Below are 113,830 nucleotides of genomic sequence, written 5' to 3'. Positions count from 1 at the left end.
CGGCAGCCCGCGTTCCCTGGCTTCGATCAGGAAGTCGGTGGCGTACAGGCTGGCGTAAGGCGCCACGTCCGGGTTGGCCGCCCACAAGCCAAAGCCTCCGGCCTGATTCTGACGCTGGCGCAGCATGCGTACGGCGCTGCTGAAGGCCTGCTCGGCTTCGGGCGCGTTGCCGCCCCAGATCAACGCCGGCATGGCCTTGGACACCAATTGCTCGGTGCAGGCGTAGCCGTAGTCATCCAGGTAATGCTTGAGGCCGTTGGCCCACACCAGCGGCGAGGCCGCCACGCCCAGTTGCACGTCGCGCAGTTGGCTGAACAGCTCGCGGGTGGGTTTGAGCTCTTTGCTGGCGCTGTCGAAACGGCCCAGGCTCAGGGCTACGCGGTGTTCGCTCAGTGGGCGGATCGAGGTGGTTTCGGCCACCTGGATGCGCTTGCCGTCGGGCAGTACCGCGACAAAACGCAGGTCCGCCGAGCCGAGGGTTTCACCCACCTTGATCTTGAACTCGGCGGTGCCTTCCTTGCGCGGTTGCAACGACAGCGTGCTGGCCTTGTCGCCCTGCACGATCAGCCCCGCGCTGGTCTGCACTTCAAACTTCACATCGGCCGCCGCGTCGAGGTTGCTGAACACCCCGGCGCTGACGCTGAACACATCCCCCGGCGCCACAAAGGCGGGCACGTTAGGCGTGATCACGATCGGCCCGCGCACGTCGGTGCTGGCCTCGCTGACGCCGACGCTGTCGGCATCCACCGCCACCGCAAACAGGTGCAACTTGCCGTTGAAGCTGTCCGGTACCTGGTAATGCAGCACGGTTTCACCGGCCGGCAGGTCGACCAACCCGGACCACCAGGCCACTGGCGGCTGATGTTTACGTTTGAACGGGTTCAGGTGATTGGCCAGGGCGCCTTCTGTATCGCCACCGGGCGCTGCCCCACTGAGCAGGCGGCTGAATTCCGGCAGGATCAGGTCAAGAATCTGACTGGTGCCGACCTCCAACGCGCGTTTCTGGAAGAAGAACCCCAACGGGTCCGGCGTCTGATAGCGCGCCACTTGCAGGATGCCTTCGTCCACCGCGTAGACCACTGCGCGGCCCGGGCGGTCGGCCGTCACCTTGATGTCCAGCGTTTGCCCCGGCTCGATCTTCACAGGCCCTTCAACCTTCAACGCCATGCGTCGCGCATCCAGGTTGATGCTGAACGGCACCACGCCGTAGGACAGCGGGCTCATGTACACCTCGGCCGAGCCCATATCGCGCACAAACTGCACGTTGACGTAGGCATTGCCCTCAAGCCCCGCAGGCACACGGATGTGTTGCACGCTGTTGGTGCTGTCGGCCTTGAACCACTGCTGGGTGTAGACCTTGTCGCGCTCAATGGTGATCAAGCCCGCGCCGGTGTACGGCGCGCGAATGCTGATGGCAATCTCATCACCGCTGGCGTAGCTGCGTTTATCCAGGCGCAGTTGCAGTTCGGCGTTGCGCTCAAGCGAGCGAGAGGTGTTGCCACGCCCGGCCACGCTGTAGTCGATCTGGTTCAGCAGGTTGCCGTTGGCGTCCTTCACTTGCAGGGTGAAATCCCCCGGCGTGCCGGTGTTCAAGGCCTGCTTGGCGCCGTCTTTGCTCATCACCAACGGCGAGGCCGGTTGGCTGATGTTCTTGATGCGCGACTCGTATTTGTAAGTGCCGTTGGACTGTTTCACCAGCACCGACACGTAACGGTGTTCGACCACTTCACTGGTCAGGCCCTCTACGGCCAGCGGGGTCAGGTCGGGTGCGACGGCCAGCCATTGCACCTCGCGCGGGGCGTCCTTGGCGACGTACGACAGCGAATCCTGACTTTTCACACCGACGAGGTAAGGCGCGGACGACACCAGCAAGGCACTTTGCGCCGCCACGTTGCGACCGCCTTCGGCTTCGAACACCTGGGTCATCACTTGCAGGCGATAGGTGCTGTTGGCGAAACGTTGCAGGTTGAGGTCGAGCACCGCCTGGCCGTTATCGTCGACGGTGGTTTCGGCCAGGTCTTCGGTGCTGGCATCTTCCAGGGAATCATTGAGGCGGAAGCGGTAATCCGGGTAACGGTCGAACGCCGCGAGCGTGGGGCTCAGGGACATTTTCGCGGTGACGCGACGGCCCGACGCCGGGGCGCCGAACAGGTGCATGGCGGTGACTTTGGCCACCACTTGGTCCGGTGGAATCCAGCCCTGCACAGGCGTGTCGTGCAGGCTCAGGCTGACTTTCATGCGGTCCGGCTCAAAGTCGCGGACCTTGAAGCTGACACTGCCCAGGTCGGTGCGGGTTTGCTTCTCGCCGATCAGTTGCAAGGTTGCGGTGTACTCCCCGGCGGGGGCGACTTCGCTGCTGGGGAAATCAAAGGTTTCAAAACCGCTGGCGGACAGCTTAAGCGGTTGGCGAATCACTTCCAGGCCGCGCGGGTCGGTAATTTGCAGTTCCACCGGCAGGCCTTGCAGCGCGCCTTTCCAGTTGCCACTGCGCACGATCATGCCCAAATGCGCGGTTTCGCCCGGGCGGTACAGGCCACGGTCGGTAAACATATAGGCGCTGAGGCGATCAATCGCACCGTCTTCTTCCAAACCGCCTACATCAAAGCGCGACAAATCCAGCTGTTGGGAGCGACGGGCAATCGGCAGGAACGACTGGTCATTGCCGCGCGTGACCACATACATCAGCGGCGTTTTCTCACGGCGCAGTTCATCCAGCTTGGCAAAATGCGCGTGGCCTTCGGCGTCGGTGCGGCCACTGCTGACCGGCAAACCGTTGCGGCCGATGATGTCGACTTGCGCGTCGGACACCGGCGAACCATTGCCGATGGACTGCACGTACACATCATGGCTGCCGTCGCTGGAGCGTTTGGCGATGATGCCCAAGTCCGTCACCACGATGAAACGCAGGTCGCTGGTGCTCGTGCTGTCGTACTCGAAGGTGCGTTCCGCCGGATCATCCTGCGGGCTCAGCTTGAGCACAAAAATGCCGCGTCGGCCGCCATTGGCGGTGAGGTAGTGGCTGAGGTCCACGTTGTCGTAAACGGTTTTCGCCGGGTCATTGGACGACAGCGGAATGTCCAGGGACTGGCGCTCGACCATGCGATCGAAATACTCGTTGCCAAAGTTGGGCCGGGCGAAGCTGCCGCTGCTCTGGTCCACCAAATGTTGCAGCTGGTTGGGCAGCAGGCGGGCGATTTCCACATGGGCGCCGGGTACGCCACGGGCCATGAAGCCCAGGCGTTTTTCGCCATTAAGGCTGAGCAACGCGCCGTCAGACAAAAACTGCAAGGTGCGCGGATACGCCGGCATGCTGATCAGCGACGCCGTAGGATTTTTCGCCAGATAGCCGCCGATGGCTTCCAGGTTGGCCGGCACGCGCACATACAGCGCGCGACCCGCCGGGGCCTTGAACTTGAAGGCGTGCAAGGTGTTCAGCGGCTCGACGCTGGGTACGTGGGTCAGTTTGACCTTGGTGCTGCGGGCCAGCAGGGCGTCATCAATGTCGTTGCTGTTATAGGGGCGTGTGTCGTCCTGGGCTTTTTCCGGCAGCAGCCAGGCCTGAACCTTACCGGCAATGGTCTCATCGGCCACGGCGCTGGAGCTGCTGAACATCAGCACCGGCTCCGGCTCGCCGCGTTCATTGTCGACAAAACTCACTTCGGCGGCGGTGAAGGTCAGGCGATAACGGCCCGGTACGGTGACTTCCGACACCAGCGGTGCGGTGCTGGCGTTGCCGCCGTCGCGGGCCTTGATGCCTTCGTCGAGCTTGGCGCTGACCGGCGTGCTTTCCAGCGGCGTGGCCAGGGCGGCCGAGCGCACGTAGGCATTGAGCTTTTTATCGTCGAAGGTGATTTCCGGACGGTTCGGTAACTGGGCGTCGCGGTAAGCCAGGCCTTTGCCGAGGATGACCGTCGCGCGTTTGCGCAGGTTGTCTTCATCCACCGGGTGGGAAAAATGAAAGGTCGCCACCAGCTGTTTCAGCGTCGGGTTGGACGGGTCCTGATACAGCTCGTTTTGCGCCAGGGTCGCGCGAAATGGCTGGGTGGAAAACTGGCTGCTGTATTGGCTGAGCAACACGCCGTCGGCCATCAGGTTTTTCTTGGCCAGGTCGAGGGTGTAATGGGCGTCGATGGGCCAGTCTTTTTCCGGCACGAACTGCAAGGTGTGGTCATCGGACCAGCGCCAGGCACCCGCGACCTCGGGTTTGAGGGTGATGCCTTCGGTCACCGGCTTGCCAATCGCCGCCAGGGGGGCCACGGATTCGGCGAAACGCACCTGCAAGTTATCCACAACCGGTACGGGCTGGGTGTAGTCGGTGAGGTTTGGTTTGTGCAGCGAATAGCCCACGGTGTGCGGCTGCGGCAGATGGGAATACCACTGCCAGCCGTAGAAGCCAGCGGCGGCCAGCAATACCAGGCCCAAGACCCCGGCGCCCGCCTGGCGCGGATAAGCGCGAGCCTTGCCTCCCAAGTTCCCCAGCCCACGGCCGATAGTCCGCAGCCACGAAGGCGGTTGCCATTGGCCAAAGACGGCCCTCACCACAGTCAATAACGCACCGGCAATACGGCGGCTGATCGCTTTCAACGAATCGAACATGGTGAGCATCCCTGGCTAAGTGCGGCGTATATTACACGCGTCTTTGATACAAAAGATGACCGTGATACGCCGATCGGCTCAGGCGTGTTGCACAAAGGTGAGGCGTACCGCAAAACCGATCAAAAGACTGCCAAACAACCACTGCTGCACGCGTTGCGCCGAGCGATTGCGCGCCAGCCAGTGGCCGATACGCGCACCGGCCAGGGCGTAACAGCAATCGAACACGAAACCGACGGCCACCAGAATCACGCCCAGCCAAGCAAACTGCGCCGCCACCGGGCCGGCCTGCGGGTTGATGAACTGCGGCAGCAGCACCGAGCAGAACAGCAGCGCCTTGGGGTTGAGCAGGTTTGTGAGCAGGCCACGCTGGAATGCCGCGCGCCAGGCATGGGCTGTTGTCGCGGTATTGGCCGAGTCGAGGGCGGGCAGCATGTTGGCGCGCAGGCACTGCACGCCCAGCCACAACAGATAGGCCGCGCCACCCAGGCGCACCACGTCAAACGTCCACGGTGCCACCTTGAATAGGGTCGCCAAGCCCATGCCCGCCAGTGCCACATGGCATGCTCGCGCCAGCCCCAGGCCAATCGCCGTGGTCAGCGCCAAGGCTTTGCCCTGGCGGGCGCCGGTTTGCAGCAGCAGGATCATGTCCGGCCCCGGCAACAGATACGCCACCGAAAGAGCCACCAGAAATAACCAGAGTTCCGCCATGTTTCACCTCCTCAAATGTTGGCTAATTCTAGAGTTGAAGGGTGGGGCAGGTGCTTGCGTAGTCAGCCAGAAAAGCGTCTAGTCTTGGCACTGTCTGCCAATAATCACTACTGCGGCCATTCACTTATGCCAAATCTGAAACTCGATGCTTTTGACCGCAAGATTCTTGAAGCCCTGCAGCGCGATGGTCGCCTGAGCAACGTGCAGCTCGCCGATGAGATCGGCCTGTCTGCTTCACCTTGCCTGAGGCGTGTGCGCCTGCTCGAAGAAGCCGGGGTGATTCGCGGCTACCAGGCCACCCTCGACCGCGATGAAGTGGGCCTGGGGATGATGGTGTTTGTTGGCGTGAAGGTGGAGCGCCACAACGACACCGAGGCCAACGCCTTTCGCGAGGCCGTGATGGCGCTGCCGGAGGTGATCTCGGCGTTTCTGGTGTCGGGGGAATCGGACTTTCTGTTGCAGGTGGTGGTGCCGGATTTGCGCGGGTATGAGCGGTTTGTCACCGGCAGCCTGTTGAAGCTGCCGGGGGTGAGGGATATTCGCAGTAATTTCGCGATTCAAACCGTGAAAACCCCAGGGGCGTTGCCGCTGGGGCATTTGCCCGGCTGATAGCGTACTTGAAACCACCGCCCAACCCCTGTGGGAGCTGGCTTGCCTGCGATAGCGTCGGCACAGCCAGTATTTATGTCAGCTGACACTCCGTCATCGCAGGCAAGCCAGCTCCCACAGGGTTACTGCGGGCTCATGCAGTCCAGTGAACGGTCCACCATGACCTTGGCCATCTCCATCAAGTAGCCGGCGGCTTTGGGCGAATCACTTAATCCTTCGGCGCAGTGGAGCAGGTCTGAGGCGTAAGCCAGGGCGTCTTCAAGACTGAGGTCGGGGTGGGGGGTGAAAAAGTGGTGGGGCGGATCAGGTTTTACTTTGCTCATTGCGGTAACTCCAATGTAGGTAATTGGAGCTGCCATCAATCGCGACTAAACGATGGGGTGGCAGCTGTACGCAGGTTAGTCGACCGGAACATTGGGAACCCGGCGCACCCGAAGATGCCCTGCGCACAGCCACCAAAAAGCGTTGGCGAAAAAAAACGCCAGGCTTGCGATGGCGCTTGTGCGCCCAATGTAAATCTTTCCGGGCGACTAAACCCGGTCACTGAGTTGGCAGTGACGAACGCAGACTAGCCACCGAAAAGGCAGGGCACAAGCGGCTGGGATTCTCTCGGAAATGTCCTGCGAAAGAAAGGGACGGGGCAGGTAGGAACGGCAGTTTCAGACTTTGCGCACTCTCGACATTGCCCCGAATCACTGTGGGAGCTGGCTTGCCTGCGATAGCGTCGGCACAGCCAATATTTATGTCAGCTGACACTCCGTCATCGCAGGCAAGCCAGCTCCCACATTTGATGTTCATCAGCCTTTGGATTGGATCGTTCCCACGCTCTGCGTGGGAATGCCGCCCTGGACGCTCCGCGTCCGCTCTTGAGGTCGTGACGCAGAGCGTCACAGGATGCATTGCCACGCGGAGCATGGGAACGATCGGCGTGAGGATTCAGGTCCACCAATACCGCACGAGGTGGAAGAAAATCGGCGCGGCAAAACACACCGAATCCAGCCGATCCAGCATGCCGCCGTGGCCTTCGATCATGTGCCCCCAGTCCTTCACGCCGCGGTCGCGCTTGATCGCCGACATCACGATGCCGCCGGCAAAGCCCAGCAGGTTGATCAGCAGTGCGATCAAGAACGACTGCCACGGGTTGAACGGCGTGGTCCACCACAGCGCCGCGCCGATCAGGGACGAGAGCAAAATGCCGCCGACAAAGCCTTCCACGGTTTTGGACGGCGACAGGTTGGGCGCGATTTTGTGCTTGCCGAACAGCTTGCCGCACACGTACTGCAGCACGTCCGACAGTTGCACCACGATCACCAGGTAGGCGATCAGCAGCAGGTTGCGGCCTTCGTAGCCGGGTATATCGAGGGTCAGCAGCGCGGGCACGAAGGACACGCAGAACACCGCGATCATCAGGCCCCACTGCACTTTCGACGCGCGTTCCAGGAAGTGTGTGCTGTCGCCGCCCAGCGAGGCGAGGATTGGCAGCAGCAGAAACACGTACACCGGGATGAAGATCGAGAACAGCCCGTACCAGTCTGAATAAATCAGCAGGTATTGCAGCGGCAGCGCCAGGTAGAACGCGGCCACCAGTGCCGGGTAGTCGCTGCGGCGGGTGGGGGTGAGGGTGAGGAATTCGCGCAGAGCGTAGAACGATACCGCGTAGAACAGCAGGATCACCGCGCCGGTGCCGAGCCAGAAGGCGATGCCGATCACCACTACCATCACCCACCAGGCGTTGATGCGCGCGTTGAGGTTTTCGACCACCGCGTTGGGCGCGCTGCGTGTGCGCAGCTTGAGGATCAGGCCGATCAGCGAGGCGAGCACCAGGATCGCGCCGATGCCGCCGAATAACATCAGGGTTTGGCTATCCATGTCAGACGTGCTCCGGAGCGAGGGCGAGCAAGGCGTCGCGGGTGCGGGTGAGAAAAGCGACTTTGTCTTCGCCGTCCTCCAGTTGCAGCGGCGCGCCGAAGCTGGTGGTGCACAGTAGAGGCAGTGGCAGCACGCGGCCCTTGGGCATGACCCGGTTGAGGTTGGCGATCCACACCGGGATCAGCTCGGCCTGTGGGTAACTTTTTGCCAGGTGATACAGGCCGCTTTTGAATGGCAGCAGGCCGTCTTCGAGGTTTCGCGTACCTTCGGGGAAGATGATCAGCGAGTCGCCGCCTTCAAGCGCGGCGAGCATGGGCTGCAAGGGGTTATCCACAGGGTCCTTGCGCTCTCGGTCGATCAACACGCCATTGAACACGCGGGTGATGATGTAGCGGCGCAAGGCGCTTTTGTTCCAGTAGTCGCTGCCCGCCACCGGGCGCGTGAATTTGCGCAGGTTTTGCGGCAGCGAGGCCCACAGCAACACGAAGTCGCCGTGGCTGCTGTGGTTGGCGAAGTAGATGCGCTGCACCGGCACCGGCGCGCAACCCAGCCACAGGCTGCGGGCGCCGGTGACGGTGCGGGCCATGGAGGTAATCAGCGTGGCGACCACGGGTTCGAACATGGGGATTCCTTATCCGGCGAAAGGTAGCCAAGGGCTGGCGAGGATCACGGCCAGGGTCAGTGCGGCTTGTGCGCCCAATAACCAGGCCTGCTTGCGCAGCAGTTTGAGGGCGCCGCGACGGCGTTCGGTCCAAGGCCGGCCGACGCGCTTGGCCGATTGCAGGCCGAGGGTTTGCAGGGCCTGGTCGAGGTCTGGCGTGCGTTCGGTGTCGCGGGCCAGCAGGGCGAACAGGTCGGCGTCGAACGCCACGCGCAACGCCCAGTACTTTTGCAGCAGCCCAAGCGCAATCATCCACAGGGCGAGCAACAGGCAGATGGTCGAGATGCTCGCCATCAACAGCTGCGCCAGACCGAATAAAAAGCCGAGCAGCGTCAGGCCTGTGGATAACTGATCCAGCGAACGGCCACGGCGCAGCAGGCTGGCGACAACCTGCAATTCCATATCAGCGGGCATGGGATAACCCCTCCAAAGCTTCACGGTGAGCGGGGTGCAGGACCACATGGGCCCGCGCTGTACGAATAATAGCCAGTGCGTCGTCGACGGTTGCCGCGCGCCCGCTGTGCAACAGCCAGGCGGCTACGGCCGTGGCGCTGCGTGAATAGCCGAGGGCGCAACACACCAGCAATGGGCCGTGTGTGCGCAGGCGCTCGATGGCGTGCGCGGCTTGCAGGCATTCGTCAGGCGTGGGGGCGACAAGGTCCAGCACGGGGATGGATTGATAGGCGCGGCCCTGTGGATTAATCGGCAATTCGGCGCAGAGATCGACGATCGCTTTGAATGAACCTTGCTCTCCTATCGCAGGAATGCGCCCCAGCCAAACGTTATCCACAATCAGATCGGGTTGGGGATGCTTGTGGGTCCACAGGCGCGAATTTATCCACGCGCCTGCCACATAGGGCGCATACAGCCAGCGCGCGGCAGGTGTCAGTCGGCCATCGGCGCGCTTCTGAAAGCCGCTTGCACCAAGCAGCAGGTAATTCGCCTTGATCAAACCCAGAGAAACTGCGGGCCACAGCAGCCATAACCACCATCCGCCCAATACAAAGGTGAGAATCACCAAAACCAATGCGCCCAGCCCATAACGCACGCCCAGCCGCCACCGCTTGGGATCGCGCGTCAGCCTTACATTCAACAACGGGCTCGGATGTTCCACCGGCCACAACCACACGCATATCCAACCGGCGAGGGCGCCTGTGGGTAAGTCGATAAAGTGATGTTGATAAGTGGTCAGCACCGAAACCCCGATCAACGCGAACCAACCGTGCACCAGCAGGCGCCAGAAACCCTGGGTATGCCGCTGGTACATGACCCACAGGATCACTAGCAGCGCGATATGCAACGAAGGCGCTTGATTGAATGGCTTGTCGAACCCCGCCAGCACGGCAAACAGCCAGCCGAACACGCCATCCAGTTCAGGCCGTTCGAAAGTGAAACGCAGCGGCCAGATCAGGAAGCAGCTCACCGCAATGACTTGCGCACTGAGCAGGCGCAGCGCGTGTTGCTTCAGCTCATGCCGAGTGTTGGGCAGCAGCAGGGAAAAGCCGTAGAGCAGGTCGATGGACCAGTACGGCACGATGGTCCACGCCCAAAAGGGCATATGGGTTTCCCAGCCGAACACCAGTGTGCCGACGTCGCTGCGCTGGCTGGTGACCCAGGTGGCGAAGCCGTAGGTGCTGAAAAACAGCGGCGCCAACAGCAGCAGCCAAAGCACCGCTGGTTTCAATAAGCCGGGCTCGCGCATGTTCAGATCTTCTGTGCCAGGGACACGGTGAAAATGCCCCACTCATCCACACGCTGGGTAATTTTGCGGAAACCCGCCGCCTCGACCAGTTGATCCATTTCCGCCTGGCTGCGACGGCGCATCACCCAGGCCTGGCCCTGGCGGTGGCTGGTCAATGCGCGGGCGATCAGTTCCAGCTGCGGGTGCCACGGCTGGCCGGTGTAGACCAGATAACCGCCTGGCTCCACCGCTTCGGCAAGGCCTGCCAATGAACCGCCGACCATGCCGTTGTCGGCAAACAGCTCATACAACCCGGACACCACTGCCAGCGTTGGCTTGGGGTCCAGCGCGGCGAGGTCGGCACGGTCAAACGCATCGCCTTTGACGAATTGGGCGATATCCCCCAGGCCTTTTTCACGAATCAGCGCGCCACCGTCGCGTACGTTGATGTCGCTGTAGTCGCGCAGCAGGATCGATTCCGGCAACGGCGACACACCCTGCAAGGCTTCCAGAATGTAGCGGCCGTGGCCGGCGGCGATGTCGACAATGCGCACTTCGCGATCATCAGCTCGCAACTTGGCCATGGCCAAACGCAGTAGCTCCTCGACATTCAGCTTGCGTTGACGAATGCCGCGCCAGCCGATGGAGTTGAGGTAGTTGGTGTCGATCATTCGCCCCAGCCCGCCCTTGCCGGTGGGCGTGTTGCGGTACACGTAATCCAAGGTGCTACCGGAGTCGAAACCGGTGTCGAAGCCCAGTTTTACGCCGCTCGACAGGTTCTTGCCCAGGCCCATGCTGGCGCGGGTCATGCGCCAGTACAGGTCGCGCAAGGAATTGCGCGGCAGCGGTGCGGCGAGGGATTCGGACTCGGCGCAGGTGGCGCCGAGCTTGTCTGCGTCGAGCAACGAGGCGCGGTCCAGCGGCTGCGTGAAGTTTTGCAGGATAAAGCGCTTGGCGCTGCTCACGGCCACCGCGCGGTCGCGTTCGCCGAGGGTGTCGTGGAAAAAACCGGGCAGGATGTGCAGCTCTTTTTTCAGGCTGCCGAGGCGGTCGAAAAACTGCTGCTGGGGTTTGCGGTGCACCACGAAGTCCGAGCCCGAGATCAACAGTTGGGTGGGCACCTGGATCGCTTGGGCATCGGCTACAACGCGGTCGGCGGCTTCGTACAGCCCGAGCAGCACATTCACCGAGATGGCCTTGGTGATCAGCGGGTCGCTGTCGTAGGAGGCCACGCGCTGCGGGTCGTGGCTGAGGAACTTGGCCTTGACGTAGCTGTTGACGAAAAAGTTGCCGCGAAACCTGCGCATCAGCGCCAGGCCCGGGCGGGCGAAGGGCACGTAGAGTTTGACCTTGAACGCCGGGGAGGCCAGCACTAACGCGCGAATCTTTGGCGCGTAGTCGTGCACCCAAGTGGCTGCGATCACTGCGCCGACGCTTTGGGCGATGACGGCGATGTCTTGCTCTTCAATGCTGTACGTGGCGCCGAGGTGGTCGCAGAAGGTCTGCACATCGCGGGCGCTGGTGGCGAAGCTCGGGCTGTCGCCGCGTTCGCCGGGGGATTGGCCGTGGCCGCGGGCGTCCCAGGCGAAAAAGTCGAACTGCGGCAGATCGAGTTCATCGACCAGGTGGGCGATGCGCCCCGAATGCTCATGGCCGCGATGGAACAGCAGGATCGCCTTTCGCGGCTCATCACCCTGTGGGGCGGTGGCCGGCCAGTGCCGGTAGAAAAGCTCGACGCCATCATGGGTACTGAAGGTGTGTTCTTGCTGTTCGCGCATCGCAAAAATCCTTATGCAATCGGAGAGGTATTGTCTTCTTTGAGGCCTTGGCGCACGCGGTTGACCAGGGTGTAGGCGAGCAGGGCGGCGACCAGCCACATCACCGTGTCGACCCAGCCCGCACCGAGCCAGCCGAGTGCCACGCCGGTGGCCAGCACGCCGAGTACAAAGGCGCGATCACTCTTGCCCATCGGCCCGTCGTAGCGCCGCGAAGCGCCGACCATCGGCCCGAGTACGCCCGCGTATTCGCTGAACACCGCCAGCAACGCCACCAGCAGCACCGGCGCCAGGCTCACGCCGGGGATCAGTGCAAAGGGCAGGATCAGCGCGCTGTCGGCGATCACGTCGCACAGTTCATTGAGGTAGGCGCCAAGGCGCGACTGCTGGCCGAATTCCCGCGCGAGCATGCCGTCGATGGCATTGAGGGCCATGCGCAGGATCATCCACAGCGGGATCAGCGCAAACAGCCAAAGGTGTTGGGCGAAGCTTGCGATCAACAGGCCGACCAGCAGGGAAACCACGCCGGCCAGCACGGTGATCTGGTTGGCGGTTGTGCCGTTGTCGTAGAGGCGCTGCACAAGGGGGCGCAGCAGGTTTTGAAAACGCGGCTTGAGCTGATAGATCGAAATCATGGGGGATGGCGCTTCCTTGTCCGTGAACCCGCGAAAAACTGTTTTGGAGTGTGCCGACTAATCGTGGCCTGCACCAGTGATGGCTCGTGTTTCTGGGGGTTTAATCACGGTCTTCTGCACACCGCCGTACAAATGTGGGAGCGGGCTTGCCCGCGATAGCGGTCTATCAGGCTGACCACCGATAACTGACCCTCCGTCATCGCGGGCAAGCCCGCTCCCACAGGGTTTTGTGTTGTTTTCGAACAAAAATTTCACGCTCCGTGTTATATCGTAACGAATTGTGTACATCTAGGCGTTGAGTGGATGCAAGTGGATCTAGAAGCGGACGGCGCCTCGGTCGAGGGCCTGCCGCGTTTTCAGCAGGGGTTGTTTCACGCACGCAGGCTCCGGCAAGCCGGCATCAGCCTGACGGCCCTGGCCGTGTGCGGTTGGGTGCTGGCGCTGTTTGTCGCGTTGTTTACGCCGTTGTCGATCTGGCCGGTGGTGTTGATCAACTGCGCGTCTGCGCTGCTGGTGCTGGTGGCCGGATTGCAGTCGGCGTGGTGGGCGGCCGACTGGCGCGCTCAAGCGTTGGAAGAGCCGACGACGGCCGTAGTCGATGCACCGGTTGAAGATGCAGGTTTGTACGCGCGCCTTGTGGGGCGTTTCGGCAGCGGTCTGATCGCGCAAATCGGCGCCCCCGTTTTGTGGCTGGCCGGCTGGTCGTTGCTGGCGCTGGTCAGCATCGTCGAATTCTGGAACCTGGCGTTGCCGTCTGCCGCTGTCGGCCAGTCGGCGAGCATCGGCGCCGCGCTGGCATTGGCGCTGGCGTTTGGCTTGCTGGTGTTCGAGCGCCGCCTGGCGCAGGAAACCGCCGCGCAATGGCCGGAAGCATCGCAGCTGGCGCAGTTGAGCCGGGTGGCGATTGTGAGCCTGGTGGTCAGTGCGATTTGCTTGCTGTTCGCCGGCGCAGAGTCGGTATGGCCACTGCGCGTGGCGGTGCTGATCGGTGTGTTGCCGGGGCTGGTCGCAGCGGAATTTTTGCTCCGGGCCGTGCTGTCGCTGTTCAGCCCGCGCCAGCCGCGGGTGGAACCACGCCTGATGGCGCAAAGTTTTATCGCCGGATTGCTGCGCTGGCCGCCCCAGCCCTTATTGGCGCTGCAGCACGAGTTGCACAACCGTTTCGGCATCGACCTGCGCCAGATCTGGGCGTTTACCTACATGCGCCGGGCTTTTTTCCCCGTGTTGTTGGTGGTGCTGGCCGTCGGCTGGGCGTTGACCGGCGTGCACGAAGTGCCCCTGCAAGGTCGTGGGATTTATGAACGCTTTGGCAAACCGGTCGAAGTGTTCGGCCCAGGCTTGCATGCCGGGCTGCCATGGCCATTGGGCCGTGTACTGAATGTGGAAAACGGCGTGGTGCATGAACTGGCCACCAGCGTCAGCGAAGCCGCCGCGCCTGAGCTGGCTCCTGCTGAAGGCCCGGCGCCGTCCATTGCCAACCGGTTGTGGGACGCCAGCCATGTGAATGACAAATCCCAGGTGATCGCCAGCAGCAGCGGCGACAAGCAGAGCTTCCAGATCGTCAATATGGATGTGCGGTTCGTCTACCGCATTGGCCTTACCGATCACGCCGCGCTCGCCGCCACCTACAACACGGCCGACGTGCCGACGCTGATCCGCAGCACGGCCAGCCGCATCCTGGTTCACGATTTTGCCTCGCGCACCCTCGACGAATTACTCGGCGAACAGCGCACCCTTCTCGCTGACGAAGTCGGTCGCGCCGTGCAGGCCGACCTGCAAAAACTCGACAGCGGCGTGGAAATTCTCGCCACGGTGGTCGAAGCCATTCACCCACCGGCGGGCGCGGCCAATGCCTACCACGGCGTGCAAGCCGCGCAGATCGGCGCCCAGGCGTTGATCTCCCGCGAGCGCGGCGCAGCCAGCGAGCAAACCAACCAGGCCTTGCTGCAAGCCAGCACCGCGCGCGACCAGGCCCTGGCCACCGCGCGCGAAGTGAATGCCGGTGCCCAGGCTGCGGACCTGCGTTTTGCCGCCGAGCAAAAGGCGTATGCCACGGCGGGTCAGGCGTTCGTGCTGGAACAGTACCTCGGTCAACTGAGCCTGGGCCTGGCTCACGCCAAGCTGCTTATTCTGGATCATCGCCTGGGCGCCGACGGCGCACCGACGATCGATCTGCGTTCTTTTACGTTGCCGGCCGATCCTTCGGCGCCGCGCAAAGCCGTTCAATAAGGAGTCTGTCTGTTGAGCGCTCATTCTCACGATCACGGTCATCACCACCATCATGGCCATCACCACCACCATCACGGCGATGAACAGGCTGCAGGCCCGTTTCCATGGCGACGCATGGCCTGGGCCGTGTTGCTGGTGTTGTTTGCGGTAGCGGCCGCCAGCCTGGTGCAAGTGCGCTCCGGCGAAGCCACGGTGATTACCCGTTTCGGCAACCCGTCGCGGGTGCTGCTGGAGCCGGGCCTGGGCTGGCGCTGGCCGGCGCCGTTTGAAGCGGCGATCCCGGTGGACCTGCGCCTGCGCACCACGTCCAGCGGTTTGCAGGACGTGGGCACCCGCGATGGCCTGCGCATTATCGTGCAGGCCTATGTGGCGTGGCAGGTGCAAGGCGATGCCGACAACGTGCAACGCTTTATGCGCGCGGTGCAGAACCAGCCGGACGAGGCGGCGCGGCAGATTCGCACTTTTGTCGGCTCGGCGCTGGAAACCACGGCGGCCAGCTTCGACCTGTCGAGCCTGATCAATACCGACGCCAGCCAGGTGCGCATCGCTGATTTTGAAGCGCAGTTGCGTCAACAGATTGATCAACAATTGCTCACCACCTATGGCGTAAGGGTGGCGCAAGTCGGCGTTGAGCGGCTGACCCTGCCGTCGGTGACGCTGACTGCCACCGTCGACCGCATGCGCGCCGAGCGTGAAACCATTGCCACCGAACGCACTGCCGTGGGCAAGCGTGAAGCGGCGCAGATTCGCTCCGCTGCCGAGCGCGATGCGCGCATTGTGCAGGCGGACGCGACGGTGAAAGCCGCCGACATCGAAGCGCAATCGCGGGTGGAAGCCGCACAGATTTATGGCCGCGCCTACGCGGGTAATCCTCAGCTGTATAACCTGCTGCGCTCTCTCGATACCTTGGGCACGGTGGTGACGCCGGGCACCAAGATCATCCTGCGCACCGACGCGGCGCCGTTTCGCGCGCTGGTTGACGGGCCGAAGGACGTCCAGCCATGACCGAGCGTGACGGCCCGGACAGCCCGTGGATCCAGGCCGGGCGCCTGACCTTCCTGGCGCTGTACGCGGTGACGGTGTTGGCAGCGTTGGCCTGGGCATTTTCCAATGTGCGCCAGATCGACCCGCAGAACCGTGCCGTGGTGCTGCACTTCGGCGCGCTCGACCGCATTCAGAATGCCGGGCTTTTATTGGCGTGGCCGCAGCCGTTCGAGCAGGTGGTGTTGTTGCCAGCGGCCGACCGCGTGATTGAGCGCCGGGTGGAGAACCTGCTGCGTTCAGACACCGCGATTCAGGCCGATCGCGTGGCGAGTTTCGCCACGCCGCTGAGTGATGCACTGGCCGGTTCCGGTTACCTGCTGACCGGCGATGCCGGCGTGGTGCAGCTGGATGTGCGGGTGTTTTACAAGGTCACCGAGCCATACGCTTTCGTGTTGCAGGGCGATCATGTGTTGCCCGCGCTGGATCGGCTGGTGACGCGCAGCGCCGTGGCCCTCACGGCGGCGCGCGACCTGGACACCATTCTGGTGGCGCGCCCCGAATTGATCGGCACCGATAACGGCGCCGCCGAGCGTCGTGAGCGGCTGCGCGGTGATCTGGTGCAAGGCATCAATAAACGCTTGGCGGAACTGGCGTCCACCGGTTTGGGGTTGGGCATTGAAGTGACGCGTGTAGACGTGCAATCGAGCCTGCCCGCCCCGGCGGTGAATGCGTTCAACGCGGTGCTCACGGCCAGTCAGCAAGCCGATAAAGCCGTGGCCAATGCGCGCACCGAAGCGGAAAAGCTCACGCAGACCGCCACTCAGGAGGCCGATCGTGTGGTGCAGGTTGCCCATGCCCAGGCCAGCGAGCGCCTGGCCAATGCGCAGGCGCAAACGGCCACGGTCGCGAGCCTCGCTCAGGTCAAAGACCCGGGCTTGCTGCTGCGCCTGTACCGCGAGCGCCTGCCGAAGATTCTCGGCCAGGCGGGCTCTGTCACCACGGTCGACCCTAAAGACGACTCCCGTTTGATCATTCAGGGAGCCGAACAATGAGCGCACCCATGCTGACGTCCGCCGAGCAGCGCAGTGCTGCGCGGCAATTGACCCTGGCCATGCTGGCCTTGGGGTTATTGATATTGGGCCTGGTATGGCGCTGGCTGGCGCCGGATCAGAATGGCGTCAGCCAGTTATTGCTGGGCGTGGCGTCTTTATTGGTGGCCGTGCCGGTGATGCGTTCGGCCTGGTACAGCCTGCGTTTTCCGAGCCTGCATGGCATCACCGACCAGTTGATCGCCTTGGCGATGATGGGCGCGTGGGCCACGGGTGATCTGCTGACCGCCGCGCTGTTGCCGATCATCATGATCTTCGGCCATGTGCTGGAAGAGCGCAGCGTGATCGGCTCCCAGGAAGCGATCCACGCCCTGGGCAAACTGACCCGCAGCCGCGCGCGGTTGGTGCAGGCGGATGGCAGCATCATCGAAGTGGATAACGGCACGCTGAACACGGGCGATATCGTCGAAGTGCGCGCCGGTGACCGGGTGCCCGCTGATGGCGTGGTCCTGTCTGGCCAGGCGAGCCTCGACACGGCGCCCATCACCGGCGAATCGGTGCCGCTGGAAGCCAGTGTGGGCGTGCAGGTGTTTGGCGGCGCGATCAACCTGGATGGCCTGCTGCGCTTGCAGGTGACGCGCACGGGGGATGAGTCGACCCTGGGCAAGGTCATCGCGCTGATGCAGAACGCCGAGCGCTCCAAGCCGCCGATCACGCGGCTGCTGGAGCGTTATGCCGGCAGTTATATGGTGCTGGTGTTGCTGCTGGCGGCGGTGACCTGGTTTGTCACCAATGACGCCCAGGCGATGCTCGCCGTGCTGGTCGCGGCGTGCCCGTGCGCGCTGGTACTATCGGCTCCCGCCACAGCGATTGCCGGGATTGCCGTGGCAGCAAGGCATGGGATTTTGATTCGCAGCTCGGCGTTTCTGGAGGAACTGGCGGACCTGACCTCGTTGGTGGTGGACAAGACCGGCACGTTGACCTTTGGCACGTTGCGCCTGCAATCCATACAAACCACCGCGCCGGATCGGCAGGTGTTGTTGAACCTGGCAGCCAGCCTGGGTTCTGCCAGCAGCCACCCGGTCAGCCGCGCGTTGGCGGGGTTGGCGACGCAGGAACAGTTGCTGGTGTTGACGGATATCCGCGAACGCCAGGGCCTTGGCGTGGTGGCGCAGACCGAACAGGGCGAAGCGGCACTGGGGCGGCCGGAGTTGTTTGAGCAACTGGGGATCGTCACCACGGCCGTTCCGAATCACGACGGCCCGATTGCCGGGCTGGCGCTGAATGGGCAGTTCCTTGCGTGGCTGCTGCTGGCGGACAGCGTCAAGCCGGAAGCGCGCCAGGCTCTGCAGGAACTGCGGGACCTGGGCCTGGGCCGACAGTTGCTGCTCACCGGTGACCGCCAAAGCGTCGCCGACAGCCTCGCGCTGGACGTGGGCATCAGCGACGTCGAAGCCCAAGCCTTGCCGGAAGACAAGCTCAACCGCGTGTTGGGGGAAATCAGCAGTGGCTTCCGGCCAATGGTGGTGGGCGACGGGATTAACGACTCGCTGGCGCTCAAGGCCGGTGTAGTGGGCGTGGCGATGGGCGCGGGCGGGGCGGATATCGCCCTGGCATCGGCGGACGTGGTGTTGATCGGCAGCGATTTGCGCCGCTTGGGCACGTGCGTGCGCTTGAGTCGCCAGTGCCGGCAGACGTTGCAGGTCAATGTGATCATCGGTCTGGGCTGGACGCTGGCCATCGTCGTATTCGCCGCGTTCGGCTGGCTGGGTGCGGCGGGCGCCATGATTGCGGCGGTGTTGCACAACCTCAGCACCTTGCTGGTATTGGGTAATGCCGGGCGTTTGCTACGCTTTCATGAGCCGCTGCTGAAGCTGGATGAATAAGGGTTTAAAAGGCCCGAGAAAAATATTTAGAAATATTTGCGCCGGGCTGTAACGCCGATGAGGGACCTCACTCTAGTGGTATGTCGAGACTGAACATTCCGTTCAGACCGACTCCACTACCGATCATGAGGATACAAAAATGAACTTCAAATCCGCTGCTGCTGGTGCCGCCCTCGCAATGGCTGCCGCTACCATGTTTGCTGGTGTTGTCACTCAGGCTCAAGCCGCTGACACCGCCGTGCACTGCTACGGCATCAACGCTTGCAAAGGCCAGAACGATTGCAAAACCAAAGACCACGCGTGCAAAGGTCAGGGTTCTTGCAAAGGCCAGGGCTTCAAAGTTCAAGCCAGTGCTGATGCTTGCACCAAGGCTGGCGGCAAAGTCGGCGAATAACCGGCACCGAGTGCTCCCGCAGCGGATGCCCCCCACCGCTGCGGACACTTTGCCCAGGAGTGTCTGATGTCCGCTTCCCTTCCAAGTCTGGGTTACGGCCTGGGTTTACGCAGTGAGTATTACCAGCAGATCCTCGAACAATCGCCCGCCGTGGATTGGTTCGAAGTGATCTCCGAGAATTATCTGGTTCAGGGCGGTAAGGCCTTGTATTACCTGGATGCGATAGCCGAGCGCTATCCCCTTGTGATGCATGGCGTGTCCCTGTCCATCGGTGGGCCCCACGCCCTCGATACCGATTACCTGAAAAACATCAAACAGCTCGCCGAGCGCATTCAGCCCGCGTGGATTTCCGATCACCTGTGCTGGAGCCGTGGCAGTGCGCACCAGTTGCACGATTTGCTGCCGCTGCCTTACACCGAAGAAAGCCTCTACCACGTGGCCGCCCGCGTTCGCCAAGTGCAGGACGTGTTGCAACGGCCGCTGGTGCTGGAAAATGTCTCCAGCTATGTGCGCTCCAGGGCGGATGAGTTTACCGAGTGGGAATTTCTCAACGCACTGGCCCATCTGACTGGCTGCCAACTGTTGCTGGACGTCAACAATGTGTACGTCAGCTCGCGCAACCACGGGTTCGACGCGTGGACGTTTATCCGCAGCCTGCCGCCCGAGAGCATCCGTCAGCTGCATCTGGCGGGGCATATGGACTACGGCGATTACGTGGTCGATACCCATGATCACCCGGTGTGTGACCCGGTGTGGGCGTTGTATCAACAGACGCTGGAGCATTTGGGGCCGGTGTCGACGCTGCTGGAGCGCGATGACCATTTTCCGCCATTCGAAGAGTTGCTCACCGAGTTGAGCAAAGCCCGCGAACTCGGCGCCACCGCCCTGGCCCGGAGAACGCTATGCGCCTGACCGATTGGCAATTGGCCTTTGAAGAGCATTTGTTGTCTGAAACCTCCACCGCCAACAGCGGTTTTGCCGCAACCTTGCTGGGCGGTCCGACGCTGGACGTGGACACGGGCCTGGCGATTTATCACAACGCCTACGTGTCGCGGTTGCAGGAAGTGTTGCGCCATGACTTCGGTGCCATCTGGTATTGGCTGGGCGATGATGAATTCGCGTTACTGACAGAAGCCTATGTGCGCCGTAATCCCTCCGCCCATTACAGCTTGCGCTGGCTGGGTGAGCGTTTCCCCGCATTTATCGTTGAGCATCTGGTGCCTGAACAGAGCCCGCCGCTGGTTGAGTTGGCGCGTCTGGAGTGGGCGTTTACTCTGGCGTTCGACGCCCCTGGCGGTGAGCCGTTGAGCCTGAATGACATGGCCTCCCTGCCACCTGAAGACTGGCCGGGTTTGCAGGTCACGCTGGCACCGTCAGTGCAGCAGCAACTCTGCCATTTCAACACCGTGGCGATCTGGCGGGCGAGCAAGGATGAAGCGGATTTCCCCGACAGCCATGCACTTGAGCTGGCGCAGATTTGCCTGGTATGGCGCCATCAGAACGTATGCCATTACCGCAGCCTGGAGCCTGCAGAAGCCTGCGCCCTGGCAGGCATGGTGACCACCGGCTGGAATTTTTCAGAACTGTGCGCCGAGCTGGCAGTCACTTATGGAGAGGGTGCCCCCCTGCAGGCCGTTACGTGGCTGAAACAGTGGATCCAGGACGGTTTGCTCGAGCGCCGAGCCCCATAGAAAAGAGCTATCAAATCGATAGCCTCCTACTTTGTCTTCGGATGGTCTACCCTCACACCAGACGTCTGAAACAAGGGGGGACTACTCATGCTCGCGCAACTTCCACCGGCCTTACAGAATCTCAAGCTACCGTTGCGTCTTCGACTCTGGGACGGCCATGAATTCAACTTGGGCCCCGAGCCCAGTGTGACCATCGTGGTGAAGGACCCCACGGTTGTCAGTCAGCTGACCCATCCCACGCTTAACTCACTCGGTGAGGCCTTCATAGAGGGCAAACTGGAGCTGGAAGGCTCCATCGCCGAAGTGATCCGGGTGTGTGATGAACTGAGTACCGCCTTGGTCGATGAAGAGGACACACGTCCGGTTCGTTCGATTCACGACAAGGCGACTGACGCAGCGGCCATTTCCTACCATTACGACCTGTCCAACGAGTTCTACCAGCTCTGGCTGGACCAGGACATGGCGTACTCCTGCGGTTATTTCGAAACCGGCAGCGAATCCATCGATCAAGCCCAACAAGACAAATTTCGCCATCTGTGCCGCAAATTACGGCTGCAGCCGGGGGAGTATTTGCTCGATGTCGGCTGCGGTTGGGGCGGGTTGGCACGGTTTGCCGCGCGGGAGTTCGGGGTCAAAGTGTTTGGCATCACCCTGAGCAAGGAGCAGTTGGCGCTGGCCCGGGAACGGGTCAAAGCTGAAGGCCTGGAAGACCAAGTGGACCTGCAACTGCTCGACTACCGCGACCTGCCGCAAGACGGCCGTTTCGACAAAGTGGTCAGCGTGGGCATGTTCGAACACGTCGGCCACGCCAATCTGGCCGAGTACAGCAAGACGCTGTTTGGTGCCGTACGTGAGGGCGGGCTGGTGATGAACCACGGGATTACCGCCAAACACACGGACGGTCGCCCGGTGGGGCGTGGCGCGGGCGAGTTCATCGAGCGTTACGTATTCCCCAATGGCGAGCTGCCACACTTGGCGATGATGACCGCCGAGCTCAGTGAAGTCGGGCTGGAAGTGGTCGACGTCGAAAGCCTGCGCCTGCATTACGCCCGCACGCTGGACCATTGGAGTGAGCGCCTGGAAGACAACCTGGAGGCGGCGGCGAAGATGGTGCCGGAGCAAGCGTTGCGCATCTGGCGCCTGTACCTGGCCGGTTGTGCGTATGCGTTTGCACGGGGCTGGATCAACCTGCATCAGATTCTGGCGGTGAAACCGCATGCCGATGGCAGCCATGAACTGCCGTGGACGCGGGAGGATATTTACCGCTGAACCACGGTTACACAAACGATGAAGATCTAAATGTGGGAGCGGGCTTGCTCGCGAAGGCGGGGTGTCAGTCAATAGATTTGTTGGCTGATCCACCGCATTCGCGAGCAAGCCCGCTCCCACATTTGTTTGGTGTTGTCAGCTAGAGAATCGGTGAAATAAGCCGCGCCACCCGCATGCCCAGTTGTTGAAGGCGGCGGGTCTCCTGGCTTTCTTCCTTGCTGACTTCATGGGCCTGGGCAAAGTCATCCAGCAGCATCTGCTCCACTTCGCTGGCGAAGGCCTCATCCACCGTCAGCAACATCACTTCGAAATTCAGCCGGAACGAACGGTTGTCCATGTTCGCACTGCCGATGGCGCTGATTTCGCTGTCCACCAACACCACCTTCTGATGCAGAAAGCCCGGTTTGTAGCGGAACACCCGCACCCCGGCGCGTACGGCTTCGATCGCATAAAGGCTGGAGGCGGCGTAGACAATTTTGTGATCAGGACGCGACGGCAGCAGTACGCGCACGTCTACGCCGCGCAGTACGGCCAGGCGCAGGGCGGAAAAAACGGCCTCATCGGGGATGAAGTACGGGCTGGTGATCCACACGCGCTCGGTGGCTGCGTGAATGGCTTCGACGAAAAACAGCGAGCAGGTTTCATACGGGTCGGCCGGGCCGCTGGCGAGCAGTTGGCAGAGCACGCCGTCTTCGGGGTAGGCGTCCGGCAGGATCAGCGGCGGTAATTCGCGGGCGGCCCAGAACCAGTCTTCGGCAAACGATTCCTGCAGGCATGCCACCACCGGGCCGGTGACTTGCACATGGGTGTCGCGCCACGGCGCCAGGGGCGGCTTTTTACCGAGGTATTCATCGCCGACGTTATGCCCGCCGACAAATCCGGTAATGCCGTCCACCACCACTATTTTGCGGTGGTTGCGAAAGTTGACCTGGAAGCGATTCAGCCAGCCGCTGCGGGTGGCAAAGGCTTTGACCTTGACCCCGGCGTCGCGTAGCGATTGCACGTAGCGGTGGGGCAGGGCGTGGCTGCCGATGCGGTCGTAGAGCACGTGAATATCGACGCCTTCGGCAGCCTTTTCCTTCAGCAAGGCGTGCAACTGCCTGCCAAGCTCGTCGTCATGAATGATGAAGAACTGAAACAGCACCGCCGTTTTGGCGTTGCGAATCGCCTCGAAGATCGCGCTGAACGTGGCGTCGCCATTGATCAGCAGGCGCACTTCATTGTTGGCCAGGCACGGCATGCGTCCCAGCTTGGGCATGGCGCGCAACGACGCGTAGGCGCTGGAGTTGCGCGCGGCCAAGGCTTCTTCGACCCACGGGCGCCAGTTCAGCTCGGTGATTGCCGTGTGCATTTCCTGGTTGGCCTGGCGCCGCGCCTGGATGTACGCGTCGAACGTGCTGCGGCCAAAAATCAGGTAAGGAATCAGCGTGAGGTAAGGCATGAACATCAACGACAACGCCCAGGCGATCGAGCCTTGGGCGGTCCTGACGGTCAGCACCGCGTGGATGGCGGCGAGGGTCCCGAGAAAATGCAGCGTGGCAATGAAGTAGGCGAGCAGGTGCGGGCCAAAAAAATCCATGAACGACATCTCTCCAGGCAGTTCAGGTGCCTAACAGACCATGTCTGACGGCGAATGTCGCTATTTTATTTGCCGTGCAACACTGGCGGCTTTGCGGCGTCTAACGCCCACAATTACCCAGGAGTTACCCGATGAATGCTCGTCTGCCAGTTTTGGCCATGGTTATTGGTTTGTCGCTGCCCGTGGCGGCTCAGGCGCAGATGCTGGCGCCGGGCTTGTGGGAATTGACCACCAGCAATATGAAAGTCGATAACCAGGACCTGCCGGACCTTTCGCTGATCCTCGGCCAGCTCAAGCAACAGATGACCCCTGAACAGCGCGCGATGCTGGAAAAACAGGGCATCACCATGGCCGGCAAGGGCGTGCAGGTGTGCCTGACGCCAGCGCAAGTCGCCTCCGATTCGATCCCCCTGACGGACCCGCAATCGGGCTGCAAACAGGAAGTGACCGACAAGACCGGCAACCAGTGGAAATTCCGTTTCAGTTGCCCGAAAGCCCAGGGCACTGGCGTGGCCACCTTCAAGAGTCAGCAGGAATTCACCACCACGGTCAACGGCACCTTCAATGCCACCGGCATTCAGCAGAAGGGCAGCCTCGACAGCCACGCGCAGTGGCTGGGCAATGATTGCGGTACGGTCAAACCCCGCGCTTAACGCAGAAAGTGCAGGGGCAAACCCTGGCAGCTGTCGACCACCTGGCCGTTGTGCCACGCCAGGTGGCCGGACACCAGGGTGGTGCTGACGCTGTGGCGGAAGCTGCGCTCGGCGAACGGTGTCCAGCCGCAACGCGCCAAAATCGGCTGGCTGCTCACCGGTTTACCTTCGGCCTCAGGCTGGATCAACACCAGGTCGGCCCAATACCCCTCACGTAAATAACCACGATCCGGAATGGCGAACAGGTCAGCCACGCGGTGGCTGGTCTTCGCCACCAGCGTGGTCAGCGGCAGGTGCCCGTCCGCCACCAACTCCAGCAACGCAGGCAATGCGTGCTGCACCAGCGGCAGCCCCGACGGCGCCTCGCGATAGCCCAACTGTTTTTGCGCCCAGGTATGCGGGGCGTGGTCACTGCCAATCACATCCAGACGATCACTCAGCAAGGCCAGGCGCAGCGCGTCGCGGTCGGCGCGGGTTTTGATCGCCGGGTTGCATTTGATCTGGTGGCCGAGGCGGTGGTAGTCGCGGTCATCGAACAGCAAGTGATGCAGGCAGACCTCGGCGGTGATGCGTTTTTCCGCGAGCGGTTTGTCCTCGAATAATTCCAGCTCGCGGGCGCTGGTCAGGTGCAGCACATGCAGGCGCGTGTTGTGGCGCTTGGCTAATTCCACTGCAAACGAGGATGAGCGATAACAGGCTTCGGCATCGCGGATCAGCGGGTGGGCGACGGCGGGAATGTGATCGCCAAAGCGCTCGCGCAGACGTTGCTCATTGGCGAGGATGCTCGGGGTGTGTTCGCAATGCGCCAGCAGAATGGTTGGCACTTCAGCAAACAGGCGCTCCAGAATTCGCGGATCGTCCACCAACATATTGCCGGTGGAGGCGCCCATGAACACTTTGACCCCGGCGACTTCCCGCGGGTCGAGGGCGGCGACGGTGTCGAGGTTGTCGTTGCTCACTCCGAAGTGAAAGGCGTAGTTGGCCACCGAGTGCAGCGCGGCACGGCGTTTTTTATCGGCCAGGGCTTCCAGGTTCAACGTGGCGGGGTTGGTGTTGGGCATGTCCATGAAGCTGGTGATGCCACCGGCTACCGCCGCGCGGGATTCGCTGTAGAAACTGCCTTTGTCCGGCGCGCCCGGTTCGCGAAAGTGCACCTGATCGTCGATCATGCCTGGCAGCAGCCACTGGCCCTTGGCGTCGATTTCAACCGGCTCGTTATAGCCTTCCAGGCTGGTGGCGATTTTCTCGATACGACCATTGGCAACCAGCACGTCGGCGTCGAATTCCTGGCCTTCATTCACCAGGCGGGCATTGCGAATCAGCAGGCGGCTCATGGTTCAGAACTCGTTTTGCAGGGCTTTGTAGCCGCGTACCAAATCGACGTTGGTGCGCGCTACGTCCTCGGAAAATTCCGAGGCACTGACGCTCACCGGCGGGAATTGCGACAGGTCAGTGTTCGGCCCGATGCGGGTGGTGGAGGGCACGTAGAACGCGGCGGGCAAGTCGCGGCCGTCGACCACCGAGTTGTGGCGCACCACGCAGCCGTCGCCCACGGCGCAGTTGAACAGCACGCTGTTGAAGCCGATAAACACGCGATCGCCGACGACACAGGGGCCGTGGACGATGGAGCGGTGCGCGATGGAGGTAAATTCGCCAATGGTCACGGCCGCGCCGGATTTGGAGTGGATGACCACGCCGTCCTGAATGTTCGAGTTGGCGCCGATGGTGATCGGGTCCATGGCGCCGCTGGCATCGACTTCGTCGGCGCGGATCACCGCGTAGGGGCCGACGAAAACGTTCTCGCCGATGATGACCTTGCCGCAGATGATCGCCGTTTTATCGACGTAGGCCGATTCGGCAATCACCGGCAGGTCGCCGGAAGGGTTCTTGCGGATCATGCAGTGGGCTCCGTGATGATGTGAACGTAGTCGCCGTCGATGGCGTTGTAGAAGCAGGTGGGCCGGCCGGTATGGCAGGCCGGACCGCGCTGGTCGACGATCAACAACACCGCGTCGCCATCACAATCCAGCCGAGCTTCAACCAGTTGCTGCCAGTGGCCGGAGATTTCGCCTTTGCGCCACAGCTGCTGGCGCGAGCGCGACCAGTAGCAAACCTGCCCGGTCGCCAGGGTTTCGTTGAGGGCCTGGCGGTTCATCCAGGCCAGCATCAACACCTCGCCACTGCCGTGTTGCTGGGCGATGGCGGCAATCAAGCCATCGCTGTTCCACGGCAGGGCGTCGAGCACGGGTTCGAGTGGAAAACGGCTGCCCAGGGCAGCCCTTTCCAGATCGAGCATGCTCAAGGTCATGGCTTGCTCAGGGCGGCGCACAGGGTGTTGAGGTTGTATTCGAACAGCCCGGTGAAGGTGCTGGCCGGGCCTTCGGCGGCGAGGGCGTCGGAGTACAAGGTGCCGCCGATCTGCGCGCCGCTTTCGTCAGCGATCTGCTTGAGCAGGCGCGAGTCCTTGATGTTTTCCATGAACACGGCCTTGACCTTATCTTTGCGGATCTGGGTGATCAGCGCAGCGACTTCGGCGGCAGACGGCTCACGTTCGGTGGACAAGCCCTGTGGTGCGAGGAACTGAATGCCATAGGCCTGGCCCAGGTAACCGAACGCGTCATGGGAGGTGACGATGCGACGGTTGCCCGGTGGCAGCGCGCCAAACTTGGTTTTGGCTTCGGCCAGCAAACGGTGGATTTCTTGCAGGTAGGTCTGGCTGTTGCGCAGGTAGTCAGCCTTGTTGGCCGGGTCGGCGGCGACGAGTGCTTTGGTGATGTTGTTCACATAGATTTCGGCGTTGGCCAGGTTGTGCCAGGCGTGCGGGTCCGGGATGGTCTCGCCGTCTTCTTCCATGGTGTGGGAAATCACGCCTTTACTGGCAGTGACCACCGTGGCTTTGGTCTCGGTGCTGGTCACCAGACGGTCCAGCCATGGCTCGAAGCCGAGGCCGTTCTTGATGATGACCTTGGCCTTGAGCAGCGCCTTGGCGTCGTCCGGGGTTGGCTCATAGGTGTGGGCATCGGAGTCGGGGCCGACCATGTTGCTGATCTGGATGTGATCGCCACCGATCTGGTGGGTGATGTCATCGAGAATACTGAAGCTGGTAACCACCTGGAGTTTGTCGGCGGCCTGCGCCATCGACAGCGGCAGCAGGATACTGAACAGCACGAGTAAAGCGCGCATCGGGAAACACCTCATTGGGATGTAAGAGAGGGCGGGCGGCGCAGCAAACCGTGCACCGGGCCGAAAACCACGGACAGCAAATACCCCGCGCCAGCCACCAGCACGATGGCCGGGCCGCTGGGCAGTGAGTAGTAGAACGACAGCAACAAACCAAACCACACCGACAGGCATCCCAGCACCGCCGATACCGCAATCAACACCGGCAGGCGCCGGCTCCAGAAACGTGAAGCAATGGCCGGCAACATCATCAATCCCACCACCATCAAGGCGCCGATGGCCTGGAAACCGATCACCAGGTTCAACACCACCAGGGTCAGGAACAAGCCGTGGGCCAGTGGGCCGAGACGGCTGACGGTTTGCAGGAACAGCGGGTCGAGGGTGTCCAGCAGCAGCGGTTTGTAGATCACCGCCATGGCGATCAGGCTGAAACCAGACACCCAGAGCATGCCGGTGAGGGTGGTTTCATCCACCGCCAAGGCGGAGCCGAACAGCAGGTGCAGCAGGTCCAGGCGTTTGCCGGCGATGCCGAGGATCAGTACGCCGGCGGCGAGAGAAATGGGGTAGATGGCGGCGAGGCTGGCGTCTTCACGCAGGCCGGTGCGGCGAGTGATCCATGCGGATAAGCCAGCCATGCCCAGGCCGGCGCCGAGGCCGCCGATAGTCAGGGCGGGCAGGCTGATGCCGGCAAACCAGAAGCCCAGGGCTGCACCGGGCAGTATGCCGTGGGCCACGGCATCGCCGATCAGGCTCATGCGCCGCAAAATCAGGAACACACCCAGCGGCGCGGTGCTGCACGCGAGCACCAGCCCGCCGATAAGGGCGCGGCGCATAAAAACGAAGTCGTTAAAGGGCATCCACAGGTGGGCAGCGAAATGCATCAGGCCACCTGCATCTGGGCTTGCGGGCGGATCAGTTCTTTACTGGGGCCAAACACGCAGCCGCTGCTTTTGATTTGCACCACTTGCTGGGTGTGATGGCGTACGGAGGCGAGGTCGTGGCAAACGATGACCACCGTGCGGCCTTCGTCATGCCAGGCGTGCACGTGTTTCCAGCACAGGGCCTGGCCTTCTTCGTCGAGGGCGGCGTGGGGTTCGTCGAGCAGCAACACCGGCGCCTCGGCCAGGCTCATGCGGGCGAGCAGGGCGCGCTGCAGTTCACCGCCGGATAAAGCCATCAGCGGGCGTTGCTCCAGGCCAGTGAGGCACCAGTCTTCCAGCACCGCTTGCAGGCGTTGGCTGCGTTGTTCGGGGGTGAGTTTGGTACCCCAGAAACCGGCGGCGACCAGCTCTTGCAGGCTGATCGGAAACTGGCGATCCAGATGTTGTTGCTGGGGCAGAAACGACAGGCCGCCACGGCGTGGAACCTCCACGCTGACTTTGCCCGCCAGCGGTTTTTGCAGGCCGGCGATGACTTTGAGCAGGCTGCTTTTGCCGGTGCCGTTGGCGCCGATGATGCCCGTGAGGGTGCCTTTTTCCAGCGTGAGGTCTAAGGAGGGCGTCAGCGGTTGGCCGGGGGCGCCCCAGCGCAAAGCGTTACAGGTGATCATGCAGGGTTTCTCGTCCAGCGGCTTTCAGCCACGGCATCGTGCGCGTGCAGGCTTTCGGCGTGGATCACTTTCAGGTGGAAGGCTTTGACGGCATCCGAGCGTTTCAAGGCGAGGTTCAGGCGGCGGGCGGCGTCTTCGCAGAACATCAGGTTCTGCCCGTTGGCCAGGGCGAAGGCTTGTTCGTCCGCACGTTTTACGGCGGTTTGCACGGCGGTGCCGAGTGCGGCTTCGACCTCGTCGATCAGACCGGTGAGCGGCAGCAACGGCAGCGCTTCGTCGAGTTGGATGGACAGTTGCGCGCTGCTGCGCTGGCTGTGGGGGGTGGCGACGATGCCGTTGGCGCTGCCAAGCCAGCTCAACACGTCTTCATGCTGCAACGGCGTGTTGGCGAAATCATTCAGAAATTGCTGCTGAATCAACTGCCTGGCAAGCGCGGCGGAGCAGGGGCAGGTGGAAGAGTAAGTCACGTCAATTTTTAGTTCCACGTGGAACATCTGGTTTTCCAGACGCGCTTCGATACACACCGGGTAGCCTTTCCAGCCGGCTAACGGGCTGACCAACGCCGCGCGTTTGAGCAGCAAATCGGTGTGGATGCGCAGGTAGGCGTTCTTAGATAAACCTTCATGACTCTCCAGAAAGCGCTCAAGTAGAGTACGCAGAAGCGCAGGCGTTAGCGGCTGTTGATCGAGCATTTCCAGAGCCAGGTAGAGGCGTGACATATGAATGCCACGGGCTTCGCCGTCATCCAGGCTCACGCCAGCGTCGGCAGTGGCGGTGAGGCGCTGGCCGTCTATGAGGATCGGCAAGGCGATGCCGCACATGCCCACCCAGTCGAGTGGCAAGGCTTGGCGGGAAGCCTGCGCGGCGATGTCCGGCAGAGTCAGCGCATTCATGGGCAGGTCCATCGTTGGAAATAAAAAGACATGTTATATTATTACTATTGAGTCGACGATGATTTTTCTGCTCCAGCCTTTCTTCAGTCATGTCGAGCAGGGACGCTCCTTTATTTGCGGTATTTGTCATGCACAGACGTCAGCTCCTTAACCTGCTGCTGGTCAGCCCCCTGTTCACCTTGCCTTTGGGGGCCTACGCCACGCAGGTCCGCAATGCGCGCCTGTGGCGCTCGGACGATAAACTGCGGCTGGTGCTCGACCTCAGCGGCCCGGTGCAATACAAAACCTTTTCCCTGACCTCACCGGAACGCTTGATCATCGACCTCAGCGGCGCCGGGCTCAGTGGTGATTTCTCTCAATTGGTGTTGAAAAACAGCGGGATCACCTCGATTCGCTCGGGGCATTTCGGCAAGGGTGATACGCGCATCGTGCTCGACCTGGCCGCGCCGATGCAGCTCAACAGCTTTTTGTTGCCACCGCAGGATGGCCAAGGCCATCGCCTGGTGCTCGACCTGACCAATGCCACCCACGCACCTCGTCAAATTGCCGCTGAACCCGAGCCGCTGGTTGCGCCGGTGGACAAGGCGCACCCCAAACGCGACATCATCGTGGTGGTCGACCCCGGCCACGGCGGCAAAGACCCGGGCGCTATCGGCTCCAAGGGCCAGCGCGAAAAAGACGTGGTGCTGTCGATCGCCCAACTGTTGGCCAAACGCTTGAAGCGCGAAAAGGGCTTTGACGTGAAACTGGTGCGCAATGACGACTTCTTCGTGCCGCTGCGCAAACGCGTGGATATCGCCCGTCAGCACAAGGCCGACATGTTTATCTCGGTGCATGCTGATGCCGCGCCGCGCCTCACGGCGTCGGGAGCCTCGGTGTATGCGCTGTCGGAAGGTGGCGCCACATCCGCCACGGCGCGCTTTATGGCGCAACGCGAGAACGGCGCCGACTTGCTGGGCGCCACCACGCTACTCAATCTGAAGGACAAGGACCCGATGCTGGCCGGGGTGATTCTCGACATGTCGATGAACGCCACCATCGCCTCGAGCCTGCAACTGGGCAGCTCGGTGCTGGGCAGCCTGCAAAATATCACCACGCTGCACCAGAAGCGTGTGGAGCAGGCCGGTTTTGCGGTGCTCAAATCACCGGATGTGCCGTCGATCCTGGTGGAAACCGGGTTTATCTCCAACACCCAAGACGCTCAGCGGCTGGTCACGGCGCGTCACCAACAGGCTGTGGCCGATGGCCTGTTCGAAGGCCTGAAAAAGTACTTCCAGAAGAACCCGCCGATGAACAGCTACATGGCCTGGGTTCAGGATCAGAAGAACGGTCAGGTCTAACAGCCGGTGATACGGCTGCACGTGAACTTGGCGCTGGCACCACCGGAACTGGAAAACCGGTTGATAGTGGTCCAGCCCACACGGCGCGTGTAGCCGACCCAAGCCTCACCATCGGATGCCAACCCGGTAAAGAACGTCAGCTGCCCGTAGCGGCTGCTGGTCTGTGCCCAATAGCGTTTGCCGATCACCTCAAAACCGCGCAAATACGTGGTGCTCCCCACCGTCGCCACACTGTAGGCATTGCCCAAAGGGTCGACACAGGCCAGCAGGTTGGCGCTGCGCGTGCAGTTCGCCAGCAGGCTCGGCGCTTGCGCGCAGGCCGGTCCTGCAGCTGCCAATAACAGGGCGCACACCAGGTATTTCATAGGTCTTCTCGGGGCAAGGAAGTGTTCAAGCATTGCGCCCTTCGTCGTGGCGAGCAAGGGGAGTATTGGCTTATTTGCATTGTTATACTATAACATTGAAAATCAGCCTGACCCGTGAACTGCTTTCCATGACTGAACAAGACCTGCTGGCCCAACCGCCCGCCGACTACATGAATGAAGCCCAGCAAGGCTTCTTCCGCGAGCTGCTGCTGACTCAGCGCTACGAGCTGCAAGCGCGCATCGAGACCGAATTCCTGCTGCTGCGCGAGCAGGAACCCAACAGCGACCTGGCCGATGTAGGCGCCGCCGAAGAACAGCGCCAATGGCAACTGCGCCTGCTGGAGCGCGAAAAGAAGCTGCTGGACAAGATCGACGACACCCTGGAATTGCTCGCCCGCGGTGAATACGGCTGGTGCCGCGAAACCGGCGAACCCATCGGCCTGAAACGCCTGCTGCTGCGCCCCACCGCGACCTTGAGTATCGAAGCCAAAGAACGTGAAGAGCTGCGCGAACGCCATAAACGGGCAGTTTGACCGGCCACCCCTGATGAGGATTACCTGATGACCAATCGTCTCCCCGTTACCGTGTTGTCCGGCTTCCTCGGCGCCGGTAAAAGCACGCTGCTCAACTACGTCCTGCGTAACCGCGAAAACCTGCGCGTGGCGGTGATCGTCAATGACATGAGCGAAATCAACATCGATGGCAGCGAGGTTCAGCGCGACGTCACCCTCAACCGCGCCGAAGAAAAACTGGTGGAGATGAGCAACGGCTGCATCTGCTGCACCTTGCGTGAAGACTTGCTGGAAGAAGTCGGAAAACTCGCCAAGGAAGGTCGGTTTGATTACCTGCTGATCGAATCCACCGGCATCTCCGAGCCGCTGCCCGTGGCCGAAACCTTCACCTTTCGTGATGAAAACGAACAAAGCCTGGCCGACATCGCGCGGCTGGACACTATGGTCACCGTGGTCGATGGCATGAATTTCCTGCTCGACTACCAGGCTGCCGAAAGCCTGGCCTCACGCGGCGAAACCCTGGGCGAGGAGGACGAGCGCTCCATCACCGACTTGCTGATCGAGCAGATCGAATTCGCCGACGTCATCCTGATCAGCAAGATCGACCTGATCAGCAGCCACGAGCGCGAAGAGTTGATCGCCATCCTCGAACGCCTCAATGCCCAGGCCGAAATCATCCCGATGGTCATGGGTGAAGTGCCGCTGAACAAGATCCTCAACACTGGCCGTTTCGACTTTGAGCGCGCCGCCCAAGCCCCGGGCTGGTTGCAGGAGTTGCGCGGTGAGCACGTGCCGGAAACCGAAGAGTACGGTATCGCGTCCACGGCTTACCGTGCGCGGCGACCGTTTCATCCGCAACGCTTCTTCGACTTTATCGACCGCCCGTGGGTGAACGGCAAGCTGCTGCGCTCCAAAGGTTTCTTCTGGCTGGCCAGCAAACACCAGGACGCTGGCAGCTGGTCCCAGGCCGGTGGCCTGATGCGCCATGGTTTTGCCGGCCGCTGGTGGCGCTTCGTGCCGAAAAGCCAGTGGCCGCAGGACGAGGAGAGCGTCGCGGCAATCATGGGCAACTGGCAACTGAGCACCGGTGACTGCCGTCAGGAACTGGTGTTTATCGGGCAAAACATTGACTTCGACCAGATGCGCGCCGAGTTGGACGCATGCCTGCTCAACGATGAAGAAATGGCCCTGGGCGTCGACGGTTGGCGCCTGCTGGCTGATCCTTTTGGCCCTTGGTATGAGGAGGCAGCCGCCTGATGCTCGCCCCGGTGATTTCCCTGCGCCCCTTGATTCGTCAGACCCGCGGTGAAACCCCGCTGGCGCTGTCCGATATCCTCGAAGATGGCGTCAACCTGGCGCTGTGGCAGCGCCAGTTGCCGCTGCATATCGCCGAATTTGGCGCCTTGCTGGTGGCACTCAATGAGCCGTTGGCCGACTCCATGGTGATTGAGCTCAAGGATGAGGGCGCTGTACCGAACCTGCAGGGTTTAGCGTCCAGCTGCAGCGATCTTGAAGGCTACGAAGGCTTTATCGCCGATGTATCCTGGCTGGTCAGCGCGTTTGCCTGCCTGCTGGGCGCCAAGCGCATCGGCGTGCGTTTGCGCTTGCTGGACAAGGCCATGTGCCCGCGCTTTCACGTGGATCACGTGCCTGTGCGGCTGATCACCACTTACGCCGGTATTGGCAGCCAATGGTTGCGCGAAGGCGTAATGGACCGTCGCACACTGAGCCAGCCGGATGCAGAACCTACCGAGCGCATCGAGCAGATTGACTGCGGCGAAGTGGCCTTGCTCAAAGGCACCAAATGGCACGGTAACGAAGGTCACGGGCTTATCCACCGCTCGCCGGCGCTCAAGGCCGATGAACGCCGGTTGATTCTGACGCTGGATTGGCTCGCATAACCGCGTAGGATCAAACGCTCTACACGGTCTGAATGATGCCACCCATGCTGCAGAACATTCCCACTCACATGATTGCCGGGCCTTTGGGCGCCGGCAAGACCAGCCTGATCAAGCACTTGCTCGCCCAACGCCCGGCAGACGAACGTTGGGCCATATTGATCAACGAGTTCGGGCAGATCGGCCTGGACGCGGCGCTGCTCACGCAGGATGACGACGGCATTGCCTTGGGTGAGGTCGCCGGTGGCTGTTTATGCTGTGTGAATGGTGCACCGTTCCAGGTAGGCCTGGGCCGTTTGCTGCGTAAGGCCAAGCCGGACCGGTTGTTCATCGAGCCCTCAGGCCTCGGCCATCCGGCGCAATTACTCAAGCAGCTACGGGCGGCGCCCTGGCAGGACGTGCTGGCGGTTCAGCCCTGCGTGCTGGTGCTGGACGCGCAGGCACTGGCGGCGGGCAAACCTTTGCCTGAAGCGCAACGCGAGACGCTGGCCAGTGCCGGGCTGTTGGTGTTGAACAAGGACGAGGCGCTGGACGCCGCGCAGCGTCAGACTATCGAGCAAACACTAGCGCCTTGCCCGCTCTATTGGACCCGCCAGGCGCAATTGCCGCTGGCGCAACTGCCCGGTCTGAATGCAAAAGCCGTTGCGGCTGTGGATAACTTCGACGTGCCCAAGGGGCTGGCGCAACTGCCGGCGATCTGGAGCGACCCGCAATTGCCGATTTGCTTGAGCCAGGCTCAAGAGGGCGGCTGGAGCATTGGCTGGCGCTGGCATCCGAGTCAGCAATTCGACACGCAACGCTTGCATCACTGGCTCACCGATATGCATTGGCGCCGTGCCAAACTGGTTATCCACAGCCCCGACGGTTGGGTGTCCGCCAACGCTGTGGATAACAGCTCGCTCGCCTGGCAACCCAGTGAGTGGCGCCGTGATTCACGTATCGAATTGATCTTCAGCGCGCCACAAGACGTGGCCGCGTTACAGGCTGCGCTGGCAGCCTGCCGTCAGTGACGGTTTTTAGTGGCGTGGTCTTGGCGCCATTGGCTGAGCTCGATGACTTCGGCGGTCGGCAGCGGCGTTTTGATCTCAAACGGGTAGGGCGCCAGTTCAATCTGCGCGCTGTGGGCGCCGAATTGCGTGATGGTTCCGGGATGACGGGTTTCGCCGGTCACGGTGAACTCGAAATTGTAGATGCGCGCCAGGCGCCGCCGACCGTTGGCATCTTTCACAAAACCGATGCGTTTAAGTGCCACCGCGCCGTCGAGCAACTCGATATCGAGCTTGGCGCAATGCTGCTTGACCCGCTCCAGTGCCCGCTCACGCAGGCCGTGGTTGTGCCACACCCAGGCGGCACCGGTCGCCAGCAGCATCAATACGAAGATGTTTCCCAGGGTGAGCATGCGATGAACTCCAACAAAGTGAGAGCAGCTTAACTGTGTCGCCGGTCTGTCGTACAGGCTGCGTTTAGTCGCATACTGCGCGGCCAGAATTTCAATGGCTTTACGGAAATCTCCCGCATGAAACGCACACCTCATCTGCTTGCGATCCAGTCTCATGTGGTCTTTGGCCACGCCGGAAACAGCGCCGCCGTGTTCCCCATGCAGCGGGTCGGGGTGAATGTCTGGCCGCTCAACACAGTGCAGTTCTCCAACCACACTCAGTATGGTCAGTGGGCGGGCGAAGTGTTGGCGCCACAGCAAATTCCGGCACTAGTGGAAGGCATTGCGGCGATCGGTGAGCTGGGCAACTGCGATGCGGTGTTGTCGGGCTACCTCGGCAGTGCCGACCAGGGGCGCGCGATTCTGACAGGTGTGGCGCGGATCAAAGCGATCAACCCCAAGGCGTTGTACCTGTGCGACCCGGTGATGGGCCATCCGGAGAAGGGTTGCATCGTGCCTCAGGAGGTCAGTGATTTCCTGCTGGACGAAGCGGCGGCCATGGCTGACTTCCTCTGCCCGAACCAGCTGGAGCTGGACAGCTTCGCCGGGCGCAAGCCGCAATCACTGTTTGACTGCCTGGGTATGGCCAAAGCATTGCTGGCGCGCGGGCCGAAGGCGGTTTTGGTCAAGCACCTGGATTACCCGGGCAAGTTGCCGGAGGGCTTTGAGATGCTGCTGGTGACCGCAGAAGGCAGCTGGCACCTGCGCCGGCCGCTGTTGGCGTTCCCGCGTCAGCCAGTGGGCGTGGGCGACCTGACCTCCGGGCTGTTCCTGGCGCGCGTGTTATTGGGTGACAGCCTGTTGGCGGCGTTTGAGTTCACTGCTGCAGCGGTGCATGAAGTGCTGCTGGAAACCCAGGCCTGCGGCAGTTACGAGCTGGAACTGGTGCGCGCGCAGGACCGTATTGCTCACCCGCGCGTGCGCTTTGAGGCCACGCCGATCGGTCTGTAAGCACACAAATCAAATTGTGGGAGCTGGCTCCCACATTCGATTGGGTTTACAGCTCTGGAATCAAGGCCCGTCGGCCTTGATCTCCTGATAGCGCTTCTCCAGCTCCTGGCGAATCTGCCGGCGTTGCTGGGCCTGCACAAACCGGCGCTTGTCTTCGCTGTTCTGCGGCTGCAGCGGCGGGACGGCGGCGGGTTTGCGCTGGTCGTCCACGGCCACCATGGTGAAGAAGCAACTGTTGGTGTGACGCACCGAGCGCTCGCGGATGTTTTCGGTCACGACCTTGATGCCCACTTCCATCGACGTATTGCCGGTGTAGTTGACCGACGCAAGGAAGGTCACCAGCTCGCCGACATGGATTGGCTCACGAAAAATCACCTGGTCAACCGACAGCGTGACTACATAGCGGCCGGCATAACGGCTCGCACAGGCGTAGGCCACTTCGTCGAGGTACTTGAGCAGGGTGCCGCCGTGGACATTGCCTGAGAAGTTGGCCATGTCTGGGGTCATCAATACCGTCATCGACAGCTGGGCGTTTCCGGGTTCCATAGCACACTCACGGTTGTAGGCATCTGTTGGGGAGGGCACCTCTGCGGGTGCTGGAATCTTTGCAGCGATCCCTAACGGGACGCCGGTGGGCGGCTTGCCGTCACGCCTGCGCCGATCTGTTTCCATATATTGCACCGGCTTTCTGCCGGAAGTCGCGGTGTTAACCTTCAAAAGCCCGTCTCAGGGCATTTCTTACGATTTAGGCCGACTTTTCCTTCCGCATGTTGCGACCGTTCAACGGCGCGCGCGGAAGTGGGAAAAGCGCCAGTACCCTCAAGGAGCCCCTCGCCATGCACGCCATCAGCTTTATCCAGGACTTGGCTGTGATCATGCTGGTGGCAGGGGTTGTCACCATCCTGTTTCACCGTTTCAAGCAGCCGGTAGTGCTGGGCTACATCGTCGCCGGGTTCATTATTGGCCCCCACACCCCGCCGTTCGGCCTGATTCACGACGAAGAGACCATCAAGACCCTGGCCGAGCTGGGGGTGATCTTCCTGATGTTCTGCCTGGGCCTGGAATTCAGCCTGCGCAAGCTGTTCAAGGTCGGCGCCACGGCGTTTATCGCGGCTTTCCTCGAAATCATCCTGATGATCTGGATCGGCTACGAAATCGGCCGCTGGTTCGACTGGAACACCATGGATTCGCTGTTCCTCGGCGCGATCCTGGCGATCTCCTCGACCACCATCATCGTCAAGGCGCTCAATGACCTGAAGATGAAGAACCAGCGCTTTGCCCAGCTGATTTTTGGTGTATTGATCGTCGAGGACATCCTGGGCATCGGTATCATCGCCTTGCTGTCGAGCATCGCCGTCAGCGGCACGGTCAGCTCCGGCGAGGTGTTCTCCACGGTCGGCAAGTTGTCGCTGTTCATGATTGTCGCGTTGGTGATCGGCATTTTGCTGGTGCCGCGTTTGTTGGCGTACGTGGCCAAATTCGAAAGCAACGAAATGCTGCTGATCACGGTGCTGGGCCTGTGTTTCGGCTTCTGCCTGCTGGTGGTCAAGCTGGAATACAGCATGGTGCTGGGCGCCTTCCTGATCGGCGCAATCATGGCCGAGTCGCGGCAATTGATTAAGATTGAGCGCCTGATCGAGCCCGTTCGCGACATGTTCAGCGCCATCTTCTTTGTGGCGATTGGCTTGATGATCGACCCGCAGATCCTGCTGCAATACGCCTGGCCGATTGCAGTCATCACCGTGGCGGTGGTGCTGGGCAAGATGCTGTCCTGCGGCCTGGGTGCGTTTATCGCCGGCAATGATGGTCGTACCTCACTGCGCGTGGGCATGGGGCTGTCACAGATTGGCGAATTTTCTTTCATCATCGCGGCGCTGGGGATGACCTTGCAGGTTACCAGTGACTTTTTGTACCCAGTGGCCGTAGCCGTCTCGGTAATCACTACCTTGCTGACGCCGTACTTGATTCGTAGTGCAGACCCGTTGTCATTGAAGATCGCCGCGGTGATGCCAACACGCATGAGCCGGGTGTTCGGAATGTACGGCGAATGGCTGCGCAGCATTCAGCCGCAAGGCGAGGGCGCGATGCTGGCGTCGATGATTCGTAAGATCATTCTGCAAGTCGGGGTGAATCTGGCGCTGGTAGTTGCGATCTTTTTTACCGGCAGCTTCTTTGCGGCGCGCATCGGTGGGTATCTGGAAGGCTGGATCAGTGACCCCAGCTGGCAGAAGGCGTTGATCTGGGGTGGGGCGTTGCTGTTGTCGCTACCGTTCCTGATTGCGGCGTATCGCAAGCTGAAGGCGTTGTCGATGCTGCTGGCGGAGATGAGCGTGAAGCCGGAGATGGCCGGGCGGCATACCCAGCGTGTGCGGCGGGTGATTGCGGAGCTGATCCCCATTTTGTCGCTGCTGGTGATCTTCCTGCTATTGGCGGCCTTGTCGGCCAGTATTCTGCCGACCAACAAGTTGCTGGTGCTGATCGCCGTGGTGACGGCAGCAGTGGCGGCCGTGCTCTGGCGGTGGTTCATCCGCGTGCATACGCGGATGCAGGTCGCCTTGCTGGAGACCCTGGATAACCACAAGGACACACCGGAGCACTAAGCGCCTGGGTGTGGGATCAGCTTTCCAGCCAGACGTCCCGCGCCCAGTGCCATACCGATTCCCAGGTTTCTTCGGTCACCAGTTCTTCTTCGCCGGACCACAGCACCACGGTGCCGTCTTCTTCGACGCAGTAGTAGTCGTCGCCGTCCTGGCAGATCGGGATCATGCTGCGATCAACCCCGGCATCCCAGGCGTTGGCCGCCACGTCCGGCAGGTAGGTGTGGGATTGCGGGTCAGTGACGGTCACTGGCTCCAGGCTGCCGTAGACCACGTCGCTGACGGTCAGCAGGAATTCACGGAAGACAAACGGGATGTCGATGAACAGCTGTTCCTCGATTTCCACAATCTGATCTTCATCAGGCAGTTCCAGAGGAACCGGGACCGGTTCGTTGGCTTCACGCAATTGTTCGATGATTTCTTCCACGGCCGGGATCCTCTTGCTGATGGCGCGGTTAATAGGGGCGTTTTATACAGTAGCTCGCTATAAGTGCAACCGTGAAATAGAAAACCCCGGAACATGTCCGGGGTTTGTATCACAGGTGGCTCAAACGCGCGGGTATCAGCCGTTCTGGCGGATACCGGCGACCAGCCAAGGCTGGTTCTCGCCTTGTGGGCGTTCCATGTTCCAGCTTTCGCTGAACACTTCGCCCTGGTCGAAACGCGAGGACTTCGACACACCGCTGAAGGTCAGGGTGGCGATGGTCTTGTCGGCGCGGTCATCCACACCTTCCAGCTGGACGCGCAGGTCGTCGATGTAGGTCGACTGGAACGCATCGCCGATCTCGGCACGTTCGCGCTTGAGGAACTCCAGCAGTTGCGGGGTCACGAACTCGGCGATCTTGTCCATTTCGTTGGCGTCCCAGTGCTGCTGCAGGGACTGGAAGTGGCTGCGGGCCGCTTCGACGAAACGCTCTTCGTTGAACCAGGCCGGTGCGTTGATCACCGGACGGGCGGCGGCAGGTGCAGCCGAACCGCCGAAGATCGAACCCATGGCAGGTTTTTGCTCGAACACTTCACGCTGCATTGGCGCGCCGGCGGGAGCCATGTGCTCCTGCTGCTTGCGGCGACGGGCGGCGATAAAGCGGAAGATCACAAAGGCGATGACCGCCAGGATCAGCATGTCGAAGATCTGCATGCCCTGGAAGCCGCCGCCCATGAACATGGAAGCGAGCAGGCCACCGGCGGCGATGCCGGCCAGAGGGCCCAACCAGCGCGAAGCACCGCCGGCTTTGGCAGCAGCGCCCGCAGCACCGGCTGCGCCTGCGGTTGCCGCAGCACCGCCGGCACCGGCGGATGGAGCCATTTGGCTGGTCTGGTGAGTCGGCGCCGAGCCCATGCTTTTGCCGCCACCGAAGCGTTTGGCGTTGGCGTCGAGGCTCATCGTCAGGCCGATGCACAACGCCATGGCGATGCTAAGAAAACGTTTCATAAAGGGAATTCCCATTTGTGGATTGCACGCGCGCCATGTTGCACAGGTGTCGTGACAGTGGCTAGCGGCAGAGTGTTTCGGGCTTTTGCGTAAGACCGATTCCGAAGGGTCTGTAGGACTAGTTACAGATATTGGCCCGTGCGGCCAAAAAACAAGGGCAAACCACTGATCGTTCCCACGCTCTGCGTGGGAACGCATCCTGTGACGCTCTGCGTCACGACTTTAAAGCGGAACGCGGAGCGTCCCAGGCGGCATTCCCACGCAGAGCGTGGGAACGATCAGTATCAGATTGCTTCGAGCTTCGCGTAGCCCATCATCAGCCATTTACTGCCTTCGGCGAAGTTCACCTGCACCCGTGCCTGGGCGCCCGCGCCTTCGAAGTTGAGGATCACGCCTTCGCCGAACACTGAATGCCTGACCTGCTGGCCAAGGCTGAACTGGGTTTCCGGAATCTCGGAACCGGCAAACAGGATGCTGGCGCTCTGCTGTTGACCACCGCCGAACGGGCGACTCACGCTGTTGGAAAGGCGCACTTCCTGGATCAGCCCCTTCGGCACTTCACGTACGAAGCGCGACACCTTGTTGTAGGTCTCGCTGCCGTACAGGCGTCGGGTCTCGGCGTAGGTCATCACCAGGTTCTGCATGGCGCGGGTGATGCCCACGTAGGCCAGGCGGCGTTCCTCTTCAAGGCGGCCAGGTTCTTCCAGGCTCATCTTGTGCGGGAACAGGCCTTCTTCCATGCCCACCAGAAACACATACGGAAACTCCAGGCCCTTGGCGCTGTGCAGCGTCATGAGTTGGATGCTGTCTTCATGCTCGTCAGCTTGTGTATCACCGGCTTCCAGCGACGCATGCCCGAGGAAGGCGGCGAGCGGGGTCAGCTCTTCATCTTCCTCGTTGTTTTCGAACGCGCGGGCGGCGCTGACCAGTTCCTCAAGGTTTTCTACCCGCGCCTGGCCTTTCTCGCCTTTTTCCGCTTCGTGGTAGGCAATCAGCCCGGACTGCTCGATAACGGTCTGGGTCATCAAGTGCAATGGCATTTCCATGCACTTGGCGCTCAGGTTCTCGATCAGTTCGACAAACACACCCAACGCCCCGGCCGCACGGCCAGTCAGGCCTTTGTTGGCGATCAGCAAGCGCATGGCTTCCCACATCGACACATCGGCATGGCGTGCGTGGTCGCGAATGGCTTCGACGGTTTTCTCGCCAATGCCGCGCGCCGGGATATTGATCACCCGTTCCAGCGCCGCATCGTTGCCACGGCCTTCCAGCAAACGCAGGTAAGCCATGGCGTTCTTGATTTCAGCACGCTCGAAGAAGCGCTGGCCGCCGTAGATGCGATACGGAATGCGCTCGCGCAGCAAGGCTTCTTCCAGCACCCGCGACTGGGCGTTGGAACGGTACAGAATTGCGATATCGCTGCGTGCCAAGCCGGTTTTCAGGGCGCTTTCGATGGTTTCCACCACGTAGCGCGCTTCATCGTGCTCGTTGAACGCCGCGTACAGGTTGATCGCTTCGCCTTCGCCGCCGTCAGTCCACAGCTCTTTGCCCATACGCCCGGTGTTATTGGCGATCAGCGCGTTGGCAGCCTTGAGGATGCCGGCAGTGGAGCGGTAATTCTGCTCCAGACGGATGGTGATCGCGTCCGGGAAATCATCGGAGTACTGATAGATGTTCTCGATTTTCGCGCCGCGCCAGCCGTAAATCGACTGGTCGTCGTCGCCGACCACCATCAGGCTGTCGCCGCCCTTGGCCAGCAGGCGCAACCAGGCGTACTGCACGGCGTTGGTGTCCTGGAACTCGTCCACCAGAATGTGGCGGAAGCGTTTCTGGTAATGCGCCAGCAAGCCCGGGTTGTCGCGCCACAGGTCGAGGGCGCGTAGCAGCAGCTCGGAGAAGTCGATCACGCCGGCGCGCAGGCAGGCAGCCTCGTAGGCCTCATAAATGCTGCGCATGGTCGCCAGAAACAAATCGCCGCTGGCCTGAATATGTTGCGGGCGCAGGCCTTCGTCTTTTTGGCCGTTGATAAACCATTGCGCCTGGCGCGCCGGCCAGCGTTGCTCGTCGAGGCCCAGTTCGCGGATCACGCGCTTGACCAGGCGTTGCTGGTCATCGCTGTCGAGAATCTGGAAGGTCTGGGCCAGGCCCGCCTCCTGCCAGTGCGCCCGCAACAGGCGGTGCGCCAGGCCGTGGAAGGTGCCCACCCACATGCCGGCCGGGCTGATGCCCATCAACTGCTCGATGCGGTGGCGCATCTCGGCAGCAGCCTTGTTGGTGAAGGTCACCGACAGGATGGAATGCGGGGACGCGTTTTCGACCTGGATCAACCAGGCGATACGGTGCACCAGCACTCGGGTTTTACCGGAGCCAGCACCGGCCAGGACCAACTGACGGCCAACGGGGGCTGCTACGGCCTGGCGTTGGGCATCGTTGAGGGAGTTCAGCAAAAGGGAGAGATCATCGCGCATCGGCGCATTCTAGGGTGCCCGGGGGAGTGGGGCAAATGCCAATGCCGGGTGGTCGACGGAAAACTTCAGGGGCATTTGCGACGAGGCGAAGATTCTGCTGTGAGGGATGACCGGTCAGTCATGGGCCGCAGCCCGCGCAGCGTCTCGTTCAAGCTGTCTGGCCCAACCGTTTGCGGTTAAAAGTCCTACAGATTTTATGACCGGGAGCAGTTTGGCCCAAGCGCTTGCTTGTGTATGCTCCGTGCACGTTTCGGGCTCACCATTATAAGAACACTGCCTATGACCCTCAGCACCGACCTGTTCGGCCCCTCGGCGGCGCCCGCGCAGGTCATCCGTAAACACTACGCAACCGAGATGGCGGTCGAACGCACTCGCCTGCTGTACCAGGGTTCATTGCTGCCGACGTTATTGATGTTGGTGAACGGTCTGGTCTGCGCCTGGTTGTTGTGGAACCCCAAGCAATATGTGTTGGACAGTATCTGGCTCGTCTGGCTGCTAGCTTTGGTGGCACTGCGCGTCATTCAGGTGGCGGCCTTTGATTCAGCGATGCCCAGCCGCCAGGCCCAGCCGGTCTGGGGGCGTATGTTCATGCTGGGCTCGGCGGTCAGCGGCCTGACCCTCGCCACAGCCGCCATCGCCCTGGTGCCGGCAGACAACTTCATGCAGCAGGCCTGGGTGTTCGGGCTGATCGGCGCTGCGACGCTGTCGGCCAGCGTGGCCTATGCCGTGAGCCTGCCCGCGTTCCTGTCCTTTGCCGTGCCGTGCCTGTTGCCGGCCATTGTCTATCTATTCTGGGACGGCACCTCGCAGCAGCAAGGTTGGGGCGTGTTGGGGTTGATCCTGCTCGCCTCGTTGAGCTTGGTGGCGTGGCAGGTCAACCGCCTGATCCAGCGCGGGTTGCTGCGCCGCTTTCAGAACCAGGCGCTGATCGAGCATCTGCAACAGGCGCAGCAGCGCAGTGAGCAGTTGAATCAGGAGCTGGTGCGCGAAGTCGAACAGCGCCGCCAAATCGAACAGGAGTTACGCGACGCGCAAGTCGGCCTGCAAGACCGCGTGGCGCAGCGCAATCAGGAGCTGGACGCTGCCAGCCTCGCCCTGAACAAGAGCGAGGCGCGCCTGGCCATGGCGCTGCAAGCCAGTGAGCTGGGGTTGTGGGACTGGAACCTGCAAACCGACGAAGTCCATCACACCCAGCTCAAGGAATTGTTCGGCCTGGAGCCCGAGTACGTCACGGCGATGCTCAGCCACCTCAAACCGCGCCTGCACCCCGAAGACTTGCCGCTGCTCAAGCGTGCGCTGGTGGAGCACCTCAAAGGCCGCAGCGAGGATTATCAGGTGGAATACCGCGTGCGCCATGGCGATGGGCACTGGGTGTGGATCGAAGACCGTGGTCGCGCGGTGGAGCGCGCGCCGAGCGGCCGCGTCACGCGCATGCTCGGTACCCGCCGCGACATCAGTGCGGACAAGGCCCTGGAAGAACAACAACGGCTGGCCTCTACCGTGTTCGAAGCCGCCAGCGAAGGCATCGTGATCCTCGACCCGGATTACGTGTTGATCGCCGTTAACCAGGCCTTCAGCCGCGTCACCGGCTTTGAAATCGACGACATGATCGGGCGCAACGTCGTCGAGCTGCCGAGCAGCCGCGACGCCCGCCGCCATTTCCCGGTGATCCGCCAGGCGCTGCTCAGCCACGGCACTTGGCAAGGCGAGCTGGTAGAAACGCGCAAGAGCGGTGAGCTGTACCCGCAATGGTTGCAATTGAATGTAGTGCGCGATGTTCGCGGAAAAGTCAGCCATATCGTGGGCTTTTTCGCCGATCTTTCAGCACGGCGTGAGTCCGAAGAGCGCATGCGCTACCTCACCCACTACGACGAACTCACCGGGCTGGCCAACCGTTCGCTGTTCCGCGAACGCCTGCGCGAAGCCCATGCGCGCGTGCGCCAGGGCGGGCGTAGCCTTGCGCTGCTGCACATCAACCTGGACCGCTTCAAGCTGCTCAATGACAGCCTGGGGCATGAAGTGGCGGACCAGTTGCTGCAGAAAATGGCGCGCCGGCTGATCAATGCGTTACCCGAGGCCGACACCATTGCGCGGTTGTCCGGTGATGAATTCGCCGTGTTGTTCGATGCCTACGGCAGCCTTTCCAGCCTTGCGCGGGTGGCCACGCGATTGCTCGCCAAACTGCGCGTGCCGGTCACGGTGGAAGGGCATGAGCTGGTGGTCAGCGCCTCGATGGGCGTCAGTCTTTTGCCGGATAATGCGCGGGAAATTTCCGCACTGGTCAGCCAATCGAACATGGCCATGCAGCACGCCAAGCATTTGGGCGGCAACAATTTCCAGTTCTTCACCGACAGCCTGCAAGCCAGCACCCTTGAGCGTTTGCAGCTGGAAAACCACCTGCGCAAGGCCATCGATGACCGCCAGCTTACGGTCTTCTACCAACCCAAACTGTGCCTGGCGACGGGCAAACTGAATGCCGCCGAGGCGCTGATCCGCTGGGAACATCCGCAGTGGGGCATGGTGCCTCCGTGCGACTTTATCGGTTTGGCCGAAGAGACCGGCTTGATCGTGCCGCTGGGCGAATTTGTGCTGCGCCAGGCCTGTTGGCAGGCGTGCGAGTGGCAGCGCCAGGGGCTGGCGCCGATTCGGGTGTCGGTGAACCTCTCGGTGCATCAGTTGCGTCAGGGCAAACTGGTCAGCCTGGTTCGTCAAGTACTCGAAGAGACCGGCCTGGACCCGCAATACCTGGAGCTTGAGCTGACCGAGAGCCAATTGCTCGACAGCGTCGAACACATCATTGCGACCTTCCAGCAATTGCGCGATTTGGGTGTGAAGCTGGCGATTGACGACTTTGGCACCGGCTATTCATCCCTGAGCTACCTCAAGCGCATCCCGGTGGATTACGTGAAGATCGACCAGACCTTTATTCGCGGGCTGGGTCAGGGCCGGGAAGACGCCGCCATTACCCGCGCAATCATCGCCATGGCACATGGGCTGGCGCTTAAAGTGGTGGCCGAGGGCGTGGAAGATCAGCAGCAGCTGGATTTCCTGCGCGGCGAGCGCTGCGACGAGGTGCAGGGCTACTTGATCAGCCGGCCGATGCAGGCCGAAGGGCTGGCAGAATTGTTACGTAAAGATGCAGATTTTCCTTAACGCCGGTTGATACGCCCGTATGGCTACATGGTGCCTGCCCGCTGAATCAGAGGGCATCAGGGCGATTTAGTGATGCATCGGACGGGCAAAACGACAATTCTTGTAGTATAACTACAAGCTTGCTACATCCCTGGCGTCTGCCAATAACAAGAGTCCTGCCCTTTGAACCTGTTGCAACATATCGCCCAGTCGCGCCACCTGTTACGCAAATCGGAACTCAAGGTTGCCGATCACGTGCTGCTTGACCCTGCGGCCGTGATGCACAGTTCCATGGCCGACCTGGCCCACAGCGTGGGCATCAGTGAGCCGACCATCGTGCGTTTCTGCCGCGCCATCGGTTGCTCCGGGTTCCAGGACTTGAAACTCAAGCTGGCCCAGAGCCTCGCCGCCGGAGCGAGCTTCGGCCAGTTTGCGATCCATGAAGACGATTCCGTCGCTGACTACAGCCTGAAAATCTTCGACACCACCTTGCACACGCTGATGGAAGTGCGCGAGAAGCTCGACCCGGTGGAGTTGCAAAAGGCCGTGACGGCGATGTCCCAGGCTCAGCGTGTCGAGTTCTACGGCTTCGGCGCTTCCGGCGCAGTGGCCGCTGACGCCCAGCACAAATTCTTCCGCTTGCTGCTCACCGCTGCGGCCTACAGCGACCCGCACATGCAGGCGATGTCGGCGGTGACGTTGAAGCCAACCGACGTGGCGATCTGCATTTCCCAGTCCGGCCGCTCCAAAGACCTGCTGATCACCGCCAACCTGGTGCGTGAAAGCGGCGCGACGTTGATCACCCTGTGCCCGAGCCAGACGCCGCTGGCGGAGCTGTCGACGGTCAACCTGGCGATCGACGTGCATGAAGACACCGAGATCTATACGCCGCTGACCTCGCGTATCGCCCACCTGGTGGTGATCGACGTGCTGGCGATGGGCGTGGCCATGGCGCGTGGCCCGAGCCTGGTGAACCACCTCAAGAGCGTGAAGCGCAGCTTGCGCAGCCTGCGGTTGTCGCCCAAATCCGTCAAAGCCCTCGACGACTGACCTCAAGGCCATACCTGGTCAACATGTGGGAGCTGGCTTGCCTGCGATAGCATCACCTCGGTTTGACTGACAGACCGAGTTGTCTGCATCGCAGGCAAGCCAGCTCCCACCGTTGATTTGCATCGAGGCTGGAAGATTCATCGTCCTGTAACCCCCGCGCCGCCAAACCGTCATGCCCCGCGCCCATCCTGTACTCCCCGTACTCGCATTGGGAGACTCAACATGGCCCGGCAATACGAAGACAGCAGCAGCGTCAAAACCCGTCGTCAGCAAGAAGACCAGCGCCGCATGGCGTTCCGTCGCGCAATCGAAGACCGTTGCGAGGAGCGCCAATTGCTCCAGAGCATCAGTGACTACCCGGAACTCCACTGGCAGGCACCCGTGGCTGCCCAGCGAAACGCTCAGCCAGCGCGCTGATCTGCACCCGTTCGCTGCGGATAAAGCCCAGGAACGCATGGGCCACCGGTGACAAGCGCTTGGCCTTGGCTTGCACCAGGCACCAACTGCGGTACAGCGGCAATTCTTCCACCGGCAGCTCCTTGAGCCCGCCGGTGGCCAGTTCCAGGTTGACCGCGTGGCGCGTCAGCAAGGCCACGCCCAAACCTGCGTTCACGCATTCACGCTGCGCCTCGGCCGAGGCGACTTCCACCGTCTGGGTGAAGTGCACGCGTTTCTCCTTGAAGTACTCCTCGCATGCCAGCCGCGTGCCGGAACCCGGTTCGCGCAACAGCAGCGTGTAAGGTTCCAGGTCTTGCAGGCGCAGCGGGCCTTGCAGGCTCAAGGGATGATCCGGCGGCGCTACGGCGACGATCGGGTTGTTGAGGAATGGCAGAAATTCCAGGCCCATGTCCTGGGGCACCATCGACATGATCACCAAGTCATCGCGGTTGTCCGACAGCCGTCGAATCACCTGCGCGCGGTTGACCACCGTCAGGTGCAGCTGCACTTCCGGGTGCTGGCGTTTAAAGGCCGCAAACAAGTGCGGCACAAAGTATTTGGCGCTGGATTCCACCGCCAGCTTCAACTGGCCCTGCAACGAACCCTGCATGTCCGACAGCTGCATGTCGAGGTTTTCCAGGCGCCCGAAAATGTCGCGGCTGGCTCGTTGCAAGGCTTCAGCCGCCTCGGTCATGTAGAGCTTTTTACCGACATAATCGAACAATGGCTGGCCGATCAGCTCTTCCAGCTGACGAATTTGTAGGCTAACGGCCGGTTGTGTGAGGGACATTTCCTCGGCGGCGCGGCTGTAGGACCGCAAATCACAGACTTCATTGAAAATCTGCAACTGACGCAATGTCATACGCATCAATGACTTACGCATTATCTAAACCTTTCTTTCGGCTGCCGTGGCGTCAACTATAAGTCTTTACTTATACACGACCCAATAATTATTGATTTTTGTTAATCCTCCGGTGCGCATAGTGTGTGTCTCGCGACTGTCATGAAATATTTAGTCACGCGCCGACCCGGATCCAGGGGGTCGTAGTTCGCAGCAATCGGCTCAAGGGAATTTCCAAGTGATAAAAAAGATCCTGATCGCCAACCGTGGTGAGATTGCCGTACGAATCGTGCGTGCCTGCGCCGAGATGGGCATTCGCTCGGTCGCGGTCTTTTCCGACGCCGACCGCCATGCGCTGCACGTCAAACGTGCCGACGAAGCCCACAGCATTGGCGCCGAGCCTCTGGCCGGTTACCTGAACCCGCGCAAGCTGGTGAACCTGGCGGTGGAAACCGGCTGTGACGCGCTGCACCCCGGCTACGGTTTCCTCTCCGAAAACGCCGAGCTGGCCGACATCTGCGCCGAACGCGGGATCAAATTCATTGGTCCATCGGCTGAAGTGATTCGCCGCATGGGCGACAAAACCGAAGCGCGCCGCAGCATGATCAAGGCTGGCGTACCGGTCACTCCGGGTACTGAAGGCAACGTCGCCGACATCGCCGAAGCCCTCACCGAAGGCGACCGCATTGGTTACCCGGTGATGCTCAAGGCCACCTCCGGTGGTGGCGGTCGTGGTATCCGCCGTTGCAACAGCCGTGAAGAACTCGAACAAGCCTTCCCCCGTGTAATTTCCGAGGCCACCAAGGCGTTCGGTTCGGCGGAAGTGTTCCTGGAAAAATGCATCGTCAACCCCAAGCACATCGAGGCGCAGATCCTCGGCGACAGCTTTGGCAACGTGGTGCACCTGTTCGAGCGCGATTGCTCGATTCAGCGCCGTAACCAAAAGCTCATCGAAATTGCCCCAAGCCCGCAGCTGACCCCGGAACAGCGCGCCTACATCGGCGACCTGTCGGTGCGCGCGGCCAAGGCCGTGGGTTACGAGAACGCTGGCACCGTGGAGTTCCTGCTCGCCGAGGGCGAGGTGTACTTCATGGAGATGAACACCCGGGTGCAGGTCGAACACACCATCACCGAAGAAATCACCGGCATCGACATCGTCCGTGAGCAGATCCGCATCGCCTCGGGCCTGCCACTGTCGGTGAAACAGGAAGACATCCAACACCGGGGTTTCGCGTTGCAGTTCCGTATCAACGCTGAAGACCCGAAGAACAACTTCCTGCCGAGCTTCGGCAAGATCACCCGTTACTACGCCCCCGGCGGCCCCGGCGTGCGCACCGACACGGCGATCTACACCGGTTACACCATCCCGCCGTTCTACGACTCCATGTGCCTGAAACTGGTGGTGTGGGCGTTGACCTGGGAAGAAGCCATGGACCGCGGCCTGCGTGCCCTGGACGACATGCGCCTGCAAGGCGTGAAGACCACCGCCGCCTACTACCAGGAAATCCTGCGCAACCCGGAATTCCGCAGCGGCCAGTTCAACACCAGCTTCGTTGAAGCCCACCCTGAACTGACCAACTACTCGATCAAGCGCAAACCCGAAGAGCTGGCCCTGGCCATCGCCGCCGCCATCGCCGCCCACGCAGGCCTGTGAGGAATACAACAATGTCCAAAAAAATCTTTGTCACCGACACCATCCTGCGCGACGCCCACCAATCGTTGCTGGCCACGCGCATGCGCACTGACGACATGCTGCCGATCTGCGACAAGCTCGACAAAGTCGGCTACTGGTCCCTGGAAGTCTGGGGCGGTGCGACCTTCGACGCCTGCGTGCGCTTCTTGAAAGAAGACCCGTGGGAGCGCCTGCGCAAACTGCGCGCCGCGTTGCCTAACACGCGCCTGCAAATGCTGCTGCGCGGCCAGAACCTGCTGGGCTACCGCCACTACAGCGACGACGTGGTCAAAGCCTTCGTTGCCAAGGCCGCCGTGAATGGCATCGACGTGTTCCGTATCTTCGACGCCATGAACGACGTGCGTAACCTGCGCGTGGCCATCGAAGCGGTGAAAGCTGCCGGCAAACATGCCCAAGGCACCATCGCCTACACCACCAGCCCGGTGCACACCGTCGAGGCGTTCGTGGCTCAGGCCAAGCAGCTGGAATCCATGGGTTGCGACTCGATCGCGATCAAAGACATGGCCGGTTTGCTGACGCCGTACGCCACTGGCGAGCTGGTCAAGGCGCTGAAAGCCGAGCAGACACTGCCGATTTTCATTCACTCCCACGACACTGCTGGCCTGGCTGCGATGTGCCAACTCAAGGCCATCGAAAACGGTGCCGACCATATCGACACCGCCATTTCCAGCTTCGCCTGGGGCACCAGCCACCCGGGTACCGAATCGATGGTTGCCGCCCTTAAAGGCAGCGAATTCGACACCGGGCTGAGCCTGGAACTGCTGCAGGAAATTGGCCTGTACTTCTACGCCGTGCGTAAGAAGTATCACCAGTTCGAAAGCGAATTCACCGCCGTCGACACCCGCGTGCAAGTCAACCAGGTACCGGGCGGGATGATTTCCAACCTGGCCAACCAGTTGAAAGAGCAGGGCGCGCTGAACCGCATGAGCGAAGTGCTGGCCGAAATCCCGCGGGTGCGTGAAGACCTTGGCTTCCCGCCGCTGGTCACGCCGACCTCGCAGATCGTCGGCACCCAGGCGTTCTTCAACGTGCTGGCCGGCGAGCGCTACAAAACCATCACCAACGAAGTGAAGCTCTACCTGCAAGGCGGCTACGGCAAGGCGCCGGGCGTGGTGAATGAAAAACTACGTCGTCAGGCCATTGGCAGCGAAGAAGTCATCGACGTGCGCCCAGCTGATTTGCTCAAGCCGGAAATGACCAAGCTGCGCGGCGAAATCGGCGCGTTGGCCAAGTCCGAAGAAGACGTGCTGACCTACGCCATGTTCCCGGACATCGGCCGCAAGTTCCTCGAAGAGCGCGACGCCGGCACCCTGGCGCCGGAAGTGCTGCTGCCAATCCCTGAAGCCGGCGGCGTGGCCCGTGCCGGTGGTGAAGGCGTGCCGACCGAGTTCGTCATCGACGTGCACGGCGAAAGCTACCGCGTAGACATCACCGGTGTCGGCGTGAAGGCTGAAGGCAAGCGTCACTTCTACCTGTCCATCGATGGCATGCCGGAAGAAGTGGTGTTCGAACCGCTCAACGAATTTGTCAGCAGCGGCGGCAGCAAGCGCAAGCACGCCACCGAGCCGGGCCATGTCAGCACGGCGATGCCGGGCAACATCGTCGATGTGCTGGTCAAGGAAGGCGACATGGTCAAAGCCGGCCAGGCCGTGCTGATTACCGAAGCCATGAAGATGGAAACCGAAGTGCAGGCAGCGATTGCCGGCAAGGTGACCGTTGTTCACGTGGCCAAGGGCGACCGGGTCAACCCTGGCGAAATCCTGATTGAAATCGAAGGCTGATTCAGCCTTCGACACGACCGTTTAATCCTCGGGGGGGCAGGTGCCCTCCTTTTTTTTGCCTGCGATTTGGCGTGCTTAAAACCGCATCTGCCACTGCCCCATCAGGCCATGGCTGCTGCTGTTGGCGCCTTTTTCACCACTGTAGGCCAGACCGAGGCTGTGCTCGGTGGACAGCGCCAGGTCCAGCCCGGCCTGCAGATTGAAGCTGTTGCGGTCCAGTGCAGTGCCCTTGATGGTGAAGTCGTCTGTACGCAGCGCGGCATGGCTGAAGGACTGGCGAACCTGACTGTCAACGGCGCCGTACAAGTGTTTCCAGCTTGTGCTCACGTGGGGGGTGAGGCTCATCCGGTTGTCGAAGCGGTACACCGTGGCCAGGCGCAGGCCGAAGGTGCTGTTCAGGTTTTGCTGGGTCTGTGGGCCGACGTTCAGCGCCGTCACACCGCCGTTTTCCTTGAACCGGTCGCGGTGATAGCGCTGGTAACCGAGGCCCGCAAAGGGTTCGACGCTCAGGTCGGCGTCACCCAATTCATAACCCAACTCTGAAAACAGGGTTTGGCTGGTGGCGTCGTATGTGCTTTTGAGAGACTCCTTGTAATCAAGTAGCTCGACACTGCGCGTGTTCTTGCCGCCATGGCTGCTGTAGATCGCCCCCAGGCGCAGAGCCAGCGGGCCGTCCCGGCGTACCGCGTAACCGCCCAGGTGCCAGCTGTCGAGTTCGGCGGCGAAGCGTTGCGCATCCAGGCGGCTGGTGGATTTGGCGCCCATTACGCCGACCCGCCAGGCGTGGTCCAGCGCCCAGTCGGCGCCGAGCATCAGGCCTTGGGTGCCGTGTTTCAGGCCAGTCTTGAGGCTGCCGTCGTTGCTCAAGCCTTGCACCCAGAAATGGCCGTCGTCGTCATCCGGCAGGGTGCGCAGGGTTGAGAGCAATTGCTGGTTGAGGTGCTGCGTGGTGTTTTGCGTGGAGGCGGCCAGGTTTGCATTTTGGCTGCCTGCAAGCTGTTCGAGCGCCGCGCCAATCCCGCCCGGTTGTTGCGCCAGCTGAGCGCCGAGCTTCTCCAGGTTTTTGATTTGTTCAGAGGTCAATTGGCCAGATTGCAGCAGCCGAGTCAGGGCGGGTTCCAGCACCTTCGCCACCTGCAGGCCATTGTGCGTGGTTGCGTTTTGGGTCAGTGAGCCGTCGATGGGGGCCGCTTTGTTCTCTGGCGGGGAAAACCACTCATCATTAAGCCAGTCATAGTCCGCAGGCGAGCTGATGGGGTCGCGCGCTTGCGCTTGTTGCAGGCTGGCAGCCAGCGCAAGGCTGATCACAAGTACGGTTCTGTAGGGTGTAAAGGGCATGAATTCCCAACCTCTTATGGATGAGGCCGGGAATTTAGCGAGGTGGCGGGTCGATAACTGTCAGGCTACTGACCCGTGATGTGCGGGAGTTGTCCTTACTGGAGCGCGATTAAAAACTCATCTGCCATTGGCCGACCAGCGCGTGGTTGCGGCTGTTGCTGCCGATTTCGCCGGTGTAGCCCACACCCAGGCTGTGGCGGGCTGACAAGCCTACGTCCAGCCCGGCTTCGAGCAACAGGCTGTCACGGTCCAGGGCGCTGCCTTCGACGTTGAACGCCGTGCCACCCGCGAGGAAAGCCTGGCGCGTGCTGTTGTCGACATCGCCATAGGTGTGTTTCCAGCCGGCGCTGACCCTTGGGGTGAGGCTGATGCCGTTGTCCAGTTGGCTCAGGTGTGCCAGGCGCAAACCGAAGGTGCTGCTGAAGTTGTCCTGGGTCTGGCCGTCCACATGCAGCGCGGCGGCGCCGCCTTTTTCGGTGTAGCTGTCGCGCTGGTAACGCTGGTAGCCGAGGCTGGCGAACGGTTCGGCACTCAGGTGGCCGGTGCCCAGGGCGTAGCCCAATTCGGCGAAGGCTTGCTGGCTGTTGGCATCGTAGTCGCCTTTGGGGCGGTCGTTGAAACCGTTGAAGGCCACCGTGCGTTTGCTGTCGCCCTGATGCCCGCTGTAAGCCGCGCCGAGGCGCAAGGCCAACGGGCCGCTTTGGCGCAGCGCGTAGAGACCGGCGTGCCAGCTGTCGACGCTGCCGTCGACGCCGGTGGTGTCCAGGTCGGTTCTGGAATAGCCACCGAGTACGCCGAGGCGCCATTCGTTGTCCAGCGCCCAGTCGGCGCCCAGCACCGTGCCTTTGGTGCGTTGGGTCAGGCCATTGCTGCCGTGATCGCCGTCAAGCTTGCCGTAGCTGCCGATGCCTTGCAGCCACAGGCGGCCGCGTGCGTTGGGGTCGTTGAGGTTACGCGCATCGCTCGGCACGCCGGTGGCGGCGAGTACGGGCGTGTCTTTTTGATCGAGCCCGACCAGCAAGCCTGCGCCGCCGCCCAGTTGATGCATCGCCGCGAGCATGCTGTTGCCCACTTGGGCGCTGGCGCCGAGGGTGGCAGCTGTGAGGTTGGCGGTGCTGCTGCCCGCCAGTTGCTCAATGGCCGCGCCAGCGGTGGCGTTGGTGGTATTGAGCAAGGCGTTATACAGCGTGCTGTTTTTGCCCAGGCTCGCCAGGCTGTTGGCGGCGTTGCTGCCGTTGCCGGTGCTGGCGAACTGGTTGAAATTGATGTCGTTGCGCGTGTACGTCAGGCCAACTTGGGTGGGGCTGTAATCCAGCGTCGGCGTGAGGAAGGCATAGTCACTGGTGACGTTGCCGAAGGTGCCATTGATGCTGCCCGCTTGCAGCACGGTGTAATGGCTCTGCCACGGGTAAGTGCCGGTACCCGGGTTGACGGCCAGCGTGGCGCCATTCAAATAGGCCGTGCCGCCGACCTGAACCGGCGCGCTGCTGCCGTCGGCGTTTACGCCATAGGCCAGGGTCGAGCCGCTGCTCATGGTCAAGTCGCGGGTGATGGTCGTAGTGCCCAACGCGGTGCTGGTTTGCAAGGTGCCGTTGACCAGCAGGCTGCCCACCGAGCCGCCACCGGCATAAATACCGCCCGCGTCGACCGTCACGTTACCCACGATGCTGCCCTGGTTGATCAGTTTGGCGCCGCTGAAAATCTCGCCGCCGTCGCTGAAGTCACCCTGGCTGGTGAGGGTCCAGGTGCCTTGTTTTACGTCCAGCCATTCGAAGTTGCGGCTGTTGCCGAAACTGCCGCCGGCCGGGTCGTCCATGGTCACGCGGTCATAGCCGGTGCCGCCGTCTACCAGGCCGACAAAGCGGCTGCCGCCGAGCAACACCAGCTTGTCGTCGCCACCGCCCAAATCCAGAGCCAGGCCGTTGCTGCCGCTGATGGTGCCGCCGTTGATCACGGTGTCGGCAAAGTTGCCGACGAACTTCACGCCAAAGCCGTTCAGACCCTGAATGGTGCCGTGGTTTTCCAGGGTGGTTGCCGCAACGCCCGGTCCGTCGCTGCCGTCGTCCACCAGTACCGCGTTGTTGGCGCCACTGACCAGCGCGCCGCTGGCGTTGTACACATAGCCGCCGCCCAGCGCGATACCTTCGCTGCCGTTGGCAAAGCCGTTTTTGTCCACACCGCCTGCGCCGACGCCCTGGATGATTCCGTAGTTTTCAATGTGGGCGACTTTGTCGATGTCCACGCCATCGCCGTCGCCATCCGGTTGCAGCCCGGAGAACGCGCCAGTGATGGTGCCGTGGTTGATCACTGTGCCGTCGCCGTCGGAACCGAAGCCCGAACCGTTGCGGCCGATGACCGTGCCGTAGTTGGTCAGCGTGGCGCCAAGGTCAGTGGTGATGCCATGGCGGCCACCGGAAATCAGGCCGTAGTTGGTCACCGTCACGCCGGTGGCGGAGTCGATGTCCACGCCGTCGAACTTGTCGTCGCGCGAGAACGTATCGCCCGTCGAAATTTCGCCATAGTTGGTGATCGTGGCGTTGCCGCCGGTCTTCATGCCGTCGCTGGCATCACCGCGAATCAGCCCGCCTGCGCGGTTGATGATGGTGGTGGTGACGTTGCTGCTGCGGATCGCATCCAGGTCCAGCCCTTGGCCGGTGGCCGAGCGAATGGTGCCGCTGTTGTCGATCAACAAGCTGCCGCTGGGGAAATTGCTGTTGATGCGCAGCGCGTCGTTGGCGCCCTGGATCACGCCGCCGGCGAGATTGTAGATGCTGTAGTTGCGCGCCCCGGTAAGGGAGCCCGAGCTGTCGATGCCACGCCCACCGCTGGAAACCAGCTTGCCCGCGTTGGTGATCACCACGCCCGCGCCGCTGGTGCCATCTTTCAAGGTCACCGCCACGCCGGGCGTGGTGATGCTGCCCGCCGCCGACGTGGTCAACGCATCACTGCCACCCAGGGTTTGCCCCGTGGTGGTGGGTGTGTTGATCTGCAGGTTTTTCGGCGGGGCAGTCGCCGCTTCGACGAAGCCGCTGCTGGCCAATAAAGTGATGGCGAGCGCGAGGCGATGGGGAGACGGGGGCATGGCAGGCGACCTTGTTATGGGAAACGAGTCGACCTGTATAGCGGAGGGGGGTTGCAGGAATGTGTCAGAGAAGTTGCAGATGCTCTGATTGCATTAAATTGCACTTTTTGGAAGGTTTCAGGCATTGAAATGCATTTTAATGCGTAAAATCGCTCCGCAAGACAGAGCTGAATGCACTATATTGCAGTAGTACCCTCGCAAATCGCTTAATAGGTGCACTAAATTGCAGATGGACACCCCCTTCAGTTTGATGTTGCAACTCTTCACTGAGGGTCAGTGGCGTGATGCTATGCGGTTGGAGTTCTCTGATCCTCAAAAAGGTTTTGATGGGCCCTGCCGGTTTCATTACAGGCAGGATTACCTCGTGGATAACCTTCAGGACATCCAGCTGCCTTTCTCCACATCCGTCAGTGCGCGGTTTCCACTGGAGTGGGATGTAGCGGCCCTCAAATCAGCGCCAGCTTTTTTGCATGATATTGCGCCTGCGGGTGCAGCCAAGCGCTTTTTGATGAGCCGAATCGGGCGCGAGAAGCCAGAGGAGATCAGCGCAGATTTATTCTTGTTGGGGCGCAGCACGCCGGCACCCATTGGCAACATGCGTATCAAGGAGTCAGTGCAAGCGTTGGGTGGTGGGGTCTCCATGGGTTTTCCACGTCATGAAGTCATCAGTCGTGATAACCGCTTCCTTGAATATGCCTATGAACAGGGCGCCGCCATTGGCGGGGCGACAGGGGCGGGCGGTGAAGCGCCAAAACTGTTAATGACGCAGGGCATTGATGGCCTGTTGTACCCGGACGCCATCCTGAACGATGCCGACGTCACTCAGCACTGGTTTATCAAGTTCGCCCGCAACCAGGCCACGCAGCTCGATCAAGACATCCTGAAAAGTGAATATCACTATTACAAGGCACTTCAAACACTCGGAATAGAAACCGTTGCCGCAGAAGGGCTGGCATTGGAAGAGGCCACCAAGCCCAGCCTGTGGATGCATCGCTTTGATCGCCGAGTCAGTGAGAAAGGCGTCGAGCGATTGGCTGTGGAATCGATTTACTCCCTGTCGGGCGTGACGACACCCGGCAGCTACATGGACCATTCGCAGGTCATCAGGCTGTTGGTGAACCAATGGCGTGCGGTGGGGCAAGAGGCCCAGGTGGCCGATCTGGTTGCGGACTATTTGCGTCGAGATTTGCTGAACAAAGTGTTGGGCAACGCAGATAACCATGGGCGAAACACGTCGATCATCCGTGGGCGCGACTCGCTGCGGCTAGCGCCTATTTATGACCTGGCCCCGATGGTGATGGACGCCGAAGGCATTACCCGAACCACCAAGTGGCCCAAAGCGTTGGAAGTGGCAGGTGATATCAACTGGCGAGGCGTGTGCGATTCGTTGGCCGAGTCAGTCGACCCGGAACAATCGTATGAGCGGTTGCGACATGACGCTGAACAACTGCGAGCGTTGCCGGACATCCTGGTCGCCAGCGGCTTGCCCACGGCGACCTTTAACCATCCCGGCATCCCGTTGGGAAAACTCGACCTGCGCTTGAAACAATGGGGCCTGAGATGACGATTACCCTTGATGCTCGTGCTCTGATGATCGAGAGCATTGAACAAGGCCTGGCTGACGGTTCGCTCGAAATAGGCGCCGCCGTGCGCCGCCTGCGCACCGAAGTCACCGGCCTTCACCAGAGCCAGTTCGCCAAGATGTGCAAAATCTCCGTGCGCACGTTGGTGCATATCGAACAGGGTGAAGGGAATCAAACATTGAAGTCGTTGAATGCTGTGTTCCGGCCGTTCGGAATGAAGATGGGCGTGGTGAAAGTTCGCAGAAGTTTGTAGGGCGGCCGAGCACAAGGCTCAATTTGATAGAGATCTAATGTGGCGGGCTTGCCCGCGATGGCGGTGGGTCAGCAATGGAGATGTTGGCTGACAAATCGCTATCGCGGGCAAGCCCGCTCCCACAGTGATTAATGGTGTTTGGGGAATTCAGTCTCGGCACTGGGCCAGGCTTTTCACCTGACCGTCACCACTCTGATTCGCCTCCGACAACCACTCTTCAAACCCCGCGCCAACCTTCGGCCATTCCGAGTCAAGAATCGAATACCACGCGGTATCACGGTTTTGGCCCTTGACCACCATGTGCTGGCGGAACACGCCTTCAAAACTGAAGCCCAGGCGCTCAGCCGCATATTTGGAGCGGCCGTTGCCGTTGTTGCACTTCCACTCCAGGCGACGGTAACCCTGGTCGAAGGCGTGCTTGGCGAGCAGGTACACCGCCTCGGTGCTTTTCGGCGAGCGCTGCATCGGCGCGCCGAAGGTGACGTGGCCGATTTCGATGCGGCCCTGGGCCGGGACGATGGACATCAGGCTGAGAATGCCTTGCACCTGCCCGCTGGCGCGGTCGATCACGCTGAAGAAATACGGGTCGCTGTGTTGGGCATGGTTGTTGAGCCACGCATCAAACGCGGCGCGCTCGGGGAAGGGGCCGTAGGGTAAATAATCCCACAGTTTCGGGTCGGCGCCGGGGCCTTGCAGGGCCTGGAACAAATCATCGCCATGGCGCTCCGGGTCGAGTTTTTCCAGGCGGATAAAGCGCCCTTCGAGCAGTTGCACGGTCGGTGCGGGGACGCCTTTCCAGTCGGCGAGGGAAGTGGACATGCTGCGCTCCTTAAAGACCTTTGCGAAATTGAATGAAACCCGGGCGTTCGGCGATGCGTTCGTACAGCTGGATCGCCGTTGCGTTGGTTTCGTGAGTCAGCCAGTGCACTTTGGCGCAACCATCGGCCTTGGCGGTGGCGTAGACGAATTCGATCAGTTGGCGGCCGACGCCGGTGCCGCGTTGGGCCGGGTCCACCAGCAAATCCTGCAGGTAACAGGAGTTTTCGATGCTCCAGTTGGAACGATGGTAGATGAAGTTGACCATGCCCACGGCCTTGCCGTCCTGCCAGGCCAGCGCCGAGTGGGTCGGTTCGCTCGGGTCGATCAGGCGCTGCCAGGTGCTTTGGCTGACGGCGTCCGGCAGTTCGGTGTTGTAGAACTTCAAATACGCGTGCCACAGCGGCAGCCAGGCGGCGTGGTCGGCGGTGGTGACCGGGCGGATGTCGAACTGACTCATTCTGAAACTCCTTGGGGAATAAAGCGCGCCAGGGTCTGGTCGCGCACATCAATGCTGGCGGCCAGGCCGTTGCGTACGCCGGCGATGTCAGCCGGGCTGCGGTTCTGGCTGAGTTTGCGTTTGCCGATCAGCCGCTCGATCGGCAAGGCGAAGCCGACGATGGCCCTGAGCATGCCTTCAATGTAGTCGGCGGGGGCGTCGCTGACTTTCCAGGGCTGGGCGCGGCCATCTTCGTGGCGATCGGTCAGCGCCGTGACCACGCTGAGCAAACGCTCGGCGTCACTGAACACCTCGGCTTTGCCGTAGGCATGCACGGCGATGTAATTCCAGGTCGGCACCACTTTGCCGTGCTCGGCCTTGGTCGGGTAGAACGCCGGGCTGATGTAGGCCTCGGCCCCGGCAAAAATCACCAGCGCGTCGCTGCCGTTCTGCAGCTCTTTGCCCTGCGGGTTGGCTTTGGCCAGGTGGCCGTACAGCGTGCCGTTCGGGCCTTCATCCGGGTTGAGCAGCAGCGGCAAGTGGCTGGCCATGAGCCCTTGCTCACCAAAGGTCACCAGCTGCGCCAGGCGGGTGTGCTGGATCAATTGATGCAGTTCGGGCAATTCGTCGAGCGTGAAGGCGCGGGGCACGTACATGGAAATATTCCTTGGCGAATGCCTGCATCCTAGGCAGGCTAATGGTTCGTTTAAAGAGCCATCTGGCATCCATTTCATAGGTCCAATATGCCGCCCATTGCGCCGCCACTGTCATTCAACCCTGCCGGAATTGAACTTGATCGTCGTCAGGGCCTGACGCGCCAACTGTATGAAGCTTTGCGTCAACGCGTGCTGGACGGGCGCCTGGTCAGCGGCACGCGTTTGCCGGCGACCCGCGACTTGGCGGCGGCACTGTCGATCTCGCGCAACAGTGTGGTGCGGGCTTACGATCAGCTGTACGCGGAGGGGTTTACTGAGAGCCGGGTCGGTGATGGCACTTATGTCGCTCAACTGCCCGGGGCGAAAAAACTATCCACAAAACCATCCACAGGGTTATCAACATGCTTATCCCCAGCCTTATCCACAAAATGGGCAAATTTGCCTGAAGATCTGGACAGTGAAGTTATCCACAGCGCAGGGTTGGCACGGATAAAAACCAACCATCTTTCACAGCCACCGTCCGGGCCGCCACGGGCCTTTCGCGTAGGCGTACCGGCATTCGATCTGTTTCCTTTTGAGGTGTGGGCCAAGTTGAACGGGGCGTTCTGGCGCAACCCGGACCTGGAGCAGCTCTGCTACGGTGACCCGGCAGGTGACGCTCGTTTGCGCGGCTTGATTGCCGCTTACTTGCGCAGCGCGCGGGGCATGCAGTGCACGGCTGAGCAAATAGTGATCACCAGCGGCGCACAGCAGGCAATTAGCCTTTGTGCACAGCTGCTGGTAGAGCCGGGAGATGGGGTGGCAGTGGAAAACCCCGGCTATCGCGCGGCCGGGCATGCATTCGCCTTGGCGGGCGGCAAACTGCATGGCGTACCGGTGGACAGCGAGGGCATTGATTGCCAGGTGCTCAACACGCTGGATGATTGCCGTGTGGCCTACGTCACGCCGTCCCATCAGTACCCGCTGGGCGTGGTGATGAGCCTGGCGCGACGCCTGGAACTGCTCGCCTGGGCCGAGCGCACGTGCGGCTGGGTCATCGAGGACGACTACGACGGCGAGTACCGCTACAGCGGCGCGCCGTTGTCGCCTTTGGCAGCCTTGGACCGAAGCGGGCGCGTGCTGTACGTGGGCACGTTCGGCAAGGTGGCATTTCCCGCATTGCGCCTGGGTTACCTGGTATTGCCACCGGGTTTGGTGGACGCGTTCTCGCGGCGCCGCGCCGTCGACATGCGCCACTCCGAAGTCAGCACCCAGGCGGTGATGGCTGAGTTCATGGCGGCCGGGCATTTCCAGCGGCACATCCGGCGCATGCGTCGCGCGGCGTTGAGCCGACGCAATGCGTTGCTGGCGGGCTGGCCCAGCGGGTTGCCGGGTGTGGGTGAGTTGCCTGGCGTGGCGGCGGGGCTGCACATGACCGTACGTGTGGACAGTTTGGCCCGTGAGCAACAATTGCTCGAGCAAGCGCACGCGGTGGATGTCGAGATCAACGGTTTGAGCACGTACTGGCTCGCACAATCGACCACCCCCGAGGATCAGCGTGCTGGCTTGGTACTGGGCTTTGCCGCCGTGCCCGAAGCGGGCATTGCGCAGGCACTGGCGCGGTTGCGCCAGGCCTGGCAACGCTGAATCAGGTACCCGACTTGATCTTGGTCCAGGCGCGCGTCCTCGCCCGTTCCGCATCACGCCCCAAGGGTTTCAAGGTGTACAGCGTGGCCATCGCGGCCTCGGTCGGGTACAGGTTGGGGTTATTGCGAATCGCCGGGTCGACCAGCCCGGTCGCGTCCTTGTTCGGGTTGGGGTAACCGACAAAATCGCTGATGGGTGCGATCACCTGAGGTTGCAGCAGGTAGTTGATGAAGGTGTAGGCGTCCTGCGGGTTCTGCGCGCCTTTGGGGATGGCGAGCATGTCGAACCAGATCGGCGCGCCTTCCTTGGGCAGGCGCATGTCCACAGTCACACCATTCTTGGCTTCCTTGGCGCGGTTGGCGGCCTGGGAAAAACTGCCCGAGTAACCGACAGCCACGCAGATGTCGCCGTTGGCAATGTCGGCCATGTATTTGGACGAGTGGAAGTAGGTGATGTAGGGGCGGATTTTCATCAGCAAGGCTTCAGCCTTGACGTAATCCTTGGGGTTGCTGCTGTTGGGGTCCAGGCCCAGGTGCTGCAAGGCCAACGGCAGAATTTCCGAGGGTGAGTCGAGCAAGGCCACGCCGCATTGTTTAAGTTTGCTGATGTTCTCTTCCTTGAAGATCAGGTCCCAGCTGTCCACCGGTGCATTGGGGCCCAGCACGGCTTTGACCTTGTCCGGGTTGAAGCCGATAAGGATAGTGCCGTACATGTAGGGCACGGCGAATTTATTGCCGGGGTCGTTGGCTTCGATCAGCTTCATCAGCTTGGGGTCGAGGTGGTTCCAGTTCGGCAACTGGCTGCGGTCCAGCGGCTGGAACACGCCGGCTTCAATCTGCTTGGCGAGGAACACGTTGGACGGCACCACCACGTCATAGCCCGAGTTGCCGGTGAGCAGCTTGGCTTCCAGGGCTTCGTTGGTGTCGAAGATGTCGTACACCAGCTTGATCGCCGGGTTTTGCGCCTTGAAATCTTCCAGCGCCTTGGGCGTGATGTAGTCGAACCAGTTGTAGACCTTGAGGGTTTTTTCTTCAGCCTGTGCCGCGCCGCTCAACACGGCGGCGCACAAGGCGAGGGAGGTGAGCAGCTTCATCGGGTGACTCCTTCCAGTTCGAAACCTTCAAGGACGTTGACGGCATTGATGCCGATTTCTTCGACGGCGTAGCCGCCTTCCATCACAAACAGAGTGGGCTTGCCCAGGCGCGCGAGGCGTCGGCCCATGGCCAGGTAATCCGGGCTGTCGAGCTTGAATTGGGAAATGGGGTCGTCCTTGAAGGTGTCCACGCCCAGAGACACCACGATGACGTCAGCGCCGTAGCGTTCGACCTCTGCGCATGCCTCTTCGAGCGCTGCGCTCCACTGGCCCCAGCCTGAGCCTGCGGGCAGCGGGTAGTTGAAGTTGAAACCTTCTCCTGCGCCTTCGCCCAGCTCATCGGCGTAACCGAGGAAGAACGGGAATTCTGCCTCCGGGTGGCCGTGGATCGAGGTGAACAGTACGTCGCTGCGCTCATAGAAAATCGACTGCGTGCCGTTGCCGTGGTGGTAATCCACGTCGATGATCGCGACTTTCTGGTGGCCCTGATCAAGAAACGCCTGGGCGGCAATCGCGGCGTTGTTGAGGTAGCAATAGCCGCCCATCAAGTCGCCTGCGGCGTGATGCCCGGGCGGGCGGCACAGGGCGAAGGCACTGGGGGCGCCTGCCTGAATCGCCTGCTGCGCGGTGAGCGCCACTTGCGCCGCGCTGTACGCCGCTTGCCAGGTGCCGGCGGTGATTGGTGCCCCGCCGTCAAAGCTGTAATAGCCAAGTTGGCCGTGCAAACTGGTGGGCAGCACGCGGCGCAGGGTGCGGGCGGGCCAGGTGTAGGGCAGCAAGTCGCCGTCCTGGCCGAATTCGGTCCAGCGCGCCCAGGCACCTTTGAAGAAGTCGAGGTAGTCGCGGCTGTGAATGCGCTCCAGCGGGGCCAGGCCGAAGTCCTGTGGCGCCTGCACCGGGCCCAGCTCGCGGTCTTTGACCCGTTGCAGTACATGGTCGGCGCGCGAGGGCATTTCGAAACAGGGCATGAGTTGCCCATCCATCAGTTCACAGCGTCCATGGTGCAAATGGTGATCGTCGGAGTAGATCGTCAGCATGGGTACTCCCCGCAGGCCTGTTGTTGTGCCTTGCAGTGTTGCGGGGCGGGGAGTTCAAGAGAATGGCAGGAGCGGCCAGAAGGGGATAAATATGGCCAAAGTAAGTGACCGTAATTCGCCCTTCAATGGCATGAGTTGAAGACGAACACTGTTCCTGTGGCGAGCGGGCTTGCCCCGCGTTGGGTTGCGTAGCAACCCCAAAAATGGGACTGCTGCGCAGTCCAACGCGGGGCAAGCCCGCTCGCCACGGGTTTTTAGTGGTTGTTAGTGGCGCATCAGGCTGGGGGCTACGCCACTCCAGCGCACAAACGCATGGCGAAAGCTCGCTGTCTCACTGAAGCCCAACTGTTCGGCGATCTGATGAATCGGCATCTGGTCATGTGCCAACCACAGTTTGGCCTGCTCAAAACGCAGCTCGTCGAGCAATTGTTGGTAGCTGCACCCTAACGCCTGCAAGTGCCGGCGCAGGGTGCGCGCCGAGCAATTCATCTGCGCGGCCAAGCCATCCAGACCGGGCGCGGCGTGCAACTGGTCGGCCAGCAACTGGCGCACGCGATTGAGCCAGGCCTGGCGCCCGGTGAATTCAGAGTTCTGTTTGCGGCAACGCTCCGCCATGGCCCGGTGGGTGATGGCATCCGCCAGAGGCAACGGTTGTTGCAGCCACTGCTGGTCGAAGGCAAACCCATTGGTCAGTGCGTCAAATTGCATGGGGCAGTCGAAACGTTCGGCGTAACGGGCGTGGTAATCCGGCGCCGTGTAATTGAAGCGTGCTTCACGCAAGGGTAGGGCGCGGCCAAGCAAGTCATCACAGATGACTTTCATCGACACCAGGCAAAACTCCACGTTGAACGCTGCCAACTCGGGATTTTCCCGATAGTCGCCGGCGGTCAGCCAGATCTGCTCGCCGTCTTCCACCAGGCTGAGCTCGAAAAGTGTTCCCAACAGCGCCGGGTAGCGCAGCGCCAGGCGCAAAGCGTCACCTAAGGTGGCACTGGTGAGCAGCGCGTAGCCGAGTAACCCATAGCAAGACACGTGCATACGCTGGCCCAGTTCCAGGCCGATGTCCTGGCGCAGGGCCACGGCATTGGCGCACACGCGCATCTCCTGGCAGGTGGTGATGCGCGTGTCGGCGCGGTTTAGATCGGCCACGCCAATACCGCTGCCAGCCAGCAGTACGTCGCTCGCCAGGCCCTGACCCTGGAAGGTGGTCAGGACCAGGGATACGGCGTTGAGGGTGGTCAGGTGTGAATGCAGCATGGGAAAACCGGTGCCAGGGTGTACAGCACAAGCAGCAAGTTGCATGCCGCCCCGCCGGCAGCGCGGATCAATTACCGGATTCGGATTTCGGCCTCTCGAAAAATAGGCGTCGGGCTTGTTCCAGGCTGATCTCGCTACGCAAAAAATTGACTCTCTGCTTGCTGGTCAAGCCTTTGAGAGTGTTGGCTGCAGCCCCCATGCGATGTTCTTCGACGGTCTTCAAGCGTGCCGACAAGTAGGCCTTGTCGGGCGTCCACTCGGCACTGTAATGAAATTCGGCATACCAAAGTACTTCATGACTGAGGCGTTCGCTGATGCTGTATTCCGACACGTAATCGGCCTTGTGCCCCCTCTGCCGGCGGTTGAGGGTCTTTTTGATGGTGATCGCGTCATGCTGCTTGAGCCAATCAAGTGCCCAAGCGGTGGGCGGGTGTTGCTTGATCGCGCTGAGCACTCGCGTGTTGCTGTTCTGAAAAAGGACGTCAACAGCATCGACCAAGGCTTTTTTTACGCTACTGGCTGGAAGCGTTTCGCTCTCGGTGTCGTTGCTTGACGTCAGCGCGTGTTCGATGGCATTGGCGGCCTGCTCCAGGCGAGCCGCCTGCTGGTGGTAGAGCTGTTCGATACTGATAGGCGTTCGGTCTGGCCTGACAGCGCGGGCGCTGGCGCGCACCTGAAATGCCGGCAACTCGTCGAGCAACGCCTGCCCGCGTCGGATATGGGTCTGGATATCCACTGGCGAAGGTGTCGTGGGCGGTGTCTTGAGGCGTAGGGCCCAGACACCTTTGGTTTTTTCATGGAAGGTGGCGATTACTTTGCTGGTGACCGGCGAGGTGACATCCACCAGCCAGGTTTCTTTCGCCAGATCAGTCAACCGCGGTTCGCCAATGAGCTGCCCATGAAAGCGCGTGCGGATGTATTTTTTGTGCAGCCTGGGCGGGGTGGGCGGCGGTGTCGGACGGCTTCGTACGCGGTCTCGTTCGGCCGTCGACACGCCAAGGCCTCTGATGGCTTGGCGCTGATAGGCGGCCAGTTGGCTGCGCAGCGTTTGCAGCGGCGTTGGCAGGGCGTGCTCTGAAAAATCGGTGGCAAAATCCTGCAGTTGTTCGTCCTGAGTCTGGAACTGCTCGATCAAGCTGTTGAGGGTGTCGATCTGTTCGTCGAGTTGCGACTCGCTTTGTTCAAGCAGGGTTTCCTGCAAGCACTGAATCGATATCTCGGCGCTGTTTACGATCTGATCGAGCGTCGACCAGGCAACGGGCGCCGTCTCAATACTGGTAGGAGCCAGGCACAAGTTGCGCGAGATCGACACGCGTAACGCTTTCAATTGGTCCACGCCATAGCCGGGCAGCGTGCCCTGGATGATGCTGATCAGGTGCTTGCCATCCCTGCCCAGCTGATCAAGCTCACTGAAACGGCTCTGCATGTATTCCAGGTGTTCAATGGTGACCGGAATCAGCTCGTTCAGGCTTTGGCCATCTTCGATGTGGCGGTCTTGTGGCGACTCGGCCTGGCGCTCGATTTGTTCCAGTGTGGTGCGCAGTTTCGGGGTAAAACGAGTGAGGATTTCGCGCAAACTTTCGCCTGTCATTTTAGTTTGCGCCTTGATATAGCCCAGGGCTTTTTGCGGGTAGTCCGGTGTGGGTGCGTTGACACTCAATTCCTTGAGTTTTTGCAAGGCCGATTCGTACTCCTTGCGCTGGTTATCCAGGGTTTGGAGGTAGGTCTGTCGACGCGCTTCGGCTGACGTGGAAGGTCCCGCTTCCATGGCCAAGCGCGTTTGTTCCAACTGGCGTTGGGCGGTTTTTTTGGTTTTCTCGAACGTGTCCAACTGCAGGCGTAGCTCTTGTGCGCGTTTGAGCGCCAAGGCCTGTGCCTTGCGGGTCAGGTATTTGGGGCCGCCCCCGCGCAGGCGCAGGCGGGTATCGACAAACCATTGCCCTTGGCTGTTGTGGATCAACGGCGGGCCGGTGCGCTCCGGTTGAGCAGGGTCGACAATCAGCACGCTGTCGTTTTCGTCAACCAACACCTGGAACCATCGCGTGCCCACTGGCGCGTACCAGGTTTGCCCTCTGCCATACAGGTGTTGATGTGCCCCCAAGGCGGTGTTGGCCGGCCCCAGCGCGGCGGGTTTGGCTACTTTGAAACTGTCCAGCACGGTCGCCAGGCGCAGCGGCGTACGGTTTATTGCGCCACTGGTATGCAAGGGTTGGTCGTGGTTGCTCTGCGCGTCCGAAGTAATCGTCGCCAGCTTTTTGATAATCGGGGTTTTTGGTTTAACGATGGGGCGCGGGAGCTTGGTAGCGGCAGGCGCGTCGAACTCACGGCGTGGCGCGTTGCGGCTGACGCTGTGCAGGGTGAGTGCCATGCCGATGTTCAGCAGCAAGTCGGTGAGGGCTGCCCAGGGTGACTGTTGTTCAGGATGGGCCTGGGCGTCGACCACGTTTTGCAGCTGATCCATGATCTGCCAAATCCAGGCAGCGACGCCGACTGTCCTGCCGAGGAAGGGCAGCGCCGCATTGAAGATCATCCAGCCGGCGCGCTTGAAGGTGGCCCATCGGGCATCGCTGTTGGAGACTGATTGGCGGTCGGCCAGTTCGACCAGGGCGTTGGCATTGGCGTTATACAGCGTGACGAACTGATCGCCAGCCAATGTGTCCGTGCCGAGCACGACCGGGCCGCTCATGATCAGCAACTTGATGGGGTCTACCACGAACTCGACCACTGTCCAGGGCGAGGGTAGTTGACCCGGGAACACATACTGGGCGTAGTCATTTCTTGAGTCATCCGGCAGCCAGGCGAGTACCGAGTCCCGCAGGCTCGCGGATTGTTGGAGGGCGTAGATCAAGTTGGTGGGCGAGGGGTATTGGCTCAGCGGCTGGTCGAGCAGTGGCCGGTACAGCAAGCAAGGGCCAGCCGCCGGGTCGATGGGGCCGATGATGAACATGTTGGCGACCGTGTCCTGCGTGGTGTCCAGTCGCCTTGTCGGCTCGAACGCCAACGGCCGCATAACGATCGGTTGACCCTGCACAAAGCGGTCATCGGGTTCCGCCTGCATCACCGCCACCACGTAACGAAAGCCGAGCTCATCAATGCCGGCCTCGTCGCGAATCTTGCACTGCAGCGCAAGCAACGGCAGTTGAAGACGCAGGTGCTGCGCGTAGAGCGTCTGACGGCGTTTGGATTCTTGTGGGTCGGCGAGCAGTTTTTGCTTGATCAGCGCGGGGTAGGCGTTACCGATGTCCGCTCGGCTGATCAGCGTTTTCAAGTAGTCAAAGGTCAGCCAGTCAGGAAGGGCTTGAGCGCTTTTCTTGCGCAGCGTGGTGACGCCTATGGGCAAGGCGATCAGGTTCTGCAATGCCAGTTCTGCAACGCTGAATACTGACGTGTCGAATTGCCCTGGCATTGGGAATAATCCCCAGAGCACCGGGCTCTTGACCCCAATGTCCAGGTCTTCGAGAAGTTGAGGGGCGGCGTTGGGGTGATCCTTACGCATTTGGGCATTCAGCACGTCCAGTGCGTATTCCTGAATCGGGCTGATGCCATCCTGATAAGACTGGCCCTGATTTGAACTGTGCAAGGCCGCCAGGTCCTTGAGATAACGCGAATAGGTGTTCTGGTCTGAGTCAGAGGCGCTGGTGAGCCACTCGGGGAGAGCATGGATGAATGGTTGCAGATCGGGGGCTGCCACGGTGGATTGGGGGGTTGGCGGTGACGCCAGGGGTTTCTGGGGAGCGTCCGGTTCGCGTAAATCCGAAAAATCAATGGCACCGATGGCGGCAACCTGCAAGCTGACGAAGGCACACGCCAGGTAGTCGAAAAAATCACCATCGGGTTCAAGCAGGCGCCACTGAATGGTTTTGTGGGTGATGGAGTTATCCAGAAGGTTGGGCAGGTCCTTAGCGAGTAGTTCCAAGGTGCTGTATTTTTTGAAGCCCAGGAGCAGTGACTGAGTGAGGATGACGTCGCGGCCTTCCTGTTGACCGATGACGACGCTGATCAGGTGCTCGTTGAGGTGCGTGACTTTGCCAGCCGCGTCGATCTCGTCGATATCGATCACATAGGCCCGCACAGCATTGGGATCACTGAGCAGGCGTGTCGTGAGGTCGGGTGTGCGGTACAGCTCATTCGCCATCTCGCGGTCTGCGGCGGTCCAGCCAGAGAGATCTTTAACATCCCAGAATTCACGTAACGCAGTGGACAGCGAATGCCAGCGCGGGCCGCTGTCACCCTCGGCGCCATTCCAGTACGCCAGCTGAGTCTGTTGATAGCCACGCAGGATCACGGGCGCCAGGGTATTGAGCATTTCGGCAATGTCGAGAATGCGCACCGGCAGATGCACCGCCGGCTCAACGATAGGCAATTGGGTCAGGAAGTGTTCTCCCTCCAGGTACAGGGCGGGAATCGCTACCACTGACTGGATCGCCAGAAGGTCGGTCAGTGCGTTGTAATAGCGACCGGCAGGGACGACATGGTCATCGACAATCGCCCATGCCGGCGTGCCGACCACGGCAATATCGGGATCGATGTCCAGTGACGGATACAGCTTCTGCAATTGTTCGCGCAGTAACCCGGCGGCGACTTCGCGAAAAGCGGGGCCGATGGACATTTGCGTGATCAGTGCTGCGGTGAGGTTGTGAGGTTGGGCCGTTGAAAGGGTGGCGGTCATGGAGCGTCCTGGCGTGCATGAGAATGGCAACGACCCCAGGGTTGTCCCGGGGTGTTGTCATGCTAGAAAACGCACGCTCAGCAACGGTGGTGCTTATGTAGGTTGGCGCTGGCGCTCAGCGCAACTCACCGCACAGGTCCAGCTCCACCAGACGGCGGATTTCCTGAGTATCGAGCCCGGCACCGATCAGCGCATTGAGCTTGCCGAACGCCGCTTCGCGGGTCATGCCGCCACCGGACAGCACGCCGACGCCACGCAGGCGGCTGCCGGCTTCGTAGACGTCCAGCTCCACGCCGCCTTCATGGCATTGGGTGATCGCCACCACCACAATCCCTTGGTTGTGCGCCCGTTGCAGACTGGCGAGGAACGCAGGATTGTCGCTCGGCCCGGTGCCGCTGCCGAAGCATTCGAGGATGAGTGCCTGGATGCCGCTGTCGATCAACGCGTCCAGTTGAATGGCCGCGATGCCCGGTACCAGCGGCAACACGCCGACATTGGCCAGCGCCTTGGGTTGGCGGTAATGCAGGGCTGCAGGGATCATGTCTGCCTGGGCCACACCGCCATTGCGTTGCAGAGCGGCAAACGGGTTGCGGCCAAAGCTGCGAATTTTTGCGCAGCGGGTCGGTGCCATCAGCGCACCGTGGAAATACAGCTGCACACCGGCTGCCAGGCCTTCGCCCAATGCGGCCAATGCACCGCTGACGTTTTCCCAGGCATCACTGTCGGGCACGCCAGCCGGCAACATGGAGCCGGTGAACAGCACCGGCGCCGGCAGGCCCAGCAGTTGGAAGCTCATGGCGGCCGCGCTGTAGGCCAGGGTGTCGGTGCCGTGCAGGATCAGCACGCCATCGCAGCCCTGATCCACTGCGTCGATCACGGCGGTGTGCAGGCGCTGCCAGTAAGCGGGCGTCATGTTGGCGCTGTCGATCAGCGGCGCCATTTCCTGAAAGCGCCAAGCGGGCAGTGGCTGGTTGGCGAGTTGCTCGCGCATGCGCGCTTCGAAACCGGATGCGGGGGCCAGGCCGTTGGCGCTGGCCTGCATGCCGATGGTGCCGCCGGTGTAGAGCACCATGACGTTATTGGATGCTGACATTGAGATTCTCCTGAACGAAAAACGCCGCCGGGCCCAGAGCATGCCCAAGGCCGGGCGGCGTGTCACTGCTGATCGTTTTAGCGTTGCGCTTGAGCGTTCAGTTCAGCCGATGGAGCCACTTGCGGTTTTGCCGGATTCGCCGGCCACGCGGTGCGGTCCAGGTCCAGGTCAGGGAACTGGCTGGAGTCGAACACCGGCGTCTTGATGCCCGCTGCGCGCTGGTTGTCGTAGTCGTTCAGGATGCGCATGGCAATCTTGAACAGGAACGCCAAGGCGAACAGGTTAACGAACGCGAGCAGGGTCATGGTGATGTCGGCAAAGGCGAACACGGTGCTCAGGTTCTCGATCGAGCCCCAGAAAATCAGTGCCAGCACCAATGCGCGATAGCCCATCAACACCTTGCGGTTGTTACCGACCAAAAAGCGCAGGTTGCTCTCGCCGAGGTAGTAGTTGTACATGATCGAGGTGAACACGAACAACGCCAGGGCCACGGAGATGAACATCCGGCCCCAGTCGCCGACTACCGCGGCCAGGGAGTTCTGGGTCAGGGCAATACCGTCGCCTTCGAAGCCCGGGGTGTAGAAGCCGGAGAGCAGGATCAGCAGCGCGGTGCAGGTGCAGATCACGAAGGTGTCGAGGAACACGCTGAACGCCTGGACCACGCCTTGGGCAATCGGGTGTTCTACCGAGGCGACTGCTGCGACGTTAGGCGCACTGCCCAAACCGGCTTCGTTGGCGAACACGCCGCGTTTCACGCCCATGATGATCGCGCTGCCCACCAGGCCACCGAATGCCTGGTCCAGACCGAAGGCGCTCTTGACGATGGTCGCGAGCATGGCCGGCACGTGGTCGAATTGCAGCACGATCACGTAGAGGGTCACGGCGATGTAGACCAGGGTCTTGACCGGCACCAGCAGGTCGGCGATCGACGCGATACGCTTGATCCCGCCGATGAACACCAGGCCCAGCAATACCGCCAGCGCCAGGCCGGTGTAGGTGGTGTCCAGGCCAAAGGCGCTGTTCAGCGAGTGGGTCACGGCGTGGGCTTGCAGACCGTTGAAGGCGAAACCGAAGGTCACCAGCAGCAGGAACGCGATGACCATACCCAACCAGCGTTTTTGCAGGCCGTGCTGGATGTAGTAAGCCGGGCCGCCACGGTAGGTGCCGTCGGCGTCGGTGCGCTTGTACAGCTGGCCGAGAGAGCACTCGATGAAGCTCGAAGACATGCCCACCAATGCGGTGACCCACATCCAGAACACGGCGCCCGGGCCGCCCAATGTCACGGCAATGCCGACACCGGCGATGTTACCTGCGCCTACGCGGCCGGCCAGGCTGAGCATCAGCGCCTGGAACGAGCTGAGTTGGCCGGAGCTGCTTTTCAGGCTGTCTTTAAACACCGAGAACATGTGGAAAAAGTGACGCAGTTGAACGAAACGCGAGCGGATCGTGAAATAACCGCCGAGCCCGACAATGAGCACGATCAGTACTTTCCCTGAGAGGAAGTCGTTGATGACTTCGAGCATGGAGTGTTCCTCGCTGATTTTTCTAATGGCAAACGCAGGACGGTCCTAGGCATCGCTCAGCACCAGGCAGTGCACGACGCTTCGACCCCAATCCTTTTGCGGGTGTTGTTATTCATGCGGTTTCGCGTTGTACCCGGGCCTCGTTACTGACGGCCGCAGACGCGAAGAGGGGCGGCACTATACCTAGCCGAGCGGCATACGTCTGCATGAGGCGATTAAAGGACGCTGCGGTGGCCAGTGACAATGGATGCAGGGAGCGCTGTACGCTCACGCCTGGGGTCGTCACCCAGGCGCAGGTCTATCGGGGTTTCAGCGCTGGTAGATGTCGGAACGGAAGACTTGCCAGATATAGTTCGGTTGGTTGACTGGCACAAACCCCATCTTTTCATACAGCCACGGAGCCGTCGTGGTGGCCAGTATGATTCGGCGCAGTTGCCCGGCCTCGGGGCCCGCCAATATGCCTTCGGACACCCAGAGACCCAGGCCTTTACCTTGATATTGCTCGTCGACGAAGACATCGCACAAATAGCCGAACGTCGCAAAATCCGTCACCAGTCGGGCAAAGCCGACTTGCCGTTCATGGTGATAGACGCCCATGCACAAGCTGTTATCAATGCTTAGTTGCACCCGATCACGGGTAATGCCTTTGGCCCACGTCGACTGAACCAGAAACCCATGGATAAACTCCACGTCCAGCAGGTGCTTGTCTGCGCTCAGGCTGTAGCCCTCAGCGGTAAAAAAATCATCATTCTTTTTCATTATAAAGTTCCATTTTACTAAAGAATTTGACCCTGGCCGTGAGGGCGACGAGCCCTGCTCCCACCATAGCCAACAGCACATTCAAAAACCACAGGTTGTGCTCAAAGGCGCCGTCCTCTGTACTGAATGCTCCCGCTATCAGGTTTCCACTGACACTGCCTACCAGGCCTGCCAGCCCCAGCAGGGAGAACGCGATCGCCAAGTAGTGCTTTTCGCTTCTACTTCCGGCCACGGTATCAATCGCAGGATCAATAATTAACTCGCCCAGCGTGAAGAACGCGATGGCCAGCAAAAAAGGCGTGCTGATGCCGGACATGCCTATGATCAGAAACGCCAGCACCATGAACAGAAAGCCAATGAAAATGGCGGCCCAGTGAGAAATGAAGCGCGATAAGTACATGTTCAGCGGCACTTGAAGACACATCACCACCCCGGCGTTGACCCAAAAGATATAGGCCACCATTTCATTGCCCCAAAAATGCGCGGCATGCAGCGGAAATGAATATTCGAGCTGGATGTATAAAAAGCTGTAGAGGGCGTACAGCGCCAGCAATAACAGGAAAAAAGGCTTAACCATCAAGCTTTTCACGCCGGTGCTAAAGCTCGCTTTCTTCAGGTCCGCCACGATGGCAATCGCGGGTAATCGCAGGGTCAATAACAGAAAGAGGGCAACCATTTGCACAACGGCGGCGGCGATGAAAAAACCGACGACATTGAAGTCAAGCATGGACGCGCCAATGGCACTGCCGATGGCAACCCCCAGGTTGTTGATGGTGCTACGCAGGGAAAACAGCAAGAGCTGATCCTGCCCAGGCGTTAGCGTGGAGAGCAACGCCTTGGAGGCGGGTGTGAAAAACGCTTTGCTGACACCTAACAGCAAGCTGAAACAACTCAGGTACAGCGCGTCGTCGATCCCGCAGGCAAATACCAGGTAGCAGATAATTTGCAGCCCCAGCCCCAGCCGCATCGCCAACAGTGGGCCTTTGGTGTGGCCGATATAGCCACCCAGGAAAGAAGCACCATATTGGCCGACCAGGAAAAGTGTCAGCTGAGTGGCGGCGAAGGCCGGAGAAAAATGCAGGTACCGCACCAGGTAAACCATGAAGAACGGGATAACCGAGAAATACCCGATTGCCGTCAACCATTGAATCAACAGCACGCGCATTGCCGGCACCGGCAGGGCTTTTATCATCGACAAGACATTCACGCTATTTCAACCTCGAACTGTTGCTCGACCTCAGTGATACGTTCGAGCAGTTCAGTTCTTGAACCGGCCGAGACAATGAAGCTGCCGTAGCGATCCGAGGAATTGGTCATGGGGGCTATCACCATCCCGGGAGAAAGCTTCCAGTCCAGCCAGTGAATATCCGCCGGCAAACTCCCTTGCCAGGCTTGGCAGTGCCGGACAGTGCCCGGTAAGTACTCAAAGTAATGGATGGCGGCACAACGGCGATTAAGCAGCTGCACCTCGACGGGCGTGCCCAGCAGTCGGTCAATCGAGGCGGAGACCATGTCGAAACCGGTCGCAATTTCCACCAGGCTCCAGATCCTGTCACCGCCAGGCCGGTTATGGCACTCGATGATATGGATCGCTTCATCGTGCAGCTTGAACTCGATATGGCCCGGACCGTTTCGTAGCCCGATCGCATCCAGTATCTGCTGTAGATAGCCCCACTGGGCGGCACTGATAAACGTCTGTGCGGGATCAATAACGTGACCGACTTCCACCACTCCGCAGGGCTGCGACAAGCGCTTCTCGGTCACGGCCAGCTTGAAGTGCTGCCCATCAATGCTGAAGGTTTCACAGCTGAACTCGCGGCCCTCGACATAGTCCTCAAGGATGCACCGACTGGAGGGCGGGCCAATCAGGCCACCTTCCTCAATAATGCGCACGCCCACACTTCCGGTGCCATCGACGGGCTTGAGTACTTTCTTGCCAGAAGCAATCCAGGGTTCGTCGATATCGCCAGGCCGAACCCATTCAAACCCCACCGTGTTCAGGCCCCTGCGTTCGAGGGCCTGTCGGGTCATTAATTTGTCCCGGCAGGTAAAGGAGCAGTGCAGGTCGGGTCCAGGGACCTCCAGTACCGATGCAAGTATCGACGCGCATTCCATGCCCAACTCTGTAAACGAGTAAACCCCGTCAAACGTGAACTGACGCTGTAACTCCAGCGCACGTCTTACCAATGCGTTGACGTCATTGAAGTCCAAGAGGTTGTCCGGATCGACAAGCCCACGCTGGTAGGGCGTGACCCGAGCAGGTTCAGTGATCAGTATTACGAAAGCTTTGGCTTCGACTTTCTTCAGGTAATCATCGGTGGGCCCGAGTAACAAAACAGTAGGCTTGCTATCCATGGGTTAACACTCCGCGACGACTGCGGTGAATACATCGATAAATCTGCTGTAGTTGTCTGCATTCATCGTCAACGATGGCAGCACTTTCAGACAGCTGGGTTTGTTGCTGCAGACCGTGGTCAATATTTGATTGGCGAACAGCGAATGCCAGACGAAAAAGCAGGTCTGGGCATCGCCAAACTCCACGATGACGCAGGCGCCCAGTGCTTGAACCTGAAGCGGCGGGTCAACAGTCTCGGCCACCCCATGCAGTGCCTGTATAAAGGCATTGCGATGTTGGTTGGCAACGCTGTCCGCCAGGCATCGGTCAAGTAACGCCAGTGCTGTGAGGGCCACACTGAAGCCCAGCGCATTGTTCGCGAAGGTTGATCCGAGTATTTTCTGACAGCCTGGCCGACCGAAAATCGAGTCGGCAATGGGTGCCCTCATAAGCAGGTGGGCACTGGGGAAGAAAGCGCCCGTCAATGACTTCGAGAGCAATAAGATGTCCGGTCGCACTGTCCAGCCCAGTGCCTGCATTGCACTGTAGTGACCGCAGCGTCCGAGCCCGGAAAAAATCTCGTCGCAAATACTCACCGTTCCCGACGCCGTGCAGGCCAGCAGCAGCCGTTCAGCATCCTGCGCCGAACAGCTGACGCCGCCGCCGATGGCCTGGAATGGCTCTATCAGCATTGCCGCAAATGTCCCGCTGGCCAGTTCGCGTGTTGCCTGGTCGATGTCTTCGAAGTACACCACGTCCAGCGGGCAAGGCAGTGCTTCAAAGCCCTGGCGCCACAACTCATTATCGGTGAGATGCATCGCCAGGCTGCTGCTGCCGTGAAAGCACCCACGACGGACTAAAAGGCGAGAGCGGCCGGTGTGTATCAGCGCCGCCTTGATCGCCCCTTCCACCGCCTCGGTTCCGGTCGTCAGCGTGGAGAGCCGCCAAGGGCCGCTCAGGTTCAGTCGTTCAATTAATGCGATCGCCAGCTGTGCCGAAAGGTCATTGAGCCCCAGCGGTGTGACGCAGGGGATATCCGCCTCCAGGGCGGCAGATAACGCATCCTTGAGCGCCTGGTGGTTATGGCCGAATATCGCTGCGCCGTAATGACCCACCAAATCCAGCCAAGGGCTCATTGAGTCATCGTATAAATACTCACCCTTGGCACGCACAAATACCGGTTGTTCCCCCAGTTGGTGCAGCACCTCACTCCAATGAGGGTTGATGAACGCTTCATAGCGCGCAATCAAGGCACTCATGCAATGTAATCAAGCATGCGGTAATTGATGGCGGGCATTTGCAAGGTAATGTGGTAGTCATGGAGCTGCTCCCACGCGCGAATATTCAGGTCCAGGAGCAAGGCATACGCATTGGCCGCCGTTTGCTGTTCTTCGATACTCAATTCACCGACTTCGGCCAGCATGATTCTGGAGATGTACTGATGGCCCAGCTTCTCGTTGAGTGACTCGTGCTTGCGCGAGGTTTTGTTGAACAACGGCGTGGCGTTGTTCGCTGCGGACAATTCATTCAGCAAATTAACCTGGCCAGGCAAGCCTTCGGTGATCGTAGCCGCAGCAAAATAAGCCACCAATTCTTTGGAGGCCAGGCAGGTGTAGAGATCGCAAACCAGTTGGCCAAAGGGGGTGGGTAGCGACGAATGCAACTGTGCTTCGGTCATTCCCAGCGCCTTGCAGGTCTTCAATTCATACAGCTCGTGACCCGCCTCTTCCATGTAATAACGGCGAGCCAGTTTTTTCAAAGGGCGAGGCAGACGCTGCGCGATGGCCGGTGAGATGAGGTCTACAAATCGATCTGTAATGTAGTATTCCTGCGCGTAGCTGGCGGCAATCAAAGCATCACGACCACGGCCGGTTGTGACCAGTGCTTGCTGATACTGGCTGGGTGCTACGTGCTCCATGAAGTCCAGCCCCCAGCGCTCCAGACGAACAGCCAGGTTGACCCCGGAATCTATTTCCTCGATTTGCAGTGCCGGGAAATCCACCTTGCGCGCATCAATCTTCTGGCTCTTGTTCAAGAGCCACACCAACACACTGAGACACTTTCTTAGCTCGCCGGCCCAAAATGCCGAATATTCGATCGAGGACGCGTTGTCGTGGTGACCGGTCAGGGCGTGCAGCAGTTGTTTCGCCGCCATGACGGCGGGCGGGCAGGTAACGGTCCAACATAACAGTGTGAGCTTGGTGTACTTGATATACACGTGCCCGCTTTCGGCAAGCACTTTCCTGACAGAGGTGTGGTGCAGGTTTTCGATGAAATCGAGCAATCGATGGCACAGCGCGGGGTCGTCAAAGTCAGTGTTCTGCAGCGCATCCATGGCTTCCGCCAAGCTGTCCTGGGTAATGTTTCGCTTACCCTGCAACGTATGTTCAGGACTGGACTCGCGAACTAACCCGGCTTCATTCAAGTGATCAATCAGCGCGCGAACTTCGTCTGCTTCATGACGCTCGGTCAGCGAGCGCCACTGTGCGTTGTCGGGACTCTTCAAGTCCTGAACAGTGGCGATAAGTTCATCGCACGCCTGGGTTTCTATCACAAACTCGGAGCCGGTCTCCCCCAGTTCAAAAATCCCGGCGCCGGTCTTTTCAATATGACCAACTTTCAAATAAGGCTTTTTAAATGCTTCCAGCGACCAGGCGTCCATTGCTTATCCTCGCATTAGTTGAAGAGTCTGAGCGTAACGTCGCTACCATAGTGCGTACAAATTTGCTTGTCCCAGGCCGCCATCAGCTCTAACAGTGCACAGATATGAATCAGCGTGACCCTGCACTCTTCTTCAGAAATCGCCGAATAATGAACCAGCAGTGAATCCGTGATTGCCCCATGATCGGCATCACTGTTTACGTCGGAATGCCCGATAATCGGTTTCCAGAATGCTTCCGGCAGTTCCAGCCGTGAACACGACTCTACAAACAGCTTATTGAACTCCGGGTAGGGCTCTTCAAATAAAAACAACGCACTGATGAAACTGATGATGTGCTGGCGTGCGTACACTCCCAGCGTTGAGTAAATAGCGAACGTCGTGTCGAGAGGCGACGTCATGGCTAATTGTGCACGCTCAACGCCTACATGGCTCAGTGCATTGGCCAATAACGATTCGTGGTCATGTTCCTCAAGAAACAATTGCTTGATGCCCTGGTAAACATCGGCCGGGCTATTGTGCGCCAATGCCGGTGAAATCACCTTTGGCGCACTCTTGACAATATGGTAATACTCAATGGCAAACCCGATTAACTGAGAGCGGGTGGCTGAGCCATCACGCATCTTTTCATACAGCGTCGAGTTGCCAATTTTGCCATGAAGCGCTGAGGTGAGCAGTTTGAGCTTTTTCGCAAACTCTACGCCGGAGAGTACGCCCTGTATCTGCGGGTATTGACCTTCGGTGAGCAAATAGTTTTTGTCGAGGTCGGCAATCAAGACTTCCAGCTGGTCGTCAGGATAGTCCGCTGCATGCTTGGTATAAAAGGCCTCGGTCGTCAATGTGCCTTGCTGAAGGTCCTGAATGACCCTGTTGAGTGACGCCGTATCGTCTTGCTCTAAAACAATGCTTTGTTTTCGATAGTCCAGGTGATGTTCATTGGCGATTTGAGTGTAAACAACACCGTGGCGAAGTTTTGGATAGTTGAAGCGTTTAATACTAGTTTGCATGTGCTGGTCCCCCGAGAGTCAAGCCTGACAGCGTCCTCAATAGCTCAGGTGAGGTGGAATAATGGTTCCATACGGCTGAGTGGAAATTGTCGTAGAGCTCGACAAAAATATGCGTGTTGGCACGCATTTGTCGTAGCTGCTCAAGGGTGACCACAGGGATTTCCCTGAACAGCTCTCGGGTCAGGACGCCATGCTCGGCACCAATGTTGATGTTGGCGTGATCGAGGATGGGCTTGATGAATTCGGGGCTTATTTTTTTGCTGTTCTGCATGGCAAGGATAAAGCTATCAACCTCTATATCCTTTCCTTCGAGCACGCCCATGGTGGTGAAAAAAAACAACGGGTCGTTTGCCGCCCAGTAAGCCAGGGCGTTACAAAGTGCAAGGGTTTCAGGCAGAGGGATAGTCTCCTTGATACTGTCGCGAGACACACCGAGGGTTTGCAGAGCCTTGAATATCAGTTCGTCGTGGCCGTATTCCTCGGCATAAAACTCGTTCATTATCAAACGTGCTTTTGTTGAAGCTACGAAGTTGAGCACGGGAGAATCGAACCAGCTTTCTCGAAAAAGAAAATGAAAGTTCTCAATGGCCATACCATAGTAAACATTCTGGGGAACCGTCTCGGGTTGCTGCATGGCCAACCAGAATTTGTTCTTGTACAGGAGATCATGCAGCAGTTGTGCCTGCAGGTCTTCGATCTCGAGAATTGCTTCGTCACCACTGACAAACTGTACGCCGGACTCTTGCTTGAATGCCAGATTGGCGTCGTCCAGAGCGGTTATAAAATCATGAATTTCATTGGCGTCGAGTTGTTTGTTTTGCTCGCACACGGTGGCCGTGGAGTGAGTGCCATCAAACAGAGACAGTGCCCTGTTCCACTCAACGTAGTCGCCTTGCAGATTCTGTATTTCATGCTCGATACCAGAAGCCACGTAGAGTTTAACTGCGGCATCGTCACTGTGTGAGAAACGACCGTAAGTTACATACCTTTCGCCCATGACAGTCCATCCTATTTTCCATGGATAAACCGGGCAACATAAGTTGCCCGGTGCGGCGCTGTATTACAGGTGGGAGGCCATCAGGATCGGACGATCGCTTTTGGCTTTGATCACAATCTTTTTCTGCGTGGTGACAACGGGCTCTTGAGGGCGCTGAACTTCTGTATTGTTGGACATTGAGTATTCCTCATCAGATAGATTATGGGCGAGCCACCTTCAACGGGCGCTATGTGCGTAGCTCATATACAGACTCGCTACGCAATACCTGACCCCGGCTCACCCGAAATACTTCCACACGCTGAACAAAATAAAATTGCTAATTCAGCTGTGGAACCCTGAAAGTTAGCAAGATTATTCCGCTCGGCTATGTCAATTTGAAATATTTCTCCTGCTTCTCGGTTTTTTCTAATTGTAACAACGGGTTACGAATGAGCCTGCGTGGCGGCAGCTGCTCGTGACGAAAAGCAGCGCCTTTTGTGCTTTTTGGCCGTCCTGGCTACACGCACTCGGCCAGCGGCAACAAGTTGCTCTTGTAAACTTCGCGCAAGGTAATGGATGTTTTTATTTGCTTCACGCAGTCAATGTCGCGCAGTGTATTTTCAATAAAGAAAGTACACTCCTGAATATTTCTGCAAACCAGATGTATCAAGAAGTCATAGTCGCCAGTTACATTGTATAACCCGATAACTTCGGGGCATGAGGCGATCTTATGCTCCAGTCGGCGTGTCACTTCTTCTGTATGCGTGTCGACGGATACATGCAGGAACGCGGTAATTTGAAAGCCTAATGCCTCTTTGTTCAGGATGGCTTGATACCCCGATATAAAGCCTTCCGCTTCAAGGCGTTTGACCCTGCGCCAGCAGGGGGTTTCGCTCATGGACATGACTTCAGCAAGTTTGGAGGTGGTGATCCGGCAGTCGGCCTGTATGAGGCCCAAAATTTTCATATCAACCGAATCGAGTTCAATCCTGGCTTTTTTCACGGTGGTGTCCTCCTTGACTATTTTTATTACGAAAGGGGATATCCCTTTTCTATTGCTATGCACGTAACGTTCCGTTTGGCGGTACAGGACGACTTTTTTGTCGCAGGTTCCGCCAGCACAAAAGTGCACAGACTGTATGACCGAACTTAGTCCTTTTTAACAGCAGGTAAAAATGAAGAATTTCGTCTTTGCTTGCAATGTCCAGGCAGGACTTCACATAACGCCAGAACGGCGCTTGCCTTGATATTTATTGTGCCTTTGCGCAAGGCAAAAAAAAGGGCCTGGAGAATGGTTCTCCAAGCCCTCAAAAGGTGAGAGGTGTCTAGTCCCTCAACCTGGTGAGCGGTGCAACAAACGTCAGGCCTTCAGCGGGACCAGGCGTGGGGCAATCATGTTTTCGGGGCGCAGGATGTCGTCGAGCATGGCGTCGTCGAGCAAGCCTTCTTCGCGCACCAGTTCCAGCACGCCGCGGCCGCTTTCAAGGGCGATACGTGCGATGCGGGTGGCGTTTTCATAGCCGATGTATGGGTTCAGCGCAGTGACCAGGCCGATGGAGTGCTCCACCAGCTCGCGGCAGCGGGCTTCGTTGGCGGTGATGCCGACGATGCAGTGCTCGCGCAGCATGTCCATGGCGCGTTGCAGCAGGCGGATCGAGTCGAAGATCTTGAAGGCGATCAGCGGCTCCATCACGTTCAGCTGCAGTTGGCCGCCTTCGGCCGCCATGGTCAGGGCCAGGTCGTTACCGATCACCTGGAATGCAACCTGGTTCACGGCTTCCGGAATCACCGGGTTGACCTTGCCGGGCATGATCGAGCTGCCTGGCTGACGCGCCGGCAGGTTGATCTCGTTGATACCGGTACGTGGGCCGCTGGACAGCAGGCGCAGGTCGTTGCAGATCTTCGACAGCTTCACCGCAGTACGCTTGAGCATGCCGGAGAACAGCACGAACGCGCCCATGTCGGAGGTGGCTTCGATCAGGTCGGCAGCCGGTACCAGCGGCTGGCCGCTGATCAGGGCCAGGCGTTGTACGGCCAGGGCCTGGTAACGCGGGTCGGCGTTGATGCCGGTGCCGATGGCGGTGCCGCCCAGGTTCACTTCAGTCAGCAGTTCTGGTGCCAGCGTTTTCAGGCGCGCCAGGTCTTCACCGAGGGTGGTGGCGAAGGCGCGGAATTCCTGGCCGAGGGTCATCGGCACGGCGTCTTGCAATTGGGTGCGGCCCATTTTCAGCACGTGGCTGAACTCGACGCCTTTGGCGGCGAAGGCCTGAATCAGGCTGTCGAGGCTGGCCAGCAGCGCGTCATGGCCCAGCAGCAGACCCAAGCGGATCGCGGTCGGGTAGGCGTCGTTGGTCGACTGCGCCATGTTCACGTCGTTGTTGGGGTGCAGGTACTGATACTCACCCTTGTTGTGGCCCATGGCCTCCAACGCGATGTTGGCGATGACTTCGTTGGCATTCATGTTGGTTGAAGTGCCGGCGCCGCCTTGAATCATGTCCACCACGAACTCTTCGTGGAAATCGCCGCGGATCAGACGGGCACAGGCTTCGCTGATGGCAGCGTGCTTGGCTTCGCTGAGCTGGCCCAACTCGCGGTTGGCGTCAGCGGCTGCCTGTTTGACCATTGCCAGGCCGACCACCAATTTCGGGTAATGCGAAATCGGAACGCCTGAGAGGCGGAAGTTATTCACCGCTCGCAAGGTCTGGATGCCGTAATACGCTTGAGCGGGTACGTCGAGTACGCCAAGCAGGTCTTTTTCTGAGCGGAATGATGCAGCGGAGGACATGACGGAAATCATCTCAATAAGGACCCGGAACTGGCCGGAACGCTGCGAATGCTAGGCTTGTAGAAGTTTTTGGGCCAATGCTGTTAACCGCTGGCCTATGCACAAACGGCATAATGTAGCTGTGACCCGGTTATCATGGCAGTCGTGTGTGCCAAAATGGTGCGTACCCGTGGGAGGAAGTAATGAACCTTGAGAGCAAATGGCTGGAAGACTTCAGCGCCCTGGCGGCGACCCGCAGTTTTTCCCAGGCGGCAGAGCGGCGCTTTGTGACCCAGCCGGCGTTCAGCCGACGTATTCGCAGCCTTGAAGCCGCGCTGGGTTTGACGCTGGTCAACCGTTCGCGCACGCCGGTCGAGCTGACGGCGGCGGGGCAGTTGTTTCTGGTAACGGCGCGTACCGTGGTCGAACAGCTGGGTGAAGTCTTGCGCCATTTGCATCATCTGGAAGGCGGGCAGGGCGAAGTCATGCAAGTGGCGGCGGCGCACTCCCTGGCGTTGGGCTTCTTCCCGCGCTGGATCGCGCAACTGCGCAATGAGGGGCTGAACATTGCCACGCGGCTGGTCGCCACTAACGTGGGTGATGCGGTGCACGCCCTGCGTGAAGGCGGCTGTGACTTGATGCTGGCGTTCTACGACCCGGACGCGGCGATGCAGATGGATGCCGAAATCTTCCCCTCGCTGCACTTGGGCAACACCGAAATGCTTCCGGTGTGCGCGGCGGATGCTGACGGCAAGCCGTTGTTCGACCTGGAAGGCGAGGGCAGTGTGCCGTTGTTGGCCTACAGCGCCGGTGCGTTTCTAGGGCGCTCGGTTCATCTGCTGCTGCGCCAGCGCGCGTTGCGCTTTACCACTGTCTACGAGACGGCGATGGCCGACAGCCTCAAAAGCATGGCGCTCGAAGGGTTGGGCATTGCCTGGGTGCCGCAGTTGAGCGTGCGCGCCGAGTTGGCCCGGGGTGAATTGGTGGTGTGCGGCGGGCCGCAGTGGCATGTACCGCTGGAGATTCGCTTGTATCGCTGCGCGTTGGTGCGCAAGGCGAACGTGCGGTTGTTGTGGCGCAAGCTGGAAGGTGGTGCTGCTCAGAATCCTGTGGCAGAACGTAGCTAGGCCTGATTTTTATAAATTGGATAGTTTACTGATCAATATTGAGCTTTAAGCCATATTTTGATCATGTTTCTATCCAAAAAATAAGGTCCTATACATCGACTTACATGTCGCCGGATTATTGGCTAGGATACTGATCAATAAGTGCTTGAAGTTCACCTATCGATCAGGAAGCCAGACAAAATGCGGATGACTACGATGAGTGAGCAAGCCATCGCGCAAGTGATCGGCTCGCGCCTTGAAGCCTTGAGGGTGAAAAAGAACATCAATCAGCAAACCGTCGCTGAAGAGGCGGGCATCTCTCGCACCACGTTACGCCAGTTGATGGCGGGCAAGGGCACCTTGCTCAACCTGATTGCGGTGTTGCGCGTGATCGGGGAGTTGGACCGGTTGAGTTCTCTTGTCGAGGAGGTGCGTTCAAGTCCCATCCAGATGGCGAAGATGGCCGGGAAGAAACGTCAACGTGCCTACACCACCCGCAAGCCACTCTCCACAGGCGCGTTGGTGGCGGGCCAGAAGAAGCTCATCGTTCCTGACGCATCAGAGAAGGACACGAGTTGGTGATCGCACAAATCTACTTATGGGGCCTGTACGTTGGCGCGCTCAATTGGGATGAGGCAAGCCAGGTGGGCGAGTTCGAGTTTTCTTCCGAGTTCGTCGCCACCGGGTTGGAAATCTCGCCAATCCATATGCCCGCCCGTGTGGGTTACACCTATGCGTTCACACAACTGAACCGGGAAACCTATAAAGCGCTTCCGGCGATCTTTGCCGACTCGCTCCCGGATGACTTCGGCAATGCCCTGATCGATGCCTGGTTGGCCCAGCAAGGTCGCGACAAGCGTTCTTTCACCCCGCTGGATCGGTTGCTGTACCAGGGTAATCGCGGCATGGGCGCCCTGGAATATCGGCCGGCCATAAAGACAGAGGCTAACGAGGCGGACAGTATCGAGATCGAGGCTCTGGTGCAGTTGGCTGGCGAAGTCCTTGCGGGGCGCGAGAGTCTGGAGGATCGCCTGACGTCCAACGATCCCACGGTGGATGATGCCGCGTTGCAGCGCTTGATTCAGGTCGGCACCAGTGCGGGCGGTGCGCGTGCGAAGGCAATCATTGCGATCAACGACGAAGGGCATGTCAGGTCGGGCCAGGTGACGGCGCCAAAGGGGTATAGCTACTGGCTTCTCAAGTTTGACGTCGCAAAAAACACTGACGTGCTTGCCGATAGCCAGGGATTTGGCCGTATCGAATACGCGTATCACCTGATGGCTAGGCAGGCCGGTGTGGTGATGACCGAATGCCGTCTACTCGAAGAGGGCGGCCGCGCCCATTTCATGACCAAACGATTCGATCGCACGGATGATGGCGAGAAAATTCATACGGCTACGCTGTGCGCGCTGGACCATGCCGACTACAAAAAGCCTGGTGAGTACTCGTACGTTGAGGCGTTGAGCGTGTTCAGGGCATTGAAGTTGAGCCGTCGCGAGGCAGAGCAGTTTTTCCGGCGGATGGTGTTCAACGTTATCGCCCGAAACCAGGACGATCACACCAAGAACATCAGCTTTCTGTTGGACACAGATGGCACTTGGTATCTGTCACCTGCCTATGACGTGACGTGGTCCTATATGCCCGGTAATTTCTGGGTCGATAGCCATCAGATGAGCATTAACGGTAAGCGCGATAACTTTGTACTTGAAGACTTGCTCAGTGTCGCGAGCCAGATCAAGGGGCTTAAACCTCGGCAGATCATCCGCGAAGTACACGAGGCTGTCTTGCAATGGCCGGTAATCGCGGCAAACGTGGGGGTGTCGCCGACCCTGATGGATGCCATCGCCAAGACCCACCGGCTTGAGCTTTTCGCTGACTCTTGAGTCAATAAAACCGCCACGTTGGCCGGTAAGACAGATGGTCATCCAAGGGGCTGTTTATCTGGATTATTACGGTATACTGCGCGGCCTTCGGCCGGTCCAATCGGCCAAAATTCGTACAACAAGCCACGCCGGATTTCCCGCGTGGCTTGTTGTTTTTTGACGCGCCTGCGGGCGCCCAGAGAGAAGAGGCACGACGATGAGTGCATTGGTTGGCGTGATCATGGGCTCCAAGTCCGATTGGTCCACCCTTAGCCACACCGCCGATATGCTGGAAAAACTCGGCATTCCGTATGAAGTGAAAGTGGTCTCTGCCCACCGCACCCCGGATTTGCTGTTCCAGTATGCCGATGAAGCAGAATCCCGTGGCATCGAGGTGATCATCGCCGGTGCCGGCGGTGCAGCGCACCTGCCAGGCATGTGTGCGGCCAAGACCCACCTGCCGGTGCTCGGCGTGCCGGTGCAGTCGGCAATGCTCTCGGGCGTGGATTCGCTGTTGTCCATCGTGCAGATGCCAGCCGGTATTCCGGTGGCAACCCTGGCCATCGGCAAGGCTGGCGCGATCAACGCAGCCCTGCTGTCCGCCAGCATCCTGGGCGCCAAGCACCCGCAGTTCCACGCGGTGCTGAAAAAATTCCGTGCCGAGCAGACAGACAGCGTGCTGGACAATCCAGACCCACGCATCGCCTGAGGTTTTTTTACGATGAAAATCGGTGTAATCGGTGGCGGCCAACTGGGTCGCATGCTGGCCCTGGCGGGCACCCCGCTGGGGATGAACTTCGCTTTCCTGGACCCTGCGCCGGACGCTTGCGCGGCCGCACTCGGTGAGCATCTGCGCGCTGACTACAGCGACCCGGACCACCTGCGCCAACTGGCCGATGAAGTCGACCTGGTGACCTTCGAGTTCGAAAGCGTCCCGGCTGAAACCGTGGCCTTCCTGTCGCAGTTCGTGCCGGTGTACCCGAGCGCCGAAGCCTTGCGCATCGCCCGCGACCGCTGGTTCGAGAAAAGCATGTTCAAGGACCTGGGCATTCCGACCCCGGCCTTCGCCGACATCCAGTCCCAGGCGGACCTGGACGCCGCCGTTGCCAGCATCGGCCTGCCGGCCGTGCTGAAAACCCGCACCCTGGGTTACGACGGCAAGGGCCAGAAAGTCCTGCGCACCGCGGCTGACGTGGTCGGCACCTTCGCCGAGCTGGGCAGCGTTGCCTGCCTGCTGGAAGGCTTCGTGCCGTTCACCGGCGAAGTCTCGTTGATCGCCGTGCGTGCCCGCGATGGCGAAACCCGCTTCTACCCGTTGGTGCACAACACCCACGACAGCGGCATCCTCAAGTTGTCCGTGGCCAGTACCGATCACCCGTTGCAGGCCCTGGCGGAAGATTATTCCAGCCGTGTGCTCAAGCAACTGGATTATGTCGGCGTGATGGCGTTCGAGTTCTTTGAAGTCGACGGTGGCCTCAAGGCCAACGAAATCGCCCCACGCGTGCACAACTCCGGGCACTGGACCACCGAAGGCGCCGAGTGCAGCCAGTTTGAAAACCACCTGCGGGCGGTGGCGGGCTTGCCGCTGGGTTCCACGGCCAAGGTCGGCGAGAGCGCGATGCTCAACTTCATCGGCACGGTGCCGGCGGTGGAAAAAGTCATCGCGATTGATGACTGCCACCTGCATCACTACGGCAAGGCCTTCAAGGCCGGGCGCAAGGTCGGCCACGCCAACTTGCGCTGCAAGGACCGCGCGACGCTTGAAGCGCAGATCCTCAAGGTCGAAGCGCTGATCGCCGAACAGTAATCCTGGGATCGGCGGGAACCATTGGTTGCCGCCGCCTCTCTCATTGCAGGACGCCAAAGTCTGACTAGGCTTTCGCGTAGTTCACTTCATTCAGAGGGAAATGCCATGGGTATCATCGGAACCATCTTTATCGGCCTGATCGTCGGTCTGCTCGCGCGTTTCCTCAAGCCAGGCGACGACAGCATGGGCTGGATCATGACCATCCTGCTGGGTATCGCAGGTTCGCTGGTCGCCACTTACGGTGGTCAGGCGCTGGGCATCTACCAGGCTGGCCAGGGCGCAGGCTTCCTCGGTGCGCTGATCGGCGCCATCGTGTTGCTGGTGATTTACGGCTTGCTGCGCAAAAAGTAATTTAGCGACGAAGCCCTCTGCGCTACGCAGGCGCAGAGGGCTAGAATGCTCGGCTTCCGACTTTGCCGAGCCTCTCCATGCGCCGTCTTCTTTTGACTCTCCTCCTGCTGGGTTCCGGCCTGGCGCACGCCGGCGAACTGCCGGAAACCGACTGGCTCGAACTGATGCCGCTTTCCGACCAGAAAGCCCTCGAAGCCATGCCCGAAATCGACCACAACTCCCCCGAAGCCCAAGGCACGTTCACTGACAAAGGTGGCCTCAAGCAAAGCAAAGGCTTGCCGGCGGTGATGTATTCGACCAAAACAGTGGGGGCCATGAACGGCAAGAACATCCGCATCGGTGGTTACCCGGTGCCGCTGGAAACTGACGCAAAAGGCCGCAGCACGTTGTTCTTCCTGGTGCCGTACCCGGGCGCCTGCATCCATGTGCCGCCACCGCCGCCAAATCAATTGGTGCTGGTGCGCTACCCCAAGGGGCTGAAGCTGGATGATATCTACACGCCGCTGTGGGTGACCGGCACGCTGAAGGTGGAGAAAGTGAATAACGATTTGGCTGATGCGGCGTATGCGCTGGATGCGGGGAAAGTGCGGGCAGTAAAGGAATCCGATCTCTAGAACTCAGTACATAACCCATGTGGGAGCTGGCTTGCCTGCGATGCAGGCACCTCGGTGTATCAGTGATAGCCGGGTGATGCTATCGCAGGCAAGCCAGCTCCCACATTTTTGATCGGGGTTTACAGGCCGAGACTGTTGATGCTCACGCCCAGCGTATGGCTTTCGCCCGGCGCCAACGTCACCACATCATCCAGCACATTCGCCGTCTCGATGCACAGCATGCCCTGCCAGCCATCGTCGGCCATGTCGTCAAAAGCCTTGGCACGCTCGGTCCACGGGTTCCAGATCACCGTCGAGTTCGAACCCTGGCTGGTGAGCTGGATACGGCGCTGCCAGTCTTTATCGACAATGTTCAATTGCGCAGGCGTATCGAGGTAGATGCGGTCGGTTTCGGCGGTGAAGTGCAGCAGGCCGGATTGGTTTTTCTCGGTCCAGCCGTCGGCCGTGTCGATATACGCCAGCCCGTCCAGACCCTCGACCTGCAGGTTGCGCACATCGCTCACGGCGAAGTAGGTGTGCAGCGCCTGGCTCAAGGTCACGGTTTCAGTGCCACGGTTGTAGCTGGTCAGACGGATATGCAGTTGATCGTCCAGCAGCAGGCTCAGCTTCAAGTCGACTTCATGCCGCCAGCCCGGAAAGCCGCCCGCAGGCACCGGCAACGCCAGATCGACCCGCAGTGCTTCGCCTTCAAGCTCGGTTCCGGCCAGTTCCCAGAGCGCCGTGCGCACAAAGCCGTGAGCGCCAGCAGGTTGCTCGCTGTGGCGCATCGCCTTAACGCTTTGCGGGTTACGGTCAAATACGCCAAACCACGGCCAGCACACCGGGACGCCCGTGCGGATGCCTTTGCCTTTCTTGAACACCGCCTCGGGGTTTGGCCAGATCAGCGGCTGCTCGCCATCGCGGCCGTAACTGAAAATATGCGCGCCCTGTTGGGCCACCATCAGTTCGGCGCCGTTATGGCGGATGCGCCAGCAGTCCAGCTCGTCGATTTTCACGGTTTCAACGTGGGGCACAGGCATACGAAGCACTCTTTATGGCAGGCAATGGGGCAATTGACCGTCAAAACCCCGCGAGGTTTAACGCGCGCGCGACGGGACCGAACGCGTGCGGCCGCTGCCGTCGATGGCGACGAATACAAACACCGCCTCGGTGACCTTGCGCCATTCGCTGGACAGCGGGTCGTCGCTCCACACTTCGACCATCATCTGGATCGAGCTGCGGCCGATTTCCAAGGCCTGGGTATAGAAGGAGAGCTGCGCGCCCACGGCCACAGGGACCAGGAACGCCATGCGATCAATCGCCACGGTGGCCACGCGGCCACCTGCGACCTTGCTGGCCATTGCGGTGCCGGCGAGGTCCATCTGCGCGACCAGCCAGCCGCCGAAGATATCGCCAAAACCATTGGTTTCACGCGGGAGCGCAGTGATTTGCAGGGCGAGATCGCCTTGCGGGATAGGATCTTCTTGTTCGAGTTCGATCATGCCGAGGGTGCCTCTGACCCGTGACGCTTCATGGGTATTTCAAGTGGATAGCCGTCTTCTGGAAAAACGTTTCAGCACCAACATACACCGCGTGATGCGTTTCTCGTAAGGCGTACTAAAGGGAAACTCTGCCAAACCGGCTGGATGGCACCCAACGGCGTTTTGGCACAGCAGCCCCTCAAGACAGCGGGTTTGGCGCTGGCAAGGGCCGAGTATATCGAGACGCTGGCGCCGCGACGACCTCCCGCGGCTCATTTGGTCGGTAAATCGCGGCTGTAACGGGGCTTTTTCCGGCAACTGTGCTCATGGCACGGAATATTTGCAGGTGCTGGGGTGTTGTTCCGGCAAGTACTCGCCTTAATAGAGAAGCCTTGCCATGCCTACGTCTGCGCCCCATGCGCGCTCGCTCACCCGCAGCGACTACAAAACCCTGTCGCTGTCCGCCCTGGGCAGTGCGCTGGAGTTCTATGACTTCATCATCTTCGTGTTTTTCGCGGCGGTGGTGGGCAAGTTGTTTTTCCCGCCCGACATGCCCGAGTGGATGCGTCTGGTGCAGACCTTCGGCATTTTCGCTGCCGGCTACCTGATTCGTCCGCTGGGCGGCATCGTGATGGCGCATTTTGGCGACCTGCTGGGGCGCAAGAAGATGTTCACCCTGAGCATCTTTCTGATGGCGCTGCCGACGTTGGCCATCGGCTTGTTGCCGACGTATGCACAGGTCGGCCTGCTGGCGCCGGTGTTATTGCTGTTGATGCGCATCATCCAGGGCGCAGCGATTGGTGGTGAAGTGCCGGGTGCGTGGATTTTCGTGGCTGAACACGTGCCGGCCAAGCGTATTGGCTATGCCGTCGGTGTGTTATCGGTGGGCTTGAACCTGGGGATTCTGCTCGGTTCGCTGGTCGCGACGGGCATCAATGGCGCGTACACGCCGGAGCAGGTGGCGGATTACGCGTGGCGTATCCCGTTCCTACTGGGCGGTGTGTTCGGGCTGTTGTCGGTGTACCTGCGCCGCTGGTTGCATGAAACGCCGGTGTTCGCCGAGTTGCAGCAGCGCAAGGCGTTGTCCCGCGAAGTGCCGCTGCGCACGGTGCTGCGTGATAGCCGTGAGTCGATCGTGCTGTCGATGTTGATGACCTGGTTTCTGTCCGCCGGTGTCGTGGTGGTCATTCTGATGACGCCCGCGCTGTTGCAAGGGGTTTACCACTTCGCTCCCCGGGTTGCCCTGCAGGCCAACAGCCTGGCGATTGTGGCCATGGCGCTGGGCTTGGTCATCGCCGGCAAACTGTGCGACCGCGTGGGGGCGGGCCGGGTGCTGGTGTTTGGCTGCTTCGGCTTGATGCTGACGTGCTGGGCGCTGTATGCCAGCCTGGCCGGCCATCCTGAATGGCTGTTTCCGCTGTATATGTTGACCGGGTTGTTCGTGGGCACCGTGACGGCGGCACCGTTTGTGATGGTCACCGGCTTCCCGGCGGCGGTGCGTTTCAGTGGCCTGTCGTTTTCCTACAACCTGGCCTACGCCGTGCTCGGCGGCTTGAGCCCGGTGTTTGTGTCCTTGCTGCTCAAGGAGAGCCCGATGGGCCCGGCTTATTATGTGGCGCTGGTGTGTGTCGTGGGCATGGCCGTTGGTGTTTACCTGTGGAAACGCGGGCGTTAAGCAACGCTGTGCTTTTGCGGGCGATTTGTTATCGTGCCAAACCGACCCCGGCGCGTGCCGGGGTCTCGCGTTCGCCGTCCTGACAATAAGAGAAGCCTTGCCATGTCCTCCGTGCCCGCAAGCAGTGCGCAACCTTCGCGCCCGCTGACCCGCAACGACTACAAAACCCTGTCGCTGTCTGCCTTGGGCGGGGCGCTGGAGTTCTACGACTTCATCATTTTCGTGTTTTTCGCCACCGTGGTCGGAAAACTGTTCTTCCCCGTCGACATGCCTGAATGGCTGCGCATGATGCAGACCTTCGGCATCTTCGCCGCCGGTTACCTGGCGCGCCCGCTGGGCGGCATCATCATGGCGCACTTCGGCGACCTGCTGGGCCGCAAGAAAATGTTCACCCTGAGCATCTTCATGATGGCCGTGCCGACCCTGATCATGGGCCTGCTGCCGACCTATGCGCAGATCGGTTTGTGGGCGCCGCTGCTGCTGCTGTTGATGCGCGTGATCCAGGGTGCAGCGATTGGCGGCGAAGTGCCGGGCGCCTGGGTATTCGTTTCCGAGCACGTACCGCCGCGTCACATCGGCTACGCCTGCGGCACGCTGACCAGTGGCCTTACCGCCGGCATTCTGCTGGGCTCGCTGGTGGCCACCGGTATCAACACCCTATACAGCCCCGAGCAAGTCTCGGATTACGCCTGGCGGATCCCGTTCCTGCTCGGCGGCGTGTTCGGCCTGCTCTCGGTGTACCTGCGCCGCTGGTTGCATGAAACGCCGATCTTCGCCGAGATGCAGCAACGCAAAGCCCTGGCGGCGGAGCTGCCGCTGCGCGCGGTATTGCGCGACCACCGTGGCGCCATTGTGCTGTCGATGCTGTTGACCTGGTTGCTGTCGGCCGGTGTGGTCGTGGTCATCCTGATGACCCCGACCGTGTTGCAAACCGTTTACCACTTCAGCCCCACCGTTGCGCTGCAAGCCAACAGCATGGCGATCGTCACCCTCAGCCTGGGTTGCATCGCCTCCGGCGCATTGGCCGACCGCTTTGGCGCTGGTCGTGTGCTGGTCATCGGTTGCCTGCTGCTGCTGGCGACGTCGTGGACGCTTTACCACAGCCTCATCGACCACCCGAACTGGCTCTTCCCGCTGTACACCCTGACCGGCCTGTTTGTGGGCGTGATCGGTGTGGTGCCTTACGTGATGGTGAAAGCTTTCCCGCCGGTGGTGCGTTTCAGCGGGTTGTCGTTCTCCTATAACGTTGCCTACGCCGTGTTTGGCGGTCTGACGCCGCTGGCGGTGTCGCTGCTGATGAAGGAAAGCCCGATGGGGCCCTCTTACTATGTCGCCGTGCTGTGTGTGATGGGGACGTTGGTGGGTGCCTATCTGTGGAAACGCGGTCGGTAAAACTTAATCTGGCTCTCTCCAACGGGAGAGCCTTGTTTCGCACTCTGCGCCAGGCAACCGGGCGCCGTGCCAAAGCATGTTTTCCAGGGCCTGCGCGGCGACTGAAGATGTGATTGCATGGTGTTCGACCATAAGGTCCAGTAGCCACAGTGCACCGCGTACCTGGATGCCATCTTTCTGCGCCTGGCGACGCAACTTACCATCTCCGGTGAGCAACGGTCTGCCCGTTGACCGAGCCAGTAAATAGCAGGACACATCGGCCAATGAGCTATTCCCGTGCTCAACTTTCAGATTGAGCAATTCTCGTACGCCGCTTTCGTCAAACGACTCAACCACTAGTCCTCTGGAGAGCAATTGGTCGTGCGGGAAGTCTTCCAGCTCATAGAGGACGAAGTCGGTACAGCAAAGCGTAAAGGGCAGTCTGAACATTTGTTCCAGCAGTCCGGCATTTCTGAAGTCAATCCAGATATTCGTGTCGCTGATGTAAATCAGGCTCATGCACTCTCCAGTGCCTGTATTGGCCTTCGCAATAGCTCCGCAGCTCGGGACTTGGTTATCAGCTCCTCTGCCAATGCCCAGAACACCAAAGACTCGAAACGTTGTGGCGGTTTGCAGGGTAGGGGCTCGGGCTCGGTCTTGCGCCAGCCATTGGTGCTGAATTGGATGGTGAGCAACTTGTAGCCTGCATCGCCTACGAGATTTAAATCTTTCAATCGACGCAGTGCCGCGTGCATTGATAACCCGTACTGACGCTTGGCAATCAGCAATTCCTGGGGATGGATTCTGGAGCGCGGACGGCTGCCAAAGTCGCGGAAAACGGCTTTGGCCGGGTAAAGAAAAGCTCCTGCAAAGCGGTGGCAACAGTTTTCCCTTTCCCGTTCTGGCATCTCCTTGGGAAATTGCATCACCCAATGGCCCAGTTCGTGGGCAGCAGTGAAGCGTATGCGTTCGCCGGGGCGTTGAGCATTCAACGCTATCAACACGTGTTCGCCATCATGGGTAGCTGCACAAGCACCATCAAAATCATCCGGGCCCTCCAGCATTACTACCTTGATGCCGTGCTCCTCCAGTTGTTCGGTCAAGTGGGCTATGGAGTCGTCGCCCATTCCCCACTGTTTACGCAACGCTTGCGCTGCCTGCTCGGCGGCTTCAACCGAAGAAACCGGTAACATGAGCGCTGGAGTTTTGGCGGTTTGGATATCCGAAGAATCGAAGCAATCTTCCAGGGCGATATAACGCTCCAGATGCTCACGAACCTGCTCTTCGACCTGTACCTGGCGGTATTGGGGCATTTTGGCCAGCTTGCGAAACTCCAGCGGTGCGAGGGGCAAGGCTTCGGGGCGGAAAAAATACTCCGGGCTTACCTCCAATGCCTTGGCTAATTGCAGAAGGCGTTGAGAGTTTGGAGTACTTGAGCCTTTCTCATATTTGCTCAGGCCTTGTTTGGTGATGTCTCCCAGTCGAAGCGCCAGCGCTTCAAGTGACATGCCTCTTAATAGCCGTGCGCGGCGAATTCGGTCGTTGATCATTGAAAGTCTCCTTAGGTTGACAAGGCTATTCTCAACTTTGATTTTGTCAACCTTAGGTAAATGCTCACGCTTGGGCATGGGAGGCGAAGGAGGTTAGTCAGCTCGCTTCCGAGCGACAACCTTAAAAAGCTGTCGGAAGTTTCGGCAGAATAGGCGTCAACAATTACAGAGTGTTTCTGAAATCGCCTCAAACTCCTCGCAAGCCCCGGTTTGATTGGCTTTCCCCCTTCCTGTCAGGTTTTTCACAAATACTGGCCTTTCATCTAATTGTCACATTGCGGACATAGAGTGTTCACACGGCCTACCGATACTTGGCCCCGATCCAACTATCCCTATCTGCTAGGAGCAAGGCATGAAACTGAAACGTTTGATGGCGGCAATGACTTTTGTCGCTGCTGGCGTTGCGACCGCCAACGCGGTGGCCGCTGGTGTTGATCCGGCAATCCCGGCTTACGTTAAGACCACTGGTGTGTCGGGCAACCTGTCCAGCGTCGGTTCCGATACCCTGGCTAACCTGATGACCCTGTGGGCTGAGGGTTACAAAAAGGAATACCCGAACGTCAACATCCAGATTCAAGCCGCCGGCTCCGCCACCGCGCCACCTGCGCTGACTGAAGGCACCTCCAACCTGGGCCCGATGAGCCGCAAGATGAAGGACACCGAACTGGCGGCCTTCGAGCAGAAGTACGGCTACAAGCCAACCGCTATCCCGGTTGCCGTGGATGCCCTGGCTGTGTTCGTACACAAAGACAACCCGATCCAGCACCTGACCATGGAACAGGTCGACGCGATCTTCTCCTCGACGCGTCTGTGCGGCGCCAAAGCCGATGTGAAAACCTGGGGTGATCTGGGTGTGACCGGCGACCTGGCCAACAAGCCAGTTCAATTGTTCGGTCGTAACTCGGTATCCGGCACCTACGGCTACTTCAAAGAAGAAGCCCTGTGCAAAGGCGACTACAAGCCAAACGTGAACGAACAACCAGGCTCGGCTTCGGTCGTGCAGTCGATCAGCTCCTCGCTGAACGGCATCGGTTACTCGGGCATCGGCTACAAGACTGCAAGCGTGAAGACCGTGGCCCTGGCCAAGAAAGGCAGCACTGACTTCATCGAAGACAGCGAAGAAAACGCCCTGAACGGCAAATACCCGCTGTCGCGCTTCCTCTACGTGTACGTCAACAAAGCCCCGAACAAGCCTCTGGCCCCGCTGGAAGCTGAGTTCGTGAAACTGGTTCTGTCCAAACAGGGCCAGGAAGTTGTAGTCAAGGACGGCTACATCCCACTGCCAGCCAAAGTTGCCGCCAAGGCACTGGCTGACCTGGGTCTGAAAGAAGGCAACTAAGCCTGCAAGACCTGGTGTAGACGCATGCTGTTCTGTGGGAGCGGGCTTGCCCGCGATGCTGGCGACGCGGTGTAGAGCTGAAACCGTATTGATGCCATCGCGGGCAAGCCCGCTCCCACACTAACCGTCTACACCCCTAATTTTCAGTCCGCTGCCAGCTCTGCTACGCGGCGGCTTTGTTGCGTCACTGCACTGTCATCTTTCTGTCATACAGGACCGCTAGGGTGTGCGCATGAATGATCTGGCCAATTCCACCATGACGACGACTTCTCCTCCCAAGCGCATTGATTTCAATACGCCTGAGCTGCAACGCAAGCGCCGCATTCGCGCGCTCAAAGATCGCCTGACCCGTTGGTACGTGTTGATTGGCGGCCTCGCCGTTCTCGGCGCCATCACCCTGATCTTCTTCTTCCTGGCCTATGTAGTCGCGCCCCTGTTCCAGGGCGCTTCGCTGACCAAGGAAAACGCGCTGACGCCTGCGTGGATCCAGGACGCCGGCAAGCCGTTGATGATCTCCCTCGAAGAACAGAACCAAGTCGCCATGCGGGTTTCCGACAAGGGCCAGGCGCTGTTCTTTAATGTGGACACCGGCGCCGAGCTCAAGCGTGTCGACTTGCCACTCCCCGCCGGTGCAAGCGTTGCTTCTATTGGTGAAGACCAGCCGGGCAGCCCGTTGGTGATCCTCGGTTTGTCGAATGGCCAGTCCCTGGTGTTCCGCCACACCTATAAGGTGTCCTACCCGGACGGCAAGAAAACCATTACCCCAGCGATTGAATACCCTTACGGCGAAACGCCGATCGTCCTCGACGAACAGGGTCGCCCGCTGGAGCACGTCGCGCTCAACGCCACCGATTCCTCGCTGGTGGTTGCAGGTTCCGCAGGTTCCTACTTGAACGTGCTTAGCCTGAGCCGCGAAGAAAACATGATGACTGGCGAAGTCACCAGCGAGCAGAAGCGTATCGAGCTGCCGCAAATGACCGAGCCGGTGAAGGCGATCTTCATCGATCCGCGCCAACAGTGGCTGTACGTGATCAACGGTCGTGCCCTCGCTGATGTCTTCAGCCTGCGCGACAAGAGCCTCAACGGTCGCTACAAACTGCTTGAGGACGGCAACGCCGAAATCACCGCCAGCACCCAGCTGGTGGGCGGTATCTCGCTGATCGTCGGTAACTCCAAAGGTGGTTTGGCTCAGTGGTTCATGGCCCGCGACCCGGATGGCGAGCAGCGCCTGAAGCAGATCCGTACCTTCCAGATGGGCACCACGCCAATCGTTGAAATCACCGCTGAAGAACGTCGCAAAGGCTTCACCGCCCTCGACGCCTCCGGCAAGTTCGGCGTGTTCCACAGCACTGCGCACCGCACTCTGCTGGTCGACCCGGTGGTCGACGGCCAAGGCGTGTTCGGCATGTCGCCACGGGCCAACCGCGTGATCGTGGAAGCCGGCGGCAAGCTGCAACCGTTGCTGCTGGACAACCCGCACCCTGAAGTGTCGTGGAGCGCGTTGTGGAGCAAGGTCTGGTACGAGAACTACGACGAGCCTAAATACGTCTGGCAATCGACCGCCGCCAACACCGACTTCGAACCCAAAATGAGCCTGGCCCCGCTGACCTTCGGTACCTTGAAGGCCGCGTTCTACGCCATGCTGCTGGCCGCGCCACTGGCGGTGGCTGCTGCGATCTACACCGCTTACTTCATGGCCCCGAGCCTGCGCCGCAAGGTCAAGCCGGTGATCGAGCTGATGGAAGCGATGCCGACAGTGATCCTCGGCTTCTTCGCCGGCCTGTTCCTGGCGCCGTACGTGGAAGGGCATCTACCGGGGATTTTCAGCCTGCTGATGCTGTTGCCGATTGGCATCTTGGTCGCCGGCTTTGTGTTCAGCCGCTTGCCTGAGTCGATCCGCCTGCGCGTTCCCGATGGTTGGGAAAGCGCGATCCTGATCCCGGTGATCCTGTTTGTGGGCTGGCTCTCGCTGTACATGAGCCCGTACCTGGAAACCTGGTTCTTCGGCGGCGACATGCGCATGTGGATCTCCCACGACCTGGGCATCACCTACGACCAGCGCAACGCATTGGTCGTCGGCTTGGCCATGGGTTTCGCGGTGATCCCGAACATCTACTCCATCGCCGAAGACGCCGTGTTCAGCGTGCCGCGCGGTCTGACCCTGGGCTCGCTGGCCCTGGGCGCCACGCCATGGCAGACCATGACCCGTGTGGTCATCCTGACCGCCAGCCCGGGGATTTTCTCGGCGCTGATGATCGGCATGGGCCGCGCTGTCGGCGAGACCATGATCGTGCTGATGGCCACCGGTAACACCCCGGTGATGGAGATGAACCTGTTCGAAGGCCTGCGCACCCTGGCGGCCAACGTCGCGGTGGAAATGCCAGAGTCGGAAGTGGGCGGTAGTCACTACCGCGTGCTGTTCCTCTCGGCACTCGTGCTGCTGCTGTTCACCTTCATCATGAACACCCTCGCCGAGCTGATCCGTCAGCGTCTGCGCAAGAAATACTCGTCGCTTTAAGAAAGGTAGAAGTCTGTGAAACAGAACTCCCTGAATGGATGGTTCAAGAGCGGCGCCCCAGGCGTCTGGATCAGCGGTGGCGCGGTGTCCATCGCGGTCATCATGACCATTGGTTTGCTGGCTGTGATTGCCGTGCGTGGCCTGGGCCACTTCTGGCCGGCCGACCTGATCCAGGCCAACTACAGCGTGCCGGGCCAGGAAAACCACATTGTCATTGGCGAAGTGGTGCAGAAAGAAGAAGTACCGCGCGAGCGCCTGAAAAGTGCTGGCCTGCCGGTGCCGGATCAAGGCCCGGAGTTCATGACTCGCGAGCTGATCAAGGTCGGCAACCGCGACCTGAACGGCAACGACTTCACCTGGATCGTCGGCGAGTGGTTGAAGGACCAGACCAAGCCGGAAAACCTGATGGCGATCGAGCGGCGTGAGTGGGGTAACTTCTACGGCACCCTGGTCAACGTCAAACAGGATGGCAAGGTTATCGCCGAAGGCGAGGCTGCGTGGCCTGAGCTGCAAGCCCGCGTTGACCGTGTGAACAAACTGGCTGCCCAGCTCAAGAGCCTGGAAAAAACCGACATCGGCGCGATCAACGCCGGGCTGGAGCGCATCCGCCTGCATGGTCGCAAGCTGGAGCTGGAAGGCAAGATGGACGCCACCGCCCAGGCGGATATGGACTCCGGCCGTGCTGAGCTGAACAACCGCTACAAGGACATCGAAGCGCGCCTGGCTGACCTGCACACCCAGTTCAACCGCGACAGCTTGACCGCCCGCGACGCCAACGGTAAAGAGCTGGAAATCGGCATCGGCAAAGTCGTGCACGCCTACCAGCCGAATGCCATGGGTTACATGACCAAGGTCGGCTTCTACTTCAGCAAGGTCTGGGAATTCCTCAGCGATGACCCACGGGAAGCCAACACCGAGGGCGGGATTTTCCCGGCCATCTTCGGCACCGTGATGATGACCCTGATCATGGCGATGATCGTGACGCCGTTCGGCGTGCTGGCGGCGGTGTACCTGCGTGAATACGCCAAGCAGAACGCCCTGACGCGCATCATCCGCATCGCCGTGAACAACCTCGCCGGCGTACCGGCCATCGTCTACGGCGTGTTCGGCCTGGGCTTCTTTGTGTATGTACTGGGTGGCTCGGTCGACCGCCTGTTCTTCGCCGAAGCCCTGCCGGCACCGACCTTCGGTACACCGGGCCTGTTGTGGGCTTCGCTGACCCTGGCGCTGCTGGCGGTGCCGGTGGTGATCGTGGCCACCGAAGAAGGCTTGGCGCGGATTCCTCGCACCGTGCGTGAGGGGTCCCTGGCGCTGGGCGCGACCAAGGCGGAAACGCTGTGGAAGATCGTGCTGCCGATGGCCAGCCCGGCGATGATGACCGGCATGATCCTCGCCGTGGCCCGCGCCGCCGGTGAAGTGGCGCCGCTGATGCTGGTGGGTGTAGTGAAGCTGGCGCCGTCGCTGCCGCTGGATGGCAACTACCCGTACCTGCACCTGGACCAGAAGATCATGCACCTGGGCTTCCATATCTATGACGTCGGCTTCCAGAGCCCGAACGTTGAAGCGGCACGGCCGCTGGTGTACGCCACGGCCTTGCTGCTGGTGCTGGTGATCGCCACGCTTAACCTGTCGGCGGTGTGGATTCGTAACCACCTGCGCGAGAAATATAAAGCGCTGGACAGCTAATGCGATTCCCTGTGGGAGCTGGCTTGCCTGCGATGCAGACGACGCGGTGTTTCAGGAAAACCGCATTGATGCCATCGCAGGCAAGCCAGCTCCCACAGGAGACCGCGCAGGACATTGAGATCAAGTAAACCGTTCATACAGCGGTTCAACGAAACGAATTGGTAGCACAGGGAGCATCCCATGCAACATGAAACCCACACCCACGGCATCAACATGTCGGCCCTGGGTCGCGACAAGCAGAGCCTGAGCCTGGCCCAGGAAACCGTGGCCATCGAAGTACCGGGCCTGAGCCTGTACTACGGTGAAAAGCAGGCGCTGTTCGACGTCAGCATGAACATCCCCAAGCAGCGCGTGACTGCCTTTATCGGCCCGTCGGGCTGCGGCAAGTCCACGCTGCTGCGTACGTTCAACCGCATGAACGACCTGGTGGACGGCTGCCGCGTTGAAGGCGCAATCAACCTCTACGGCACCAACATCTACCGCAAGGGCGAAGACGTGGCCGAGCTGCGTCGCCGCGTGGGCATGGTGTTCCAGAAACCGAACCCGTTCCCCAAGACTATCTACGAAAACGTGGTCTACGGCCTGCGTATTCAGGGCATCAACAAAAAACGCATCCTCGACGAAGCGGTTGAGTGGGCCTTGAAAGGCGCAGCCTTGTGGGACGAGGTCAAAGACCGCCTGCACGAATCCGCACTCGGCCTGTCCGGCGGCCAGCAACAACGTCTGGTGATCGCGCGGACCATCGCCGTAGAGCCGGAAGTATTGCTGCTTGATGAACCGTGCTCGGCACTCGACCCGATCTCGACGCTGAAAGTCGAAGAGCTGATCTACGAGCTCAAATCCAAGTTCACCATCGTCATCGTGACCCACAACATGCAACAGGCGGCGCGGGTTTCCGACTACACCGCGTTCATGTACATGGGCAAACTGGTGGAATTCGGCGACACCGACACCCTGTTTACCAACCCGGCCAAGAAGCAGACCGAAGACTACATCACCGGTCGTTACGGCTAGCCCGCGGTGGTTCTGATTGCACTGAATGCTGCGGCCTCCCGCACCTTACCGGACGCTCCAAGGACACCCACATGATCAGCAAAGAAGGCCTTACCCATCACATCTCCGCGCAGTTCAACGCCGAGCTTGAGGAAGTGCGCAGCCACCTCCTGGCGATGGGTGGGCTGGTGGAGAAGCAAGTCAACGACGCCGTCACCGCGCTGATCGAGGCCGACTCGGGCCTGGCCCAGCAAGTGCGCGAGATCGATGACCAGATCAACCAGATGGAACGCAACATCGACGAAGAATGCCTGCGCATTCTGGCCCGTCGCCAGCCGGCGGCCTCCGACCTGCGTTTGATCATCAGCATCTCCAAGTCGGTGATCGACCTGGAGCGCATCGGCGACGAAGCCACCAAGATCGCCCGCCGCGCCATCCAACTGTGCGAAGAAGGCGAAGCGCCGCGCGGTTACGTGGAAGTGCGCCACATTGGCGACCAGGTACGCAACATGGTCCGCGATGCGCTGGACGCGTTTGCCCGCTTCGACGCCGACCTGGCGTTGTCGGTCGCCCAGTACGACAAGATCATCGACCGCGAATACAAGACCGCACTGCGCGAGCTGGCCACCTACATGATGGAAGACCCGCGCTCTATCTCGCGGGTCTTGAACATTATCTGGGTGCTGCGTTCGCTGGAGCGTATCGGCGACCACGCGCGCAATATCTCCGAACTGGTCATCTACCTGGTGCGCGGCACCGACGTGCGACACATGGGCCTCAAGCGCATGAAAGCCGAAGTTGAAGGCACAGCCGACCAAATCCCTAATGTTCCGGGCGAAACTGACGATAAGTAAGGTTGCCCGAGAAATTAACGCCCGGCCTTTGGTCGGGCGTTTTCGTTTGTGGCCTCTGAATTTTTTGCACAGCAGGCGTAATTAAGTCCTTCTGTGACCCGCGAGTTTTGGCAAACTGCCATCAGTCAGGCGTTTTGCGTGCCGAAGTTTTTATAGGATGAAGGGTCGATGAGTAAAGTCAGTGTGTTGGTGGTGGATGACGCCTCGTTTATCCGCGACCTGGTGAAGAAGTGCCTGCGCAACTACTTCCCGGGGATCAAGATTGAAGACGCGGTCAACGGCAAAAAGGCGCAATCCATCCTGATGCGCGAGACCTTTGATCTGGTGCTGTGTGACTGGGAAATGCCCGAAATGTCGGGCCTGGAGCTGCTGACCTGGTGCCGTGAACAACCGCACCTGAAGGCCATGCCGTTCGTGATGGTGACCAGCCGTGGCGACAAGGAAAACGTGGTACAGGCGATTCAGGCCGGTGTCTCCGGTTACGTCAGCAAGCCCTTCACCAACGAACAGTTGCTGAACAAGGTCAAGCAGGCCCTGCACAAGATCGGCCGCCTCGACGCCCTGATCGCCAGCGCACCGACCAAGATGAACTCGGCATTCGGCAACGATTCCCTGAGCGCGCTGACCGGCGGCAAGCCTGAAGCCGTCAAGCCTGCGGCGGTTGCCACTGCGCCGAGCAAGGGCCTGCTCAACAGCCCACCGGTACAAGCGCCAGCCTCTGCAGCGCCTGCGGGTGGTCGGGGGCAAGGCCAGTTGCGTCTGTCCAGCGGCACCCAGCAGTGCGTGATCAAGGCGCTGAGCATCAAGGAAGCGCTGCTGGTGGTACGTCGCACTGACGTGCTGCCTCAGGTACTGGAAAGTGCTGTACTCGACCTTGAGCAGGGCGAGAATGCCGAAGTGGCCCGTCTCAACGGCTACCTGCATGCCATCGTCGCCTACGAACCCAAGCCCGACAGCGACTGGCTGCAACTGACCTTCCGGTTTATCGACCAGGATGCGCAAAAGCTCGACTACATCTCCCGCCTGATTGCGCGCGGCACGGCGCAGAAGCACTTTGTGCCGGGTGCGTAATCACCTGAATAACGGGAGTCGACCGACTGTCTGATTCCCGTCAGCCGGCTTGATTTATATCTGTTTCGATATAGTCTCTCGATGACGCCGCCGCGTTGCCGAGCCTTTGCTATGCCTTGAAACAAACCGCCACCGCCTCTGGCTGAATCGTCGATTACGCTTCCTCTTTCCAGGAAAGGAGAAGCCGATGCCAAGGCACAAGGATGTGGTGTTTCTAGGAAGCTCGCTCAAGGATCTCAAAGCGTTTCCGCTCGACGCTCGAAGGGCTGCCGGTTTCCAGCTGGATCTTTTGCAACAGGGTGAGCAGCCTTTTGATTGCAAGCCGATGAGAACCATCGGGCGGGGCGTCAGTGAGATTCGGATCACTGAGGAGTCGGGAGCGTTTCGAGTGTTCTATGTGGTCAGTCGGCCGGAAGCGGTCTATGTGCTGCACGCGTTGCGTAAAACCACACAGAAAACCGAAGGGCGGGATATCGAACTGGCGCGTGCCAGATTGCAGGAGTTAGGTTAAGGCCATGACAGACTCAAAAATTCACACCGAACGTTTCAGCTGTGTCTGGGATGCGCTGGAAGATACTCCTCAGCAAGCCGCCAACATGCGGCTGCGCTCAAAGTTGCTGCTGGAATTGTGCAATACCGTTCGAGGTTGGGAGTTGTCGCAGAAAGCGGCCGCGGAGCGGCTCACGATCAGTCAGCCTCGGCTCAACGATCTCCTGAATGGAAAGATCGATAAGTTCTCATTGGACGCACTGGTCAATTTGTCAGCGGCAGCGCAGTTGGAGGTCGATATCTGCTTCTCTGCGCTACCGGCATAATCTGTAGCGCAGGAGCGAGTTGCTCACTCCTGCGCGTTTCCGATCAATCCAGCAGCAACACCTTGGCCAACACAATCTTCGGCCCTTTCATCTTCTTGATGATGATGCGCAAGCCTTCCACTTCCAGCACCTCTTCCTCTTCCGGCACGCGTTTGAGCGTGTCGTAGATCAGGCCGGCCAGGGTTTCGGCTTCGATGTGGTCCAGGTCCACGCCCAGCAGGCGCTCCACCTTGAACAACGGCGTGTCGCCACGCACCAGCAGTTTGCCCGGCTGGTAGGCGAGGATGCCGCGCTCGGCCTTGCGGTGTTCGTCCTGGATGTCGCCGACCAGCACTTCGAGCACATCTTCCATGGTCAGGTAGCCGATGATCTTGCCGTCGGCCTCTTCCACCAGGGCGAAGTGCGCGCCGCCTTTGCGGAACTGCTCCAGCAACTGCGACAGCGGCATATGCCGCGACACGCGCTCCAGCGGGCGGGTCAGCTCGGCCAGGTTGAACGATTCGGGAATGTGGTCCAGCGCTGCCAGTTCCAGCAGCAGATCCTTGATGTGCAGCAGGCCCACGAATTCATTGCGGTCGGCGTCATACACCGGGTAGCGGCTGAATTTATGGCGACGGAACAGCGCGAGGATTTCCTTGAGCGGGGCATTGAAGTCCAGGGTTACCAGGTCTTCGCGGGAGTTGGCCCAGTCCACCACTTCCAGCTCACCCATTTCCACGGCGGAGGCCAGCACGCGCATACCCTGGTCGCTCGGGTCCTGGCCACGGCTGGAGTGCAGGATCAGTTTGAGTTCTTCACGGCTGTAATGGTGCTCATGGTGCGGGCCGGGCTCGCCTTGGCCGGCAATACGCAAGATGGCGTTGGCGCTGGCGTTGAGCAGGTAGATCGCCGGGTACATGGCCCAGTAGAACAGGTACAGCGGCACGGCGGTCCACAGCGACAGCAGCTCGGGTTTGCGAATGGCCCAGGATTTGGGCGCCAACTCACCGACCACGATGTGCAGGTAGGAAATCACGAAGAAGGCGGCAAAGAACGACACGCCCTTGATCACTTCCGGCGACTGCACGCCCACGGCGCCGAGCAGCGGCTCCAGGATGTGGGCAAACGCCGGCTCACCGACCCAGCCCAGGCCCAGGGAGGCGAGGGTAATACCCAGCTGGCACGCCGATAGGTAGGCATCGAGCTGGCTGTGCACGGTGCGCAGGATCTGGCCGCGCCAGCCGTTTTTGTGGGCAATCGCCTCGACCCGGGTAGCACGCAGTTTGACCATGGCAAATTCCGCCGCAACGAAGAAACCGTTGAGCAGTACCAGGATCAGTGCAAAAAGAATCATGCCGAAGTCGGCGAAGAGTGTCGCGAGGGTGATGCCAGGGGAAGGGTCCATGATGGGGTTTTGCAGGTTCCGTGTGTTCAATAAGGGGTGACAGAAGGGCCTGAAAGGCAGGCGCAAGTCGGCCAATGTAGCGGCTGACGGGGCGCTTGCCTAGTGCCCGCTGCCGGGCGGGGCCTGCAGAAACGATACAAATCCAATGTGGGAGCTGGCTTGCCTGCGATAGCGGGCTATCAGTTGACCTATTTTCAGCTGACTCACCGCCATCGCAGGCAAGCCAGCTCCCACACTTAATTCAATGTTGTTTTCAGGCTACTCATCATTCCCCAGCTCCTGCGAACGCGTCACCTGCGCCGGCGGGAAATGGCAGGTAAACGTACTGCCATGCCCCAACACGCTGCTGATTTCCAGGCGTGCACGGTGACGCAGCAGCACGTGTTTGACGATCGCCAGCCCCAACCCCGTGCCGCCGGTGTTGGAGTTGCGGCTGGAATCAACACGGTAGAAGCGCTCGGTGAGGCGCGGCAGGTGCTTGGCGTCAATGCCGATGCCGGAGTCCTGCACGCTCAGGTGCGCACCGTGTTCATCGGCCCACCAGCGGATGCGGATATTGCCCTTGTCCTGCGTGTACTTCACGGCGTTGAACACCAGGTTGGAAAACGCGCTGCGCAATTCGCCTTCGCTGCCTTTGAGCAGGATCGACGGGTCGGCTTCCAGGCTGATTTGCTGCCCGCGTTCGCCAGAGAGGGCCTGGGCATCGTTCTTGATGGTCTGCAACAGGCTTTGCACGGCCACCGGATGGTTGTCCGACGGATAATCCGTGGCCTCCAGCTTGGCCAGCAGCAGCAGGTCGTTGAGCAGGGTCTGCATGCGTGAGCCTTGCTGCTGCATTTGCTGCAGGGCACGGCTCCAGCGCGGGTTGATCTCGTCGACGTTGTCCAGCAGCGTCTCCAGGTAGCCGCAGATCACCGTCAGCGGCGTGCGCAGCTCGTGGGAGACGTTGGCGACGAAGTCTTTGCGCATCTGTTCCAGCTGGTGGATGCGCGTGACATCGCGCACCAGCATCAAGTGTTCGTTGTTGCCGTAGCGCGTCAGGTACAGCTGGATGCGCACGCGGTCATTGGTGGGCGAGGGGATTTCCAGGGCTTCTTCGTAGTTCTCCTGTTCGAAGTACTCCTTGAAGCGCGGGTGGCGCACCAGGTTGGTCACCGGCTGGCCGCTGTCCTGGGGCGTCTTCAAGCCCAGCAGGGTCTCGGCGGCGCGGTTCCACCATTCCAGGTTGCCGTCGCTGTCGAGCATGATCACCGCGTCTTTGAGCGCGGCGGTGGACTCCTGCACCCGGTCGATCACCGCTTGCAAGCGCCCGCGTACCCGTTGGTCGCGGCGTTGCAGGTGATAGATGCTGTCGAACACCTCGCCCCACAGGCCGTAGCCGTCGGGTGGCGCTTCGTCGGGTTTGTGCTGGCGCAGCCATTCATGCAGGCGCAGCAGTTGTTTGAGGGTCCAGCCCAGGTACAGAGCGATACCCACGGCCAGCGCCCAGCCATATTGGCCAGTGACCAGGCCCACCACCAGGCAGCCGGTGATCAACAGAAGCATGTGGCGGATCAGGGTGCCATGCCAGTTTTGATTCACTTGAACATGCGTCCTTGTCAGCAGTTAAGTCAGGCAGCGACTGGCTCAGCCCTTGGTGGAGAACCGGTAGCCGGTGCCGCGCACGGTTTGTACCAGATTCTCGTAGGCATCGCCCAAGGCTTTTCGCAGGCGGCGGATATGCACATCCACGGTGCGCTCTTCCACGTACACGTTGCCGCCCCAGACCTGATCGAGCAATTGGCCACGGGTGTAAGCGCGTTCCTGGTGAGTCATGAAAAATTGCAGCAGGCGGTATTCGGTCGGGCCCATTTCGGCCGGCGTGCCGTCGATGGTCACACGGTGGCTGATCGGGTCGAGAATCAGCCCGCCGACTTCGATCGGTGCCTCGCCATCGGTCGGGCCAGCGCGGCGTAATACCGCTTTCAGGCGGGCGACCAGTTCGCGTGGGGAAAAAGGTTTGGTGATGTAGTCATCGGCGCCGACTTCAAGGCCCTGGATCTTGTTGTCCTCTTCGCCCTTGGCGGTGAGCATGATGATCGGGATATCCCCGGTCAGCTCGTCACGCTTGAGGCGACGGGCCAACTCGATGCCGGAGGTACCGGGCAGCATCCAGTCGAGCAGGATCAGGTCCGGCTTGCGGTCGACGATAATGGCATGGGCCTGCTGGGAGTTCTCCGCCTCCAGGCAGTCATAGCCGGCCATTTCCAACGCAACGGCGATCATTTCGCGAATGGGCGCTTCGTCGTCAACGATCAGAATGCTCCTGCCAACCATGCCTAAATCCTCTTGTCATTTAACTGTCTTGCGCCGCATTAGATAACGGAATTATTGCAGTCGTGTGACAGTAATTTAGTCGCTCAGGCAAATAACGGCACTCTGGACTACCCTTTGGGTCCGAATCCTGACAACCAAAAAAGGAAGGTTCCGATGACTTACCGCACTATTTCCTGGAAAGCCCTGCTGGTCACGGCCGCGTTGACGCTGCCGACCCTGGCGTTTGCCGCGGAGCCGGCGATGACCAAAGACGGTCTGTTGGTGGATCACAAGGGCCTGACCCTTTACACCTTCGACAAGGACGCCGATGGCAAATCAGTGTGCAAAGACCAGTGCGCGACCAACTGGCCGCCGCTGAAGGCGGAGTCTACCGATACGAAGGTGGGTGATTGGACGGTGATCACCCGCGACGACCAGACCAGTCAGTGGGCTTACAAAGGCAAGCCGGTGTACACCTACAAGGATGACAAGAAGGCCGGTGACAAGACCGGTGATGGCAAGGGTGGGGCGTGGCATGTGATCAAGCCCTGAACCTGCGGCGCTGCTGAAATCATCGCGGGCAAGCCCGCTCCCACAAGAGTACGCGTTCCAACTGTGGGAGCGGGCTTGCCCGCGATGGCGTCGGAGAAATCACCGCAAGGCGTAATCCAGCACAATCCCCACAAAAATCGCCAACCCCGCCCAGTGGTTATGCAAAAACGCCTTGAAGCACTTCATCCGGTCCTTGTCCCGCGTGTACCAGAACTCCCAGGCAAAACACCCCGCCGCCGCCAGCAACCCCACGTGAAACCAGCCGCCCAGCTCAAACCGCAATCCTGCCAGCCACAGGCAGACCAGGGACAAACCCTGCAGGCTCACAATGATCACGCGGTCGGCATCGCCAAACAGGATCGCCGTGGATTTCACGCCGATCCTCAAGTCGTCATCCCGGTCAGTCATCGCGTAATACGTGTCATAACCCACCGTCCACAGCAGGTTGGCGATGTACAGCAACCATGCCGTGGCAGGCAAATGACCGGTCTCGGCGGTGAACGCCATCGGCATGCCCCACGAAAACGCCGCGCCCAGCACCACCTGCGGGTAATAGGTGTAGCGCTTCATGAACGGGTAGCTCGCCGCCAGCGCCAGGCCGCCGAGGGACAGCAGGATAGTGGTGGCGTTGGTCAGCAGCACCAGCAGGAAACTGATGCCCATCAGCAGCGCAAAAAACACCAGCGCCTCTTTTGAACTGATCTTGCCGCTGACCAGCGGGCGTTGCTCGGTGCGCTTCACATGGCCGTCGACCTTGCGATCGGCCCAGTCATTGATCACGCAGCCGCCGGCGCGGGTCAGTACCACGCCCAGCACGAAAATCACGATATTGATAAAGGACGGCGAACCCTTGCCGGCAATCCACAGTGCCCACAGCGTCGGCCACAGCAGCAGGTAAATGCCGATAGGCTTGTCCATGCGGGTCAGCTGAATGAAATCCCAGGCCCTGGGGTTCAGGCGGTTCAAGGATTTAAGCAGGCGTTGGTACATCAGCAGTTCTCCGGGTGGTCGTGCACCGCTTGCCACAGGCTCGGCAGGAAAATTTCCGCCACCAGCACGCTCAGCGACCCGCGATCAAATCGCGAGCGGCGTGCCCACAAGCCGTCGATCTGGTTGTCAGCAGGCAGCCACTGTCGGGGGTAGTGGCAGACCTCGATGGTCTGGCGGTTGAACGCATCGTCGCTGAACAGCAACTCGCCCAACGGGCGGCTGCCCAAGGCGTCCATGTGTAAGCCATCACCCTGCAACGTGCTGCGGGCGGCCACGCAGCGGGCAAATAACCAGGCCTCGCCGTTACCGTGCAGGTAGGTCTCGCGTACCCAGCCGATAGTCGCCGGCGGCAAGTCCAGGGCGGCGCATTCATCGTCGCGCAGCGCTTGCCAGCCTTCAAACAAGGGCGTGATGCTGAAGCGGTTAGTGGACAGCCGGGTCAGGCGGCGCGTCATCGAGCCTTCATCAAACAGCCAGTCAAGGGTTTCAGGCGAGGGCAGGGGGCTCAGAAGGCTCTGGGTCAGCCATTGGCAAGCATCGGGAAAGTCGATTGAGTGCGGCACGGTGAGTCAGTATCGGCAGCAAAAGAGGCGGCGAGCTTACCATGGCGCCCTGGACTTTTGCCGGGCTGAACCGGCCCCACGCATCGATCATGCTTGCATCTGGCGGCCCTGATCAGTACAAAACGCCCTGAGCCGCGCGGCAACGTAGGTCTATCGACCGTCGGCCAAGATGCCTGGACCCTGAGGAAGCAAGAAATGAAGAAGTGGCAATGTGTAGTCTGCGGCCTGATCTATGACGAAAAAGACGGCTGGCCGGATGACGGCATCGCGCCGGGCACCCTCTGGCAGGACGTCCCGGAAGACTGGCTGTGCCCGGATTGCGGCGTGGGCAAAATGGATTTCGAAATGATCGAAATCGGCTGATCTGTACTTTAAGAAATGGTTTACAAGGAGAAAGGAATGAACGCACCTGTCGTGATCATCGGCACAGGATTGGCCGGCTATAACGTGGCCCGGGAGTTTCGCAAACTCGACAGCGAGACCCCATTGCTGCTGATCACCGCAGATGACGGGCGCTCCTACTCCAAGCCCATGCTCTCCACCGGCTTTGGCAAAAACAAGGAAGCCGACGGTTTGAGCATGGCTGAGCCGGGTGCCATGGCCGAGCAACTCAAGGCCGAAGTGCGTACTCACACGCGCATCAGCGGCATCGACCCGGGCCACAAGCGCCTGTGGATCGGCGAGGAAGCGGTGGCCTATCGCGACCTTATCCTGGCCTGGGGCGCTGAAACCGTGCGTGTTCCGGTCGAAGGCGATGCGGCGGACCTGATCTTCCCGATCAACGACCTCGAAGACTACGCACGCTTTCGCGCCGCTGCGGCCGGCAAACGCCGTGTGCTGTTGCTCGGCGCTGGCCTGATCGGCTGCGAATTTGCCAATGACCTGATTTTGGGCGGCTACGAAATCGACCTGGTGGCGCCTTGCGAGCAAGTCATGCCGACCCTGCTGCACCCGGCGGCGGCCGCTGCCGTGCAAAGCGGGCTGGAAGGCCTCGGTGCGCGTTTCCACCTGGGCCCGGTGCTCAACCGCCTACAGCGCACGGCGGAAGGGCTGGAAGCGCACTTATCGGACGGTGAAGTGATCCACTGCGACCTGGTGGTTTCGGCCATCGGCCTGCGCCCGCGCGTCGACCTCGCCGCCGCCGCCGGCCTGCAAATCAACCGTGGGATCATGGTGGACCGCCACCTCAAGACCTCCCACGCCAACATCTACGCCCTGGGCGACTGCGCCGAGGTCGACGGCCTGAACCTGCTGTACGTGATGCCGCTTATGAGCTGCGCCCGCGCCCTGGCCCAAACCCTGGCCGGCAATGCCACCGCCGTCAGCTACGGCCCGATGCCAATCACCGTGAAAACCCCGATCTGCCCGCTGGTGGTGTCGCCACCGCCACGCGGTACCGAAGGCGTGTGGAGCGTTGAAGGGCAGGGCGCCGACATCAAGGCCGTGTGCCGCGACGCCAGCGGCCGCCTGCTGGGGTATGCGCTGACCGGCAGCGCCGTGATGGAAAAACTGGCCCTGAACAAAGAACTTCCGCCGCTGCTGGCGTAAATAGCGGTCGTTCTGTCGGAATCAGCACGTTCCTACCCCCAGAAAGGTCGCCGCGAGACTGGCGCGGCGCCTTGGGGCATGCCATCCTCACTCCCGTCTGCCGCAGAGTAGAGCCTGCGGCGCCTTGGGCGCTGCTCCGTCAGAGAGCAGCACGGACATAACAACAAAAAACCGTCAAAGAGGCTTCATATATGCGTAAACCAGAACTCGCAGCCGCCATCGCTGAAAAAGCGGATCTCACCAAAGAACAGGCCAATCGCGTACTCAACGCCGTTCTCGAAGAAATCACCGGCGCCCTGCACCGCAAGGACAGCGTCACCCTGGTTGGCTTCGGCACCTTCCTGCAACGCCATCGCGGCGCCCGCACCGGCAAAAACCCGCAAACCGGTGAGCCTGTGAAGATCAAGGCGAGCAATACCGTTGCGTTCAAGCCGGGCAAGTCGCTCAAAGACAGCGTCAACCCGTAATAGCAGGACCGTCTGAAGGGAGGCGGGGTGGTAAAGAAAATGGGCACGCCGACTGGGTTGGGTGCCCATTTTTGTTGGTCGGTGTAATTACAGCGTTCAATGCATTTTTACGTCTCAGGTTTATCCTCTAACCAATTTATCATGCTCGTCTGCCGGTTCTTTCGCGACGAGCTCTTCGTAATCCTTAGGTTCTGAATGTAAATCACCTGGAATCCATTCGCCGTTCAGCTTCTTGTAACTCCCGGCTCTGTACGGAAATGAGTTGATGATGACTGTGATTTCTTTTTGCAGATTTTTTTCTTCGTACCAAACACTGCCGCATTCGCCACATCCCCAGAAGGGCGGGGATTGCTCATCAATCAGATCAACCCAGCCAGCGCATTGGCTAATCGGGCAACGGTAATTGGCAGCCTGCATTGCTGTTACTAAGGGTTGCTCAGCTTTCACATATTGGGTTGAAGAGCCGCAGGAAGGGCACTCGATCATGATAAAGCGCTGGCCCTTTGCAACGAGTGGCGCAATGAATTGTTTCTGCTTCGCGTCCAGCTCAAATGTTTCTTTGCAGAGCTGGCAGCGGGCGTTATTAATTGAGTCCATACGGATTTTCCCCTTCAGGATACCAATGCAGGGCCTTGCTATTTGCTTTGTGGTAGGACTTGTCCATGAGTTCAAGGTTACTTTGGCGATTATTGCCGCCCCTGAATATTGGCTTTTTATGATGCACGTCAAAGCCCTCCGGAACCTGGCCTTTTTTCATTCTATCTACCCCGGCCGGACCATATTTCAGAAGTGATTTGGGGTCTTTGGCCAATTTCTTCATGTATTTCTCTTTGGCGCCGCCTTTCTTATCGAAGTTGGCGCGAATTTTTTTGATCTCACTCTTCGTTCTCTAGTGATAGCACGTCTTCAGGCCCCATGGATCGATCCATGTGAAGGGGTTAGGCGAGTACTGGTAGAGGTTATAACCGCCATCTAACCCAATCGGATCCGGCGTCGTAAACCGCCCCACATCCGGATCATAAAACCTGAACGTATTGAAGTGCAGCCCCGTCTCCCGGTCCAGATACTGCCCCTGAAACCGCAAATTCTGCTCTTCGATGTAATAAAGCTCACGCACCTCTTCCAGCGTGTTGCCCCACACCCGATAAGTTGCCTGCCAGACGCTGTGCCCATCCGCCTCGGTCAGTTGTTCCGGCAACCCGTTCAGATCGTTGTGGTAGTAGCGAATCTTTTGCAATGCACCAACGCCGTCGACGCGGGCAAGGGTTCGTAGCCATCCTCTTCATAAACATGGAGGCTGGTCTGGCTGTGCTTGTGCTCCTGCAACAACCGCAGCCCGTCCCACACAAAGCGCGCCTCGCCCAGCGGATACCCATCGCTGGCATGTTCGGTCTTTTCAATCCTGCGACCCAACGGGTCATAGGCCATCCTTACCACGCTGCTGTTGTCATTACGTACCTCAACCAACCGGCTTTCAGCGTCATACGCAAACCGTTGCACGCCACGTTTGGCACTGCGCTTTTCAATCATCCGGCCAAACGCGTCATAACGATAACGCTTGTCCTGATAGGTCAGCAGCTTGTTATGCACCACCAACCCGGCGCCCGCTTGCGGGCCATCCAGCAGGTTGGCAGCGGCGTCGTAGGCGAAGGTTTCGCGCTGGCCGTGCAGGCTGTCCTGGCTGGCGATGATGCGGCCGGTGGCGTCATAGTGCAGCAGTTGGCGATGTTGCGCGGCGTGTTGCTGGTCGAGTTTGCCGATCAGGTTGTCGGCGGGGTCGTATTCGAACTGTTTTTGCGCCGCTGCAGGCATCAGCGAGGGCTGACTGTTAAGGCGGCGCTGGCGTGAAGCCACTTCGATTAGCTCGCAAAAGTTCTCGCTAATCATGGAAAAATTAAATAAATTTTCCTGTGGGCACTATAAATAGTTTTTCAGAATTATCCTGATTGGATAACACTGCCATTTGTCAAAGAGGAAATTCAAAAACCACTTTCCCCATGCGGTTTTTAATTTGATAGCTCGTTTCGTTAATTTCTGCGACTTTGAATAATTCGCTTCTATCAATAAATCCCGGTAGTTCATGCATCCAGATTTTATTCTTTACCTCACTTTGTTCTTCACAATACCAAGCTTCACCCACAGCGGCATTGAGTGCCCTGTAAACATTT

The 113,830-nt window shown here is 60.2% G+C and carries 102 protein-coding genes and 1 pseudogene (2 of these 103 only partly in view); 46 read left to right on the top strand and 57 right to left on the bottom strand.

Annotated features, from left to right (window positions below; all coding sequences use genetic code 11):
* A protein-coding gene (locus BFW87_RS11215) for an alpha-2-macroglobulin (RefSeq protein WP_078739888.1) crosses the window boundary here: on the bottom strand, positions 1–4,596 show its 5' portion. 1,212 nt of this gene lie to the left of the window's left edge; the window shows 4,596 of its 5,808 coding nt (coding positions 1–4,596); its start codon is at positions 4,594–4,596; its stop codon lies beyond the left edge, outside the window.
* 78 nt (positions 4,597–4,674) lie between these two features.
* Positions 4,675–5,304: a LysE family translocator gene (locus BFW87_RS11210; RefSeq protein WP_078739887.1), complete on the bottom strand. Its 630-nt coding sequence runs from the start codon at positions 5,302–5,304 to the stop codon at positions 4,675–4,677.
* Positions 5,305–5,439: 135 nt separating this feature from the next.
* On the opposite strand from BFW87_RS11210, the gene BFW87_RS11205 reads away from it, so the two are divergent.
* Positions 5,440–5,913: an Lrp/AsnC family transcriptional regulator gene (locus tag BFW87_RS11205; RefSeq protein ID WP_029529034.1), complete on the top strand. Its 474-nt coding sequence runs from the start codon at positions 5,440–5,442 to the stop codon at positions 5,911–5,913.
* Between the two features lie 122 nt (positions 5,914–6,035).
* Here the strand turns inward: BFW87_RS11205 and BFW87_RS11200 are convergent, their stop codons facing one another.
* From BFW87_RS11200 to BFW87_RS11165, 7 genes are all read right to left on the bottom strand, one after another.
* Positions 6,036–6,236, bottom strand: a complete 201-nt coding sequence (locus BFW87_RS11200; protein ID WP_071485312.1) for a DUF3077 domain-containing protein — start codon at positions 6,234–6,236, stop codon at positions 6,036–6,038.
* 613 nt (positions 6,237–6,849) lie between these two features.
* On the bottom strand, positions 6,850–7,782 hold the full coding sequence (locus BFW87_RS11190; protein ID WP_078739885.1) for a phosphatidate cytidylyltransferase: 933 nt from the start codon (positions 7,780–7,782) through the stop codon (positions 6,850–6,852).
* Between the two features lies 1 nt (position 7,783).
* Positions 7,784–8,404, bottom strand: coding sequence for a lysophospholipid acyltransferase family protein (locus BFW87_RS11185; RefSeq protein ID WP_078739884.1), 621 nt, complete (start codon positions 8,402–8,404; stop codon positions 7,784–7,786).
* 9 nt (positions 8,405–8,413) lie between these two features.
* Complete coding sequence (locus tag BFW87_RS11180; RefSeq protein ID WP_078739883.1) at positions 8,414–8,857, bottom strand: hypothetical protein; 444 nt, start codon at positions 8,855–8,857, stop codon at positions 8,414–8,416.
* Complete coding sequence (locus BFW87_RS11175; RefSeq protein WP_078739882.1) at positions 8,847–10,145, bottom strand: phosphatase PAP2/dual specificity phosphatase family protein; 1,299 nt, start codon at positions 10,143–10,145, stop codon at positions 8,847–8,849. The genes BFW87_RS11180 and BFW87_RS11175 overlap by 11 nt, the downstream gene beginning before the upstream one ends.
* A gap of 2 nt (positions 10,146–10,147) precedes the next feature.
* Positions 10,148–11,902, bottom strand: coding sequence for a bifunctional alpha/beta hydrolase/class I SAM-dependent methyltransferase (locus BFW87_RS11170; protein WP_078739881.1), 1,755 nt, complete (start codon positions 11,900–11,902; stop codon positions 10,148–10,150).
* An 11-nt stretch (positions 11,903–11,913) separates the two neighbouring features.
* A complete protein-coding gene (locus BFW87_RS11165; RefSeq protein ID WP_078739880.1) occupies positions 11,914–12,534 on the bottom strand; it encodes a CDP-alcohol phosphatidyltransferase family protein in 621 nt (206 codons plus the stop codon).
* A 303-nt stretch (positions 12,535–12,837) separates the two neighbouring features.
* Between BFW87_RS11165 and hflK (BFW87_RS11160) the strand changes: the two genes are divergently transcribed.
* The 8 genes from hflK (BFW87_RS11160) to cfaB all read left to right on the top strand — a co-directional run bounded on the left by hflK (BFW87_RS11160) (position 12,838) and on the right by cfaB (position 22,036).
* Entirely contained in the window at positions 12,838–14,763 is a 1,926-nt protein-coding gene (hflK, locus tag BFW87_RS11160; protein WP_078739879.1) for a protease modulator HflK, read from the top strand.
* A 9-nt stretch (positions 14,764–14,772) separates the two neighbouring features.
* On the top strand, positions 14,773–15,768 hold the full coding sequence (gene hflC / locus BFW87_RS11155) for a protease modulator HflC (protein WP_171045810.1): 996 nt from the start codon (positions 14,773–14,775) through the stop codon (positions 15,766–15,768).
* Positions 15,765–16,799: a protease modulator HflK gene (hflK, locus tag BFW87_RS11150; RefSeq protein ID WP_078739878.1), complete on the top strand. Its 1,035-nt coding sequence runs from the start codon at positions 15,765–15,767 to the stop codon at positions 16,797–16,799. The genes hflC and hflK (BFW87_RS11150) overlap by 4 nt, the downstream gene beginning before the upstream one ends.
* Positions 16,796–18,682, top strand: coding sequence for a cation-translocating P-type ATPase (locus tag BFW87_RS11145; RefSeq protein WP_078739877.1), 1,887 nt, complete (start codon positions 16,796–16,798; stop codon positions 18,680–18,682). Before hflK (BFW87_RS11150) ends, BFW87_RS11145 begins: the two co-directional genes overlap by 4 nt.
* 139 nt (positions 18,683–18,821) lie before the next feature.
* On the top strand, positions 18,822–19,076 hold the full coding sequence (bufA2, locus tag BFW87_RS32255) for a BufA2 family periplasmic bufferin-type metallophore (protein WP_071485301.1): 255 nt from the start codon (positions 18,822–18,824) through the stop codon (positions 19,074–19,076).
* Between the two features lie 66 nt (positions 19,077–19,142).
* A complete protein-coding gene (gene bufB, locus BFW87_RS11135) occupies positions 19,143–19,988 on the top strand; it encodes an MNIO family bufferin maturase (protein ID WP_078739876.1) in 846 nt (281 codons plus the stop codon).
* Entirely contained in the window at positions 19,979–20,767 is a 789-nt protein-coding gene (locus BFW87_RS11130; RefSeq protein WP_078739875.1) for an HvfC/BufC N-terminal domain-containing protein, read from the top strand. The genes bufB and BFW87_RS11130 overlap by 10 nt, the downstream gene beginning before the upstream one ends.
* Before the next feature lie 87 nt (positions 20,768–20,854).
* Positions 20,855–22,036 (top strand): C17 cyclopropane fatty acid synthase CfaB, encoded by a 1,182-nt coding sequence (gene cfaB / locus BFW87_RS11125; protein WP_078739874.1) that lies wholly within the window; start codon positions 20,855–20,857, stop codon positions 22,034–22,036.
* A gap of 139 nt (positions 22,037–22,175) precedes the next feature.
* Here the strand turns inward: cfaB and cls are convergent, their stop codons facing one another.
* Complete coding sequence (cls, locus tag BFW87_RS11120) at positions 22,176–23,615, bottom strand: cardiolipin synthase (protein WP_078740038.1); 1,440 nt, start codon at positions 23,613–23,615, stop codon at positions 22,176–22,178.
* Positions 23,616–23,746: 131 nt separating this feature from the next.
* Here cls and BFW87_RS11115 point away from each other — a divergent pair, with 131 nt between their 5' ends.
* Positions 23,747–24,268, top strand: coding sequence for a DUF3617 domain-containing protein (locus tag BFW87_RS11115; protein ID WP_078739873.1), 522 nt, complete (start codon positions 23,747–23,749; stop codon positions 24,266–24,268).
* Here the strand turns inward: BFW87_RS11115 and BFW87_RS11110 are convergent.
* Genes BFW87_RS11110 through folE2 form a run of 7 tightly spaced genes read right to left on the bottom strand, consistent with a single transcriptional unit; the run spans position 24,265 to position 29,890 of the window.
* Positions 24,265–25,602, bottom strand: a complete 1,338-nt coding sequence (locus BFW87_RS11110) for a dihydroorotase (RefSeq protein WP_078739872.1) — start codon at positions 25,600–25,602, stop codon at positions 24,265–24,267. The two genes, BFW87_RS11115 and BFW87_RS11110, sit on opposite strands and share 4 nt — an antisense overlap.
* 3 nt (positions 25,603–25,605) lie before the next feature.
* Positions 25,606–26,166, bottom strand: a complete 561-nt coding sequence (locus BFW87_RS11105; RefSeq protein WP_016971721.1) for a gamma carbonic anhydrase family protein — start codon at positions 26,164–26,166, stop codon at positions 25,606–25,608.
* Positions 26,163–26,576, bottom strand: a complete 414-nt coding sequence (gene hisI / locus BFW87_RS11100; RefSeq protein WP_078739871.1) for a phosphoribosyl-AMP cyclohydrolase — start codon at positions 26,574–26,576, stop codon at positions 26,163–26,165. The genes BFW87_RS11105 and hisI overlap by 4 nt, the downstream gene beginning before the upstream one ends.
* Positions 26,573–27,451: a metal ABC transporter substrate-binding protein gene (locus BFW87_RS11095; protein ID WP_078739870.1), complete on the bottom strand. Its 879-nt coding sequence runs from the start codon at positions 27,449–27,451 to the stop codon at positions 26,573–26,575. Before BFW87_RS11095 ends, hisI begins: the two co-directional genes overlap by 4 nt.
* An 11-nt stretch (positions 27,452–27,462) precedes the next feature.
* Positions 27,463–28,329, bottom strand: coding sequence for a metal ABC transporter permease (locus tag BFW87_RS11090; RefSeq protein WP_078739869.1), 867 nt, complete (start codon positions 28,327–28,329; stop codon positions 27,463–27,465).
* Positions 28,329–28,997, bottom strand: a complete 669-nt coding sequence (locus BFW87_RS11085; RefSeq protein WP_078739868.1) for a metal ABC transporter ATP-binding protein — start codon at positions 28,995–28,997, stop codon at positions 28,329–28,331. The genes BFW87_RS11090 and BFW87_RS11085 overlap by 1 nt, the downstream gene beginning before the upstream one ends.
* On the bottom strand, positions 28,994–29,890 hold the full coding sequence (gene folE2 / locus BFW87_RS11080) for a GTP cyclohydrolase FolE2 (protein ID WP_078739867.1): 897 nt from the start codon (positions 29,888–29,890) through the stop codon (positions 28,994–28,996). The genes BFW87_RS11085 and folE2 overlap by 4 nt, the downstream gene beginning before the upstream one ends.
* A gap of 128 nt (positions 29,891–30,018) precedes the next feature.
* On the opposite strand from folE2, the gene BFW87_RS11075 reads away from it, so the two are divergent.
* Complete coding sequence (locus BFW87_RS11075; protein ID WP_078739866.1) at positions 30,019–31,230, top strand: N-acetylmuramoyl-L-alanine amidase; 1,212 nt, start codon at positions 30,019–30,021, stop codon at positions 31,228–31,230.
* On the opposite strand, the gene BFW87_RS11070 is transcribed toward BFW87_RS11075, so the two are convergent.
* Complete coding sequence (locus BFW87_RS11070; RefSeq protein ID WP_078739865.1) at positions 31,227–31,595, bottom strand: glutamine synthetase; 369 nt, start codon at positions 31,593–31,595, stop codon at positions 31,227–31,229. The two genes, BFW87_RS11075 and BFW87_RS11070, sit on opposite strands and share 4 nt — an antisense overlap.
* Positions 31,596–31,723: 128 nt before the next feature.
* On the opposite strand from BFW87_RS11070, the gene dksA reads away from it, so the two are divergent.
* Genes dksA through BFW87_RS11050 form a run of 4 tightly spaced genes read left to right on the top strand, consistent with a single transcriptional unit; the run spans position 31,724 to position 35,015 of the window.
* The gene (dksA, locus tag BFW87_RS11065; RefSeq protein ID WP_078740037.1) at positions 31,724–32,128 is read left to right on the top strand and encodes an RNA polymerase-binding protein DksA; all 405 of its coding nucleotides are present in this window, start codon (positions 31,724–31,726) and stop codon (positions 32,126–32,128) included.
* A gap of 27 nt (positions 32,129–32,155) precedes the next feature.
* On the top strand, positions 32,156–33,364 hold the full coding sequence (gene zigA, locus BFW87_RS11060) for a zinc metallochaperone GTPase ZigA (RefSeq protein WP_078739864.1): 1,209 nt from the start codon (positions 32,156–32,158) through the stop codon (positions 33,362–33,364).
* A complete protein-coding gene (locus BFW87_RS11055) occupies positions 33,364–34,008 on the top strand; it encodes a DUF1826 domain-containing protein (protein ID WP_078739863.1) in 645 nt (214 codons plus the stop codon). The genes zigA and BFW87_RS11055 overlap by 1 nt, the downstream gene beginning before the upstream one ends.
* Positions 34,009–34,052: 44 nt before the next feature.
* Positions 34,053–35,015, top strand: a complete 963-nt coding sequence (locus BFW87_RS11050) for a CobW family GTP-binding protein (RefSeq protein ID WP_078739862.1) — start codon at positions 34,053–34,055, stop codon at positions 35,013–35,015.
* Here the strand turns inward: BFW87_RS11050 and BFW87_RS11045 are convergent.
* Positions 35,009–35,404: a DUF3301 domain-containing protein gene (locus BFW87_RS11045; protein ID WP_078739861.1), complete on the bottom strand. Its 396-nt coding sequence runs from the start codon at positions 35,402–35,404 to the stop codon at positions 35,009–35,011. The two genes, BFW87_RS11050 and BFW87_RS11045, sit on opposite strands and share 7 nt — an antisense overlap.
* A gap of 117 nt (positions 35,405–35,521) precedes the next feature.
* Here BFW87_RS11045 and pdxY point away from each other — a divergent pair, with 117 nt between their 5' ends.
* The gene (gene pdxY, locus BFW87_RS11040) at positions 35,522–36,394 is read left to right on the top strand and encodes a pyridoxal kinase PdxY (protein WP_078739860.1); all 873 of its coding nucleotides are present in this window, start codon (positions 35,522–35,524) and stop codon (positions 36,392–36,394) included.
* 60 nt (positions 36,395–36,454) lie between these two features.
* Here the strand turns inward: pdxY and BFW87_RS11035 are convergent, their stop codons facing one another.
* Positions 36,455–36,940 (bottom strand): acyl-CoA thioesterase, encoded by a 486-nt coding sequence (locus tag BFW87_RS11035; RefSeq protein ID WP_003213461.1) that lies wholly within the window; start codon positions 36,938–36,940, stop codon positions 36,455–36,457.
* A gap of 290 nt (positions 36,941–37,230) precedes the next feature.
* Between BFW87_RS11035 and BFW87_RS11030 the strand changes: the two genes are divergently transcribed.
* Positions 37,231–38,994, top strand: a complete 1,764-nt coding sequence (locus BFW87_RS11030) for a cation:proton antiporter (RefSeq protein WP_078739859.1) — start codon at positions 37,231–37,233, stop codon at positions 38,992–38,994.
* Between the two features lie 16 nt (positions 38,995–39,010).
* Here BFW87_RS11030 and BFW87_RS11025 read toward each other — a convergent pair whose 3' ends face one another.
* The 3 genes from BFW87_RS11025 to uvrD form a co-directional block, all read right to left on the bottom strand.
* Entirely contained in the window at positions 39,011–39,418 is a 408-nt protein-coding gene (locus BFW87_RS11025; RefSeq protein ID WP_017135771.1) for an SMI1/KNR4 family protein, read from the bottom strand.
* 135 nt (positions 39,419–39,553) lie between these two features.
* The gene (locus BFW87_RS11020; protein WP_078739858.1) at positions 39,554–40,423 is read right to left on the bottom strand and encodes a Tim44 domain-containing protein; all 870 of its coding nucleotides are present in this window, start codon (positions 40,421–40,423) and stop codon (positions 39,554–39,556) included.
* Positions 40,424–40,707: 284 nt separating this feature from the next.
* Entirely contained in the window at positions 40,708–42,891 is a 2,184-nt protein-coding gene (gene uvrD, locus BFW87_RS11015) for a DNA helicase II (RefSeq protein ID WP_078739857.1), read from the bottom strand.
* A gap of 279 nt (positions 42,892–43,170) precedes the next feature.
* On the opposite strand from uvrD, the gene BFW87_RS11010 reads away from it, so the two are divergent.
* The 3 genes from BFW87_RS11010 (at position 43,171) to BFW87_RS32250 (ending at position 47,490) form a co-directional block, all read left to right on the top strand.
* Positions 43,171–46,044: a putative bifunctional diguanylate cyclase/phosphodiesterase gene (locus tag BFW87_RS11010; protein ID WP_078739856.1), complete on the top strand. Its 2,874-nt coding sequence runs from the start codon at positions 43,171–43,173 to the stop codon at positions 46,042–46,044.
* 162 nt (positions 46,045–46,206) lie between these two features.
* A complete protein-coding gene (hexR, locus tag BFW87_RS11005; RefSeq protein WP_010168370.1) occupies positions 46,207–47,073 on the top strand; it encodes a transcriptional regulator HexR in 867 nt (288 codons plus the stop codon).
* A gap of 222 nt (positions 47,074–47,295) precedes the next feature.
* Complete coding sequence (locus BFW87_RS32250; protein ID WP_078739855.1) at positions 47,296–47,490, top strand: PA3496 family putative envelope integrity protein; 195 nt, start codon at positions 47,296–47,298, stop codon at positions 47,488–47,490.
* Here the strand turns inward: BFW87_RS32250 and BFW87_RS10995 are convergent.
* Positions 47,420–48,394, bottom strand: a complete 975-nt coding sequence (locus tag BFW87_RS10995) for a LysR family transcriptional regulator (protein WP_078739854.1) — start codon at positions 48,392–48,394, stop codon at positions 47,420–47,422. The two genes, BFW87_RS32250 and BFW87_RS10995, sit on opposite strands and share 71 nt — an antisense overlap.
* Before the next feature lie 196 nt (positions 48,395–48,590).
* Here BFW87_RS10995 and BFW87_RS10990 point away from each other — a divergent pair, with 196 nt between their 5' ends.
* Complete coding sequence (locus BFW87_RS10990) at positions 48,591–50,006, top strand: acetyl-CoA carboxylase biotin carboxylase subunit (RefSeq protein ID WP_078739853.1); 1,416 nt, start codon at positions 48,591–48,593, stop codon at positions 50,004–50,006.
* Between the two features lie 11 nt (positions 50,007–50,017).
* Positions 50,018–51,826: a sodium-extruding oxaloacetate decarboxylase subunit alpha gene (gene oadA, locus BFW87_RS10985; protein WP_078739852.1), complete on the top strand. Its 1,809-nt coding sequence runs from the start codon at positions 50,018–50,020 to the stop codon at positions 51,824–51,826.
* 75 nt (positions 51,827–51,901) lie between these two features.
* On the opposite strand, the gene BFW87_RS10980 is transcribed toward oadA, so the two are convergent.
* On the bottom strand, positions 51,902–53,164 hold the full coding sequence (locus BFW87_RS10980; RefSeq protein ID WP_078739851.1) for an autotransporter outer membrane beta-barrel domain-containing protein: 1,263 nt from the start codon (positions 53,162–53,164) through the stop codon (positions 51,902–51,904).
* Positions 53,165–53,273: 109 nt separating this feature from the next.
* Positions 53,274–56,246, bottom strand: coding sequence for an autotransporter outer membrane beta-barrel domain-containing protein (locus BFW87_RS10975; RefSeq protein ID WP_078739850.1), 2,973 nt, complete (start codon positions 56,244–56,246; stop codon positions 53,274–53,276).
* Positions 56,247–56,475: 229 nt separating this feature from the next.
* Here BFW87_RS10975 and BFW87_RS10970 point away from each other — a divergent pair, with 229 nt between their 5' ends.
* Together BFW87_RS10970 and BFW87_RS10965 are read left to right on the top strand one after the other, a co-directional pair.
* Positions 56,476–57,810, top strand: coding sequence for a HipA domain-containing protein (locus BFW87_RS10970; RefSeq protein ID WP_176159738.1), 1,335 nt, complete (start codon positions 56,476–56,478; stop codon positions 57,808–57,810).
* A complete protein-coding gene (locus BFW87_RS10965) occupies positions 57,807–58,082 on the top strand; it encodes a helix-turn-helix domain-containing protein (RefSeq protein WP_078739848.1) in 276 nt (91 codons plus the stop codon). Before BFW87_RS10970 ends, BFW87_RS10965 begins: the two co-directional genes overlap by 4 nt.
* A 147-nt stretch (positions 58,083–58,229) precedes the next feature.
* On the opposite strand, the gene BFW87_RS10960 is transcribed toward BFW87_RS10965, so the two are convergent.
* Genes BFW87_RS10960 through BFW87_RS10950 form a run of 3 tightly spaced genes read right to left on the bottom strand, consistent with a single transcriptional unit; the run spans position 58,230 to position 59,993 of the window.
* Positions 58,230–58,901, bottom strand: coding sequence for a GNAT family N-acetyltransferase (locus tag BFW87_RS10960; protein WP_078739847.1), 672 nt, complete (start codon positions 58,899–58,901; stop codon positions 58,230–58,232).
* A 10-nt stretch (positions 58,902–58,911) separates the two neighbouring features.
* The gene (locus BFW87_RS10955; protein WP_078739846.1) at positions 58,912–59,358 is read right to left on the bottom strand and encodes a GNAT family N-acetyltransferase; all 447 of its coding nucleotides are present in this window, start codon (positions 59,356–59,358) and stop codon (positions 58,912–58,914) included.
* Complete coding sequence (locus tag BFW87_RS10950; RefSeq protein ID WP_078739845.1) at positions 59,355–59,993, bottom strand: FMN-binding negative transcriptional regulator; 639 nt, start codon at positions 59,991–59,993, stop codon at positions 59,355–59,357. Before BFW87_RS10950 ends, BFW87_RS10955 begins: the two co-directional genes overlap by 4 nt.
* A gap of 87 nt (positions 59,994–60,080) precedes the next feature.
* Between BFW87_RS10950 and BFW87_RS10945 the strand changes: the two genes are divergently transcribed.
* Positions 60,081–61,619, top strand: a complete 1,539-nt coding sequence (locus BFW87_RS10945) for a PLP-dependent aminotransferase family protein (RefSeq protein ID WP_078739844.1) — start codon at positions 60,081–60,083, stop codon at positions 61,617–61,619.
* A gap of 1 nt (position 61,620) precedes the next feature.
* On the opposite strand, the gene BFW87_RS10940 is transcribed toward BFW87_RS10945, so the two are convergent.
* From BFW87_RS10940 to aspA, 15 genes are all read right to left on the bottom strand, one after another.
* Positions 61,621–62,712: a polyamine ABC transporter substrate-binding protein gene (locus BFW87_RS10940; RefSeq protein ID WP_078739843.1), complete on the bottom strand. Its 1,092-nt coding sequence runs from the start codon at positions 62,710–62,712 to the stop codon at positions 61,621–61,623.
* On the bottom strand, positions 62,709–63,749 hold the full coding sequence (locus BFW87_RS10935) for a histone deacetylase family protein (RefSeq protein ID WP_078739842.1): 1,041 nt from the start codon (positions 63,747–63,749) through the stop codon (positions 62,709–62,711). The genes BFW87_RS10940 and BFW87_RS10935 overlap by 4 nt, the downstream gene beginning before the upstream one ends.
* A 264-nt stretch (positions 63,750–64,013) precedes the next feature.
* Positions 64,014–65,006 (bottom strand): AraC family transcriptional regulator, encoded by a 993-nt coding sequence (locus BFW87_RS10930; RefSeq protein ID WP_078739841.1) that lies wholly within the window; start codon positions 65,004–65,006, stop codon positions 64,014–64,016.
* 67 nt (positions 65,007–65,073) lie between these two features.
* The gene (locus BFW87_RS10925; RefSeq protein ID WP_078739840.1) at positions 65,074–69,675 is read right to left on the bottom strand and encodes a hypothetical protein; all 4,602 of its coding nucleotides are present in this window, start codon (positions 69,673–69,675) and stop codon (positions 65,074–65,076) included.
* Between the two features lie 115 nt (positions 69,676–69,790).
* Complete coding sequence (locus BFW87_RS10920; protein ID WP_078739839.1) at positions 69,791–70,768, bottom strand: asparaginase; 978 nt, start codon at positions 70,766–70,768, stop codon at positions 69,791–69,793.
* Between the two features lie 77 nt (positions 70,769–70,845).
* Positions 70,846–72,291 (bottom strand): alanine/glycine:cation symporter family protein, encoded by a 1,446-nt coding sequence (locus BFW87_RS10915; protein WP_078739838.1) that lies wholly within the window; start codon positions 72,289–72,291, stop codon positions 70,846–70,848.
* A gap of 309 nt (positions 72,292–72,600) precedes the next feature.
* Positions 72,601–73,050 carry a GNAT family N-acetyltransferase gene (locus BFW87_RS10910; protein ID WP_078739837.1) on the bottom strand — a complete coding sequence of 150 codons (450 nt, stop codon included), beginning with the start codon at positions 73,048–73,050 and terminating at the stop codon, positions 72,601–72,603.
* Positions 73,037–74,257: an MFS transporter gene (locus tag BFW87_RS10905; protein ID WP_078739836.1), complete on the bottom strand. Its 1,221-nt coding sequence runs from the start codon at positions 74,255–74,257 to the stop codon at positions 73,037–73,039. The genes BFW87_RS10910 and BFW87_RS10905 overlap by 14 nt, the downstream gene beginning before the upstream one ends.
* Entirely contained in the window at positions 74,254–75,405 is a 1,152-nt protein-coding gene (locus BFW87_RS10900) for an ATP-grasp domain-containing protein (RefSeq protein WP_078739835.1), read from the bottom strand. Before BFW87_RS10900 ends, BFW87_RS10905 begins: the two co-directional genes overlap by 4 nt.
* A 3-nt stretch (positions 75,406–75,408) precedes the next feature.
* A complete protein-coding gene (locus BFW87_RS10895) occupies positions 75,409–76,644 on the bottom strand; it encodes an aminotransferase class III-fold pyridoxal phosphate-dependent enzyme (RefSeq protein WP_078739834.1) in 1,236 nt (411 codons plus the stop codon).
* On the bottom strand, positions 76,641–78,047 hold the full coding sequence (locus tag BFW87_RS10890) for a hypothetical protein (protein WP_078739833.1): 1,407 nt from the start codon (positions 78,045–78,047) through the stop codon (positions 76,641–76,643). The genes BFW87_RS10895 and BFW87_RS10890 overlap by 4 nt, the downstream gene beginning before the upstream one ends.
* 14 nt (positions 78,048–78,061) lie before the next feature.
* Positions 78,062–79,051: an iron-containing redox enzyme family protein gene (locus tag BFW87_RS10885; protein WP_078739832.1), complete on the bottom strand. Its 990-nt coding sequence runs from the start codon at positions 79,049–79,051 to the stop codon at positions 78,062–78,064.
* Positions 79,041–80,048 carry an iron-containing redox enzyme family protein gene (locus BFW87_RS10880; protein ID WP_078739831.1) on the bottom strand — a complete coding sequence of 336 codons (1,008 nt, stop codon included), beginning with the start codon at positions 80,046–80,048 and terminating at the stop codon, positions 79,041–79,043. Before BFW87_RS10880 ends, BFW87_RS10885 begins: the two co-directional genes overlap by 11 nt.
* A 496-nt stretch (positions 80,049–80,544) precedes the next feature.
* The gene (locus BFW87_RS10875) at positions 80,545–81,030 is read right to left on the bottom strand and encodes an Lrp/AsnC family transcriptional regulator (RefSeq protein WP_254865868.1); all 486 of its coding nucleotides are present in this window, start codon (positions 81,028–81,030) and stop codon (positions 80,545–80,547) included.
* A gap of 357 nt (positions 81,031–81,387) precedes the next feature.
* Positions 81,388–82,812, bottom strand: a complete 1,425-nt coding sequence (gene aspA / locus BFW87_RS10870; RefSeq protein WP_078739830.1) for an aspartate ammonia-lyase — start codon at positions 82,810–82,812, stop codon at positions 81,388–81,390.
* 182 nt (positions 82,813–82,994) lie between these two features.
* On the opposite strand from aspA, the gene BFW87_RS10865 reads away from it, so the two are divergent.
* The 7 genes from BFW87_RS10865 to BFW87_RS10835 all read left to right on the top strand — a co-directional run bounded on the left by BFW87_RS10865 (position 82,995) and on the right by BFW87_RS10835 (position 88,531).
* Complete coding sequence (locus BFW87_RS10865; RefSeq protein WP_078739829.1) at positions 82,995–83,918, top strand: LysR substrate-binding domain-containing protein; 924 nt, start codon at positions 82,995–82,997, stop codon at positions 83,916–83,918.
* A 195-nt stretch (positions 83,919–84,113) separates the two neighbouring features.
* Positions 84,114–84,479: a helix-turn-helix domain-containing protein gene (locus tag BFW87_RS10860; protein ID WP_254865867.1), complete on the top strand. Its 366-nt coding sequence runs from the start codon at positions 84,114–84,116 to the stop codon at positions 84,477–84,479.
* Positions 84,476–85,780, top strand: coding sequence for a type II toxin-antitoxin system HipA family toxin (locus BFW87_RS10855; protein WP_078739827.1), 1,305 nt, complete (start codon positions 84,476–84,478; stop codon positions 85,778–85,780). The genes BFW87_RS10860 and BFW87_RS10855 overlap by 4 nt, the downstream gene beginning before the upstream one ends.
* A 196-nt stretch (positions 85,781–85,976) precedes the next feature.
* Positions 85,977–86,468: a 5-(carboxyamino)imidazole ribonucleotide mutase gene (purE, locus tag BFW87_RS10850; protein ID WP_003176980.1), complete on the top strand. Its 492-nt coding sequence runs from the start codon at positions 85,977–85,979 to the stop codon at positions 86,466–86,468.
* 12 nt (positions 86,469–86,480) lie between these two features.
* A complete protein-coding gene (locus BFW87_RS10845; protein WP_028618517.1) occupies positions 86,481–87,566 on the top strand; it encodes a 5-(carboxyamino)imidazole ribonucleotide synthase in 1,086 nt (361 codons plus the stop codon).
* A gap of 105 nt (positions 87,567–87,671) precedes the next feature.
* Entirely contained in the window at positions 87,672–87,917 is a 246-nt protein-coding gene (locus BFW87_RS10840; RefSeq protein WP_015886585.1) for a GlsB/YeaQ/YmgE family stress response membrane protein, read from the top strand.
* 77 nt (positions 87,918–87,994) lie between these two features.
* Positions 87,995–88,531, top strand: a complete 537-nt coding sequence (locus tag BFW87_RS10835) for a DUF3299 domain-containing protein (RefSeq protein WP_078739826.1) — start codon at positions 87,995–87,997, stop codon at positions 88,529–88,531.
* Between the two features lie 119 nt (positions 88,532–88,650).
* Here BFW87_RS10835 and BFW87_RS10830 read toward each other — a convergent pair whose 3' ends face one another.
* Positions 88,651–89,550 (bottom strand): D-hexose-6-phosphate mutarotase, encoded by a 900-nt coding sequence (locus tag BFW87_RS10830; RefSeq protein WP_078739825.1) that lies wholly within the window; start codon positions 89,548–89,550, stop codon positions 88,651–88,653.
* 57 nt (positions 89,551–89,607) lie between these two features.
* Entirely contained in the window at positions 89,608–90,012 is a 405-nt protein-coding gene (locus BFW87_RS10825; RefSeq protein WP_003176975.1) for an acyl-CoA thioesterase, read from the bottom strand.
* A gap of 376 nt (positions 90,013–90,388) precedes the next feature.
* On the opposite strand from BFW87_RS10825, the gene BFW87_RS10820 reads away from it, so the two are divergent.
* Both BFW87_RS10820 and BFW87_RS10815 read left to right on the top strand, forming a co-directional pair.
* Positions 90,389–91,666 (top strand): MFS transporter, encoded by a 1,278-nt coding sequence (locus BFW87_RS10820; RefSeq protein ID WP_078739824.1) that lies wholly within the window; start codon positions 90,389–90,391, stop codon positions 91,664–91,666.
* A gap of 102 nt (positions 91,667–91,768) precedes the next feature.
* Positions 91,769–93,058, top strand: coding sequence for an MFS transporter (locus BFW87_RS10815; RefSeq protein WP_078739823.1), 1,290 nt, complete (start codon positions 91,769–91,771; stop codon positions 93,056–93,058).
* A gap of 3 nt (positions 93,059–93,061) precedes the next feature.
* Here BFW87_RS10815 and BFW87_RS10810 read toward each other — a convergent pair whose 3' ends face one another.
* Positions 93,062–93,556, bottom strand: coding sequence for a nucleotide-binding protein (locus tag BFW87_RS10810; RefSeq protein WP_078739822.1), 495 nt, complete (start codon positions 93,554–93,556; stop codon positions 93,062–93,064).
* Positions 93,553–94,587, bottom strand: coding sequence for a helix-turn-helix domain-containing protein (locus BFW87_RS10805; protein WP_078739821.1), 1,035 nt, complete (start codon positions 94,585–94,587; stop codon positions 93,553–93,555). The genes BFW87_RS10810 and BFW87_RS10805 overlap by 4 nt, the downstream gene beginning before the upstream one ends.
* Positions 94,588–94,939: 352 nt before the next feature.
* On the opposite strand from BFW87_RS10805, the gene BFW87_RS10800 reads away from it, so the two are divergent.
* The 8 genes from BFW87_RS10800 to BFW87_RS10765 all read left to right on the top strand — a co-directional run bounded on the left by BFW87_RS10800 (position 94,940) and on the right by BFW87_RS10765 (position 103,863).
* The gene (locus BFW87_RS10800) at positions 94,940–95,926 is read left to right on the top strand and encodes a phosphate ABC transporter substrate-binding protein PstS (RefSeq protein WP_017135798.1); all 987 of its coding nucleotides are present in this window, start codon (positions 94,940–94,942) and stop codon (positions 95,924–95,926) included.
* 484 nt (positions 95,927–96,410) lie between these two features.
* Positions 96,411–98,444 (top strand): ABC transporter permease subunit, encoded by a 2,034-nt coding sequence (locus BFW87_RS10795; RefSeq protein ID WP_176159737.1) that lies wholly within the window; start codon positions 96,411–96,413, stop codon positions 98,442–98,444.
* A 15-nt stretch (positions 98,445–98,459) separates the two neighbouring features.
* A complete protein-coding gene (gene pstA / locus BFW87_RS10790; protein WP_078739819.1) occupies positions 98,460–100,130 on the top strand; it encodes a phosphate ABC transporter permease PstA in 1,671 nt (556 codons plus the stop codon).
* Between the two features lie 180 nt (positions 100,131–100,310).
* Entirely contained in the window at positions 100,311–101,144 is an 834-nt protein-coding gene (gene pstB, locus BFW87_RS10785) for a phosphate ABC transporter ATP-binding protein PstB (protein WP_056860879.1), read from the top strand.
* A 71-nt stretch (positions 101,145–101,215) separates the two neighbouring features.
* Entirely contained in the window at positions 101,216–101,977 is a 762-nt protein-coding gene (phoU, locus tag BFW87_RS10780; protein WP_078739818.1) for a phosphate signaling complex protein PhoU, read from the top strand.
* 168 nt (positions 101,978–102,145) lie between these two features.
* The gene (locus BFW87_RS10775) at positions 102,146–103,048 is read left to right on the top strand and encodes a response regulator (RefSeq protein ID WP_078739817.1); all 903 of its coding nucleotides are present in this window, start codon (positions 102,146–102,148) and stop codon (positions 103,046–103,048) included.
* Between the two features lie 187 nt (positions 103,049–103,235).
* The gene (locus tag BFW87_RS10770) at positions 103,236–103,559 is read left to right on the top strand and encodes a type II toxin-antitoxin system RelE/ParE family toxin (RefSeq protein ID WP_078739816.1); all 324 of its coding nucleotides are present in this window, start codon (positions 103,236–103,238) and stop codon (positions 103,557–103,559) included.
* Between the two features lie 4 nt (positions 103,560–103,563).
* Complete coding sequence (locus BFW87_RS10765) at positions 103,564–103,863, top strand: helix-turn-helix domain-containing protein (protein WP_078739815.1); 300 nt, start codon at positions 103,564–103,566, stop codon at positions 103,861–103,863.
* A 43-nt stretch (positions 103,864–103,906) separates the two neighbouring features.
* Here BFW87_RS10765 and BFW87_RS10760 read toward each other — a convergent pair whose 3' ends face one another.
* The 3 genes from BFW87_RS10760 to phoB form a co-directional block, all read right to left on the bottom strand.
* Positions 103,907–105,247 (bottom strand): hemolysin family protein, encoded by a 1,341-nt coding sequence (locus BFW87_RS10760; protein ID WP_078739814.1) that lies wholly within the window; start codon positions 105,245–105,247, stop codon positions 103,907–103,909.
* A 258-nt stretch (positions 105,248–105,505) separates the two neighbouring features.
* Positions 105,506–106,792 carry a phosphate regulon sensor histidine kinase PhoR gene (phoR, locus tag BFW87_RS10755; protein WP_254865876.1) on the bottom strand — a complete coding sequence of 429 codons (1,287 nt, stop codon included), beginning with the start codon at positions 106,790–106,792 and terminating at the stop codon, positions 105,506–105,508.
* 81 nt (positions 106,793–106,873) lie between these two features.
* Positions 106,874–107,563: a phosphate regulon transcriptional regulator PhoB gene (phoB, locus tag BFW87_RS10750; protein ID WP_003231714.1), complete on the bottom strand. Its 690-nt coding sequence runs from the start codon at positions 107,561–107,563 to the stop codon at positions 106,874–106,876.
* Between the two features lie 153 nt (positions 107,564–107,716).
* Between phoB and BFW87_RS10745 the strand changes: the two genes are divergently transcribed.
* On the top strand, positions 107,717–108,094 hold the full coding sequence (locus BFW87_RS10745; protein WP_078739812.1) for a COG4315 family predicted lipoprotein: 378 nt from the start codon (positions 107,717–107,719) through the stop codon (positions 108,092–108,094).
* Between the two features lie 99 nt (positions 108,095–108,193).
* Here the strand turns inward: BFW87_RS10745 and ubiA are convergent, their stop codons facing one another.
* A complete protein-coding gene (gene ubiA / locus BFW87_RS10740) occupies positions 108,194–109,084 on the bottom strand; it encodes a 4-hydroxybenzoate octaprenyltransferase (RefSeq protein ID WP_078739811.1) in 891 nt (296 codons plus the stop codon).
* Positions 109,084–109,647, bottom strand: a complete 564-nt coding sequence (locus BFW87_RS10735) for a chorismate--pyruvate lyase family protein (protein ID WP_078739810.1) — start codon at positions 109,645–109,647, stop codon at positions 109,084–109,086. The genes ubiA and BFW87_RS10735 overlap by 1 nt, the downstream gene beginning before the upstream one ends.
* A 195-nt stretch (positions 109,648–109,842) precedes the next feature.
* On the opposite strand from BFW87_RS10735, the gene BFW87_RS10730 reads away from it, so the two are divergent.
* The 3 genes from BFW87_RS10730 (at position 109,843) to BFW87_RS10720 (ending at position 111,662) form a co-directional block, all read left to right on the top strand.
* On the top strand, positions 109,843–110,010 hold the full coding sequence (locus tag BFW87_RS10730; protein WP_003213373.1) for a rubredoxin: 168 nt from the start codon (positions 109,843–109,845) through the stop codon (positions 110,008–110,010).
* Positions 110,011–110,046: 36 nt separating this feature from the next.
* Positions 110,047–111,195, top strand: a complete 1,149-nt coding sequence (locus BFW87_RS10725) for an NAD(P)/FAD-dependent oxidoreductase (protein WP_078739809.1) — start codon at positions 110,047–110,049, stop codon at positions 111,193–111,195.
* A 191-nt stretch (positions 111,196–111,386) separates the two neighbouring features.
* Positions 111,387–111,662: an HU family DNA-binding protein gene (locus BFW87_RS10720; protein WP_003213368.1), complete on the top strand. Its 276-nt coding sequence runs from the start codon at positions 111,387–111,389 to the stop codon at positions 111,660–111,662.
* A gap of 120 nt (positions 111,663–111,782) precedes the next feature.
* On the opposite strand, the gene BFW87_RS10715 is transcribed toward BFW87_RS10720, so the two are convergent.
* The 4 genes and pseudogenes from BFW87_RS10715 to BFW87_RS10695 form a co-directional block, all read right to left on the bottom strand.
* Positions 111,783–112,259 carry a hypothetical protein gene (locus BFW87_RS10715; protein ID WP_078739808.1) on the bottom strand — a complete coding sequence of 159 codons (477 nt, stop codon included), beginning with the start codon at positions 112,257–112,259 and terminating at the stop codon, positions 111,783–111,785.
* Entirely contained in the window at positions 112,246–112,482 is a 237-nt protein-coding gene (locus tag BFW87_RS10710) for an HNH endonuclease signature motif containing protein (protein ID WP_078739807.1), read from the bottom strand. The genes BFW87_RS10715 and BFW87_RS10710 overlap by 14 nt, the downstream gene beginning before the upstream one ends.
* Before the next feature lie 78 nt (positions 112,483–112,560).
* Positions 112,561–113,510 (bottom strand): annotated as a pseudogene (locus BFW87_RS10700) (RHS repeat domain-containing protein); the annotation flags it as partial.
* Between the two features lie 118 nt (positions 113,511–113,628).
* On the bottom strand, positions 113,629–113,830 hold the 3' end of the coding sequence (locus tag BFW87_RS10695; protein WP_254865866.1) for a hypothetical protein. Its footprint extends 446 nt past the window's final position; only the last 202 of its 648 coding nucleotides appear in the window; the start codon falls outside the window, past its right edge; it ends in the stop codon at positions 113,629–113,631.

The organism is Pseudomonas fluorescens (genome assembly GCF_002022275.1).
Taxonomy (GTDB): Bacteria; Pseudomonadota; Gammaproteobacteria; order Pseudomonadales; family Pseudomonadaceae; genus Aquipseudomonas; species Aquipseudomonas fluorescens_AJ.
This window is presented reverse-complemented; position numbering and strand designations above follow the sequence as displayed.

Excerpts from the sequence above, each read along its gene's own strand:
- BFW87_RS11210 (WP_078739887.1), bottom strand. The coding sequence starts at position 5,304 with ATGGCGGAACTCTGGTTATTTCTGGTGGCTCTTTCGGTGGCGTATCTG.
- BFW87_RS11200 (WP_071485312.1), bottom strand. The coding sequence starts at position 6,236 with ATGAGCAAAGTAAAACCTGATCCGCCCCACCACTTTTTCACCCCCCAC.
- BFW87_RS11190 (WP_078739885.1), bottom strand. The coding sequence starts at position 7,782 with ATGGATAGCCAAACCCTGATGTTATTCGGCGGCATCGGCGCGATCCTG.
- BFW87_RS11185 (WP_078739884.1), bottom strand. The coding sequence starts at position 8,404 with ATGTTCGAACCCGTGGTCGCCACGCTGATTACCTCCATGGCCCGCACC.
- BFW87_RS11180 (WP_078739883.1), bottom strand. The coding sequence starts at position 8,857 with ATGCCCGCTGATATGGAATTGCAGGTTGTCGCCAGCCTGCTGCGCCGT.
- BFW87_RS11175 (WP_078739882.1), bottom strand. The coding sequence starts at position 10,145 with ATGCGCGAGCCCGGCTTATTGAAACCAGCGGTGCTTTGGCTGCTGCTG.
- BFW87_RS11170 (WP_078739881.1), bottom strand. The coding sequence starts at position 11,902 with ATGCGCGAACAGCAAGAACACACCTTCAGTACCCATGATGGCGTCGAG.
- BFW87_RS11165 (WP_078739880.1), bottom strand. The coding sequence starts at position 12,534 with ATGATTTCGATCTATCAGCTCAAGCCGCGTTTTCAAAACCTGCTGCGC.
- hflK (WP_078739879.1), top strand. The coding sequence starts at position 12,838 with ATGCAAGTGGATCTAGAAGCGGACGGCGCCTCGGTCGAGGGCCTGCCG.
- hflK (WP_078739878.1), top strand. The coding sequence starts at position 15,765 with ATGACCGAGCGTGACGGCCCGGACAGCCCGTGGATCCAGGCCGGGCGC.
- BFW87_RS11145 (WP_078739877.1), top strand. The coding sequence starts at position 16,796 with ATGAGCGCACCCATGCTGACGTCCGCCGAGCAGCGCAGTGCTGCGCGG.
- bufA2 (WP_071485301.1), top strand. The coding sequence starts at position 18,822 with ATGAACTTCAAATCCGCTGCTGCTGGTGCCGCCCTCGCAATGGCTGCC.
- bufB (WP_078739876.1), top strand. The coding sequence starts at position 19,143 with ATGTCCGCTTCCCTTCCAAGTCTGGGTTACGGCCTGGGTTTACGCAGT.
- BFW87_RS11130 (WP_078739875.1), top strand. The coding sequence starts at position 19,979 with ATGCGCCTGACCGATTGGCAATTGGCCTTTGAAGAGCATTTGTTGTCT.
- cfaB (WP_078739874.1), top strand. The coding sequence starts at position 20,855 with ATGCTCGCGCAACTTCCACCGGCCTTACAGAATCTCAAGCTACCGTTG.
- cls (WP_078740038.1), bottom strand. The coding sequence starts at position 23,615 with ATGGATTTTTTTGGCCCGCACCTGCTCGCCTACTTCATTGCCACGCTG.
- BFW87_RS11115 (WP_078739873.1), top strand. The coding sequence starts at position 23,747 with ATGAATGCTCGTCTGCCAGTTTTGGCCATGGTTATTGGTTTGTCGCTG.
- BFW87_RS11110 (WP_078739872.1), bottom strand. The coding sequence starts at position 25,602 with ATGAGCCGCCTGCTGATTCGCAATGCCCGCCTGGTGAATGAAGGCCAG.
- BFW87_RS11105 (WP_016971721.1), bottom strand. The coding sequence starts at position 26,166 with ATGATCCGCAAGAACCCTTCCGGCGACCTGCCGGTGATTGCCGAATCG.
- hisI (WP_078739871.1), bottom strand. The coding sequence starts at position 26,576 with ATGACCTTGAGCATGCTCGATCTGGAAAGGGCTGCCCTGGGCAGCCGT.
- BFW87_RS11095 (WP_078739870.1), bottom strand. The coding sequence starts at position 27,451 with ATGCGCGCTTTACTCGTGCTGTTCAGTATCCTGCTGCCGCTGTCGATG.
- BFW87_RS11090 (WP_078739869.1), bottom strand. The coding sequence starts at position 28,329 with ATGCATTTCGCTGCCCACCTGTGGATGCCCTTTAACGACTTCGTTTTT.
- BFW87_RS11085 (WP_078739868.1), bottom strand. The coding sequence starts at position 28,997 with ATGATCACCTGTAACGCTTTGCGCTGGGGCGCCCCCGGCCAACCGCTG.
- folE2 (WP_078739867.1), bottom strand. The coding sequence starts at position 29,890 with ATGAATGCGCTGACTCTGCCGGACATCGCCGCGCAGGCTTCCCGCCAA.
- BFW87_RS11075 (WP_078739866.1), top strand. The coding sequence starts at position 30,019 with ATGCACAGACGTCAGCTCCTTAACCTGCTGCTGGTCAGCCCCCTGTTC.
- BFW87_RS11070 (WP_078739865.1), bottom strand. The coding sequence starts at position 31,595 with ATGAAATACCTGGTGTGCGCCCTGTTATTGGCAGCTGCAGGACCGGCC.
- dksA (WP_078740037.1), top strand. The coding sequence starts at position 31,724 with ATGACTGAACAAGACCTGCTGGCCCAACCGCCCGCCGACTACATGAAT.
- zigA (WP_078739864.1), top strand. The coding sequence starts at position 32,156 with ATGACCAATCGTCTCCCCGTTACCGTGTTGTCCGGCTTCCTCGGCGCC.
- BFW87_RS11055 (WP_078739863.1), top strand. The coding sequence starts at position 33,364 with ATGCTCGCCCCGGTGATTTCCCTGCGCCCCTTGATTCGTCAGACCCGC.
- BFW87_RS11050 (WP_078739862.1), top strand. The coding sequence starts at position 34,053 with ATGCTGCAGAACATTCCCACTCACATGATTGCCGGGCCTTTGGGCGCC.
- BFW87_RS11045 (WP_078739861.1), bottom strand. The coding sequence starts at position 35,404 with ATGCTCACCCTGGGAAACATCTTCGTATTGATGCTGCTGGCGACCGGT.
- pdxY (WP_078739860.1), top strand. The coding sequence starts at position 35,522 with ATGAAACGCACACCTCATCTGCTTGCGATCCAGTCTCATGTGGTCTTT.
- BFW87_RS11035 (WP_003213461.1), bottom strand. The coding sequence starts at position 36,940 with ATGGAACCCGGAAACGCCCAGCTGTCGATGACGGTATTGATGACCCCA.
- BFW87_RS11030 (WP_078739859.1), top strand. The coding sequence starts at position 37,231 with ATGCACGCCATCAGCTTTATCCAGGACTTGGCTGTGATCATGCTGGTG.
- BFW87_RS11020 (WP_078739858.1), bottom strand. The coding sequence starts at position 40,423 with ATGAAACGTTTTCTTAGCATCGCCATGGCGTTGTGCATCGGCCTGACG.
- uvrD (WP_078739857.1), bottom strand. The coding sequence starts at position 42,891 with ATGCGCGATGATCTCTCCCTTTTGCTGAACTCCCTCAACGATGCCCAA.
- BFW87_RS11010 (WP_078739856.1), top strand. The coding sequence starts at position 43,171 with ATGACCCTCAGCACCGACCTGTTCGGCCCCTCGGCGGCGCCCGCGCAG.
- BFW87_RS32250 (WP_078739855.1), top strand. The coding sequence starts at position 47,296 with ATGGCCCGGCAATACGAAGACAGCAGCAGCGTCAAAACCCGTCGTCAG.
- BFW87_RS10995 (WP_078739854.1), bottom strand. The coding sequence starts at position 48,394 with ATGCGTAAGTCATTGATGCGTATGACATTGCGTCAGTTGCAGATTTTC.
- oadA (WP_078739852.1), top strand. The coding sequence starts at position 50,018 with ATGTCCAAAAAAATCTTTGTCACCGACACCATCCTGCGCGACGCCCAC.
- BFW87_RS10980 (WP_078739851.1), bottom strand. The coding sequence starts at position 53,164 with ATGCCCTTTACACCCTACAGAACCGTACTTGTGATCAGCCTTGCGCTG.
- BFW87_RS10975 (WP_078739850.1), bottom strand. The coding sequence starts at position 56,246 with ATGCCCCCGTCTCCCCATCGCCTCGCGCTCGCCATCACTTTATTGGCC.
- BFW87_RS10970 (WP_176159738.1), top strand. The coding sequence starts at position 56,476 with ATGGACACCCCCTTCAGTTTGATGTTGCAACTCTTCACTGAGGGTCAG.
- BFW87_RS10965 (WP_078739848.1), top strand. The coding sequence starts at position 57,807 with ATGACGATTACCCTTGATGCTCGTGCTCTGATGATCGAGAGCATTGAA.
- BFW87_RS10960 (WP_078739847.1), bottom strand. The coding sequence starts at position 58,901 with ATGTCCACTTCCCTCGCCGACTGGAAAGGCGTCCCCGCACCGACCGTG.
- BFW87_RS10955 (WP_078739846.1), bottom strand. The coding sequence starts at position 59,358 with ATGAGTCAGTTCGACATCCGCCCGGTCACCACCGCCGACCACGCCGCC.
- BFW87_RS10950 (WP_078739845.1), bottom strand. The coding sequence starts at position 59,993 with ATGTACGTGCCCCGCGCCTTCACGCTCGACGAATTGCCCGAACTGCAT.
- BFW87_RS10945 (WP_078739844.1), top strand. The coding sequence starts at position 60,081 with ATGCCGCCCATTGCGCCGCCACTGTCATTCAACCCTGCCGGAATTGAA.
- BFW87_RS10940 (WP_078739843.1), bottom strand. The coding sequence starts at position 62,712 with ATGAAGCTGCTCACCTCCCTCGCCTTGTGCGCCGCCGTGTTGAGCGGC.
- BFW87_RS10935 (WP_078739842.1), bottom strand. The coding sequence starts at position 63,749 with ATGCTGACGATCTACTCCGACGATCACCATTTGCACCATGGACGCTGT.
- BFW87_RS10930 (WP_078739841.1), bottom strand. The coding sequence starts at position 65,006 with ATGCTGCATTCACACCTGACCACCCTCAACGCCGTATCCCTGGTCCTG.
- BFW87_RS10925 (WP_078739840.1), bottom strand. The coding sequence starts at position 69,675 with ATGACCGCCACCCTTTCAACGGCCCAACCTCACAACCTCACCGCAGCA.
- BFW87_RS10920 (WP_078739839.1), bottom strand. The coding sequence starts at position 70,768 with ATGTCAGCATCCAATAACGTCATGGTGCTCTACACCGGCGGCACCATC.
- BFW87_RS10915 (WP_078739838.1), bottom strand. The coding sequence starts at position 72,291 with ATGCTCGAAGTCATCAACGACTTCCTCTCAGGGAAAGTACTGATCGTG.
- BFW87_RS10910 (WP_078739837.1), bottom strand. The coding sequence starts at position 73,050 with ATGAAAAAGAATGATGATTTTTTTACCGCTGAGGGCTACAGCCTGAGC.
- BFW87_RS10900 (WP_078739835.1), bottom strand. The coding sequence starts at position 75,405 with ATGGATAGCAAGCCTACTGTTTTGTTACTCGGGCCCACCGATGATTAC.
- BFW87_RS10895 (WP_078739834.1), bottom strand. The coding sequence starts at position 76,644 with ATGAGTGCCTTGATTGCGCGCTATGAAGCGTTCATCAACCCTCATTGG.
- BFW87_RS10890 (WP_078739833.1), bottom strand. The coding sequence starts at position 78,047 with ATGGACGCCTGGTCGCTGGAAGCATTTAAAAAGCCTTATTTGAAAGTT.
- BFW87_RS10885 (WP_078739832.1), bottom strand. The coding sequence starts at position 79,051 with ATGCAAACTAGTATTAAACGCTTCAACTATCCAAAACTTCGCCACGGT.
- BFW87_RS10880 (WP_078739831.1), bottom strand. The coding sequence starts at position 80,048 with ATGGGCGAAAGGTATGTAACTTACGGTCGTTTCTCACACAGTGACGAT.
- aspA (WP_078739830.1), bottom strand. The coding sequence starts at position 82,812 with ATGTCCTCCGCTGCATCATTCCGCTCAGAAAAAGACCTGCTTGGCGTA.
- BFW87_RS10865 (WP_078739829.1), top strand. The coding sequence starts at position 82,995 with ATGAACCTTGAGAGCAAATGGCTGGAAGACTTCAGCGCCCTGGCGGCG.
- BFW87_RS10860 (WP_254865867.1), top strand. The coding sequence starts at position 84,114 with ATGAGTGAGCAAGCCATCGCGCAAGTGATCGGCTCGCGCCTTGAAGCC.
- purE (WP_003176980.1), top strand. The coding sequence starts at position 85,977 with ATGAGTGCATTGGTTGGCGTGATCATGGGCTCCAAGTCCGATTGGTCC.
- BFW87_RS10845 (WP_028618517.1), top strand. The coding sequence starts at position 86,481 with ATGAAAATCGGTGTAATCGGTGGCGGCCAACTGGGTCGCATGCTGGCC.
- BFW87_RS10840 (WP_015886585.1), top strand. The coding sequence starts at position 87,672 with ATGGGTATCATCGGAACCATCTTTATCGGCCTGATCGTCGGTCTGCTC.
- BFW87_RS10835 (WP_078739826.1), top strand. The coding sequence starts at position 87,995 with ATGCGCCGTCTTCTTTTGACTCTCCTCCTGCTGGGTTCCGGCCTGGCG.
- BFW87_RS10830 (WP_078739825.1), bottom strand. The coding sequence starts at position 89,550 with ATGCCTGTGCCCCACGTTGAAACCGTGAAAATCGACGAGCTGGACTGC.
- BFW87_RS10825 (WP_003176975.1), bottom strand. The coding sequence starts at position 90,012 with ATGATCGAACTCGAACAAGAAGATCCTATCCCGCAAGGCGATCTCGCC.
- BFW87_RS10820 (WP_078739824.1), top strand. The coding sequence starts at position 90,389 with ATGCCTACGTCTGCGCCCCATGCGCGCTCGCTCACCCGCAGCGACTAC.
- BFW87_RS10815 (WP_078739823.1), top strand. The coding sequence starts at position 91,769 with ATGTCCTCCGTGCCCGCAAGCAGTGCGCAACCTTCGCGCCCGCTGACC.
- BFW87_RS10810 (WP_078739822.1), bottom strand. The coding sequence starts at position 93,556 with ATGAGCCTGATTTACATCAGCGACACGAATATCTGGATTGACTTCAGA.
- BFW87_RS10805 (WP_078739821.1), bottom strand. The coding sequence starts at position 94,587 with ATGATCAACGACCGAATTCGCCGCGCACGGCTATTAAGAGGCATGTCA.
- BFW87_RS10800 (WP_017135798.1), top strand. The coding sequence starts at position 94,940 with ATGAAACTGAAACGTTTGATGGCGGCAATGACTTTTGTCGCTGCTGGC.
- pstB (WP_056860879.1), top strand. The coding sequence starts at position 100,311 with ATGCAACATGAAACCCACACCCACGGCATCAACATGTCGGCCCTGGGT.
- phoU (WP_078739818.1), top strand. The coding sequence starts at position 101,216 with ATGATCAGCAAAGAAGGCCTTACCCATCACATCTCCGCGCAGTTCAAC.
- BFW87_RS10775 (WP_078739817.1), top strand. The coding sequence starts at position 102,146 with ATGAGTAAAGTCAGTGTGTTGGTGGTGGATGACGCCTCGTTTATCCGC.
- BFW87_RS10770 (WP_078739816.1), top strand. The coding sequence starts at position 103,236 with ATGCCAAGGCACAAGGATGTGGTGTTTCTAGGAAGCTCGCTCAAGGAT.
- BFW87_RS10765 (WP_078739815.1), top strand. The coding sequence starts at position 103,564 with ATGACAGACTCAAAAATTCACACCGAACGTTTCAGCTGTGTCTGGGAT.
- BFW87_RS10760 (WP_078739814.1), bottom strand. The coding sequence starts at position 105,247 with ATGGACCCTTCCCCTGGCATCACCCTCGCGACACTCTTCGCCGACTTC.
- phoR (WP_254865876.1), bottom strand. The coding sequence starts at position 106,792 with ATGCTTCTGTTGATCACCGGCTGCCTGGTGGTGGGCCTGGTCACTGGC.
- phoB (WP_003231714.1), bottom strand. The coding sequence starts at position 107,563 with ATGGTTGGCAGGAGCATTCTGATCGTTGACGACGAAGCGCCCATTCGC.
- BFW87_RS10745 (WP_078739812.1), top strand. The coding sequence starts at position 107,717 with ATGACTTACCGCACTATTTCCTGGAAAGCCCTGCTGGTCACGGCCGCG.
- ubiA (WP_078739811.1), bottom strand. The coding sequence starts at position 109,084 with ATGTACCAACGCCTGCTTAAATCCTTGAACCGCCTGAACCCCAGGGCC.
- BFW87_RS10730 (WP_003213373.1), top strand. The coding sequence starts at position 109,843 with ATGAAGAAGTGGCAATGTGTAGTCTGCGGCCTGATCTATGACGAAAAA.
- BFW87_RS10725 (WP_078739809.1), top strand. The coding sequence starts at position 110,047 with ATGAACGCACCTGTCGTGATCATCGGCACAGGATTGGCCGGCTATAAC.
- BFW87_RS10720 (WP_003213368.1), top strand. The coding sequence starts at position 111,387 with ATGCGTAAACCAGAACTCGCAGCCGCCATCGCTGAAAAAGCGGATCTC.
- BFW87_RS10715 (WP_078739808.1), bottom strand. The coding sequence starts at position 112,259 with ATGGACTCAATTAATAACGCCCGCTGCCAGCTCTGCAAAGAAACATTT.
- BFW87_RS10710 (WP_078739807.1), bottom strand. The coding sequence starts at position 112,482 with ATGAAGAAATTGGCCAAAGACCCCAAATCACTTCTGAAATATGGTCCG.